General features: G+C 50.7%; 99 protein-coding genes and 1 tRNA gene (2 of these 100 cut by a window edge). 63 read left to right on the top strand and 37 right to left on the bottom strand.

All coding sequences use genetic code 11. From position 1 onward, the window contains the following. From SHEW_RS09800 to SHEW_RS09830, 8 genes are all read left to right on the top strand, one after another. Positions 1-1,275, top strand: partial view of a VRR-NUC domain-containing protein gene (locus SHEW_RS09800; protein ID WP_041406621.1) — the 3' portion only. The gene continues 576 nt to the left of window position 1, outside the view; the window shows 1,275 of its 1,851 coding nt (coding positions 577-1,851); its start codon lies off the left edge, out of view; the stop codon is at positions 1,273-1,275. A gap of 206 nt (positions 1,276-1,481) precedes the next feature. Next, positions 1,482-2,054, top strand: a complete 573-nt coding sequence (locus SHEW_RS09805) for a TlpA disulfide reductase family protein (RefSeq protein ID WP_223294782.1) — start codon at positions 1,482-1,484, stop codon at positions 2,052-2,054. After that, complete coding sequence (locus SHEW_RS09810; protein WP_011865694.1) at positions 2,044-2,262, top strand: DUF4266 domain-containing protein; 219 nt, start codon at positions 2,044-2,046, stop codon at positions 2,260-2,262. Before SHEW_RS09805 ends, SHEW_RS09810 begins: the two co-directional genes overlap by 11 nt. Positions 2,263-2,407: 145 nt before the next feature. Continuing rightward, positions 2,408-3,745, top strand: a complete 1,338-nt coding sequence (locus SHEW_RS09815; protein WP_190272417.1) for a DUF3570 domain-containing protein — start codon at positions 2,408-2,410, stop codon at positions 3,743-3,745. A 23-nt stretch (positions 3,746-3,768) separates the two neighbouring features. After that, the gene (locus SHEW_RS09820; RefSeq protein ID WP_011865696.1) at positions 3,769-4,761 is read left to right on the top strand and encodes an FAD:protein FMN transferase; all 993 of its coding nucleotides are present in this window, start codon (positions 3,769-3,771) and stop codon (positions 4,759-4,761) included. A gap of 205 nt (positions 4,762-4,966) precedes the next feature. After that, positions 4,967-5,443 (top strand): hypothetical protein, encoded by a 477-nt coding sequence (locus SHEW_RS20405; RefSeq protein WP_083764352.1) that lies wholly within the window; start codon positions 4,967-4,969, stop codon positions 5,441-5,443. Between the two features lie 99 nt (positions 5,444-5,542). Then, positions 5,543-5,965: a DUF6678 family protein gene (locus tag SHEW_RS09825; protein WP_049766575.1), complete on the top strand. Its 423-nt coding sequence runs from the start codon at positions 5,543-5,545 to the stop codon at positions 5,963-5,965. A 125-nt stretch (positions 5,966-6,090) separates the two neighbouring features. Next, positions 6,091-6,441 carry a hypothetical protein gene (locus tag SHEW_RS09830; RefSeq protein ID WP_041406622.1) on the top strand — a complete coding sequence of 117 codons (351 nt, stop codon included), beginning with the start codon at positions 6,091-6,093 and terminating at the stop codon, positions 6,439-6,441. 175 nt (positions 6,442-6,616) lie between these two features. Here the strand turns inward: SHEW_RS09830 and asnS are convergent, their stop codons facing one another. After that, a complete protein-coding gene (asnS, locus tag SHEW_RS09835; RefSeq protein ID WP_011865698.1) occupies positions 6,617-8,017 on the bottom strand; it encodes an asparagine--tRNA ligase in 1,401 nt (466 codons plus the stop codon). Between the two features lie 246 nt (positions 8,018-8,263). Between asnS and SHEW_RS09840 the strand changes: the two genes are divergently transcribed. Then, entirely contained in the window at positions 8,264-8,599 is a 336-nt protein-coding gene (locus SHEW_RS09840; RefSeq protein WP_011865699.1) for a hypothetical protein, read from the top strand. A 111-nt stretch (positions 8,600-8,710) separates the two neighbouring features. Here the strand turns inward: SHEW_RS09840 and SHEW_RS09845 are convergent, their stop codons facing one another. Both SHEW_RS09845 and pabB read right to left on the bottom strand, forming a co-directional pair. After that, on the bottom strand, positions 8,711-9,280 hold the full coding sequence (locus SHEW_RS09845) for a CoA pyrophosphatase (RefSeq protein ID WP_011865700.1): 570 nt from the start codon (positions 9,278-9,280) through the stop codon (positions 8,711-8,713). Positions 9,281-9,297: 17 nt separating this feature from the next. After that, entirely contained in the window at positions 9,298-10,731 is a 1,434-nt protein-coding gene (gene pabB / locus SHEW_RS09850; RefSeq protein ID WP_011865701.1) for an aminodeoxychorismate synthase component I, read from the bottom strand. 127 nt (positions 10,732-10,858) lie between these two features. Here pabB and SHEW_RS09855 point away from each other — a divergent pair, with 127 nt between their 5' ends. Next, complete coding sequence (locus SHEW_RS09855) at positions 10,859-12,382, top strand: fumarate hydratase (protein ID WP_011865702.1); 1,524 nt, start codon at positions 10,859-10,861, stop codon at positions 12,380-12,382. Positions 12,383-12,557: 175 nt separating this feature from the next. Then, on the top strand, positions 12,558-14,603 hold the full coding sequence (locus tag SHEW_RS09860; RefSeq protein ID WP_041406623.1) for a dipeptidyl-peptidase 5: 2,046 nt from the start codon (positions 12,558-12,560) through the stop codon (positions 14,601-14,603). A gap of 188 nt (positions 14,604-14,791) precedes the next feature. Here the strand turns inward: SHEW_RS09860 and SHEW_RS09865 are convergent, their stop codons facing one another. Beyond that, positions 14,792-15,205: a GNAT family N-acetyltransferase gene (locus SHEW_RS09865; RefSeq protein WP_011865704.1), complete on the bottom strand. Its 414-nt coding sequence runs from the start codon at positions 15,203-15,205 to the stop codon at positions 14,792-14,794. 280 nt (positions 15,206-15,485) lie between these two features. Between SHEW_RS09865 and SHEW_RS09870 the strand changes: the two genes are divergently transcribed. After that, positions 15,486-15,914, top strand: coding sequence for a GFA family protein (locus SHEW_RS09870; RefSeq protein WP_011865705.1), 429 nt, complete (start codon positions 15,486-15,488; stop codon positions 15,912-15,914). Positions 15,915-16,006: 92 nt separating this feature from the next. Here the strand turns inward: SHEW_RS09870 and SHEW_RS09875 are convergent, their stop codons facing one another. The 3 genes from SHEW_RS09875 to adhE form a co-directional block, all read right to left on the bottom strand. Beyond that, positions 16,007-16,633 (bottom strand): hypothetical protein, encoded by a 627-nt coding sequence (locus tag SHEW_RS09875; protein WP_011865706.1) that lies wholly within the window; start codon positions 16,631-16,633, stop codon positions 16,007-16,009. 504 nt (positions 16,634-17,137) lie between these two features. Further along, positions 17,138-17,800: a 2OG-Fe(II) oxygenase gene (locus SHEW_RS09880; RefSeq protein ID WP_011865707.1), complete on the bottom strand. Its 663-nt coding sequence runs from the start codon at positions 17,798-17,800 to the stop codon at positions 17,138-17,140. Positions 17,801-18,048: 248 nt separating this feature from the next. Then, on the bottom strand, positions 18,049-20,667 hold the full coding sequence (adhE, locus tag SHEW_RS09885; RefSeq protein WP_011865708.1) for a bifunctional acetaldehyde-CoA/alcohol dehydrogenase: 2,619 nt from the start codon (positions 20,665-20,667) through the stop codon (positions 18,049-18,051). 320 nt (positions 20,668-20,987) lie between these two features. Here adhE and SHEW_RS09890 point away from each other — a divergent pair, with 320 nt between their 5' ends. Then, complete coding sequence (locus SHEW_RS09890) at positions 20,988-21,623, top strand: YchE family NAAT transporter (protein WP_041406624.1); 636 nt, start codon at positions 20,988-20,990, stop codon at positions 21,621-21,623. Positions 21,624-21,729: 106 nt separating this feature from the next. Here SHEW_RS09890 and SHEW_RS09895 read toward each other — a convergent pair whose 3' ends face one another. The 9 genes from SHEW_RS09895 to SHEW_RS09935 all read right to left on the bottom strand — a co-directional run bounded on the left by SHEW_RS09895 (position 21,730) and on the right by SHEW_RS09935 (position 29,388). Next, positions 21,730-23,055 (bottom strand): anti-phage deoxyguanosine triphosphatase, encoded by a 1,326-nt coding sequence (locus SHEW_RS09895; protein WP_011865710.1) that lies wholly within the window; start codon positions 23,053-23,055, stop codon positions 21,730-21,732. Between the two features lie 28 nt (positions 23,056-23,083). Continuing rightward, complete coding sequence (gene yfbR / locus SHEW_RS09900) at positions 23,084-23,671, bottom strand: 5'-deoxynucleotidase (RefSeq protein WP_011865711.1); 588 nt, start codon at positions 23,669-23,671, stop codon at positions 23,084-23,086. A 302-nt stretch (positions 23,672-23,973) separates the two neighbouring features. Next, on the bottom strand, positions 23,974-25,188 hold the full coding sequence (locus SHEW_RS09905; RefSeq protein WP_011865712.1) for a pyridoxal phosphate-dependent aminotransferase: 1,215 nt from the start codon (positions 25,186-25,188) through the stop codon (positions 23,974-23,976). Between the two features lie 278 nt (positions 25,189-25,466). After that, positions 25,467-26,027 carry an elongation factor P gene (gene efp, locus SHEW_RS09910; protein WP_011865713.1) on the bottom strand — a complete coding sequence of 187 codons (561 nt, stop codon included), beginning with the start codon at positions 26,025-26,027 and terminating at the stop codon, positions 25,467-25,469. 47 nt (positions 26,028-26,074) lie between these two features. Next, entirely contained in the window at positions 26,075-27,244 is a 1,170-nt protein-coding gene (gene earP / locus SHEW_RS09915; RefSeq protein ID WP_011865714.1) for an elongation factor P maturation arginine rhamnosyltransferase EarP, read from the bottom strand. A gap of 211 nt (positions 27,245-27,455) precedes the next feature. After that, a complete protein-coding gene (gene fldA / locus SHEW_RS09920; RefSeq protein WP_011865715.1) occupies positions 27,456-27,983 on the bottom strand; it encodes a flavodoxin FldA in 528 nt (175 codons plus the stop codon). 50 nt (positions 27,984-28,033) lie between these two features. Then, a complete protein-coding gene (ybfE, locus tag SHEW_RS09925; RefSeq protein ID WP_011865716.1) occupies positions 28,034-28,306 on the bottom strand; it encodes a LexA regulated protein in 273 nt (90 codons plus the stop codon). A gap of 11 nt (positions 28,307-28,317) precedes the next feature. Next, on the bottom strand, positions 28,318-28,539 hold the full coding sequence (locus SHEW_RS09930; protein ID WP_011865717.1) for a DUF2788 domain-containing protein: 222 nt from the start codon (positions 28,537-28,539) through the stop codon (positions 28,318-28,320). A gap of 81 nt (positions 28,540-28,620) precedes the next feature. Continuing rightward, positions 28,621-29,388, bottom strand: coding sequence for an alpha/beta fold hydrolase (locus SHEW_RS09935; protein ID WP_011865718.1), 768 nt, complete (start codon positions 29,386-29,388; stop codon positions 28,621-28,623). A 291-nt stretch (positions 29,389-29,679) separates the two neighbouring features. Between SHEW_RS09935 and seqA the strand changes: the two genes are divergently transcribed. Both seqA and pgm read left to right on the top strand, forming a co-directional pair. Next, positions 29,680-30,210, top strand: a complete 531-nt coding sequence (gene seqA / locus SHEW_RS09940) for a replication initiation negative regulator SeqA (RefSeq protein ID WP_011865719.1) — start codon at positions 29,680-29,682, stop codon at positions 30,208-30,210. A gap of 44 nt (positions 30,211-30,254) precedes the next feature. After that, positions 30,255-31,934, top strand: coding sequence for a phosphoglucomutase (alpha-D-glucose-1,6-bisphosphate-dependent) (gene pgm / locus SHEW_RS09945; RefSeq protein WP_011865720.1), 1,680 nt, complete (start codon positions 30,255-30,257; stop codon positions 31,932-31,934). 158 nt (positions 31,935-32,092) lie between these two features. On the opposite strand, the gene msrA is transcribed toward pgm, so the two are convergent. Further along, positions 32,093-32,572, bottom strand: coding sequence for a peptide-methionine (S)-S-oxide reductase MsrA (gene msrA / locus SHEW_RS09950; RefSeq protein WP_011865721.1), 480 nt, complete (start codon positions 32,570-32,572; stop codon positions 32,093-32,095). A gap of 319 nt (positions 32,573-32,891) precedes the next feature. Between msrA and astE the strand changes: the two genes are divergently transcribed. The 9 genes from astE (at position 32,892) to SHEW_RS10000 (ending at position 42,661) form a co-directional block, all read left to right on the top strand. Next, the gene (astE, locus tag SHEW_RS09955) at positions 32,892-33,959 is read left to right on the top strand and encodes a succinylglutamate desuccinylase (protein WP_011865722.1); all 1,068 of its coding nucleotides are present in this window, start codon (positions 32,892-32,894) and stop codon (positions 33,957-33,959) included. A gap of 183 nt (positions 33,960-34,142) precedes the next feature. Beyond that, positions 34,143-35,321 (top strand): thiamine pyrophosphate-dependent dehydrogenase E1 component subunit alpha, encoded by a 1,179-nt coding sequence (locus tag SHEW_RS09960; protein ID WP_011865723.1) that lies wholly within the window; start codon positions 34,143-34,145, stop codon positions 35,319-35,321. 3 nt (positions 35,322-35,324) lie between these two features. After that, positions 35,325-36,302 (top strand): alpha-ketoacid dehydrogenase subunit beta, encoded by a 978-nt coding sequence (locus SHEW_RS09965; RefSeq protein WP_011865724.1) that lies wholly within the window; start codon positions 35,325-35,327, stop codon positions 36,300-36,302. An 11-nt stretch (positions 36,303-36,313) separates the two neighbouring features. Beyond that, entirely contained in the window at positions 36,314-37,876 is a 1,563-nt protein-coding gene (locus SHEW_RS09970) for a dihydrolipoyllysine-residue acetyltransferase (RefSeq protein WP_011865725.1), read from the top strand. A 119-nt stretch (positions 37,877-37,995) separates the two neighbouring features. Further along, entirely contained in the window at positions 37,996-39,063 is a 1,068-nt protein-coding gene (nadA, locus tag SHEW_RS09975; protein ID WP_011865726.1) for a quinolinate synthase NadA, read from the top strand. A gap of 314 nt (positions 39,064-39,377) precedes the next feature. Further along, positions 39,378-41,366, top strand: coding sequence for a methyl-accepting chemotaxis protein (locus tag SHEW_RS09980; protein ID WP_011865727.1), 1,989 nt, complete (start codon positions 39,378-39,380; stop codon positions 41,364-41,366). A 135-nt stretch (positions 41,367-41,501) separates the two neighbouring features. Further along, positions 41,502-41,589: transfer RNA gene (locus tag SHEW_RS09985), tRNA-Ser, on the top strand. A 335-nt stretch (positions 41,590-41,924) separates the two neighbouring features. Next, positions 41,925-42,116, top strand: coding sequence for a ribbon-helix-helix protein (locus SHEW_RS09995; protein WP_033540539.1), 192 nt, complete (start codon positions 41,925-41,927; stop codon positions 42,114-42,116). Between the two features lie 200 nt (positions 42,117-42,316). Next, positions 42,317-42,661: a zinc ribbon domain-containing protein YjdM gene (locus tag SHEW_RS10000; protein ID WP_011865729.1), complete on the top strand. Its 345-nt coding sequence runs from the start codon at positions 42,317-42,319 to the stop codon at positions 42,659-42,661. 166 nt (positions 42,662-42,827) lie between these two features. Here SHEW_RS10000 and cls read toward each other — a convergent pair whose 3' ends face one another. Beyond that, positions 42,828-44,342, bottom strand: coding sequence for a cardiolipin synthase (cls, locus tag SHEW_RS10005; protein ID WP_041406626.1), 1,515 nt, complete (start codon positions 44,340-44,342; stop codon positions 42,828-42,830). Between the two features lie 164 nt (positions 44,343-44,506). On the opposite strand from cls, the gene SHEW_RS10010 reads away from it, so the two are divergent. Beyond that, entirely contained in the window at positions 44,507-45,385 is an 879-nt protein-coding gene (locus SHEW_RS10010) for an endonuclease/exonuclease/phosphatase family protein (protein WP_011865731.1), read from the top strand. A 46-nt stretch (positions 45,386-45,431) separates the two neighbouring features. Here the strand turns inward: SHEW_RS10010 and SHEW_RS20840 are convergent, their stop codons facing one another. Next, positions 45,432-45,974, bottom strand: coding sequence for a substrate-binding periplasmic protein (locus tag SHEW_RS20840; protein WP_041406627.1), 543 nt, complete (start codon positions 45,972-45,974; stop codon positions 45,432-45,434). A 764-nt stretch (positions 45,975-46,738) separates the two neighbouring features. On the opposite strand from SHEW_RS20840, the gene SHEW_RS10020 reads away from it, so the two are divergent. The 5 genes from SHEW_RS10020 (at position 46,739) to SHEW_RS10040 (ending at position 51,220) form a co-directional block, all read left to right on the top strand. Then, the gene (locus tag SHEW_RS10020; RefSeq protein ID WP_011865733.1) at positions 46,739-48,517 is read left to right on the top strand and encodes a DUF885 domain-containing protein; all 1,779 of its coding nucleotides are present in this window, start codon (positions 46,739-46,741) and stop codon (positions 48,515-48,517) included. Between the two features lie 164 nt (positions 48,518-48,681). Further along, the gene (locus SHEW_RS10025) at positions 48,682-49,362 is read left to right on the top strand and encodes a response regulator transcription factor (protein ID WP_011865734.1); all 681 of its coding nucleotides are present in this window, start codon (positions 48,682-48,684) and stop codon (positions 49,360-49,362) included. Positions 49,363-49,487: 125 nt separating this feature from the next. Then, the gene (locus SHEW_RS10030; RefSeq protein ID WP_011865735.1) at positions 49,488-50,615 is read left to right on the top strand and encodes a M14 family metallopeptidase; all 1,128 of its coding nucleotides are present in this window, start codon (positions 49,488-49,490) and stop codon (positions 50,613-50,615) included. 9 nt (positions 50,616-50,624) lie between these two features. Beyond that, positions 50,625-50,942 (top strand): hypothetical protein, encoded by a 318-nt coding sequence (locus SHEW_RS10035; protein WP_011865736.1) that lies wholly within the window; start codon positions 50,625-50,627, stop codon positions 50,940-50,942. Next, positions 50,939-51,220 carry a YeaC family protein gene (locus tag SHEW_RS10040; protein ID WP_011865737.1) on the top strand — a complete coding sequence of 94 codons (282 nt, stop codon included), beginning with the start codon at positions 50,939-50,941 and terminating at the stop codon, positions 51,218-51,220. Before SHEW_RS10035 ends, SHEW_RS10040 begins: the two co-directional genes overlap by 4 nt. A gap of 59 nt (positions 51,221-51,279) precedes the next feature. On the opposite strand, the gene ansA is transcribed toward SHEW_RS10040, so the two are convergent. Both ansA and sppA read right to left on the bottom strand, forming a co-directional pair. Next, a complete protein-coding gene (ansA, locus tag SHEW_RS10045; protein WP_011865738.1) occupies positions 51,280-52,293 on the bottom strand; it encodes an asparaginase in 1,014 nt (337 codons plus the stop codon). A gap of 121 nt (positions 52,294-52,414) precedes the next feature. Next, positions 52,415-54,256: a signal peptide peptidase SppA gene (gene sppA / locus SHEW_RS10050; RefSeq protein ID WP_011865739.1), complete on the bottom strand. Its 1,842-nt coding sequence runs from the start codon at positions 54,254-54,256 to the stop codon at positions 52,415-52,417. 165 nt (positions 54,257-54,421) lie between these two features. Here sppA and SHEW_RS10055 point away from each other — a divergent pair, with 165 nt between their 5' ends. Together SHEW_RS10055 and SHEW_RS10060 are read left to right on the top strand one after the other, a co-directional pair. Continuing rightward, the gene (locus SHEW_RS10055; RefSeq protein ID WP_011865740.1) at positions 54,422-56,437 is read left to right on the top strand and encodes an NADPH-dependent 2,4-dienoyl-CoA reductase; all 2,016 of its coding nucleotides are present in this window, start codon (positions 54,422-54,424) and stop codon (positions 56,435-56,437) included. 216 nt (positions 56,438-56,653) lie between these two features. Next, positions 56,654-57,061, top strand: a complete 408-nt coding sequence (locus tag SHEW_RS10060) for a YciI family protein (RefSeq protein ID WP_223294812.1) — start codon at positions 56,654-56,656, stop codon at positions 57,059-57,061. 280 nt (positions 57,062-57,341) lie between these two features. Here SHEW_RS10060 and yfaE read toward each other — a convergent pair whose 3' ends face one another. The 5 genes from yfaE to ubiG form a co-directional block, all read right to left on the bottom strand. Next, the gene (yfaE, locus tag SHEW_RS10065) at positions 57,342-57,722 is read right to left on the bottom strand and encodes a class I ribonucleotide reductase maintenance protein YfaE (RefSeq protein WP_011865742.1); all 381 of its coding nucleotides are present in this window, start codon (positions 57,720-57,722) and stop codon (positions 57,342-57,344) included. Beyond that, the gene (gene nrdB / locus SHEW_RS10070) at positions 57,691-58,821 is read right to left on the bottom strand and encodes a class Ia ribonucleoside-diphosphate reductase subunit beta (protein ID WP_011865743.1); all 1,131 of its coding nucleotides are present in this window, start codon (positions 58,819-58,821) and stop codon (positions 57,691-57,693) included. The genes yfaE and nrdB overlap by 32 nt, the downstream gene beginning before the upstream one ends. Before the next feature lie 59 nt (positions 58,822-58,880). Next, positions 58,881-61,169, bottom strand: coding sequence for a class 1a ribonucleoside-diphosphate reductase subunit alpha (nrdA, locus tag SHEW_RS10075; protein ID WP_011865744.1), 2,289 nt, complete (start codon positions 61,167-61,169; stop codon positions 58,881-58,883). A gap of 480 nt (positions 61,170-61,649) precedes the next feature. Next, entirely contained in the window at positions 61,650-62,306 is a 657-nt protein-coding gene (locus SHEW_RS10080) for an HAD family hydrolase (RefSeq protein WP_041407145.1), read from the bottom strand. Positions 62,307-62,361: 55 nt separating this feature from the next. Then, positions 62,362-63,150: a bifunctional 2-polyprenyl-6-hydroxyphenol methylase/3-demethylubiquinol 3-O-methyltransferase UbiG gene (gene ubiG, locus SHEW_RS10085; protein ID WP_011865746.1), complete on the bottom strand. Its 789-nt coding sequence runs from the start codon at positions 63,148-63,150 to the stop codon at positions 62,362-62,364. A gap of 253 nt (positions 63,151-63,403) precedes the next feature. On the opposite strand from ubiG, the gene gyrA reads away from it, so the two are divergent. Then, positions 63,404-66,043 (top strand): DNA topoisomerase (ATP-hydrolyzing) subunit A, encoded by a 2,640-nt coding sequence (gene gyrA / locus SHEW_RS10090; RefSeq protein ID WP_011865747.1) that lies wholly within the window; start codon positions 63,404-63,406, stop codon positions 66,041-66,043. Positions 66,044-66,173: 130 nt separating this feature from the next. Continuing rightward, positions 66,174-67,268, top strand: a complete 1,095-nt coding sequence (serC, locus tag SHEW_RS10095; RefSeq protein ID WP_011865748.1) for a 3-phosphoserine/phosphohydroxythreonine transaminase — start codon at positions 66,174-66,176, stop codon at positions 67,266-67,268. 112 nt (positions 67,269-67,380) lie between these two features. Here the strand turns inward: serC and SHEW_RS10100 are convergent, their stop codons facing one another. Next, on the bottom strand, positions 67,381-68,571 hold the full coding sequence (locus SHEW_RS10100) for an amino acid aminotransferase (protein WP_011865749.1): 1,191 nt from the start codon (positions 68,569-68,571) through the stop codon (positions 67,381-67,383). A 389-nt stretch (positions 68,572-68,960) separates the two neighbouring features. On the opposite strand from SHEW_RS10100, the gene aroA reads away from it, so the two are divergent. From aroA to SHEW_RS10150, 10 genes are all read left to right on the top strand, one after another. Continuing rightward, positions 68,961-70,241, top strand: coding sequence for a 3-phosphoshikimate 1-carboxyvinyltransferase (aroA, locus tag SHEW_RS10105; protein ID WP_011865750.1), 1,281 nt, complete (start codon positions 68,961-68,963; stop codon positions 70,239-70,241). Positions 70,242-70,417: 176 nt separating this feature from the next. After that, positions 70,418-71,110, top strand: a complete 693-nt coding sequence (cmk, locus tag SHEW_RS10110) for a (d)CMP kinase (RefSeq protein WP_011865751.1) — start codon at positions 70,418-70,420, stop codon at positions 71,108-71,110. A 99-nt stretch (positions 71,111-71,209) separates the two neighbouring features. After that, the gene (gene rpsA / locus SHEW_RS10115) at positions 71,210-72,877 is read left to right on the top strand and encodes a 30S ribosomal protein S1 (RefSeq protein WP_011865752.1); all 1,668 of its coding nucleotides are present in this window, start codon (positions 71,210-71,212) and stop codon (positions 72,875-72,877) included. Positions 72,878-72,949: 72 nt separating this feature from the next. Next, complete coding sequence (gene ihfB / locus SHEW_RS10120) at positions 72,950-73,237, top strand: integration host factor subunit beta (RefSeq protein ID WP_011865753.1); 288 nt, start codon at positions 72,950-72,952, stop codon at positions 73,235-73,237. Positions 73,238-73,359: 122 nt separating this feature from the next. Then, positions 73,360-73,677 carry a LapA family protein gene (locus tag SHEW_RS10125; protein WP_041407148.1) on the top strand — a complete coding sequence of 106 codons (318 nt, stop codon included), beginning with the start codon at positions 73,360-73,362 and terminating at the stop codon, positions 73,675-73,677. Position 73,678: 1 nt separating this feature from the next. Next, positions 73,679-74,839, top strand: coding sequence for a lipopolysaccharide assembly protein LapB (gene lapB / locus SHEW_RS10130; RefSeq protein ID WP_011865755.1), 1,161 nt, complete (start codon positions 73,679-73,681; stop codon positions 74,837-74,839). A gap of 35 nt (positions 74,840-74,874) precedes the next feature. Continuing rightward, the gene (pyrF, locus tag SHEW_RS10135) at positions 74,875-75,570 is read left to right on the top strand and encodes an orotidine-5'-phosphate decarboxylase (protein ID WP_011865756.1); all 696 of its coding nucleotides are present in this window, start codon (positions 74,875-74,877) and stop codon (positions 75,568-75,570) included. A gap of 63 nt (positions 75,571-75,633) precedes the next feature. Beyond that, the gene (locus tag SHEW_RS10140; protein ID WP_011865757.1) at positions 75,634-76,449 is read left to right on the top strand and encodes an SDR family oxidoreductase; all 816 of its coding nucleotides are present in this window, start codon (positions 75,634-75,636) and stop codon (positions 76,447-76,449) included. Positions 76,450-76,487: 38 nt separating this feature from the next. Beyond that, entirely contained in the window at positions 76,488-77,030 is a 543-nt protein-coding gene (locus tag SHEW_RS10145) for a DUF2058 domain-containing protein (RefSeq protein WP_011865758.1), read from the top strand. 162 nt (positions 77,031-77,192) lie between these two features. Continuing rightward, complete coding sequence (locus SHEW_RS10150) at positions 77,193-78,944, top strand: acyl-CoA dehydrogenase family protein (protein ID WP_011865759.1); 1,752 nt, start codon at positions 77,193-77,195, stop codon at positions 78,942-78,944. A 107-nt stretch (positions 78,945-79,051) separates the two neighbouring features. On the opposite strand, the gene dacB is transcribed toward SHEW_RS10150, so the two are convergent. Both dacB and SHEW_RS20585 read right to left on the bottom strand, forming a co-directional pair. Continuing rightward, positions 79,052-80,683 carry a D-alanyl-D-alanine carboxypeptidase/D-alanyl-D-alanine endopeptidase gene (gene dacB / locus SHEW_RS10155; protein WP_011865760.1) on the bottom strand — a complete coding sequence of 544 codons (1,632 nt, stop codon included), beginning with the start codon at positions 80,681-80,683 and terminating at the stop codon, positions 79,052-79,054. Between the two features lie 34 nt (positions 80,684-80,717). Next, positions 80,718-80,894, bottom strand: a complete 177-nt coding sequence (locus SHEW_RS20585; protein WP_011865761.1) for a hypothetical protein — start codon at positions 80,892-80,894, stop codon at positions 80,718-80,720. A 230-nt stretch (positions 80,895-81,124) separates the two neighbouring features. On the opposite strand from SHEW_RS20585, the gene SHEW_RS10160 reads away from it, so the two are divergent. The 3 genes from SHEW_RS10160 (at position 81,125) to SHEW_RS10170 (ending at position 83,701) form a co-directional block, all read left to right on the top strand. After that, entirely contained in the window at positions 81,125-81,457 is a 333-nt protein-coding gene (locus tag SHEW_RS10160) for a DUF1904 domain-containing protein (RefSeq protein WP_011865762.1), read from the top strand. A gap of 11 nt (positions 81,458-81,468) precedes the next feature. Then, positions 81,469-82,782 carry a CDP-diacylglycerol--serine O-phosphatidyltransferase gene (gene pssA / locus SHEW_RS10165; protein ID WP_011865763.1) on the top strand — a complete coding sequence of 438 codons (1,314 nt, stop codon included), beginning with the start codon at positions 81,469-81,471 and terminating at the stop codon, positions 82,780-82,782. 169 nt (positions 82,783-82,951) lie between these two features. Continuing rightward, entirely contained in the window at positions 82,952-83,701 is a 750-nt protein-coding gene (locus tag SHEW_RS10170) for a tRNA-uridine aminocarboxypropyltransferase (protein ID WP_011865764.1), read from the top strand. 643 nt (positions 83,702-84,344) lie between these two features. On the opposite strand, the gene SHEW_RS10175 is transcribed toward SHEW_RS10170, so the two are convergent. From SHEW_RS10175 to SHEW_RS10195, 5 genes are all read right to left on the bottom strand, one after another. Continuing rightward, positions 84,345-85,562, bottom strand: coding sequence for a Xaa-Pro dipeptidase (locus SHEW_RS10175; protein ID WP_011865765.1), 1,218 nt, complete (start codon positions 85,560-85,562; stop codon positions 84,345-84,347). A gap of 274 nt (positions 85,563-85,836) precedes the next feature. Beyond that, a complete protein-coding gene (locus SHEW_RS10180) occupies positions 85,837-86,979 on the bottom strand; it encodes a serine hydrolase domain-containing protein (RefSeq protein WP_011865766.1) in 1,143 nt (380 codons plus the stop codon). A 244-nt stretch (positions 86,980-87,223) separates the two neighbouring features. Next, positions 87,224-87,823 (bottom strand): response regulator transcription factor, encoded by a 600-nt coding sequence (locus tag SHEW_RS10185; protein ID WP_011865767.1) that lies wholly within the window; start codon positions 87,821-87,823, stop codon positions 87,224-87,226. Next, positions 87,816-89,600 (bottom strand): sensor histidine kinase, encoded by a 1,785-nt coding sequence (locus SHEW_RS10190; RefSeq protein WP_223294784.1) that lies wholly within the window; start codon positions 89,598-89,600, stop codon positions 87,816-87,818. The genes SHEW_RS10185 and SHEW_RS10190 overlap by 8 nt, the downstream gene beginning before the upstream one ends. A 493-nt stretch (positions 89,601-90,093) precedes the next feature. Next, positions 90,094-91,227, bottom strand: a complete 1,134-nt coding sequence (locus SHEW_RS10195) for an FAD:protein FMN transferase (RefSeq protein WP_223294785.1) — start codon at positions 91,225-91,227, stop codon at positions 90,094-90,096. A 242-nt stretch (positions 91,228-91,469) separates the two neighbouring features. On the opposite strand from SHEW_RS10195, the gene SHEW_RS10200 reads away from it, so the two are divergent. The 4 genes from SHEW_RS10200 (at position 91,470) to SHEW_RS10215 (ending at position 95,771) form a co-directional block, all read left to right on the top strand. Next, the gene (locus tag SHEW_RS10200) at positions 91,470-92,819 is read left to right on the top strand and encodes an FMN-binding protein (protein ID WP_011865770.1); all 1,350 of its coding nucleotides are present in this window, start codon (positions 91,470-91,472) and stop codon (positions 92,817-92,819) included. Positions 92,820-92,848: 29 nt separating this feature from the next. Beyond that, on the top strand, positions 92,849-93,889 hold the full coding sequence (locus tag SHEW_RS10205; RefSeq protein WP_041407156.1) for a porin: 1,041 nt from the start codon (positions 92,849-92,851) through the stop codon (positions 93,887-93,889). Positions 93,890-94,048: 159 nt separating this feature from the next. Beyond that, a complete protein-coding gene (locus tag SHEW_RS10210; protein WP_011865772.1) occupies positions 94,049-94,615 on the top strand; it encodes a GNAT family N-acetyltransferase in 567 nt (188 codons plus the stop codon). 235 nt (positions 94,616-94,850) lie between these two features. Then, on the top strand, positions 94,851-95,771 hold the full coding sequence (locus SHEW_RS10215; RefSeq protein ID WP_011865773.1) for a manganese-dependent inorganic pyrophosphatase: 921 nt from the start codon (positions 94,851-94,853) through the stop codon (positions 95,769-95,771). A 91-nt stretch (positions 95,772-95,862) separates the two neighbouring features. Here the strand turns inward: SHEW_RS10215 and SHEW_RS10220 are convergent, their stop codons facing one another. Next, positions 95,863-98,265, bottom strand: a complete 2,403-nt coding sequence (locus tag SHEW_RS10220) for a Lon protease family protein (RefSeq protein ID WP_011865774.1) — start codon at positions 98,263-98,265, stop codon at positions 95,863-95,865. Positions 98,266-98,577: 312 nt separating this feature from the next. On the opposite strand from SHEW_RS10220, the gene SHEW_RS10225 reads away from it, so the two are divergent. The 5 genes from SHEW_RS10225 (at position 98,578) to SHEW_RS10245 (ending at position 103,540) form a co-directional block, all read left to right on the top strand. Beyond that, positions 98,578-99,513 (top strand): GGDEF domain-containing protein, encoded by a 936-nt coding sequence (locus tag SHEW_RS10225; protein WP_011865775.1) that lies wholly within the window; start codon positions 98,578-98,580, stop codon positions 99,511-99,513. A 423-nt stretch (positions 99,514-99,936) separates the two neighbouring features. Continuing rightward, the gene (locus tag SHEW_RS10230; RefSeq protein WP_011865776.1) at positions 99,937-100,851 is read left to right on the top strand and encodes an alpha/beta hydrolase; all 915 of its coding nucleotides are present in this window, start codon (positions 99,937-99,939) and stop codon (positions 100,849-100,851) included. Positions 100,852-100,924: 73 nt separating this feature from the next. Next, complete coding sequence (locus SHEW_RS10235; RefSeq protein ID WP_011865777.1) at positions 100,925-101,860, top strand: alpha/beta hydrolase; 936 nt, start codon at positions 100,925-100,927, stop codon at positions 101,858-101,860. A 137-nt stretch (positions 101,861-101,997) separates the two neighbouring features. After that, on the top strand, positions 101,998-102,654 hold the full coding sequence (locus tag SHEW_RS10240; protein WP_011865778.1) for a flavodoxin family protein: 657 nt from the start codon (positions 101,998-102,000) through the stop codon (positions 102,652-102,654). Beyond that, a complete protein-coding gene (locus SHEW_RS10245) occupies positions 102,641-103,540 on the top strand; it encodes an AraC family transcriptional regulator (RefSeq protein WP_011865779.1) in 900 nt (299 codons plus the stop codon). Before SHEW_RS10240 ends, SHEW_RS10245 begins: the two co-directional genes overlap by 14 nt. 1,711 nt (positions 103,541-105,251) lie before the next feature. Here SHEW_RS10245 and SHEW_RS10250 read toward each other — a convergent pair. Beyond that, positions 105,252-106,523 (bottom strand): tyrosine-type recombinase/integrase, encoded by a 1,272-nt coding sequence (locus tag SHEW_RS10250; RefSeq protein ID WP_011865780.1) that lies wholly within the window; start codon positions 106,521-106,523, stop codon positions 105,252-105,254. 322 nt (positions 106,524-106,845) lie between these two features. Between SHEW_RS10250 and SHEW_RS10255 the strand changes: the two genes are divergently transcribed. Next, entirely contained in the window at positions 106,846-108,417 is a 1,572-nt protein-coding gene (locus SHEW_RS10255; protein WP_011865781.1) for a response regulator, read from the top strand. 192 nt (positions 108,418-108,609) lie between these two features. On the opposite strand, the gene SHEW_RS10260 is transcribed toward SHEW_RS10255, so the two are convergent. Then, a complete protein-coding gene (locus SHEW_RS10260) occupies positions 108,610-109,107 on the bottom strand; it encodes a hypothetical protein (protein WP_011865782.1) in 498 nt (165 codons plus the stop codon). 264 nt (positions 109,108-109,371) lie between these two features. Here SHEW_RS10260 and ccoN point away from each other — a divergent pair, with 264 nt between their 5' ends. The 6 genes from ccoN to SHEW_RS10290 form a co-directional block, all read left to right on the top strand. Continuing rightward, complete coding sequence (gene ccoN / locus SHEW_RS10265) at positions 109,372-110,799, top strand: cytochrome-c oxidase, cbb3-type subunit I (RefSeq protein ID WP_011865783.1); 1,428 nt, start codon at positions 109,372-109,374, stop codon at positions 110,797-110,799. Between the two features lie 12 nt (positions 110,800-110,811). Beyond that, a complete protein-coding gene (gene ccoO / locus SHEW_RS10270; RefSeq protein WP_011865784.1) occupies positions 110,812-111,417 on the top strand; it encodes a cytochrome-c oxidase, cbb3-type subunit II in 606 nt (201 codons plus the stop codon). A gap of 15 nt (positions 111,418-111,432) precedes the next feature. Beyond that, entirely contained in the window at positions 111,433-111,600 is a 168-nt protein-coding gene (locus SHEW_RS10275) for a CcoQ/FixQ family Cbb3-type cytochrome c oxidase assembly chaperone (RefSeq protein WP_011865785.1), read from the top strand. Positions 111,601-111,602: 2 nt separating this feature from the next. After that, entirely contained in the window at positions 111,603-112,571 is a 969-nt protein-coding gene (ccoP, locus tag SHEW_RS10280) for a cytochrome-c oxidase, cbb3-type subunit III (RefSeq protein WP_041407157.1), read from the top strand. Positions 112,572-112,681: 110 nt separating this feature from the next. Continuing rightward, positions 112,682-113,161 (top strand): FixH family protein, encoded by a 480-nt coding sequence (locus SHEW_RS10285; protein WP_011865787.1) that lies wholly within the window; start codon positions 112,682-112,684, stop codon positions 113,159-113,161. A gap of 6 nt (positions 113,162-113,167) precedes the next feature. Beyond that, positions 113,168-115,343 carry the 5' portion of a heavy metal translocating P-type ATPase gene (locus SHEW_RS10290; RefSeq protein WP_011865788.1) on the top strand. 248 nt of this gene lie beyond the right edge of the window, so the window shows 2,176 of its 2,424 coding nt (coding positions 1-2,176); it begins with the start codon at positions 113,168-113,170; its stop codon lies beyond the right edge, outside the window.

Consider the following 115,343-nt stretch of genomic DNA (forward strand, 5'->3'; position numbering starts at 1 on the left):
AGCATCGCCAGTCGCAGCTTCAATACGCGAGCCGAGATAGAAGGCTTGTATACGTTGTCTAGCCTATACCAAGAGTTTGAAGAGGGTGGTCTGAGCGGCAAGCCCAGTGATATTGGTATCGAAAATTTTGATTCATTTTGTCAAAGGCTCACCGAACTGCCCGATTTCACCAAAGAGGCTGGCAATGAAAAGCTGAACCGCATGACCCAAGGGCTCTGGCTAATGGCGGCGCGCCAATTAGAGCGTTTGGGTCACTTTGAGCGCGCCTTAGCCCTGTATGGAAACACAAAGAAACCGCCTAGCCGGGAGCGCCAGGCTCGCTGCCTGAATAAGCTTGGCCGTGATGATGAGGCGTTAGAATTTGTAGAGCTGATGTTAGCGTCTCCTATGGAGGAGAGTGAGCGTCTGGTCGCCAGGCGTTTGCAGAAAAGCCTTCATCGCAGCCTGGGACGGGCGGCGCCCAAGCCTTGGCAAGGGGAGTTTGATACCTTCAAACTAGAATGTCAGCGCACAGCAAATGATGAGAACTTAGAAGGCAGAGAGTCAAACGCCGAGGGTGCTGGACGCGTTGAGCAATGCGCCGCCAGACACTTGAGCACTATGCAGGGTGAGCAGTTGCGGCTTTGTGTCGAGGTGGAGAACCGTCTCTTCTGTAGCCTGTTTGGCCTGGCCTTCTGGGACATTATCTTCACCGATGTTGGCGGCGCCTTCGCTAATTCCTATCAGAGCAGGCCGAGCGACATGTACCAGAGTGAGTTCTACCCAAGGCGCAAACAAGCGATAGATAAGAGACTCGCGGCATTGGCCTCGGGTGACACCCAGATGATCATGGAACATTTTCATCAAAAATGCGGCATCACCAACGACTGGGTGCATTGGCCATTGTTTGAGGAGTTAAGCTTTGATGCCTTAGGGTTGGAATCAGCCCAAAGCCGAGACAAGGATCAGACCCCCCTGTTACTGCAGCTGGCGCTGACAGCATTCAGCGGGGCCTTTTTAGCGAATCTGTTTCGTCAGATGCTGTTCGATCTGCGTTATTACCGCGCGGGCTTTCCCGATCTTATCTGTTTTCATCTAACTGCCGAATATCTTGCAATCGAACGTCACGCAACCGATGACGGGGCGCCAAACTTAATTGATAGCAGAGTCACAGCCGAGCTTATCGAGGTGAAGGGCCCGGGAGATGCCCTAAGAGATAATCAGACAGTCTGGCTGGATTGGTTTAATCGAAACGGCGTTAAGGCCAGCGTCTGCTATCTCTCTTGGCTCGACTAACATTGAGTAACCTTGACTAAAAAAGGGTGTTCGCTCAGGCGTTTTCATAACGCATACTCTTTATTACGAAGTGGTATAACTATATCTTTCGCTGTCCTAATGCCATGATTTTTTGCTAACCTCGTTAATAAGATACGAGACTTTTGTTAGTAAAGTCCGCCCCGCGCAAGCTATAAAGAAAGTGTTTAGCCAGCAGTGAAGGAACAATGATGTCAAGAGAACAGAAGATGCAAGGCGTTCAGCCGTCTGTAGAGGGGAGAATGAGATCCCCCATGATGGCCAAGCTTCTTTGGCTATCGATGGCAATGCTCGTTAGCTTGTCTATGGTGCAGCCGAGTCACGCTGCGCCGCGCTTGGATTTGAGCGCCAAGACACAAAGCGGCGAGCTGGTGTCACTTGAGTCCTATAAGGGCAAGGTGGTCTATGTGGATTTCTGGGCCTCCTGGTGCGCACCTTGTCGTGACTCCTTTCCCTGGATGGAGCTGATGCATCAACGCTATGGCGACAAAGGGCTTGCGATCGTGGCGATCAATCTCGATGAAGAGAGTGAGATGGCTGGGCCCTTTCTGGCCGATTTCAAAACTAGCTTCGATATCCTCTACGATCCCAAGGGGGAGATGGCCGGCCACTTTAATCTGCAGGGGATGCCCAGCAGTTATCTGTTTGATGCTGAGGGAAATCTGGTCAGCGAGCATCTGGGCTTCTTCAAGTCCAAGCAAGCTGCCGTAGAGCAGGAGATCCAATCTTTGTTGAAGAAGAGGTCAGCCGATGCGAACTGATTTAACGCTGCTGCTCATCTTGGTAGCTCTGCTGTCTGGCTGCGCCAATCTCGGCGTAAAGCCCTGGGAGCGAGGGCAGTTTGCTAGGGAGGATATGCAGCTAGAGGCCGATGAGATGGATATGGCGATAGAAGATCATATCTATTTCAGTAAGGAGGCCTCCAGTGGCGGCCGTACCCTTGCCGGCGGTGGCTGCGGTTGTAACTAGGTTGTTTTAAGAGATAACAGGGAATAAGGATGATCGCTTGAGCGACATGAAGGACAAGCCGACACCAAATCAACTCGGGACAGTAGAAAGCGCTTTGCTAAAAAGTGAATCGCTAAAAAGCGCCTCGCTAGAAAGCGAGTCTGTGATGGCATCTTTGCTGATGGCCAGCAGTCTGTTTCTCGGTGTCGGCGTGGCGGTAACCAGTGACAATGCGCTTGCAGGCGAACAAGCCGCCGAGACGCGCGATAATACCGCTGAGCAAGAGGAACAAGCGAGCGATCCGCTCTCCGGCGCGACCATAGATGCGGCCCTGGTCTACTATCAGGAGCAGGACAGGGTCACGGCGGCAGAAGGGATCATCAACTATCGTCAGGCGCTGGACGACGCCAATATTATCCGCGGTAAGATAGCACTGGACGCCCTGACTGGCGCCTCGGCCAATGGCGCCGTGATCCAGGCAAGCCCCCAAAGTTTTACCCGTCCGTCGGGAACCGGCGTCTATCAGGCGAGAGCCGGAGAACTGCCGCTGGATGACACCTTCAAGGATACCCGCTTGCAGCTCAGCGCCAACTGGCAGCATCTCTTCTCTGCCAAATGGCAGGTAAGCCTCGGTGGGTATCTCTCTCGCGAATATGATTACACCTCTCTCGGTGTCAATGCAGGGCTCGAGCACTCCTTCAATCAGAGCAATACCCAGGTGTTTGCCGGCGCGGCCTACTATTTTGACATAGTCAATCCAGTGGGCGGGCGGCCCGTCGGGATGAGTGAGATGGTGTTTCGTAATGACTTTGCCAACGAGGCCGAGTTTAGGCAGGCATTCGATGCCACGCGTTTCTATGACAGCGCCCTTAAACGCACGCTCGATCTGAATGTCGGGGTGACCCAGACGCTGAATCGTCGCTGGCAGGCTCAGCTAAGTTATGGCCTCTCCAGTGTGAATGGCTACCTTAATGACGCCTACAAGGTGGTTAGCCGGGTCGATAGTAGAGGGCAGGCCCTTGGCTATCACTATGAGCAGCGCCCCGACGAGCGGCTCAAACACAACCTTTATCTCATGACCAAGGGTGCCTTGGATAGCGGCGCGCTGACCTTTTCCTATCGCTACAGTAATGATGACTGGTCGCTGCAGGCCCATACCTTTGATGCCCGTTATCGCTACAACCTCACCGGCGCCGCCTATTGGCAATGGCAGTTTAGGGTTTATCTGCAGGACGCGGCCGAGTTTTATCACCTCTATCTCACTGAGGGTGAGCCCTTGCCCGAGTTCGCCTCGGCGGATCATCGTCTGGGTAAGATGCAGACCTATACAATAGGCGTCAAATATGGCCAGAAGTTAGAGCAGGGGATGCTGGCCAGTGTGCGGCTTGCCTACTATCAGCAGCGCCCGCAAAACCACGGTGTCGAGTTGCCCGGTGAGCTCGCCAGTTTCGATCAGTTCCCACGCCTCGATGCCATAGTGCTTCAATTTGGAATGCGATTTTGATCTCAACTAGTGAAGGTCTTAAATTGTCGCCGCTTGCTGATCTAGACGATCAACAGGCGGTTATCTCGGATGAAAGCGAATATCCGTTCGTCGATAGCCAATATGGACGCAAAAACCTTAAGGGACTGAGGGGCGAGTTCATGGCCATGGCCAGTCGCTGTGAGTTGCTGGCGCGCCCTAAGCAAGCAGGTAGCAAGGCTCAAGATGACAAGATTGACCAAGAGCGAATAACTCAGGCCTTCAGTCGCGCCATGGCCGAGGTTAAGTGCATCGAGGCTAAGTACAGCCGCTTTAGCGAGAACAGCGTATTAACTCAAATCAATCGCGGCGCCGGAGACTGGCAAGCGATCGACGATGAAACCCTTGGTCTACTCAAGTTTGCCGAGCATTGTTACCGACTTAGCCAAGGCCGTTTTGATGTGACCGCAGAGCCCGTATTGGCCCTCTGGCCATTCGGCGCTGGAGAGAGTGCAGCCCCGCCGAGTGATAGCAAGATAGAGGCAGCGCTTGCTCAGGTAGGCTTCGAGCGGCTGATTATCGAAGATAACCACTTTTTTCTACCTTATGGCATGGGGATCGATCTTGGTGGGATCGCCAAAGAGTACGCCGCCGACAGGGCTGTAGAGGTTCTGCGTCGTGAGCTGCCCGAATATGATCTCTTAGTGAATCTTGGCGGCGATATGATTGCCTCTCCAGGCTGCGAGAGGCCCTGGCAGATAGGGATAGAAGATCCCCACAAGCTAGATACCCCCGCACGTGTGGTGACGCTGAAATCTGGCGCGCTGGCCACCAGCGGACACTCCCGGCGTTATCTGCTGCACCAAGGAAAGCGCTATGGCCACATCATCGACCCCAGCACTGGGTACCCCATCAAAGGCGCGCCAATATCGGTCAGTGTGTTTGCGCCTTCTTGTGTCGTCGCCGGCATGCTGGCGACTCTGGCCATGTTACAGGGGGAGGGAGCCGAAGACTTTCTATCTCGTCAGGGCGTCGTTCATCACATCATCCGTGGCTAGCTTTCAGGTATTTAAGGTGAGGCACCGAGTCAATATTCATGCGCACTTCGCCCATTCTGGTGCTCGTTTATCCTGCATGACTCTGCTAGAGTGGTTATAAATCAATGACTTTAGTTTAGTAAGTCATCAATAATAGGTTTATCAGATGCGCATGCGCGTTTTGCCAAATAGATGCGCATGCGCACTAATAAAATGTTAGGCGGAAATGAAGAAACAACGACCAACTATTCCAGTAGGTACTTGGAAACTAGCTACGAACCTTGAGGCTACAAGACAGATTCAAGGCCAAGCAGGCGTTCCTGCTTACAAATGTGATTGTGAGTGGTGTACTAAATGGAGGCACTGCTTCTCTGAAGTGCTTCCCAATGATCTGCTAGATCAGTTAAGTCGCATTGGAATTGAGCTAGAGGCTCCGACAGACTTATATCGATATGATAGCGACGAAAATGGCTTCAGCATTAGAGTTGTATATCACGCTGTAGGAAAAATATTAGAAGGTCCAACCCAATGGACTAGCAATGATATGGGTGAAATGTTGATGTACTCAACACTTAGAGAAGACCCACATTTATCTTTGGTTGTTTTTCCTCAAAGCCAGTCACATGATGCTGGTCCTTCATTTAAAACTAAAAAAGAAGGCGATCTAATCCGCATTGATATGCGCCTTAAAGTTCCAAGCTAAGGTATTGCTGCAATGTACAAGTATCGCCTAACCAGGCCAAGCAATAGGACCCGCGCAAGCGCGGGCCTCTATTGGCGGCGTTATTGGTATTGGGAATTTATGCGTTTAGATTTAAAGTCATATATCATTAAACTAATTGATAGTAATGGTATTTTTGGTGTTATGAATAACACTAAGTGGAACAATTTGCTTGTAGCATTGAGCGATATCGATGAGCTACTAAGCTACCGAGTTACCTACATTGATGGGTCAACATGGCCGGAAAGTGACTCTAGCTATCAATATGCCAGTGAACTGGCACAAATATGGGGAAACTTTCGAGCAATACATTTTATTGATATTGACGCTCGTATCTCTCATTCAAGAGGCGTTTTGCTGGAGCCAGAAGTTCTAGATCATAGGGATAAGGTCATTGCTATATGTAAAGAGCAAAATACTAAAATATCTCTCACAGAGTGTGGTGTTAGAATTTGGGGCTATTTTCAGCACGGTAAAGATATAGAAATTTATAAATACACATAGCAAATCGTTCAAGAGCGACTCACAACGCGTGGCATTTTTGATATGCGTTGGGTTTAGTAATTACGGTGCATTGCAGAGGCTTTTGTATTGAGTTGCTCGCACCTTAACGCGGCGTTAGGTAGCTAATGAGATTCATAGTAATTTTTCTAGCTTTGTTAAGTTTTGAACTATTTGGAAAAACCATAGTTATTGGGCCGCCAGATGGTTACACGTTCTTTTGGGCGTTTAAGCCTAAAACAAAGCTCGATGAAAACGCCTTTGAGGCTGTTAAACAGCATCTCGCTAAAAACAACGGTGATGTATCAAATTACTACTTATCTAAAAATAAGTTAAACGTAGCAAAAGCAGTTTACGAATTTAGGGTAAAACACCATTCTGAATTTCGTAAAAGTAAAAATGTTATGTATATGCCTTTCTTAAGTGGTACTTTTACATACGATGTAAAAAGTAAAGTAGTAACGTTCATTCGAGAATAGCTACCTAACAAGGCAATCATGGATGGGACCTCTAAAGCTTGGCTAGCGCTCATTCTTCGCCATTATAGCTAAGCTTAATACGCCCCATATTGTGGCGTTAGTCCATTGAAATTGCTATCTGAAACCTGCGCCCATAAAAAAACGCCCCGTAGGGCGTTTTTTTGCAGAACTTGCTTTAGAAGTTCGCTGACTTAGGTGCGCGTGGGAATGGGATCACGTCGCGGATGTTCGATACGCCGGTCACGTAAGAGACCAGACGCTCGAAGCCCAGACCGAAGCCTGAGTGTGGCACTGTGCCGTAGCGGCGCAGGTCACGATACCACCAGTAATCTTCCTTGCTCAGACCCATCTCGTCCAGACGGGTATCTAGTACGTCCAGACGCTCTTCACGCTGGGCACCACCGATGATCTCACCGATGCCAGGAGCCAGTACGTCCATGGCCGCAACCGTCTTGCCATCTTCGTTGAGACGCATATAGAAGGCCTTGATATCTTTTGGATAGTTCTTCACGACCACTGGTGCCTTGAAGTGTTCTTCCGCCAGGTAGCGCTCGTGCTCAGATTGCAGGTCGATACCCCACTCGACATCGAACTCGAACTTCTTGCCGCATGACTTGAGGATCTCGATGGCGTCTGTGTAGTCTACCTGAGCGAAATCGCTGTTAACGAAGCTTTCTAGACGCTCGATAACTGTCTTGTCGACGCGTTGGGCGAAGAATTCTAGATCGTCACGACGCTCGTTAAGCACGGCGCGGAAACAGTACTTCAGCATGCGCTCGGCCAGACCGGCAACATCGTTCAGATCGGCGAAGGCCACTTCCGGCTCAACCATCCAGAACTCCGCCAGGTGACGGCTGGTGTTTGAGTTTTCGGCGCGGAAGGTCGGGCCGAAGGTGTAGATCTTCGACAGTGCACAGGCGTAGGTCTCGCCGTTTAGCTGACCCGATACCGTCAGGAAAGATTCCTTACCGAAGAAGTCTTCGCTGAAGTCGACCTTGCCATCGTCGGTGCGTGGCAGGTTTTCCAGATCCAGTGTCGAGACGCGGAACATCTCGCCAGCACCCTCACAATCAGAAGCGGTGATCAGCGGGGTAGAGACCCAGATGAAGCCTTCTTCGTTGTAGAAGTTGTGGATGGCGTGAGACAGACAGTTACGTACGCGAGCGACCGCGCCAATGATGTTGGTGCGTGGACGCAGGTGAGCCAGTTCGCGCAGATGCTCGATAGAGTGACGCTTGGCCGCCATAGGATAGGTATCAGGATCTTCAACCCAACCTGTGACCTCAACCTTAGTCACCTGCATCTCAAATGCTTGACCCTTACCTGGGCTCTCAACCAGTTCACCCGTCATCACGACTGAGCAACCGGCCGTGAGGCGTAAGATTTCGTCGTTATAATTGTCTAAGCTATTTGGCACAACGCCCTGAATGGGATCAAAACAGGAACCATCATATACGGCAAGAAAAGAGATGCCGGCCTTGGAATCTCGGCGAGTTCTTACCCAACCGCGTACGGTAACTTGCGAACCAACCGCAAAATCACCCTTAAATACAGAAGCGACAGATGCAATGCTCATTGTTGCTTAGTTCTCCAACGAAACGTTTTATTAAAAATTTTGGAGGTTTATATTACCTTGCTGGTGGCTTTTCTCAAGGGAAAAACAGCAGATAGATTGGCCTTAAGGCAAATAAAATGGGCATTTCAGCTAAGGCAGGCGAAAGCGTCATGAAAAAGCGGCCTTAATCTGCTGTTTATCCGTGAATGGTGTTAGGCTGGAAAGCTTGTTATGCTTAAAATATGGCCAGTTAATTCAGTGGGCTAAATGAAAAAAGTCAAAATTTTCCAGATTTTTTTAGGCACCTTGTCGATCTTAGGTTGGTCCTTGGCCGTGTACGCATTACTGCTCTTTGGTGAGGCCAGACCGGATCGCGCCGTGGGTTACTTTCTCAGTAAAGGGGCCAGCGTGCGCCTTACCTGGGATCCCACCATCACCCTGAGGCTGGAGTATGTGATCTGGAGCTGCGCCGCCATCAGTTTGATCAACTTGGCCTTTAACTTCTATGTGGCCCATCACAGCCGTATGGGCTACTGGTTCAATATCCCGCTGCTCTTGCTAACCTCCACCGCGGCAGGTCTTTATCTTAAGTTTTTTGTCTAGGGCGTCAGTCCGCAATCGATCACAGTATTCGCAGTTTGAAAAAATGCATAGACGAAGTGCTGGCTTGTGTAGCGTTGTTAGCTTTTCATTAGAGCGAACTTAGCTCGTTCGTCAATTGCCTATCTGGCGACAGAGCCTGTCTATCATGGCGGCGGTGGCGCCCCAGATAAAATAATCGCCATAGGGAATGAAGTAGACGGGGTAGTTCACGCCGCGGCGGGAAAACTGCTTCTGAATGCGATTGGCAGGATTTAACAGGAAACTCAGGGGCACGCTGAACAGCTCATCTACCTCGCCGGGATCGAGCACAGGCTCAAAAGCTTCTCTTACCACACCTATGATGGGCGCGATGGCAAAGCCGGTGAAGGTGTTAAACATGGGGTATTGGCCCAGCACCTCGACATTGTCCCGCGGTAGTGCGATCTCCTCAAACGCCTCACGTAGGGCGGTGTCGGCGTAACTGGCATCACTCTCTTCGACCTTGCCGCCTGGAAAGCTTATCTGCCCCGGATGGGCCCTTAGGTGGGTGGGCCGGCGAGTCAGCAGCAGCTCCAGCTCGCCACTGGCTTCCATCAGGGGAACGAGCACGGCGGCCTGTCGCAATGTGCGATGGATCTGCGGCCCTGTGTCTGTGGGCAGTTGGTGCAGAGCGTAGCGCCGTTTAAACTCGTCCAGTGTCATATTTGCCTAATTACTTGTCAGTTACTCAGCACGGGGAGGATCTTACTCACCTTATCATAACTCTCCTGATATTCGGCATCGACCTGAGAGTCCGCCACAATGCCACCGCCCGCCCAGCAGTAGAGACGAGGTGGCTCGGCCACCAAGGTACGTATGGTGATGCTGGTATCCATCTGCCTGTCCTGGCTGATATAGCCGATGGAGCCACAGTAGAGGCTGCGGCGCGATGGCTCCAGCTCTTCGATGATCTCCATGGCGCGGATCTTAGGTGCGCCCGTGATAGAGCCACCGGGAAATGCTGCCCTTAATAGATCGCAGGGGCTGTTGGGCGCAGCGAGATTGGCGGTGACAGTGCTCACCAGATGGTGCACCGCCGGGAAGCTTTCGATGGCAAACAGATGGGGCACCCGCACGCTGCCAGGGCTTGCCACCTTGCCGATATCGTTTCGAAGCAGATCCACGATCATCAGGTTTTCGGCGCGATCTTTCTCCGATGCCGCCAGGGCTTCGGCGGCGGCCTTATCGGCCGTGGCGTCGCTGGATCGCGCCATGGTGCCCTTGATCGGCTTGGTCTCTATGGCATCGCCCTTAAGCTTGATGAAACGCTCGGGCGAGATGGAGAGGATGGCGTGCATATCCAGGCGGATAAAGGCAGAGAAGGGCGCCTTGTTGCTGGCCCTGAGTTTAAGGTAGGCCTGCCACTCGTCACCGCGATACTCGGCCTCGAAACGCTGGGTAAGGTTGATCTGATAGCAATCGCCGCTGTGTAGATAATCCTGCACCCGATCAAACTTGTCTCTGTATTCGCCTTTAGTGATCTGTGGCTGCCAGTCACGGCTCAGGGCAAACTTCTCACCATTGGCTTTTTCGTTCGACGGCGAGCTTAACCTTGCCTCTAAATCGGCTAGACGTTCTTTAAGCGCCGTTTCACCTCGGTAGTGCACCAGAGACCAGGTCTGGCTCTGGTAGCAAAACAGCAGCGCCCAGTCATAGAGGCCGATATTCATCTCGGGAAGTTCGATATCTTGGGCTGCAATGGTGGGTAGCTTCTCGATGCGTCTGCCCAGATCATAGCTAAAGGTGCCCAGGGCGCCGCCGCTGAAGGGCAGCTCACAGGCATGTTGAGTCGGAAAGTAGTCGGCTATCGCCGCTTGCAATATCGATAAGGGATCGTCCTGGCTAATTTCAACACCGTCTTTAGATTGATTTTCTTCTGTAGCACTAGCCGCAGTGGGACGCAGATGTCTGGTATGGGTGACACCATCCTGGCTGGTGATGGTGGCCAGAGGATCGAAGCTGATGATGTCGTACCGGGCGTCTATATGATCGGCGCCGGCGGAGTCCAGCAGTATGGCCCAGGGCAGGTGAGCGAAGCAGTCAAATACCTCAATGGTGCTGAGTTGCCAGTCTAACTTTTGCAGTGCAACGCCTTGAGTCGACGAAAAATCCATCGATAACCCTTATCTAAAATGTGATGTTCCCCTAAAAGTCGCGAAAGAGTATCATATTGTGAACGGATTCAAAAAAAATACGCGACCCTGCAAAAGGGCGGTGAATAACCAAAACGTGAGTAAGGAAATGTCTGTGACTATAGAACAGCCCATCATCAAGCAAGCGGACCTCATCGAGAGTGTCGCCGACGCACTACAATATATCTCCTATTACCACCCTAAAGATTTCGTTGATGCCATGGCCGAGGCCTATGAGCGTGAAGAGAGTGCGGCGGCAAAAGATGCTATCGCGCAGATCTTGATAAACTCTCGTATGTCCGCCGAAGGCAAGCGCCCGCTGTGTCAAGACACAGGTATCGTGACCTGTTTCGTTAAGATCGGTATGGGCGTCAAGTGGGACAAGACAGACATGACAGTGCAGCAGATGGTGGATGAAGGGGTAAGACGCGCCTACACCAACCCAGATAACCCGCTGCGCGCCTCTATCGTTGCCGATCCTGCCGGTGGCCGTAAGAACACTAAAGACAACACTCCATCTGTGGTACACGTCGAGATGGTGCCGGGTAACCATGTTGAAGTCGCCATCGCCGCTAAGGGCGGTGGATCGGAAAACAAGTCTAAGATGGTGATGCTTAACCCATCAGACGATATCGCCGAGTGGGTCGAGAAGACACTTCCAACTATGGGCGCCGGCTGGTGTCCTCCAGGCATGCTGGGCATAGGCATCGGCGGCACCGCCGAGAAGGCGGCCGTGATGGCCAAAGAAGCCCTGATGGACCCAGTCGACATCCATGAGCTGCAGGCTAAAGGCGCCGAAACCGCAGAAGAGAAGCTGCGTCTGGATATCTTCGAGCGCGCTAACAAGCTAGGCATAGGTGCCCAGGGCCTTGGTGGCCTGACTACCGTGCTGGATATCAAGATCAAATCGGCGCCAACCCACGCGGCCTCTAAGCCTGTGGTGATGATCCCTAACTGCGCGGCAACCCGCCACGTACACTTCCACCTAGATGGTTCAGGCCCAGCCGAGCTGGAGACGCCTAAGCTGGAAGATTGGCCAGAGATCACCCGCGAAGCGGGCGAGGGCGTACGCCGCGTGGATCTTAATACCGTTACTCAAGCTGACATCGAGCAGTGGAAGAGCGGTGACGTGCTGCTGCTAAACGGTAAGATGCTTACCGGTCGTGACGCGGCGCACAAGCGCATTCAAACCCTTATCGAGAGCGGTGAAGGCCTGCCAGAAGGCGTCGATTTCACCGGTAAGTTTATCTACTACGTTGGCCCGGTCGATCCTGTGGGTGACGAAGTGGTTGGCCCAGCGGGTCCAACGACGGCGACCCGCATGGATAAGTTCACCGATCTGATGCTGGATAAGACGGGTCTGATGGGCATGATCGGCAAGGCAGAGCGTGGCCCGGCTACCGTCGAGTCTATCAAGAAGCACAAGGCGGTTTACCTGATGGCAGTAGGCGGCGCTGCTTATCTAGTGTCTAAGGCGATCAAGAAGTCACGAGTTGTGGCCTTCGAAGACCTAGGTATGGAAGCCATCTATGAGTTCGACGTGACCGATATGCCGGTAACCGTTGCCGTAGACAGCGAAGGGGTCAATGCTCACGAAACCGGCCCTGCCACCTGGCGAGTCAAACTTGCCTAACGCTGAGTAAAGCATGAAGAAGTGGGTGGGTTTTAGGTGAGTCAGGCGACTTGCTTAACCCCCCATTTTTGTTTAGTGTCTGTTGCGTATTTTGGCGACACTTTTGGCTTTAGGCGCCTTTTCTTAGCATTAAGCATTGTCGCCTTGCCGTTCAACCATAAAGATGACTATAACAATGAAAAAAACTGCAATCATACTTGCCTTGGCGACAGCCGGTCTGGTGTCTGGCGCTCACGCCGCAGCACCAGAGCCTTTCAAGGTACAACATCTCGTTAAAATGAATAAGCTGCATTCCAGTGCACTGTCTAATGACGGCACTAAAATCGTGTATGCAGTTAAAAAATTTGATGATAAGGGTGAGGCACAATCTGACCTTTATCTTCAGTCGCTGATCGATGGCAAGGTAAAACGCCTGACCTCGGCCAAAGGTACTGAGCATAGCGTTGCCTTTAGCGCAGACGATAAGAAGATCTACTTCCTAGCGGCGCGCGATGGCAGCTCACAGCTGTATGAGCTGGCACTCGATGGCGGCGAAGCGGTTAAGATCTCTAATCTGCCGCTGGACGTTGAAGGCTTTAAGCTGTCTCAAGATGGCGCTCAGGTCGTGATGAACATGCGTGTCTACCCTGAGTGTGACACCTTGCAGTGCACCGCCGACAAGCGAGAGCAAGAAGCCGAGCGTAAATCTACCGGCCGCGAATACAAGCAGCTGATGGTGCGCCACTGGGATACCTGGGGTGACCACAGCCGCAGCCACCTGTTTGTGGCAAAACTTGACGGCAAGATGATCGACACTGCCGTGGATGTGACTAAAGGCCTGGATACAGAAACTCCGCCACTGCCATTTTCTGGCATGGAAGAGGTGACCTTTACCCCAGACGGTAAGTATGTGGTCTACAGCGCCAAGGCGCCGAGCAAGTCACAGGCTTGGGAAACTAACTATGACCTGTGGCAGGTCTCAGTGCTTGGCGGTGAGGCGAAAAACCTGACCGAGAGCAACAAGGCGTGGGATGCCCAGCCAACCTTCTCGGCGGACGGTCGTTACCTGGCGTATCTCGCCATGAGCAAGCCAGGCTTTGAGGCGGATCGTTACCGCGTCATGCTGCGTGATACTGTGACCGGCCAAGAGAAAGAAGTGGCGCCGCTGTGGGATCGCAGCCCAAGCTCGCTGACTTTCGGCGCAGATAACCGCACACTTTATGTGACGGCGCAGGACCTGGGCCAGGTGAGCATCTTCGAGGTCAACACTCAATTTGGTGACGTGAAGACGCTGCACAACGATGGCAGCAACAGCATCCTGGGTGTGACCGGCGACAAGATCGTCTTCAACCACAAGAGTCTGGTTGAGCCAGGCGATCTCTATACCATGTCTCTCGACGGTCAGAATGTAAATCGCCTGACCGAGGTGAACAAAGACAACCTGGCCAAGATCAAGTTTGGCGAGTTTGAACAGTTCAGCTTCAAGGGCTGGAACAACGAAGAGGTCTATGGTTACTGGATCAAGCCTGCTAACTACAAGCAAGGCAAGAAGTATCCTGTTGCCTTCTTGGTACACGGTGGCCCACAAGGCTCATTCGGCAACTCATTCAGCAGCCGCTGGAACGCTCAACTTTGGGCGGGTGCCGGTTACGGTGTGGTGATGATCGATTTCCACGGTTCTACCGGTTATGGTCAGGCCTTCACCGACTCTATCTCTAAGGATTGGGGCGGCAAGCCGCTGGAAGATCTACAGAAAGGTCTAGCTGCGGTTACCGCTCAGCAGAAGTGGCTAGATGGCGATCGCGCCTGCGCCCTGGGTGGTTCATACGGCGGCTACATGATGAACTGGATCCAAGGTAACTGGAACGACGGCTTCAAGTGTCTGGTTAACCACGCGGGACTGTTCGACATGCGCTCTATGTACTATGTGACCGAAGAGCTGTGGTTCCCTGAGTATGAATTCGGTGGCACCTACCAGGACAACAAGGAATTGTTCGAGAAGTTTAACCCGGTTAACTATGTCGATAATTGGCAGACGCCTATGCTGGTGATCCATGGTGAGAAGGACTTCCGTGTGCCTTATGGTCAGGGTCTGGCGGCGTTTAGCTTCATGCAGCGTAAAGGGATCCCATCTGAATTGCTTATCTACCCAGATGAGAACCACTGGATCCTTAACCCAGACAACCTGGAGCAATGGTACGCCAACGTCCTAGGCTGGATGGATCGCTGGACCAAGAAGTAAGCCGAGATGACGACTCGCAAGATGCGGGTGATAATTTAGTCACCCGATCATAGAAAATAAAAAGCCAGAACTCAGTTCTGGCTTTTTTGTGTGTTTTTGTATGCGGTTAGCGCTTGCCCTAGTCTAGTTCACATGCGCTTCCAATGATAAACGGGCAGGGTGAGCAATCGTTTGCCTATATCGCGCCCTCATTCGACAAATTTGCACATGCCTAGTCCGAGAGATTCCCCGGTTCTGGGGTTGTAGCCAAATCGAGAGTAAAACGCTTCCTTACCGCAGGCGGCCAACAGCCCAATGGTGGCGCCGGGCATGGCGGTATCTGCAAGAAAGCTCTCTATCTCTTGCATAATAGATCTGCCTACACCTTGGTTTTGATACTCGGGTGAGATCACTATGTCTTGCAGATAAAAATACATAGCGCCGTCGCCCACAATACGGCCGTAACCCACAAGCTTCGAATCGATATGGGCGCAAACGTGAAAAAGCGAGTTATTCAGGCTTTGTTGAACCAGTCCAGGCTTGGGGTTTGTCCAGCCAACTGCAGTTCGCAAAGTCATGAACTCTTCGAGATCAGGTGCCCGGTTGCTTATTCTCACTTCCATCTTTCTCCTTGTGGTGTTTCCTCATCTTGCTAAAGATTTATCTGGTTGATTCATTTTATGATATTTTTTCTAACGCATTTGTAATGGGTCTTTAATAGACTTAGCCTCATGGCAACTAATAGCCAGTGAACATCCAATTTTCAAAGTCAGTCGCGTACGATGCAGATATATACATCCTCTGGGAGGCGAATAGCTTTTGCGCGTTCCATCCGAACAATCAAAACTGTGAGTCTGCAGATTTCTTTAATTAGCACACCTAGTGCGGGGAGAGTGAGTTAAGATGAAAGGTAAATGTCTGTGTGGAGATGTCGAATTTTACATAAGCGGATCTCTTCCTCATTTCTATCAGTGTCATTGTTCTTTATGTCGAAAATTGTCTGCGTCCTCGTCAGATACCGCCACATTTCTTAATAAAGCGCAATTTACATGGATTAAGGGGGAGTCCCTTGTTAATTCATACATCACTGAAACCGGTTATCGTTCTGATTTCTGTAGCAAGTGTGGCAGTACAGTCCCTCACCTGATGAGTAATAAAAAGCAGTATTGGATCCCAGCCGGATTACTCGATGATGCTAAAGATAGCCGTGTCGTGGCGCATCTGTTTGTTGAGTCTAAAGCCCATTGGGACATTATTGGCGACAGCGGTGCACAATTTGAAGAGATGCCTGATATGGAAACCCTTAATAACGCATTGCAAAGATCTAATTGACGATCACTTTAGGCTCATCATTTCTCAGTAAGACCCTATCAAATTAAGCGTGTTATCTCCGTCAGCGGAAACTGTGATGAGGCCTGAAAAATCTATGTCGCTTTCCAAAGTGGTCGGTCGAGATATGCGGCCAACTGTTTAGCGCTGGCTTCGATTTCTAACTCGCTGCCGTGATCCATCACATTGGCTCGCTCACCATTGCGAAAGACCAGATTAAGCTCATAGCTGCGATAGGAGCGATTGTTAGAGCGTATAGACTCACTGATGATTTGTAATGCGTAGATGTCGCTGAGTCGTCCCTGACGACTGGCATCACCTCTTTGAGAGCCATCGTAGCTTTTGCCGCAAAAATAGGTACCTAAGGCTTTATCGAAGGTCATGTGTTTCTTGCTGGACAGCATCAAGAGACTAACCCCGGTGAATAGGGCGCCAAGTATCGCCATGGCGATGCCACCACCAGATTCACCCTCGAGGAACAGGGTGGGACTGACGATGAAAAATATCCCTAAACCAGGAAGCAAAAACATCGAATATAGAATAATAGCCGTGACTGAGTGCTTAATAACAATCCGGCCTTGGGTCTCGACCATATCTTGTGTTTTAAAGTTTGCACCGCCAGATTTCAGCGGATCCCAGCTGGTCTTTTCGGCGACAGGGTCATCCGTGTCAGCTAATTTCAATTCGAACTTGTTGATTCGTATGTCCTTAATGGCGCTCATGGGCGTTTCCTTCTATGGCATTACTCCTTAATGGAAAGAGTGTAATGCTATGGGAGTATTGAGTTTGAATCTCAGTGTCGGCGTCAGTTATGACTTGTCATCTTCTATGCGGTTATCGGCTTCTCAAGCGAAAATCATTTCAGGCAACAGTCATCTCAAGCAACAGGCACTTTTAGCGACAGGCATTACTCTCAGAGTGAGTAAACAAAAAGTCCTTTTTATGTGGCATCTCCTATCATCTATCACCTCTTAAGAACTGCGCATCTAGCCAGTTTTGTTACCAAACTCTAGAAGTGATAATGCAATTTTACAATAACTTAGCATCGTCTTTGGCTGGTTGCCAATAGGTTGAATTAGGGAGAGCGTGGGAGAATTGCTAAGCAAGAGTGCTAGTCGGTCGCTTGCTGTGTGATTCACCGCGAGCTCAGGTATCGCTGAGCTCGCAAATGCATCTGGATTATAGCTTAGGGGAATTCTGGGGACTTGCTTTCGATGCTGCGACGCTTAGTGCCCTGGCATGCCGTCGTTGATGCGATACCAAGAGGTGAGGCTGTATCTGTCGTGGTGCGACAGGGAGACCTCGTGGGGAAAGAGTTCGCTTAAGAAGATCACCATGGTACCGAACCTTGGCTCGACAACCTGGAATGGGGTTGTTTCGTCGCCTTCGTACATCAGTAGCTCACCGCCGTGGCTGGTTTGCCAGTCGGGGTTGAGATAGAGGATGCTGGTGAGCTTGCGGTTAGTCTGGCCCCTAAAGGCGTCGAGATGACGTTTATAGAAGGCACCGGGAGCGTAATAGGCCAGCATGGCTTCCTGATCGAACAGGCCCAGATAGAGATAGCGGTTGACGGCGAGGCGAAGCTCTTCAGACCAATCGAAGTAGTCTTGTGCGAACTCTACCGACTCGTTTAACCAGCAGATCTTGTCCCGGCGAATCGACTCGACGACCTGTTGGTCTTGCTGACGACCTATGGCGGCGGCCTTAAAGTCTTCCTCGGCAAGTCCCGTGATGCCATCCAGCAGTTGTTGCAACATAGACTGAGCCAAGACGTTGTGCAGCACGACATAGCCGTGGGTAGCGAGCCGATCGCAGATATCGGCAAACAGGAGATCTTTGAGTTCTGAATCTGATGTTAAATCAGACGTTAAGTCTAAATGTGCTGTCAATGGCTTAGGATCCTAACAAGGGGTGGAGCCTTATAGCCTTAAGCTGACAGTCTTGCTAACTAATAATTTTTGTGGTCAAGGTAAAAAGCTTTTTCACTATTTAATTCTATTTTAAAACAGAAGGATAGTACTACTCTGAGGGATGCGTGTTGCTGAGTGAGAGGCATAAAAAAGGTGCTCTATGAGCACCTTTAGCTAATGATTAAGACTGGTCGCAACGCTAGCGCTCGCGTGAGTCCCTCAAGCGATTAGACGGCGTCTTGATACTTCTTACCGTAGAAGCTGGCGGTGAGGATCGCCTTGAGCTCGGCAATCAATGGGTATCTTGGGTTTGCCCCGGTACATTGATCGTCGAAGGCATCTTCGGCAAGTTCGTCGAGTTTAGCGAAGAAGTCGGCTTCGTTGACGCCTGCTTCTTGGATCGAAGCCGGAATGCCAATCGTCTTCTTGAGTTCATCGATTTTTTCGAGCAACGCTTCCACTTTTTCTTCATCGCTAATGCCTTCGCCTGTTGCGCCTTTTAATTTGAGATGTTCGGCTATCTTTGCGTAACGACAAAGGGCCTTGGGTCGGTCGTACTGGCTGAAAGCGGCTTGCTTAGTCGGTAGATCGGTTGCATTAAAGCGGATCACGTTGCTGATCAGCAGGGCGTTTGCCAAACCGTGTGCCAGGTGGAACTCGGCGCCCAGCTTGTGTGCCATAGAGTGACAGATCCCCAGGAAGGCGTTGGCGAAGGCGATGCCGGCGATGGTGGCGCCGTTATGTACCTTCTCACGGGCAACTGGAGCCTGAGCACCCAGTGCGTATGAGTCTGGTAGATACTTAACTAACAGATCCAGCGCCTGCAGTGCCTGACCGTCGCTGTATTCGTTGGCCATCACGCTGACATAGGCTTCCAGCGCATGGGTGATGGCATCGATACCACCGAAGGCGGTAAGCGACTTTGGCATGTCCATGACCAGGTTAGGGTCGACGATCGCCATGTTAGGTGTCAGCTCATAGTCGGCAATCGGATACTTCATGCCGGTCTGCTCGTCGGTGACTACGGCGAATGGTGTCACCTCTGAACCTGTACCCGAGGTGGTAGGAATCGCCACCATCTTGGCCTTCTTGCCCAATTTCGGGAACTTGTAGATGCGCTTACGAATATCCATGAAGCGCAGCGCCAGATCGGCAAAGTCGACTTCAGGATGTTCATACATGACCCAGATGATCTTGGCTGCATCCATCGGCGAGCCACCGCCTAGGGCGATGATCACATCGGGCTGGAAGCTCTTAGCCACACTGGCACCTTGGTTAACGATCGCCAGGGTTGGGTCGGCCTCTACTTCGTAGAAGACTTCGGTTTCCAGGCCCTGAGACTTCAATATCTTGATGGTCTCGTCACAGTAGCCGTTATTAAACAGATACTTGTCGGTAACGATCAGCGCGCGTTTCTTATCGCTTAGCTCTTCGAGGGCGATAGGCAAGCTGCCGCGGCGGAAATAGATAGAAGAGGGGAGTTTATGCCACAACATATTTTCGGCTCGCTTAGCGACAGTTTTCTTATTGATCAGGTGGCTAGGACCTACGTTTTCTGAGATGGAATTACCGCCCCATGAGCCACAGCCCAGGGTGAGTGATGGCGCTAACTTGAAGTTGTAAAGATCGCCGATGCCGCCTTGTGAGGCCGGGGTGTTGATCAGAATACGCGCGGTTTTCATTCTAAAACCGAAAGTTCTTACCCGCTCTGTCTGAGTATCCTGGTCGGTATAGAGACCCGATGTGTGGCCTATGCCGCCCAGTGTCACTAAGGCTTCGGCCTTGTTGAGCGCGTCGTCGAAATCGCTGGCGCGGTACATGGCCAGTAGCGGAGAGAGCTTCTCGTGGGCGAAGGCCTCGCTTTCGCTGATCTCGGTTGCCTGACCAATCAGCACCTTAGTGCTGGCGGGCACCTTGATGTTGGCCATGGCCGCTATGGTCGCGGCGCTTTGGCCTACGATGTCGGCGTTGAGCGCACCATTTTTAAGGATCACCTTCTGCATCGCCTTGGCTTCTTTGCTTGAGAGCATGTAGCCGCCATGGCTGGCGAAACGCTCTTTGACAGCGTCATAGACGGCGTCGACCACCACCACGGCCTGCTCTGACGCACACACCACGCCGTTATCGAAGGTCTTTGACATCAGGATAGAACTAACCGCGCGTTTGATGTCGGCGGTCTCGTCGATAACGATAGGCGTGTTACCCGCGCCGACACCGATTGCTGGCTTGCCTGAAGAGTAGGCGGCCTTCACCATCCCTGGGCCCCCTGTGGCCAGGATCAGGTTGATCTTGTCATGGGTCATCAGTTGGTTAGACAGTGCCACGCTGGGCTCATCGATCCAGCCGATAATATCTTTCGGCGCGCCGGCTTCGACCGCCGCCTCGAGCACCAGGCGGGCGGCGGTAGTGGTTGAAACCTTGGCTCTTGGGTGCGGCGAGAAGATGATGCCGTTACGGGTCTTGAGGCTGATCAGCGCCTTGAAGATAGCGGTAGACGTTGGGTTAGTGGTTGGCACTATGCCGCAGATGAGGCCAACGGGCTCGGCGATGGTGATGGTGCCGAAGGTTGGGTCTTCCTCTAGGATGCCACAGGTCTTGTCATCCTTATACTTGTTGTAGATGTATTCGGAGGCGAAGTGGTTCTTGATCACCTTATCTTCCAGTACACCCATACCGGTCTCGTTGGCCGCCATCTTAGCCAGGGATATACGGGCATCGGCCGCCGCCAGGGCGGCGGCGCGGAAGATTTTATCGACCTGCTCCTGACTAAAGTTGGCAAATTGTGCCTGGGCCTTGGCGACCCGTTCGACCAGTTGGTCGAGTTCCTGTTGGTTGCTAACAGTCATAATAAGATCCTTGGAAAAAAATTTAGCGAAAATTGGTTTTGGCTAAATTCTCTTTATGAAGGAAAATTACACTTTTGGCGGGGCGCTAACCGTGATCGGCGCCGCAAAACCGCCTGTTAATGTAATAAAATAACATTGTGAGCACAATGTGACGGCTTTCACTGGGTTAATTTTAGTCGGGTAAAAATAGAATATTTAAGTCAAAGTTGTGAATTGTGATAGAAAATCTCGTTTTTCCACGGAGGAGCAATACTGTACAGTAGGCGTTTTTCAACCATACTGCTTTTTAACCGACTATAGCGTCACTTGAGGAGATGACATTGGATTTAACACTTTATGTTAAATTTTTTCTTGGCTTGGTAGCGATAATCAACCCCATAGGTTTGCTGCCCGTGTTTGTGAGTCTGACCAGTCACCAGACAGAAGCGGAGCGTAACCATACGGGTAAGGTTGCCAACTTTGCCGTGGTGGTGATCCTGCTTGTGACCATCATCGCCGGCCAGCATATCCTCAACATGTTTAGTATCTCGCTGTCGGCGTTCAGAATTGCCGGCGGAACCCTGATCGCCATCATCGCCATGTCCATGCTGCAAGGTAAGCTGGGCGAGGTGAAGCGTAACCAGGAAGAAGACAGGGAGGCGTCGGGCATGGAGTCGGTTGCCGTAGTGCCTCTGGCTTTGCCGCTGATGGCCGGCCCTGGCGCCATCAGCTCGGTGATCGTTTCGGCGGCGCAGCACAACACCTTTAGCGACCTTATTGGCATGTCGATCACTGTGGTGATCTTCGGCCTCACCAGCTTCACCCTGTTTCGTATGGCGCCGGTGATCTTCAAGTTGCTGGGTAAGACGGGCATTAACGTGATCACCCGTCTCATGGGTCTGCTGATGCTCTCTATCGGTATCGAGGTGATGGCGGCCGGTTTCAAGGGCCTGTTCCCTAGCCTGATCGGCAGTTAGCCAGTTTTTGAAAAGGCTCTGGTAAAGAAAAAGTCTCAGGATAAGAAAAACGCGCACGGTGCGCGTTTTTTTATGCCTATTTCCTTAGTGTCTCTTGGCGTAGGGCTTACTGCAGATCGATCAGGGATCCCGCCTTGGCACTAAACAGATGTTGGTGCAGGCGGGCGGCAAACTCATCTGTCATTCCCGAGATGTAGTCGGCGATCACCCGGTTGCAGTTGCCTTCTTGCTGGGCCATCTGTTGCCAGCGCTCCTGGGTATTGAGCGGTAACAGACGCTCGGGATCCGAGGCGAAGGCCTCGAACAGCTCCATCACTATCTGCTGGCCCTTATATTCCAGCATCTGGATCTCGGGTTTGCGGATCACCCGCTTATAGACAAACTGCTTAAGTACATGGAGCGCCTCGGCGAAGGGGGGCTCCAGGCGGGCGTTATATCTGAGTAGCGGCTCGATAAAATTGGGGTTTTCATCGATCAAGATGGCGGTGACGAAACCGTTGACCAGGGTACCTATGGCGTCTTTGCGCAGGTGATTTTCCAGCGCAAACAGCTTATCGCCAATGGTGGCAAACTCCTTGGCAATCCATTCATCGTCGCTGCCCGCTAGCAGGCTGGACACATCTTGCTGCCACATGGCCTGGGTGACGATGCCCATGACGATGGCATCTTCGAGATCGTGAATGGCATAGGCGGTATCGTCTGCGAGCTCCATGATGGAGCAATCGAGCGACTTATACCGGGTGCGTCTGTGTTGATCTCTTTCCCCTGGCTCTGCCGAGACGAATCGCTCTCTGTCTTGGGTCGATAGCGGCTCGAGTACCCAGTCGAGCACAGGCTTGTCCTCAAAGAAGATCCCTTTAACCGGACGCCACTGGCTTGGCTTAAGTTGACGATAGCTGTCGACCTCTGGCCTTGGCTGGGACTGATACAGTTCATTGTGGCTGGCGGGATATTTAAGGATCCCCAGCAAGGTACGCCGGGTGAGGTTCATGCCAAAGTGCTGGGTATAAGGCTCGAGCGCGGTGAGGATCCTGAATGTCTGTCCGTTGCCCTCGAAGCCGCCATCGCTGCGCATCATATAGTTGAGCGCGACCTCACCGCCGTGACCAAAGGGAGGATGGCCTATGTCGTGGGCCAGACAGAGGGATTCTATCAGGCTCATGGAGTCGAGCAGATGATGCAGATCTGGGTATTTCTGTTTGAGCTGGGCGCAGATCCCTGTGCCTATCTGCGATACCTCCAGCGAGTGGGTGAGGCGGGTGCGATAGAAGTCGTTCATGCCGACACCCAGCACCTGAGTCTTGGCCTGCAAACGTCTGAAGGCGGCCGAGTGTAGAATGCGGGCGCGATCGCGCTGATAGGGGCTGCGGTGGTCGTTGCGCCTGAGTTTCTCTTCGCCCAAGCGTCTCTCATGCCAGATGGCTGATGTCATATGCTCTCCTCGTTGCCAGACTTTGCTGCTAAAGCAGGCGATTGATCTCGTCGAGATTTAGCTCGAAGCTGGGAATAAAGGTATCGATAAAATATTTTACCGCCGGATCTGGATTCTTGCTTAGGGATTCGGTGAGGCGGCGCTTGGCGGTATTGAACTCGTGGTTGCCGGCCGTCTGCTCCTCCAGGCATTTGAGGTAGGCGCACAGGGTATCGGCAGATTTCACCAGTTGCTTGTACTCCTCGTCGGCCTGATCGCTCAGTAAAAGGTCCCGGTAATCTTCTTGAAACTCTTCGGGCACCATCTCCAGCAGCCTGCGCTCGGCAATCGCCTCTATCTTCTTGTACTCGGCCTCGATCTCCTTGTTGAAATATTTGACCGGGGTGGGCAGATCGCCGGTGAGGATCTCGCTGGCATCGTGAAATATCGCCAGGGTGGCGGCGCGCTCCGGGCTGAGCTGCTTGTTGAATTTCTTGTTGGCTATGATGGCTAAGGCGTGGGCCACCATGGCGACCTGTAGTGAATGTTCCTGTACGTTTTCCGGGCGGACGTTGTACATGAGTGGCCAGCGTTGGATCAACTTCATCCTGGCCAGGTGGGCAAACAAATGACTCATACTGCTATCCCTGTTGCTAAGTTGCTTTAACAGTAACACAGGGCAAGTAAATAGAAACAGAGCCTTATACCAATCGTAATAAAAACTTGATCATTCTAGTTTGTTAAAACGCTTGAGAACGGCGTTAGCATTTTTAATCCTGGAATTACTAACTCTTGAATAACTACTTATCTAAAAATCCTGGCTTGTTCACAGGTGTTTTTCTGCGCTATATCTGCTCACTGATTTATTGTGATTGGTATTAAAAATAAAAAAAGCGATCCTGAGATCGCCTTTTCTTTGTTTAGTTACAGCCAGAAAGCTTATTGGCTGTAGCTGGTGAGGAAGTCACCGAACTCCACCAGTGCCTTGTGCAGATCTTCCTTGTGGGGCAGGAAGACCACCCTGAGATGATCCGGCTCTGGCCAGTTAAAGGCGGTGCCTTGGACCAGTAAGATCTTCTTCTCTTTGAGGAGATCCAGCACCAATCGCTCATCATCCCTCAGGTTAAACTTCTTGGCGTCGAGCTTAGGGAAAGCGTACAGCGCGCCCTTAGGTTTCTTACAGCTGACCCCTGGGATCTGATTGAGTAGCTCATAGCAAGTATTGCGCTGCAGCGTGAGTCTTCCCTCGGGAGCCACCAGCTCGTTGATGCTCTGATAGCCACCCAGCGCGGTCTGTATCGCGTGCTGATTGGGCACGTTGGAGCACAGTCGCATGGAGGCCAGCATGTCCAAGCCTTCGATATAGCTCTTGGCGGCCTTGAGGTTACCCGAGAGCATCATCCAGCCGACGCGAAAGCCCGCGGCGCGGTAGGACTTGGAGAGACCATTGAAGGTCACGGTCAGAATATCGTCCGACAGTGTCGCTGCCGGAATGTGTACGGCACCATCGTAGAGGATCTTGTCGTAGATCTCGTCTGCAAACAAGATGATGTCGTGCTGACGGCACAGCTCGATGATCTCCAGCAGTAACTCGCGGGAGTATACGGCGCCGGTAGGGTTGTTAGGATTGATCAGCACTATGCCGCGGGTGCGACTGCTAATTTTGGATTTGATGTCGTCGAGATCGGGAAACCAATCGGATTCTTCATCGCAGCGATAGTGCTGCGCCTTGCCGCCGGAGAGGTGTACCGCCGCCGTCCACAGAGGATAGTCGGGTGAGGGCACCAGCACCTCATCGTCGCTGTTAAGCAGGCCCTGCATCGCCATTACGATGAGTTCCGACACGCCGTTGCCTATGTAGATATCCTCGATATCGACGCCAAACAGCCCCAGGCTCTGGTAGTGCTGTACGATCGCCTTGCGCGCGGAAAACAGCCCCTTGGACTCGCTGTAGCCCTGGGCGCTGGGCAGATTGAGGATCACGTCGCGCACTATCTCTTCCGGGGCCTCGAAACCGAAGGGGGCCGGGTTACCTATGTTGAGCTTAAGGATGCGATGGCCTTCATCTTCCAGGCGCCTGGCTTCCTTATGGACAGGCCCGCGGATGTCGTAACAGACGGTGTCGAGTTTATTGGATTTAATGATAGGGCGCATCGAAACCTCGTGATAGCCGGTAAAGAAAAAAGCTGATTGTGTCAAAGCTCGTAAGTTATCGAACAATAACGAAAAAAAGTATTGTTTAAAAGGGGCTTCGCCGCAATTTAGGAAATATTTTTAGAGGAAAATGCTGAATAGCTTGTTTGTTAAAAAATAAAACAGAGTATTATTCTGGCGTGTTTGCTGTTGGAAGTTATTGTCACTGCTTTTGTCAGCTTAAGGCACAAAAAAGCCAGCGAATTACGCTGGCTTTTATTATCGAGTTAACGGCTTGTTTAAGCGCGCTTCTTGAACTCGTGTGTGCGAGTGTCGATCTCGATCAGGTCGCCAGTCTTAACGAAGTCTGCAACGCTCAGGGTTGCACCACCAGCGATAGTGGCAGGCTTCATAACTTTACCTGAGGTGTCGCCACGAGCTGAAGGCTCAGTGTAGGTCACTTCACGTACAACTGTGGTTGGCAGTTCAACAGAGATAGCCTTACCTTCGTAGAAAGTTACCTGGCACTGTTCTTCCATACCGTCAACGATGTAAGCAGCTGCATCACCTAGGTTGTCGGCTTCAACGTCGTACTGGTTGTATTCAGCATCCATGAAGACATACATAGGATCGGCGAAGTAAGAATAAGTACAATCAAGACGGTCTAGAATGATATCTTCCATCTTGTCTTCACCCTTAAAGGTGGTTTCGGTAGATGATTCTTGAAGTAGGTTCTTCAGTTTCATCTTAACGATAGCCGCGTTACGGCCTGAACGAGTTGTTTCAGTCTTTTGAACAACCCATGGGCTGCCATCTAACATGATCACGTTACCTGGACGGATTTCATGAGCAGTTTTCATTTCTCTATTTCCTATATTTTAGGGTGTTTCTATTTCAACGCAGTATCTTAGCTATTTTTAACGAATTGAACTAGTCGTGTTGCAAGATCTGCATCATTTAATGCTTCATTCGGCCAATCTTGTGCATGTTGCGTGAGGGCCAAATGCGCGTTATCCACTTGTTGCCACAGGGAAAGCAGACTTTCCTGCTCGCCTTGATTAAAGCCGATATTGAGCTTTTTCCAGGCGTCGGCGATTTCTGGGGCCAGATTATGACAATAAAGTGCCATAAAGGCTTCTAATTTTATCAGGTGATAGTCTTCTTCCTGGGGATAGATATGCCAGATAAAGGGTTTTGCCGCCCATTGGGCACGCAGGAAGGAGTCTTCACCGCGCACTATATTGAAGTCACAACTCCATAGCAGGCGATCGTAACCCTGCTGATCTGTCATCGGTAGCAGATGTATGGTCAGCTTGCCATGGTGAAAACGGCTTCCAGGTGTCAAAGCCTGCTGCTGGTCGATGAAGGCTCCCAAGCTATTGAGACTGCGGCCGATAGGCACTAACAAATGCACTTGTCTCTCACCATCTTGCCAATGGCGGCATAGGGCCTCGAGACTTTCGGTTTCATAGCTGAACAGGCTGATGACGGTATCATGCTCATCGATGCCGCTTAGGCCCAGTGCTTCAAAGTATGTCAGTCGCTCCTTGTTATTCTGCCACGCTTGACGACGCTCCAGCAGATCCGCTTCGCAGATGAGGCCGCCAGTCTTTTCAGTGAAACCTGGAAAATAAAACTGCTTCTTCAGGCCACTGCGTTGCAATGAGGGGAGGCCATGGCAGCCCTCGACCCAATCTTCGGCGCTCAGATACTCAAGGTTTAGCCAGACGGGCACCTTGTCGCCTAATTGATGTAGCTTGGCTATCTTGCCGAGCACCTCGGGGGGCAGTTCACAGGCAAACGCCTCGATAAGCACCTCGCCCGGCAGATACTCTTGGCTCAGTGGCGCATCCCACAGTTTGATGCATACGCCCTCGAAGCTCTGGCTGCCACATAAAGGGTCCAGCTTTGGCAAGATATGACCAAAGCTGGCTAAGTCGTCCACCCATAGGGTGACGGCCAATCCATATTCTTTTGCTAACTGTTTGGCCAGACGCCAGGTGACGCCGATATCGCCATAGTTATCGACGACGGCGCAGAAGATATCCCAGTGGTTGGCGTGTGTTTGACTCTGCATGGGGTTAGCTAATTTGGGTTCTCTATTACTCGGGGGAGTGTTTAACGCGACTTATTTCTTCGCTACTATCCCTTTGCCATTATCCCTTCGCCATTATTGCTTCGCAAAGGCGAGGGTTAAGTATTGCATTCGGGCTTATATATCAGGGCCAATGTATCAGGGCTAAAAAAAGCGGCTATTCGCCGCTTTTTATACTGATGTGGCCGAAAGATTAGTCTTCCAGCTCTGCCAGGCACATCTCTTCGTAGATCTGCTTAACCCAGGCATCGACACGCTCTTCGGTCAGCTCAGGTTGACGATCTTCGTCGATACCCAGACCCACGAAGTGCTTATCGTCGGCCATGCCTTTAGAGGCTTCGAAGTCGTAGCCGTCGGTTGGCCAGTGACCGATAACCACGGCGCCGCGCGCCTCAACGATCTCGTTAACCATGCCCATGGCATCGAGGAAATACTCGGCGTAGTCTTCCTGGTCGCCACAACCAAAGATAGCGACTAGCTTACCGTCGAAATCGATCTGTTCTAATTCAGGGAAGAAATCGTCCCAATCGCATTGGGCTTCACCGTAATACCAGGTCGGGATACCGAATAGCAGCAGATCATATTCTGCAATCTGTTCTTTGGTACTCTTAGCGATATCCTTAACGTCGACCATCTTCTTACCCAGTTTCTTCTGGATCATCTTGGCGACGGCTTCGGTATTACCTGTATCACTGCCGAAAAAAAGACCTACAGTTGCCATTGTCTTTCCTTTATCTAGTTCACTGACGTTTGTTTCAATACCACTTAAGATCAGCTTCTGACCTGCTTAAGCAGTATCGATTCGATTAATTGGCTGCGGCTGATGTTACTGGCCAAAGCCTTTTCATTCAAGGCGTCGTATAAATCTTGTGACACCTTTAACTCTATTCGTTTTAATCCTGCGGCTCTGTCGCGCTGGATCTGATTTCGCTTATTGACCTTTAGTTGTTGCTCCCGGGGAAGGGGATTGCTGCGAGGGCGTCCTCGGCGTTTCTCCGTTGCAAACAGGTCTATCGTTGTTCTGTCTGAAGATTCTTTTGCCATCGAATGTTCATTTAACCTATGCCAGAGCTCTCCCAGGAGAGTTGGATCAAGCCCTTAGCTATAAACCCGGCACAGCCGAGAAATAATACTAACCAAACAATATAGCGGCCAAATTTAGGGACATTTCCCTGTTTGAGCACGTCATGTATTGCCATACCAATAAAGAAAAATATCGCCGCAAAGAACAGGTTTAAGCCAACTGCCTCTATCTGTTCCATATACTGAGATAACATGCTGCGTTCCCTCAGGCTAAAAAAAGAGGCGCGAATATACCATAGTTAAGCGATATCTGCTACACGCTTTACAGACAAGATTCAGTCATTTTCCGCGATAAACTCGGCGACGATGCGATTGAAAATAGCCGGTTTTTGTGCGTGTAACCAATGACCTGTGCCAGCCAGTGACTTGGCCTGGATCTTAGGGAACTGAGACAAGAAAGCCTGGCGGTGCGCCGCGGTGACATAGTCAGAATCGGCGCCGCGAATGCACAGGCTAGGGCCTGTATAGGTTTTATCTGCCAGTGGCCAACCGATCAGGTGCTCATAGCTGGATTTCAGTCCGGCCAGGTTCATCTTCCAGGCAAAGCCTTGCTCATCCTTGGTGAGGTTTTTCAGCAGAAACAGCGCCGTACCTTCATCAATACCGGCACCGAGCAGCTGCTTTTGCGCATCAGCGCGGTTAGCCAGCGCGCTAAGATCTAGGTTGCTTAGGCCGGCAAACACGGTTTGATGCCTGGGTTGATAGGCGACGGGCGCAATGTCTGCCGCTACCAGACTCTTGACGCGATCGCCATAGAGCAGGGCCGTGGCCATGGCGATCTTGCCGCCCATAGAGTGGCCGACCAGGTGCGCCGACTCCAGCTCGAGCTCATCCATCAAACCAATTACGGCCTCGGCCAACATGGGATAATCCATGTTGGGCCAGTGTGGGCTGAGGCCATGGTTTGGCACGTCGATGCGGATCACCTGATGATCTTCGAGTGCATTGCCTAGAGTTTTTAGGTTATCCAGGTTGCCAAACAGGCCGTGGATAAGGATAACCGGACTACCTTGTCCCGATTGGGTGTAATTTAAGCTGGTCATGGAAAGGCTGGTCTTGGAAAGTTAAGCGTGAAAATAATTGCCCAAATTGTGCCTGTTAATCGCTGCAAAAGACAGCATTAAGCGCGATCGCGCCATTCTCTGACGGGTTTTTGCGCACTTGAGGCGTAATTTATTGATCTTGTAACCAAGTTGTGGATTTTTAATGCGATCGCTCTTTATTCCTGTGGGAAAGATAGCATACACTTGAACGGATCTGGCATCAGTTGCTGCGGATCGCGTTCGCGATAACAATAACCTAATTACCTTTACCGTCTAAGGAAGATTCTAGTCATGAAATATATTGAGATTGATGAAGAGCTATATCGCCATATTGCCAGCAAGACAGAGCGCATAGGAGAGAGTGCTTCAGAGATCCTGCGACGATTACTCGGCCTAGACGTAGAGACGGTTGCCATGGAGCAGCCTAAGCAGATCAGCCAGCCAGGCCTGGATAAAGAGGTGGCGCAAACGCATCAGGCGGCGAGTATCGACCCCGAGACCTTGATCGACAAGGGGGCACTGGCCCAGCAAAAAGGCGCCGTTGGCCGTTTCCTGTTTACCTTAGAGGCTATCTATAAAGCGACGCCTAATCAGTTTGACCAGGTGCTGCAGATCCAGGGGCGCGATCGTCTCTACTTTGCGACCTCTAAAGAATCGCTACTCAAGGCCAGTAAGTCGGCCAACCCGAAAGAGATTGGCAACAGTGGCTTCTGGGTCACCACCAATAACAACACGGCGAAGAAGCGCACCATCCTAAGCGAAGTATTAGGTCAGTTCGGCGTGCAAGAAAAACAGATTGAATCCATTATCGGTCATATTTAAGTGAGATACTGAGGCTCAATCTACCCGACACTTAGGAGTACATTTTGGCGCTACACGAGCGAGCCGGTAAACCGGCACAACAAAGGGACTTGGTTAATATTCCTAAACTGATGAGCCACTACTATCGGCTCTCACCGGATGTGACCAATGATGCGCAGAAGGTCACGTTCGGCACCTCGGGCCACAGAGGCTGTGCCTTTAATAAGAGTTTCAACGAAAAACATATCCTGGCGATTGTTCAGGCTGTGGTGGATCACCGCATCGAGGCGGGTATCAAGGGGCCGATGATCGTCGGTATCGACACCCATGCACTGTCTCAGGCGGCTTATGTCACCGCTCTCGAGGTACTGACCGCCAATGGCGTGCAGGTGATTGTCGCCAAGAACGATGAGTATACCCCGACCCCTGTGGTGTCCCATGCCATCATAGCGGCCAACAGAGTGCAGGGGGCTGGGCTTACCTATGGGCTTAACTATGGGCTTACCGATGGCCTTATCATCACGCCATCTCACAATCCGCCTCAAGATGGTGGCATCAAATATAATCCCCCCCATGGTGGTCCGGCCGAAGGCGGCATCACGGCCTGGGTCGAGCAGCGCGCCAACGAGTATCTGGCCAAGCAGCTAGAAGGGGTGAAGCGCCTGACCTATTCAGTAGCGGTCACCACCAGTCTTATTCAAGAGCGCGACCTGATGGCGGCTTATGTCGAAGATCTCGAGCAGGTGATCGACATGCAGGCCATCAAGCAGGCTGGCATTCGTATCGGTGTCGATCCCCTCGGCGGCTCAGGAATTCACTATTGGGCCAAGATTGCAGAGCGCTATGGGCTGGATATTACCCTGGTGAACGATCGCATCGATCCCGCCTTTGGTTTTATGCCCCTGGATAAGGATGGCAAGATCCGTATGGACTGCTCATCGCCCTATGCCATGGCGGGTCTGCTGGTCCACCAGGATGCCTTCGATATCTGTTTCGGTAACGATCCCGATTACGATAGGCACGGTATTGTGTGCCCGGGCAGCGGTCTGATGAATCCTAACCATTATCTGGCGGTGGCTATCGAGTACCTCTTGTCCCATCGCCCGCAGTGGTCGGCCGATCTTAAGATAGGTAAGACCCTGGTCTCCAGCGCAATGATAGACAAGGTGTGCCGTGAGCAGTCGCGCAGCCTCTGTGAGGTGCCGGTTGGCTTTAAATGGTTCGTCGAGGGCCTGGCCGATGCCAGCTTCGCCTTCGGAGGTGAAGAGAGTGCCGGCGCCGCCTTCTTACGTCGTGACGGCGGCAGTTGGTGTACCGATAAAGATGGTTTCATCCTTGCGCTGCTGGCGGCAGAGATTCTGGCGGTAACGGGTAAGACGCCTGCTAAGCTTTACGCCGAGATGGTCGAGCGTCACGGAGAGAGCTTCTACAAGCGTATCGACTCGCCGGTTAACCCTAAGCGTAAGGCTAAGTTTAATCAGTTGGTGAGCGAGCCCCTGAATGTCAGCGATCTTGGCTGTGAAGCCATGGCTGGAGATGCCATCCTCGAGGTGCTGACTCATGCCCCGGGCAATGGCGCGGCTATCGGTGGCATCAAGGTAGTGACCGAAAAAGCCTGGTTCGCCGCGCGCCCATCAGGCACAGAGGCGTTGTTTAAGCTCTATGGCGAAAGTTTTGTCAGCGAGGCGCATCTCGAGCAGGTGCTGGAGCAGGCCCAGCAGATGATAGAGCGGCTCTTGGCCTAATCGAAGTAGGCCTAGTTCGTTAGCCTAACAGGCTCTTAGATAAACCTTAGTCGCTTACTCCATAGCAGCTTAATACTTAGACAAAATAATAAAGCCAGTGATTCACTGGCTTTTTTTGTGGGCGTAACTTGCATCGAGCTGCTTGGAATAACCAAGCGCTAGTAGGTGAGGTGACAGCTAGGCAAGTTGTTCTTTTCTAGATAGTTCTGATGATACTCCTCCGCCTTATGGAAGGTGAGCACTGGGACTATCTCAGTCACTATAGGTCTAAGCCCCCATTTACCGCTGCGGGCGAGGGCCAACTTTGAAGCTTCGGCCTGTTCCTTCTGGGTCTTGTCGTGGAAGAAGATGGCGCTGCGATACTGGCTGCCGATATCGCCGCCCTGCATATTGAGCATGGTGGGATTATGGTTACTCCAGAACACGGCAAGCAGATCGTCGAAGCTCACCTTGGTCTCGTCAAACTCGACCTGTACCACCTCGGCGTGCCCGGTTGTGCCAGTCTTAACCTCTTTATAGGTGGTCGCCTTGTCATCACCGCCCATATAGCCACAGGTGGCAGAGGTAACGCCGTCTATCTGCTTGAAAAAATACTCTACGCCCCAGAAACAGCCTGCGCCAAATGTTGCTAATGCCATGGTTGACCTCTTCTCGATTAACGCTTATCTATCTTTTGTTCATCTAGATAACCAATTATCTAGTGTCTAAATTATCTAACGAATCGTCTAGTCCAGTTAATTTTATACGTTTAGATGGCTAGACGGCTTTATTCTGTATTATCTGATTAACGAATGCAACAGGGAAAATATGCGGCGATCGACTGGCCCGCGTGGTCGTCGACTCGCTTAAGTGTTACTATGCTGGCCAACTGATAATAATGCTAATAAATCCAAGGAGTCGCTATCTTTCAGGCCTACAAGGTGGGCGCTGTGGTAGTGATGCAGTAAGGAGTTTGCAGTGCGAGACACCCTGATGTTGTCGAAAGACTTTTTGCAATTGACACTAGACAATCCTGTCGGCCTCGAGGCGTTTGAATTTACCCTAGGGCAACACACACAGGTGTCGGTATGGGATACCGGCGTCATCCAATTTGAGCCGCTCGTTACGTATGAAGCTAATCAAGAGAGCGAGCAAGATGGAAAGGAAGAAGCCCTTAAGAGCATAGTGCTCTCGTCGGCGGTTCATGGTAACGAGACGGCGCCAATCGAGCTGTGTGATCAGCTTATTACTGCGCTGCTGTCTGAGACGCTGATTGCCCGTCATCGCCTGCTGTTTCTGATCGGTAACCCTCCAGCTATCCTAAACGGTACCCGTTTCGTTGAAGAGAACCTCAATCGTCTCTTCAGCGGCGCCCACGCCAAAGGCGAGAGCAATGCCGAGCGGGTACGCGCTAAGAAGCTAGAGCAGTATGTGGATCGCTTCTTCAACGCGGCGCCAAAAGACGGCAGTCGTTATCACTACGACCTGCACACGGCAATACGCGCCTCTAAGCATGAGAAGTTTGCCATCTATCCTTATCCACACGGCGCACCTTACAGCGGCGAGCAGATCATGTTCCTGGCCGCCTGCGGCATCAACACAGTGCTGTTTCACCACGAACCTACCACCACCTTTAGTTACTTCTCTGCCCATGGCTATCAGGCCCATGCCTTTACCATAGAGCTTGGCAAGGTAATGCCCATGGGGCAGAACGATATGACGCGCTTTATCGCGGTGAAAGAGATGTTGACCCGTCTGGTAAGCGGCCGGGACCTCGAGCTCGGTGAGTTTGACCCGAGCCAGGTGAATCTGTATCAGGTTCATCGCTCAATCAATAAGCAGTTTGACGACTTTAGCTTTACCTTTGCCGACGACGTAGAGAATTTTACGGCGTTTCCAAGAGGTTATATATTGGCTAAGGATGGCGGGACTGAGATTAAGGTCGAGGCCGAATCTGAGTCCATCGTGTTTCCCAACGCCAATGTGCCGGTTGGCCAGCGCACTGTGCTGTGTTTAGTGCCTGCCAAAGATTATCGCGTGGTTTAGGCTCCGGCTTGTAAAGCTAGCGATACATGGGTGAGGGTAGCTAGTTGTTAGCCGCGCCCTGTGATAGCTTGCTAGGTAGTTTACGTTAACGTAACTTTAAGGCCGCGTCATAATAGAGAATAGTGAACAACTTAGGCTGTTCGCAGTCAGATAACAAGAATACTCAGCTGATAAGAGAATAGTATGAGCAACGCAACGAGCAATACAGAGACTGTCCATCGTGTCAGTTTTCTCGATAAGGATTCATTATCGATCCCGATCCTGAAGATCCTTCAAGCCGACGGTACCACCTTTGAAAATGCTGTGTTACCCGTGATCGATCAGGATTTGGCTGCCAAAATTTATGATACTTGTGTGTTCACACGAGTACTCGATGAGCGCATGTTAGCCGCTCAGCGTCAGGGACGGATCAGCTTCTACATGACCTGTACCGGTGAAGAAGCCGCCGTGGTCGGCAGTGTTGCCGCCCTGGATCAAGACGATGTTATTTTAGCCCAGTACCGTGAACACGCGGCGATTCGCTATCGTGGCTTCACCACTGAGCAGTTTATGAACCAGATGTTCAGTAACGAGAAAGATCTGGGTAAGGGCCGTCAGATGCCGATCCACTACGGCTGTGAGGCGCTCAATTACCAGACCATCTCATCGCCGTTGGCTACTCAGATCCCACAGGCGACGGGTGTTGGCTATAGCCTCAAGATGCAGGGCAAACGTAACGTTGCCATCTGCTACTTCGGTGAAGGCGCCGCCTCAGAGGGTGATTTCCACGCCGGTCTAAACATGGCTGCAGTGCTGAACTCTCCAGTTATCTTCTTCTGTCGTAACAATGGTTACGCCATCTCGACCCCGACCAACGAGCAATTTGCCGGTAACGGTATCGCCAGTCGTGGTGTGGGCTATGGCATGCATACCATTCGCGTGGACGGTAACGACATGCTGGCAGTAATGGCCGCGACCCAGCAGGCAAGAGCCTATGCGTTGGAGCACAACAAGCCTGTGCTGATCGAAGCCATGACCTATCGTCTTGGCGCTCACTCCTCTTCGGACGACCCATCTGGTTACCGTTCTAAGGATGAAGAGGCCAAGTGGCAGCAGCATGATCCGGTTAAGCGCTTCAAACTGTGGTTGATCAACAAAGGCTGGCTCGCCGAGAGCGACGATGCGGCCCTGTATGAGAAGTACCGTGAAGAGGTGCTGGCCGCAGTGAAGGTTGCCGAGAAGCTACCCGCACCTAAGATTGACGAGATCATCGAAGATGTCCTCGACGAGCCGACGCCCAGACTCAAGCAGCAGCTGACCGAGCTTAAGCAGCACATCAAGAAATATCCTGATTCCTATCCACGCAGCGCAGGGAGAGATTAAATCGTGGCAAAGATTAATATGTTACAAGCCATCAACGATGCCTTGACCATTGCGATGGAAACCGACGACAAGGCGGTGATCTTCGGTGAAGACGTTGGCCATTTTGGCGGCGTGTTCCGCGCCACCTCTGGCCTGCAGGATAAGTTTGGTCGCGATCGTTGTTTTAACACCCCGCTGACAGAGCAGGGTATCGCTGGTTTTGCCAACGGTCTGGCATCTAATGGCATGACGGCCATTGCCGAGATCCAGTTTGCCGACTATATCTTCCCGGCGTTCGATCAGATAGTAAACGAGTCTGCCAAGTTCAGATACCGTAGCGGTAACGAGTTTAATGTGGGTGGTATCACCTACCGTACCCCTTATGGTGGCGGCATCGCCGGTGGTCACTACCACTCGCAATCGCCAGAAGCGTATTTCACTCAGACACCGGGCTTAAAGGTGGTCGTGCCCCGTAACGCCTATCAGGCTAAGGGCCTGCTGCTTGCCTCGATTCGTGACAAGAACCCTGTGGTCTTCTTCGAGCCTAAGCGTCTCTACCGCGCCAGCGTGGGCGAGGTGCCGGATGAAGCCTATGAGATTGAACTAGGCAAGGCCGAAGTGGTTCAGGAAGGTACAGACATTACCGTGTTGGCCTGGGGCGCTCAGATGGAGATCGTCGAAGAGGCGGCTAAGATGGCGGCCAAGAAGGGGATCTCTTGTGAGGTTATCGACCTGCGCACACTCGCGCCTTGGGATGTCGATACCGTTGCGGCCTCGGTGAAGAAGACCGGACGCTTGGTGATCAACCATGAAGCGCCGCTGACCGGTGGCTTTGCCGGCGAGATCGCCGCGACTATCCAGCAGGAGTGTTTCCTCTATCTGGAATCGCCAATTAGCCGCGTATGTGGTCTGGATACCCCATATCCGCTGATCCATGAGAAAGAATATATGCCTGATGCGCTCAAGACCTTTGAAGCGATCAAAGCATCGATGAAATACTAGGAGCCCCAGGCATGATTAAAGATTTTATTTTGCCCGATATTGGCGAGGGCGTGGTGGAGTGTGAGCTGGTCGAGTGGTTGGTTGCCGAAGGCGATATCGTCACCGAAGATCAGCCCATTGCCGACGTGATGACAGATAAGGCGCTGGTGCAGATCCCGGCGGTTCATGGTGGTGTCATCAAAAAACTTCACTATAAGAAAGGTGACATAGCTATCGTTCACGAGCCGCTCTATTCAGTGGAAATCGATGGTGAGTTAGACGGCGATGCGACCACAGAATCAGCAGCTGAAGAAGCTGTCGTTCAATCTGATTCACAGCCAGTTGTTGGCGGCAAACGTGTCGAAGAGTTCCTGTTACCGGATATCGGTGAAGGGATTGTCGAGTGCGAGTTGGTGGAGTGGTTGGTGGCCGAAGGTGACATGGTGGTGGAAGACCAACCTATCGCCGATGTGATGACCGACAAGGCACTGGTGCAGATCCCGGCCATCAAGAGCGGTAAGGTGGTTAAACTCCATTACCGTAAGGGTCAGCTGGCACAGGTGCACACCCCGCTTTTCTCTATCGAGGTAGAGAGCGAAGAGGGGATCGTTGCCGCGCCGGTAGCAGATACTGCCCCAGCTGCGGTTGACCATGAAGAGGTTGAACTGCACGCCCCAGCCGGTAATGGTAAGGCGCTGGCAAGCCCGGCCGTGCGTCGTCTGGCGCGCAGCTATGATATCGATCTCAGCCTGGTGCCGGGTTCTGGTAAACATGGCCGAGTCTATAAGGAAGATGTCGAGCGCTTCCGTAGCGGCGAAGCCGTGAAGGCTAAGGCGGCGAAAGCACAGGCCCAAAGCGAGCCAACAGCTGCGCCTATAGCGGTTTCAGCAGGCGATCGCGTCGAGCCGATCCGCGGCGTCAAGGCGGTCATGGCCAAAATGATGACAGAGTCTGTCTCTACCATCCCGCACTTCACCTATTGTGAAGAGCTGGATCTGACCGAGCTGGTTGCGCTTCGCGAATCGATGAAGGCGCGCTACTCGAGCGACGATCTCAAGCTGACCATGATGCCTTTCTTCATGAAGGCGATGTCGCTTGCCCTGACTCAGTTCCCTGGCATCAACAGCCGTGTGAACGACGATTGCACCGAGCAGACCTTCCTGGCGTCACACAACATAGGCATGGCGGTAGACTCTAAGGTGGGTCTATTGGTGCCAAACGTGAAGGATGTGCAGCAAAAGTCGATTCTTGAGGTCGCGGCCGAAATTACCCGCCTGACCAAGGATGCCCGCAGCGGTCGTGTCAGCCCGGCAGACCTTAAGGGCGGCAGCATCTCCATCTCAAATATCGGCGCCTTGGGGGGGACTGTGGCAACGCCTATTATCAACAAGCCTGAGGTGGCCATCGTTGCCCTGGGTAAGTTGCAGACACTGCCACGCTTCAACGATAAGGGTGAGGTCGAGGCCCGTAAGATCATGCAGATCAGCTGGTCTGGCGATCACCGTGTGATAGACGGCGGCACCATAGCGCGCTTCTGCAACCTGTGGAAGCAGTATCTTGAGTCACCACAGGAGATGTTACTGGCGATGCACTAATCGCATGTAGCAGTTCACTAATAAGAGCGCAATTTGGCGCTCTTTTTTTTCTCCAGAGTTAATCTTTGGCGTTAGATTAAGTATAATGCCGCTAATTAGTCCCACTCTTTGGTTTGAGCATGAGTCAAGTAGCACCAAGCATCGAAAATATTCAGTATCCGTTTCCAGCAAAGCCCATTCCCCTAAGCGATAGCGAGAAGCATGCCTACAAGGCGCGCATCAAGCAGCTGTTGAAGGAGAAAGAGGCTGTCTTGGTAGCCCACTACTATACCGACCCTGAGATCCAGGCGCTGGCGGAAGAGACCGGCGGCTGTGTGTCGGACTCTCTAGAGATGGCCCGCTTCGGTCGTGACCATCCAGCCAAGACGCTGATCGTGGCCGGGGTTAAGTTTATGGGCGAGACTTCTAAGATCTTAAGCCCGGAAAAGACTGTGCTTATGCCAACCTTGGATGCCACCTGCTCACTGGACGTAGGCTGTCCTATCGACACCTTTAGCGCCTTCTGTGATGCCCATCCAGACCATACCGTCGTGGTATATGCCAACACCTCGGCCGCCGTTAAGGCGCGGGCCGACTGGGTAGTGACCTCGAGTATCGCCCTTGAGATCGTCGAGCATCTCGATAGCCAAGGTAAGAAGATCATCTGGGGACCTGACCGTCACCTGGGAAGCTATATCGCCAAGCAGACTGGCGCCGACATGCTGATGTGGCAGGGCGAGTGTATCGTGCACGATGAGTTCAAGGCCAAGGCGCTGCGTCAGTTAAAAGAGCAGTATCCTAATGCGGCTGTGTTGGTGCACCCCGAATCACCGGCGAGCGTGGTTGAGATGGCCGATGCCGTTGGCTCCACCAGTCAGCTGATCAAGGCGGCGCAGAGCCTGGAGAACGACATCTTTATTGTGGCTACCGATAAGGGGATCTTCTACAAGATGCAACAGGCGGCGCCGAACAAGACCCTGATCGAGGCGCCCACCGGCGGTAACGGCGCGACCTGTCGTAGCTGTGCCCACTGTCCTTGGATGGCGATGAACGGCCTTAAGGCAATCGAGGCGGCATTGATTAACGATGGTTCGGAGCAACACGAGATCTTCGTCGATGAGTCGCTTAGAGAGCGTGCACTGTTGCCGCTCGATCGTATGCTAGATTTTGCCAAGACGCTGAACATGCAGGTTAAAGGTAACGCCTAGGCGTTAAACAGCTTCTGCCAGCACACTTTGCTAACGTTAAAAGCGCCTTTAGGGCGCTTTTTTGTTGCCTATCGACCGACGGTGCCGCGGCTATACTAGACTTTATGGGCATTGTGAGGCTGCTTAAGGCATGTTAAAAAGTGAATAGTGTCATTTTATTGATGCCTTTAGTGCATGTTTTTAGGCGAGTTTTACTTTAACGTCAGATTTTTATGCTAGTGTTAATACGGTAATGGGCAAGGCTTAAGTGCGCCTTGTCTATGAAGTGACGAAACGCCACTCTATCAACCCGCGATGGTTAGGGATAACGCAAGATGAATATGCAATGGATCAGTGATCTCAATATAAAAAATAAGCTTTTGCTGGTGATAGTGCCGCCCATTCTGGGGGCAACTTTCTTCGGTCTGTTCGTGGTCTATGGCCAATATCAGCTGCATCAGGGACTGAGCCAGGTAGAGACGCTTTCCGAGCTGGCTGTGGTGAACAGTGATTTTGTGCATGAGCTGCAAAAAGAGCGAGGCATGAGCGCCGGCTTTCTCGGCTCAAAAGGCAAGAGTTTTGGCGATAAACTGCCAACGCAACGTCAGTTGAGTGACGAGCAGCTTAATAACTTCAAGGCCTTTACGGCAAGTCATGAGCTGCCCAAGGCGTTTGCCCAGCAGATGAGTCAGGTCAATCAGATGATTAATCAGCTCGGCGATATCCGCAGCAGGGTCGACAGCTTAAGCATCTCTGTGCCGGAAGAGGTGGCCTATTACACCAAGCTTAATGGCCTGCTGCTGGAGATTGTAGATCAGACCAGTCAGCAGGGGGCTAGCCGTCAGATCGCGGTGGAGTCGGCCAGTTTTGCCGCCTATCTGCAGATGAAGGAGCGCGCCGGTATCGAGCGCGCCGTGCTGAGCTCCACCTTTGGTAACAGCGCCTTTAAACCCGGCATGTTCCTCAAGTTTGTCAATTTGGTCTCAGAGCAGAACACCTATCAGGAGCGCTTCTTAGCCTTGGCGACCGATAAGGTAAACGCCGATTATCAGCAGGTCGTATCATCGCCCACCTTTATGGCGGTAAACGCCCTGCGTGACAAGGCGATGAGCCAGGATGCTGGCGCCCTGAGCGGTCAGAGCTCTACCGACTGGTTTGCCAAATCCACCGCCCGAATTGACGCCCTGCGTCAGTTCGAGCGTCAACTGTCACATCATCTGTTAACCGATACTCGCAGCGCGCTTGCCAATGCCAAGTCGCTGATGGTGAGTGTCATCGTCTTGATGTTGGTGTCAGGGCTTGTGGTGATCTTACTATCTCTGTTTATCGGACGTTACCTGCATGCCTCTCTCAGGCACCTCTATCACAAGGTGACAGAGTCGCAGAAACATTACGATCTCAGCGTGCGGGTCGACCTTAAGGGTAAGGATGAGATAGGGCAACTTGGCTCTGCATTCAACCACATGATGGCCGATTTCGAGAAGGTGATCGGCATGGTGAGGACCAATACCCAGGGTCTGCTCACCGCGTCTCAAGAGATGGAAGGTTGTGCCCGCATCATGCGTGAAGATGTGGCCTTGGGTCACAGCGAGGTGGATCAGGTTGCCTCTGCGATGACAGAGATGAGCGCCACGGTACAAGAGATCGCCCAAAATGCGGTGCAGGCCTCTGAAGCCTCGGCCCAGGCCAACAAGGAGGCGAAGGAGGGGAGCCTGGAGGTGGAACGAACCGCGGATTCCATAAATGAGTTGGCTCAGGAGATCGCCGATGCGGCGCAGGCCATCAATAACCTGGATGAAGACATTAAAGGCATAGTTGATGTGCTTGGGGTGATCAGCGGGATCGCAGAGCAAACCAACCTGTTGGCGCTTAATGCAGCCATCGAAGCAGCCCGCGCCGGCGAGATGGGCCGTGGCTTCGCCGTGGTCGCCGATGAGGTGCGCAGTTTGGCGCAACGGGCACAGACCTCCACCGAAGATATTCGCAGCATGACAGAACGACTGGAACGTGGCGCCAAGATCGCCGTGAAGGCGATGGAAAGCGGTCGCAACAAGGCGGAGATCAGCGTGGTAGAGTCCAAGCGCGCCGGTGAGGAGCTTATTCGCATCGTTAGCGAGGTGAGCGTTATCGACAGCATGAACGAGCAGATCGCGGCGGCAACCCATGAGCAATCGGCGGTGTCCGAAGAGGTGAACCAAAACGCGATGAAGATCAGCGACATCTATCGTAATACCCATGAGGTGTCCGATCGTCTCAGCCAGCTCAACGAGTCACTGCTTAACGATGTGAGTGCCATGTCTGAACTGGTGAGTAAGTTCAAATAGGGCGGATATGCAGCGAATTGGCGATCTATTACGCAAATGCCTGAGTGGAAAGTTTTTTAACTTGACCCTGTTTAGCGATTTGCGTAAAGTACCGCTCCGTTGATGCGATTCCTATTGGACATTGCACAACGCTTCGGTGAGTTGTCCGAGTGGCTGAAGGAGCACGCCTGGAAAGTGTGTATACGGCAACGTATCGAGAGTTCGAATCTCTCACTCACCGCCACATTCAATAAGAAAGACGCCTAAGGGCGTCTTTTTTTATGCCTGTCATTCGGCGCCTGTCATATTTATTCCTGTCCTATTTATGACTAGCTTAGGGCGCCAGTTGTCACTCTCCAGAACATATTTCTGATAAAAACTGTCTATCCTCCACACCGCTATAGCCAACGTGAAAATTGGCGTGGCATCCGACGAGACCCTTAGCCAACTAGCTAACATGGTACACAAGGCTAACTTCATAGCTTGGTTACTCTTTCTCAACGCTTAGGGAGGCTATAGGCAGGCGGCTTCTTAATGATTATAATCAAATGATAATATTTTTAGTGCGAGGAGTTGGCAATGGAAAATAAGACGGCACGCTTTACCGTGTTACTCGACCCCAGTAAGAAACAGGCATTCGAACAGTTGTGCGCCTCTCAGGATTTGACGCCCTCACAGGTCGTCAGACAGCTGATCCGCGGTTACTTAGAACAACATGGGGTGAGCTATGGGCAGGCCGAGCCGACCAAGAATCCTAAGGTTAAAGTTTAAGGTCAAATCTTAAGGCTAAATCTAAAGGTCATAGTGTAGCCAAGTGCGGCGTCTAGAATCTTAGCTGGCTTGAGTATGATAATTTTATTATAATACTATTATCATTGTGAGCGGTTTTAGAAGAAAGCCACAAAGTCATTCTAAATGACAGGCCGGATACTTAGATCGATCCTTACCTTTTTAATGAAAGAGAAAGAGTTATGAGCGATACAATTCCACCATGCCCAAAATGTGAGTCACCTTATGCCTATGAAGATGGCTCATTGTTGATCTGTCCAGAATGTGCTCATGAATGGAACCCTAACGAAGTGGCGGTCGATCCCGATGCCATCATCCTGAAAGATGCGGTAGGCAACCTGTTAGAAGAGGGTGACAAGGTTACCCTGATTAAAGATCTTAAGGTGAAGGGCACTTCACTGACCCTGAAAGTGGGCACCAAGGCGGTGATCAACCGTTTCGTCGACGCCGACCACGATATCGACTGTAAGGTTGATGGTCACGGCCAGATGATGCTGAAATCTAAGTTCGTGAAGAAGCAGAGCTAAGATCTCTGATTAGGCTTAGGCTAAGTTCTAGTTTTGGACTAAGCCCAAAGAATCAATAAAAAGACCTGCCAGCTGGCGGGTCTTTTTGTATCTAAGCTAAGTTTGAGCTTTGTAAATGTTAGCTATGAATGCCAATCAAGGTTTTCATGCTGTAGCCGTGAGCCAATTAAAGTAAAGGACTGAAGAGATAGAAGAGGTGTTCAATCACCCGCTGATATAGTGGTCTACTCTGCCAACGCTTGTACTCAAGCTGCTCGGCATTGTCGATATAGCCCTGCTGTAGCACTCTTAACTCCTCGGCAAATACCTTGTCATCTACTGCAAGGGTTAGTTCGAAGTTGAGCCAAAGGCTGCGCATATCCATGTTAACCGTGCCAATGAGGCTGTGCTCATCATCGATTAACACAGACTTGGTATGCAGCAGGCCGCCCCTGAATCTATGGATCTTCACCCCGGCCTTGAGCAGCTCGGCAAAGAAGGAGCGGCTGGCCCATTTGACCATAGTCGAGTCATTCTTCTGGGGAATGATGATGTTGACATCGACGCCTCGCGCCGCCGCAGTCACTAGGGCATCCAGTAGGTTCTCGCTGGGCACAAAGTAGGGGGTGGTGATCACTATCTTACGGCAAGCCTGGTAGAGACTCTGTAGCAACACCTGGTGGATCACCTCTTCGGGCATACCCGGCCCAGAGGGGATCACCTGTACCAGGGAATCCGCCTCACGCCTCACTTCACCTGATGGCTCACATGATAGCTCATATGATATCTCGTGTGATAGTTCATATGGTTTTTCGGGATTGCCCGGTGGCTCGGGCAAATAACGCTCGCTGGTTTCCACCTCCCAATCCCAGGCTGCGACCGTATTGACTAGCGGTACGGCCGGCCCCACCATGCGCACCATGACGTCGATCCACTGGCCTACGCCTTCTCCCTGCTTAAAGTACTTAGGATCTACAAGGTTCATCGAGCCTGTGTAGGCGATATGATTATCGATAACCACTATCTTACGGTGCAGGCGAAGATCTAGGCGCCTGAAGAACATCCTCAAGGGACTAACGCTGAGGGCCTGAGATATCTCGATGCCTGCCTTGCGTAGCTGTGTTGGCCAAGGGGAATTAAAGAAGGTGCGGCTCCCGGCGGCGTCCAGCAAGAGTTTTACTATGACACCACGTTTTGAAGCTTTTATCACGGCCCTGGCGACATCATCGGCCAACCCGCCAGGATGCCAGATGTAGAACTCCATCACTATGCTCTCCTTGGCCGCGTCGATATCCTGGATGATGGAATTGAGTATGCTTGATGGCGTATGCTGCAAGCAGAGCTGGTTGCCGCTGAGCGAGGGGATACCGAGCTGAGTATCACACAGCTGACTGATGGCTCTGGCGTGGTCACTCTGGCGCTCTGGCGTGTGCAGCGGATGCTGATACAGGGCCGCAAACCACTGGCCGTAGGGTTTGAACATCGCCTTGGAGCGACTCGCTCGGGTTTGCCCCAAGTGCGACTCGCCAAAGAGAATGTAGGCGATGATACCGACGAGGGGGAGGAAATAGATCACCAGTATCCAGGAGAAGGAGACCCCTATGGTGCGGCGTTTAATCACCAAGCGCAGCGCGATGGCGCCAAGAAACAACCAATAGATGAATACGCCGGCAATGGCGAGGATTTGATGTACATTTTCCATAATGTCTGCTTGAGCCTGAATTGCACTCGCTCGAGTATGATTCGATAATGGCGTTGAATCTAAATATAGCCTGATCGCTATCATATAGGCTAAGCTGCTGGTGCTAAAGCACTATTTTTATCATCTAGATTTAACGACAGCCACTTCGACAGTAGAGTAACTCTGTGAGCCAAAACCGATCCAATTCGCCGCGTTTACTGCGCTGGGGGATAAAATCATTACTATTATTACTCCTAAGTGCGGCTGCTTATGTGGCAGTGGTGACCTATCTTAACGGCGAGCCAGAGGTGATGATGAGTGAGGTTGAACCGGTTTTTGTCTCCCAATGTGTTGCCGCGCACACTAGTCAGGCGCTGGATAATGATGGGCTACTCAGAGTCGGTGTGTGGAACATCTATAAGCAGCAAAAGCGTGGCTGGCAGCAGGCTCTCAGTAAGATCGCCGAACGTAGCGAGATCATGTTGTTGCAGGAAGCTAAGTTAAACGCAGGCTTTAATCAGTATCTTAATGGCTCTAGCCTGCATCTGGTGATGGCTAAGGCGTTCTCGCTGCTGAAATCTCCCGTAGGGGTAATGAACCTCGCCACAGAGCAGGCGCGCGATGCCTGTGCCTATCATGCGGTCGAGCCCTGGATCCGTTTTGCCAAATCGACCCTCATCTCGCGTTACTCCCTGTCCAATGGGCAGACCCTACTGGTGGTCAATCTGCACGGCATCAACTTCGACTGGCAGCTTAAGAGCTATCGCGCCCAGTGGCAGCAGATAGTACAGAAGATTAATCTGCATCAGGGGCCAGTGATCTTAGGCGGCGATTTTAATACCTGGCGGGGTCAGCGTATGGCCTATATCGAGCAGCTCGCCCACCAGCTCAGGCTGAAGGAGGCGGTATACGAAGAAGACAAGCGTCAGCGAGTGTTCGGCTTGCCGCTGGATCATCTCTATTATCGTGGCCTGAATCTAGTTGCGGCCGAGTCTTTTACCAGCCAGGCATCGGATCACAATCCCATCTGGGCTGAGTTCAGGTTAAAGCCAGTAGCACATTAGCACCTCGATACCTCACCACCAGTCGAAGTTCATTGATAGTCGAAACTCATTGGTAGTCGAAACGACACTCCTCCGTATGACGGTTGAACCTGGCGAGAAAGCCAGGATGCTTCTCCAAGAAGGTTTTACCAAAGTAGACCCCAAGATCGATACGCATGTTTGGGCGTTTGACGAAGGCGTCCATTGAGAGGTGCGACTGACGTACCTGCTCCTCGAACAGCAGCGCATTCTCCATCACACCGTCAATGCGCCTGGCATCCAGCAATTTGACCAGCTCGTTAATGGTGGGAAAGATCTTCACCTTTTTGAACTTATTCTTGGCTAACCAGTGGGCGCTATTGGAATGGATGCGCGCGCCAAACAGGGTATTGGATTTCAGGCTAGCCACACTGGTCGGGATCCGGTACTCGTTGTGGTAATAGAAGTTCCACTCCTGCTGAATGAAGGTATTACTCTGCACGGCAAATTGATCGCGCCATTCGTTGCGCGAGGCTGAGAAGAAGCCATCATATTTTCCCTGTTTGACGCTGTTTTGTGCCCGGCCCCAGGGAAGGAAGATCACCCTGTAGGCTTGATCGATTTTTGTCATTACACAATCGAGCGCGGTTAGTCCAAAACCGCCTTGATGGGCGACGCCCTGTGCGTCTCTCTCCTGGCTATGATAGGGCGCCCATTCCTGCGTTGCTATTGTGACTAGCTTAGGAGTTACAAGCTTAGGCTCTTCTTTTTGTGATGAACTATTTTGATCCTCTGTTGCTGTAACATTAGCGGCCATGAAGAGTGGAGAACCTAAAATTAATAGACTAGCGCAAAATATTTTCATGGCTAAATTATGCGAAGAAAGTTGCCTAGAAGGGTCACTTTTCCTGCTTTTTAATTGGGCGCTATTCTTAGCGTTTGTGCGCGCGCTAAATTGGGCTTTGGACTTGATGATATTAAGCATGACTACCTCTTGAGGCTCTAAATTCAGTGTAGTGCCCGTCAACTCTGTGTCAAAAGCAGCTTACCTTATACCTTGTGTTGATGAGCTAAGCGTTTAACTCTGGTGCAAGGTCAGCTTTTAACGTTCGGCCGATAGAGGGTTAAGCCTGGCAAATACCTTTGTAACAAAGCTTGTCTAAGATGGTGTGATAGCTGCAATTTTCCTGGCAACGTGATTTACTATGGGCCAACTGGGCTAAGCTCATGTATTGGCTTATCTATCGGTTCGAGTATCTCTGCTGCAAAAAACGTCGAGTAAGGCCGTTAAAGGCATGTTTTAAGCTGCAAGCTAAGAAGTCGTTATTAGAAAGCCGTTAAGAGAAAGTCGTTAAGAGAAAGCCGTTAATAATAAGAATGAAGGGAAGAAGAATCATGAAGAAAAGCGTCATTGCTGCCGCCATCGTCCTGGGGCTAGGTAGTCTTACCGGCTGTCAGACACACACTAGCGAAACTGCAAGTACTCAGAAGGCGAGCATTGCCGAGGTACAGGCACTGAGTTTTGCCGAGTTTTCCAATCAATTTATCGATGCTTTGTGGCAGCAGTCGCCGACCTGGGCGCTCTATAGTGGTTATCACAAATATGACGGTGTGCTTAAGGTGCCTAATGCCCAAAGCCGTATCGAAAGCTTAGCCTTCGTCGACGCCCAGCTTAAGCTGTTAAATGGCTTTGATGTGAATAAGCTAACCCCGAGTGAGCTTATCGACTACAAGCTTATCGAGAACCTGTTGAAGCAAGACCGCTGGGAGATAGACACCTTCAAGTCCTGGCAATGGAACCCTGCGAACTACAACGTAGCCGGTGGATTCGCTCAGCTGGTTAACGAAGACTTTGCACCGCTGGACGAGCGTCTGCGCTCATTCCTGGCTCGCATGGAGAATGTTCCTGCCTACTACGCCGCGGCGAAAGAAAATATCGACAAGCCGACCCTAGAGCATACCCAATTAGCCATAATGCAAAACCGCGGCGCCTTCAGCGTCTTCTCAGACGACTTATTGAAGCAGGTTGCCGCCTCGGGTCTCAGCGATGACGAGAAAACCCTGTTCAATACCCGTTTCAAGCTCGCGGTCGATGCCATTAATCAACATATCGACTGGTTGACTGGCCTGGAAGCCAAGCTGACTAAAGAGGGCGCCCGTAGCTTTAGAATTGGTGAAGAGCTCTATGAGCAGAAGTTTGCCTTCGATATTCAATCGGGCATGTCGGCCAAGCAGCTCTATGAGAAGGCCTTAGCGGATAAGGCAAGAGTCCAGGGCGAGATGGCTAAGATCACCACGCAGCTTTGGAGCAAGTATTTCAAGACAGAGATGCCCAGCGACACTAAGGTGGCGACTCGACAGTTGATCGACAAGCTGTCGGCCCGCCATGTGAAACGCGAAGACTTTGTTACCGAGGTGCGTGCCCAGATCCCTGAGTTGGTCAAGTTCGTCAACGAGAAGCAGTTGGTGACGTTAGATCCTAACAAGCCGCTAGTGGTGCGTGAAACCCCAGAATATATGCGTGGTTTCGCCGGCGCTTCGATTAGCGCACCTGGCCCCTATGAGAAGACGGGTAATACCTACTACAACGTCACACCGCTGGATGGCATGAGCGACGCTTCTGCAGAGAGTTACCTGAGAGAATACAACCATTGGATCTTGCAGGTACTTAACATTCACGAGGCGATCCCGGGTCACTACACCCAACTGGTATACTCTAATGAGTCGCCAAGCCTGGTGAAGAGCCTATTTGGTAACGGTGCCATGGTTGAAGGTTGGGCGGTTTACGCTGAGCGTATGATGCTGGAAGAGGGTTATGGTAACTTTGAGCCAGAGATGTGGCTCATGTATTACAAGTGGAACCTAAGGGTCATTGCCAACACCATTCTGGACTACAGCATTCAGGTGAAGGGGATGACAGAGGAGGAGGCAATTGCGCTGATGACTCAGGAAGCCTTCCAGCAACAGGCTGAGGCCGAAGGCAAATGGCGCCGCGCGACTCTGAGCCAGGTGCAACTCACCAGTTACTACGCGGGTTATCGTGAGATCTATGATTTCCGTGAGGAACTTAAGGCTAAGCAGGGAGAAGACTTTAACCTTAAAGGCTTCCACGAACAGTTCTTAAGCTATGGTAGCGCGCCGGTGAAATACATTCGCCAGTTGATGCTCAAATAGAGACAACTTGTCTTTAAGGGCCCCAAAAGGGGCCTTTTTTATGTCGCGAGTATCAATGGGGTGGGATGCTGGTCAAAGTTTTATCCTTTAGAGGTATAAAGGACTGGATTGGCCCGACGAGTTAATGTAACCTTAATGATAACTATTATCATTAAGGTTCTTAAATGGAAAGAGTGTTACTCGTTGATGATGATCCCTTTGCGCGCGAAGTCCTCTATCTTGGCCTAGTCGCCAGCGGGTATCAGGTGCATTGTGCCAGTAATGGCCAGGAAGCACTGCTTATTTTAGGCAAAATGGCGATCGATCTCATTATCTTGGATATCGAGATGCCCCTTGTGGATGGTTTTGCGTTTCTAGAGGCGCGTAGCGACAACTTGCCGGTGATCCTGATCTCGGCTACCGATGAAGAGGAGCGGCGGGTAAAAGGGTTTCGTCTCGGCGCCGACGATTTTCTCTCAAAACCTGTAAGTGTGCGAGAGCTGGTGGCGCGTATCGATGCCCTGCGTCGCCGCGCAGCTATCACCAAGGCGCAGCTGACCGAGGTTCTGCCGCCGCCAATCAAGGCGATCTATTTTAACCAAAATGATTTCAGCATAGAGGTGGCTGAGCGGCGCGTCGCCCTGACCCAGACCGAGTTTAAGCTACTTAAATACCTGTTTGATCGCAAAGGAGAGGTGATCACCAAACAGGAGCTGCAGAAAAGTGTGTTGAAGAAAGATCTGGGACAGTTTGATCGAAACCTGGATATGCACATCAGTAATACCCGGCGTAAGCTTGCCAAGATCTGCCTGCCGAAAACCATCATCAACACTGTCCGTGGCCAGGGATACAGCTTTCTGTGTTAGTCAAAATGACAGCAAAAAAACTGGCTTTTATTTGGCGCTAGCGGTGCGAAAACGGGGCGAATTAGTTTATCCTTAGGGGATCAGCAGACCCAAGATGTCTGCCTTAACTCAATGAAGGAATGGATATGCTAATCAGTGCCAATTTTGACGGCGGTAATATTGAGGTCATCAACCAAGATGATATCAATAATGTGCAACTGGCCATTAGACCCGATGAAGGGGGCGAGTTTTTCCAGTGGTTCAATTTTCGTCTGCAAGGTGAAGTAGGCCAGCGCTATACCCTAAATATCATCAACGCGGGCCAAGCCTCTTACACTAAGGGCTGGGAAGACTATCAGGCCGCGGCCACCTACGACAGGCAGCAATGGTTCCGCCTGCCGACCCAGTATCAAGATGGCAAACTTACCATAGAGGTCGAGCTGGATTGCGAGATGATCCAAATCGCCTATTTCGCACCCTATAGCTACGAGCGTCATCAGGATCTGCTTAGCGCCGTTCAGGTGCATCCACTCGTCTCACTCGAGCATCTGGGTAAAACCTTAGACGATCGCGACATGACCCTGGTTAAGGTGGGTGATGAAGATGAAGAGAAAGCTAAGATCTGGATCACCGCACGTCAACATCCGGGTGAAACCATGGCCGAGTGGCTGGTGGAAGGCCTGCTAAATAATCTTCTCGATGGCGATTGTCCGACGGCCAAGGCGCTGCTGGATAAGGCCAACTTCTATATCGTACCTAACATGAACCCGGATGGCGGCGTACGTGGCCACCTGAGAACCAATGCTAAAGGCGTTAACCTAAACCGCGAATGGCAGAGTCCGTCGCTGGAGAAGAGCCCAGAGGTGTATCATGTGGTCAATCGCATGAAAGAGACTGGCGTCGATCTCTACTACGATGTGCATGGCGATGAAGGCCTGCCATATGTGTTCCTCGCAGGCTGTGAAGGCGTGCCGGGTTACAATCAAAAGATGGCGGATCTGCAGGGCGATTTCGTTAAGGCATTGCTGATGGCCAGTGCCGATTTCCAAGATGAGTTCGGTTATGATAAAGACGAGCCAGGCCAGGCCAACCTGACCGTTGCGTCAAACTGGGTGGCGCAGACCTTCGGCTGTCTCTCTAACACCCTGGAGATGCCATTTAAAGATAATGCCAACATGCCAGATCCTATGTCTGGTTGGTCGCCTGAGCGTTGCATCTACCTGGGTGAGGCGTCACTGCTCGCCATGCTGGCCGTGGTCGATAAGCTAAGATAGGAGTCCGCAATGGCCTTAGTAGAATGCCCAAGTTGTCAAAAGCGCATATCGAGTTTGGCTAAGAGCTGCCCGCACTGTTCGTCGGGCTTGTCGGGGGATAACGAGTCACTTAATCGGATCAGCCATATCAAGCGTACCAATCAGCTGATGAACCAGAGCTTTCTGGCGATGACGCTGTTTATTGCCGGTGTTGTGATCTGGTTTTGGGGCGGCGAGCCGGCGGAAGGGCTCAGAGCCAATATCGCCGGCATCTGTTTCGTCTTTGGCTTCGTCGGCTATCTGATAGCCAGAGTCCGCATAGTGTTACATAAACGGAAGAGTATATGAGTGATATCAATAAGGTGATCGACGATATGCCTCAAGAGGTATACGAGCGATTACTCAGCGCCGCCGAACTCGGCAAGTGGGAAGATGGCACAGTGCTGTCTGATGAGCAGAAAGACTCGACACTGCAGCTGGTAATGCTGTACCAGGCTCGCAGGTTGAACCAGACAGATCATTTCACCATTAATAACCAAGGTGAATTGAATGAACTGTCAAAGGCCGAGCTGAAACGTCAGTTCAAGGGCGAGAGTATCGCTGCCTTCAAAGAGCAAGACCTCTAAGAGTGAAAAGCCCCTGATGACAGGGGCTTTTTTATTTCGCATTGTTAGTCTTAAACCAATTAGTCTTCGGTGAGCTCGCCGCAGAGATCTTGCTGCATCTGCACGCGAATATCACTTGGTGAAAGCTCGGTAGACAGCAGGTAGTGCAGTTTGGTCAGCGCCGCTTCCGTGGTCATGTCAAAACCGCTGATCACCCCGGCCTTGGCAAGTGCGTTGCCCGTGGCATAGCCGCCCATGTTGACCTTACCCTGCAGACATTGGGTTAGATTCACAAGTATGATGCCGCGCTCGTTGGCTTTACGCAGACACTCCAGTAACTCAGGGTTTTGTGGCGCATTGCCGACACCGTAGGTAAGTAAAATTAGCGCCTTTACCGGCTGCTGTAAGATGTTGTCGATGATCTCTGTGGTGATCCCAGGGTAGAGGGTGACCACGCCTATGGGCTGCGGGCTTATCTTGTTGACCGTCAGGGTATTGGCCTTGCTCTCGCTGATGCGGCCCGCCTTGAGGCGGATCTTAATGCCTGCCTCTAACAGAATAGGGAAGTTAGGCGAGGCGAAGGCATCGAAGCCATCTGCATGGGCCTTAGTGGTGCGATTGCCACGAAACAGCTTGTTGTTAAAGAAGAGGCATACCTCGGCCACCGGATAGTTGGCGGCGATATAGAGGGCGTTAAGCAGATTGGTCTGGCCGTCTGAGCGCAGCTGGGCCAGCGGGATCTGCGAGCCGGTAACGATAACGGGTTTGGTGAGCCCCTGCAGCATGAAGGAGAGCGCCGAGGCGGTAAAGGCCATGGTATCTGTGCCATGGAGGATCACGAAGCCATCATACTTGTCGTAGTTTGCCTTGATATCGTCGGCGATCATCTGCCAATCCGTCGGCGCCATGTTTGAAGAGTCAATCAGCGGACAATATTCACTGATGACAAAGTCTGGCATCTCCTGATGAAAAAACTCGGGCATGGCCTTGACGCAGTCGGTGAGAAATCCCGGTACCGGCGCGAAACCATTATCTGTCTTTTGCATGCCTATGGTGCCGCCTGTGTAGGCGACATAGATGGAGGGTTTTTTCATTATAGTGATAGCTTTATTGATGCAGGATTGGCGGGATTATACTTAGGATGGCGCCAATAAAAAAGCCCGCATTGGCGGGCTTTTCTGTGATAGCGTCTTTGCTACGAGTACAGCAGAGCGATTAGTAGTTACAGCTGTCGCAGTAGAGGTAGATTCCGTTTGGATCGTCAAAGGCGTTAAACTCTTCGACTACGCTGCTCACCTCACCAAGCAGTTGTTCGATTAGGCTGCTCTGAGACAGACTCTGTGGCATATAGCTAACAGCCTGGGCAAACATCTGCTGGATGAACTGCTCCTGTGGCGACAGCTCCTGTTCGATCAACTTAGTATCGAACTTCTCAAGCTTAGCCAGCTCGGCTGCCTTAGTTACCGCCTGTTCAAGATCGCCAAGTTCATCGACCAGGCCAAGCTCAAGTGCGCGTTTGCCAGACCAGACACGACCCTGGGCAATCTTATCCACCTCTTCGGGTTTCATGCCGCGCTCCTCTGAAACGAGCGAGATGAAGTCCTGGTAGCCGCGCTCGATATGACGCTGGATGATCTCCTTGAGCTCATCGCTGATCCCCTGAGTGCTTGAGAATGCGGTCCAGCCTGATGTGGAGACGCCATCTGTGTGGATCCCAAGTTCTGCCAGGGAGTCTTCGAAGGTGGTCATCATGCCGAAGATACCGATAGAGCCGGTCAGCGTCGTTGGTGTGGCGTAGATATAGTCGGCGCTTGCCGAGATCCAGTAGCCACCCGAGGCGGCGTAGGTGCCCATACTAACGACCACAGGCTTGTTGGCTGCCTTGAGGGCCAACACTTCCTGACGGATCTGCTCGGAGGCAAATGCGCTGCCGCCAGGGCTGTCGACTCTGAGGACCACAGCCTTCACCTTGTCATCGAATCTCGCCTTGCGCAGCAGGGCAGAGGTGCTCTCGCCGCCGATCTGGCCCGCTGCCTGGTGACCATTGAGTATGTTGCCCTTGGCGACTATGATGCCGACGGCGTCGTGCATCAACACTGGTGGGAACTGCTGGATCACGCTCTGATAGTCATAGAAGCTTATCTGTTTAAAGCTGTGACCTTCTTTTGCTTCTCCTACGCGTTCGACCATGTCCAGACGGAACTGCTCGGCAGAGGCGAGCTTATCGACCCAGCCAAGGTTGATGGCCATCTCGGATGAGCGTCCATTGGCCTTGTTCAGCTCGGTAAGATAACGCTCGGCGCTCAGCATCAGGTCGTCTTGCTTGATGCCGCGGTTTTCACTGACCGTGGCTTCGAAGCTGTCCCAAATATCTTGCAGCAACTCGCGGTTGGCCGATTTCGCCGCCTCAGACATGTCGTCGCGCATAAAGGGCTCGACCGCCGACTTGAAGGTGCCCACCCTGAAGACGTGCGCCTTGATCTTAAGTTTGTCCAGTGCCGACTTGAAATATTGGCGATAGCGGCTCAGGCCTTCTATCTCTACCGAACCTTGAGGGTTGAGGTAGATGGTATCGGCGAAACTGGCGAGGAAGTACTGGTTTTGACCATACCAGTTACCCATGGCGATAATCGGCTTGCCTGAGGCCTTAAAGCGGGTCAATGCGTCGCCTATGCTCTGCAGCTTGCTGATCCCTGTCCATCTTAGGTGACCTATGTCGAGCACTAAGGCGGAGATGCGTTTGTCGCTGGCCGCATTGTCGATAGCGTTTAGCAGATCGGCAAGTAGGATCTCGCCATCGCTCTGTCCCCCTTTACCACTCTTCATAGCAGCCTCTATGGGGTCCACCTGGCGTTTCTGTTCTACCACGTTACCCGATAGATCCAGCACTAATGCCGAACCCTCTTCGACTGTTGGGCTCTCCTCACCGGCGAGGATCACGAACAAGAGGGCAATAAAACCGAAGAAGAATAGATTTAAGATCACCTTGCGTGTGGTGTTGACCACCTTCCACAAGGTGGAAAAGATCCGTTTAAATATTGAGGGCTTAGCGGACATTATCCACTCCTTTATGACTCTGATCCCTCTATGCTAACTGAAAATGGCCATAGGGGCGAAACACAATTGTAAATGAATCTTAAGGCTTGGCACGCATTGAGTATTGAGCTAAATCCAAACAGCGGGTATGCTGATTTAAATCACTTGTTTAAAAAGGATGTTTAAATGTCGTTTCCGCATTTATTAGAACCCTTAGATCTCGGCTTCACACAATTGAAGAATCGTGTGCTCATGGGCTCCATGCACACCGGGCTCGAAGAAGAAAAGGGCGGTTTTGAGAAACTGGCAAAATTCTACCAAGAACGTGCTGCCGGTGGTGTTGGTCTGATTGTGACCGGTGGGATCTCGCCTAACCTCAGAGGTCGGTTGGCACCTAATGCTTGTCAGCTAAGCTTTCCCTGGCAGGTCGCCAAGCATAAGGTCGTCACCAGTGCGGTGCATGAGGCGGGCGGTAAGATCTGTATGCAGATCCTGCACGCCGGACGTTACGGCTATCATCCTTTTTCACAGGCGCCCAGCAAAATTAAGTCGCCTATTACGCCGTTTACCCCCTCGGCCATGTCGGCCCGTCAGGTAAGAAGCACCATCAAAGATTACGCCACCACGGCGGCGCTGGCCAAGAAGGCGGGCTACGATGGCGTGGAGGTAATGGGATCTGAAGGCTACCTAATCAATCAGTTTATTTGCGCCAGAACCAATAAGCGCAACGACGAGTGGGGCGGTGAGTTCAGCCAAAGAGCCAAGTTCCCGGTGGAGATCGTCAAGGCGATTCGTGAAAGGGTCGGCAGCGATTTCATCATAGTGTTTCGCCTCTCTATGCTTGATCTGGTGGATAACGGCTCCTCCTGGGAGGAGGTGGTGCAGCTGGCCAAGTGGCTGGAGAGCGCCGGCGTGACCATCATCAACACAGGCATAGGCTGGCATGAGGCCAGGGTACCTACCATTGCGACTAGTGTACCCCGCGGCGCCTTTGCCTGGGTGACTGAGCGCCTCAAGCAAGAGGTGAGCGTCCCCCTTATCGCCACTAACCGTATCAATACCCCTGAAATCGGCGAGCAGATCATTTCCTCGGGTCAGGCGGATATGGTCTCTATGGCCCGTCCTTTCCTGGCCGATGCCGAGTTCGTCAACAAAGCGGCAGCGGGTGAGAGTCAGCTGATCAACACTTGCATCGGTTGTAATCAGGCCTGTCTGGATCATACCTTCGCGCTGAAACGCGCCACCTGTCTGGTCAACCCCAGAGCCTGTTACGAGACAGAGCTGAATTTTGTGCCGGCGACTAGTAAGAAACGCATCGCCGTCATGGGAGCCGGCCCAGCAGGAATGGCATTTTCCATCTATGCCGCCAGCCGAGGCCATCAGGTGGTGCTGTTTGAGGCCAAGGATGAGGTCGGTGGTCAGTTTAACCTGGCCCGAAAGATCCCCGGTAAAGAGGAATTTGATGAGACCATCCGCTATTTCACCGAGCAGATGAAGCTCAACAAGGTCGAGTTAAGGCTCAACACCCGACTGGACGCCTCAGTGGTTAGAGACGAGCCCTTCGATGAGGTGGTGATCGCCGCCGGTGTCGTGCCAAGAGCAATAGACCTGCCCGGTTTCGATAGCCCCAAGGTGGTGAATTACCAGCAGGTGCTGAACGGCGAGGTCGAGGTAGGCGAGCGGGTTGCCCTGATCGGCGCCGGTGGTATCGGCTTCGATATGGCTCACTATCTAGGAGAGCAGGAGTCGACCACACTCAAGCCTGATACCTGGCTCAAGCAGTGGGGCATAGACAAGGCCTATGGTGAGCGCGGCGGATTAACCACGCCTCAGCCAGAACACACAAGCCGAAAAATTTATCTATTGCAGCGTAAAACCAGCAAGATGGGCAAGGGACTTGGCAAAACAACAGGTTGGATCCACCGCGCTGTGGCTAAGCACCATGATGTCGAGATGCTAAACGGTGTCAGCTACCAGAAATTCGATGAGCTAGGTCTACATATCAAAGTCGGTGAGGAGGCTCAGGTGCTTGAGGTAGACAATGTGGTGTTATGTGCCGGACAAGAGTCTAATCGCAGCTTGGTCGATGAGATGAAAAACACAGGTCTGCCAGTGCATCTGATTGGCGGTGTGGATGTTGCCGCCGAACTCGATGCCAAACGGGCGATTCGCCAAGGCGCCGAGCTGGCCGCAAGCATCTAAGAAAATAAAAAGTTGGCTACCGCTAGCTTGAGGTTGTTAAAGGTGAAAAGCTAATCCTTTGGGTTAGCTTTTTTTATGGTCTTGACATAACTTAAGCTAATGCATACTAAGGTGGATTAGATAATGAACGAAACTAGAACGAAAGCGAATACTAGAACGAGTACCAAAAACCATCGCTTGCTCGTTACTTTGATGGGGGCTATAGCGACTCTGGTGGTGAGTTTGCCTCTTAGAGCCGAAAGCTATGATGCCGAGCTTGCGGCAAGAGTCGGAGCCGATGACTATGGCATGAAGCGCTACGTGATGGCCATGCTCAAGAGCGGCCCTAATCGCAGCCAATCCGAAGAAGAGGCAGAGAAACTGCAACGCGCACACCTGGATAATATCGGCCGACTGGCCGAGGAGGGTAAACTGGTGCTCGCGGGGCCCTTCTTGGAAGAGGGCGCCTTAAGAGGCATCTATATCTTTAACGTCACCAGTGTCGAGGAGGCCAAGGCATTAACAGAGTCTGATCCCGCCATTAAGGCCGGACGCCTGGTGATGGAACTTCATCCCTGGTATGGCAGCGCCGCCCTAATGGAGGTGAACCGGCTACACCATAAGCTAGCGAAGAAGGCGATCTAACAGATTATCTCGCGAATTTGTCTTTTGCATCTGTCCTGTGGCACAGTCAGCTTATCTGTTTAGTGCTGCTGTTTGAGACAAGTTTTTGGATAATCTGCAAAGGAATGCCAGAATTTAATCAGAGTTTTGCCATGGATTTTGCTTGGGATTAGCTTGGAGATTGACTGTTTTCGCCAAGGGCAAGTTTAGGCCATGTTTGAGGCGAGATTTGGTTTAAACCTAGTTAGGCCTAGTTTCAGGTCAGGCTTAGTTTCAGGTCAGGCTTAGTTTCAGTAGCGCACTATTCGGCGGTGCAGGCAACAGGCTCAGATGTATGAGTCGATACCACCTCGGCACCTTGGGCAGAAAGTGCCAGGTCGAGATCGCCGTCGGGATGACAGCAGCAGGGCAGACACTCATCGGCTTCCAGTTCGACCAGTGGCTCCGTGTGGTAGACGACGCTACCGCGATTAATCTTGGTCTTGCAGGCACCACAAAAGCCGTTACGACACTCAGAGAAGATACGAACCTTCTTCTGCTCGAGTGCCGCTAACAGGCTCTGGTGGTTATTGGTATAGAGGAGTACAGGCTGTCCATGAAGGCTCACGATCGGAGCCTTCTTAAAAACAGCCTGACTAAAGACCGTCTTGTTAGAGATCAAAGTCGGCAAACTCACTCTCATCGACAGACGCGTCAATTTGACCAACCAGGTAAGAAGACACCTCAACTTCCTGCGGCGCAACCTGTACCGAATCACTCTCCAGCCAGTTCTTCATCCACGGCAGCGGGTTACTCTGGTCGGCATAAGGGCTTACCAGGTTAACCGACTTCATACGCTCGTTGGTGATGTACTCGACATACTGGCAGAGGATCTGCTCGTTCAGGCCGATCATAGAGCCGTCTTTGAACAGGTACTTGGCCCACTCTTTCTCTTGCTCTGCCGCCTTAACGAAGATGTCGATCGCCGTCTGTTCGCACTCTTTGGCGATCTCGGCCATCTCTGGGTCGTCCTTGCCACCTTGCATCAGCTTAAGGATATGCTGTGTGCTATTAAGGTGCAGGGCTTCATCACGGGCGATGAGGCGGATGATCTTAGCATTACCTTCCATCAGCTTGCGCTCGGCGAAGGCAAATGAGCAGGCGAAGCTGACGTAGAAACGGATCGCTTCGAGCACGTTAACCGACATCATACACAGGTAGAGGGCTTTCTTGATCGCACGGGTGGTGACCTCTACAGTCTTGCCGTTGATCTCGTGGGTGCCTTCACCCATCAGGTGATAGATCTGGCTCAGCTCGATCAGGTTATCGTAGTAATCGGCGATATCGCTGGCGCGCTTGAGGATCTCTTCGTTCTGCACGATGTCGTCAAACACCACTGAAGGATCGTTAACGATATTACGAATGATGTGGGTGTAAGAGCGTGAGTGAATCGTCTCAGAGAAAGACCAGGTCTCGATCCAGGTCTCAAGTTCCGGCAGCGACACCAGCGGCAGGAAGGCAACGTTTGGCGAGCGCCCCTGAATCGAGTCCAGCAGGGTCTGGTACTTGAGGTTAGAGATGAAGATATGCTTCTCGTGATCTGGCAGCGCAGCGTAATCGATCTTGTCTTTGCTGACGTCAACTTCTTCTGGACGCCAGAAGAAAGAGAGTTGTTTCTCGATCAGTTTCTCGAACACTTCATATTTTTGAATATCGTAACGGGCAACGTTAACCGATTGGCCGAGGAACATAGGTTCCAGCAGGGCATTGTTAGGTGTTTGACAAAATGTTGAATAGGCCATTTTTCTATCTTCCGATAAAGGGGGCAAAGCCCCCTGATAAAAGGTTAAAACACGTAGAGTTAGATCTTACATGCGCCGCCTGCGCAGCTATCGTCTTCTTTCTCAATGGAGGTGATATCGTCATATTTGTCTGACGCACCGTCACGCGTGTTGTGATAGTAAAGTGTCTTCACACCGTATTTATATGCGGTCAACAGGTCTTTCAGCAGCACCTGCATAGGCACCTTGGCACCTGGGAAGCGGCTTGGGTCATAGTTGGTGTTGGCCGAGATAGATTGGTCAACAAACTTCTGCATCAAGCCGACCAGCTGCAGGTAACCTTCGTTGCCTGGCATCTGCCACAGCAGCTCATAGCTGTACTGGTACTTCTCAAAATCAGGGACCACCTGCTTGAGCTGACCATCCTTACTCGCCTTAACGCTGATCAGGCCTCGTGGCGGCTCGATACCGTTTGTCGCGTTAGAGATCTGTGATGAGGTCTCAGATGGCATCAGGGCAGATAGGGTCGAGTTACGCAGGCCGTGAGTCTTGATCTCCCCGCGCAGGGTTTCCCAATCCATGTGTAGTGGCTCGTCACAGATCTTATCGAGATCGCGCTTGTAGGTATCGATAGGCAGGATACCCTTAGCGTAATTGGTTTCGTGGAAGGCAGGGCAGGCGCCTTGCTCTTTCGCCAGATTCATCGAGGCCTTCAGCAGATAGTACTGGATCGCTTCGAAGGTCTTATGAGTGATGCCGTTGGCGCTGCCGTCTGAGTAACGCACACCTTCTTTAGCCAGGTAGTTGGCAAAGTTGATCACGCCTATACCCAAGGTACGACGGTTCATCGAGCCCTTATGTGCCGAGACGATCGGGTAGTCCTGATAGTCGAGTAGACTATCGAGCGCGCGCACGGCCAAATCTGCCAGGCTTTCCAGCTCATCAAGTTTCTTGATGGCACCCAGGTTCAACGCAGATAGGGTACACAGGGCGATCTCACCATCGGGGTCGTCGATGTTGTTCAGCGGCTTGGTTGGCAATGCAATCTCAAGACACAGGTTCGACTGACGTACCGGGGCAACCTTAGCATCGAATGGGCTATGGGTATTACAGTGATCGACGTTCTGGATATAGATACGACCGGTAGAGGCACGCTCCTGCATCATCAGGGAGAAGAGTTCTACCGCCTTGATCTGCTTCTTACGTATGCTCTCATCCTGCTCATACTTCACATACAGACGCTCGAACTCTGCCTGGTCTTCGAAGAAGGCATCGTACAGGCCTGGTACATCTGATGGACTGAATAGAGTGATCATGCCGCCCTGAATAAGACGTTGGTACATCAGCTTGTTCAGCTGCACGCCGTAGTCCAGGTGACGAATACGGTTATCTTCGACGCCGCGGTTGTTCTTAAGTACCAGCAGAGACTCAACTTCCAGGTGCCACATAGGGTAGAAGAGGGTTGCCGCGCCGCCGCGAACGCCGCCTTGAGAGCAAGACTTCACCGCGGTCTGGAAATACTTATAGAAAGGCAGACAACCTGTATGGAATGCCTCGCCGCCGCGAATTGGGCTACCCAGCGCTCGGATACGACCGGCGTTGACCCCTATGCCCGCTCGTTGCGACACATACTTCACAATAGAAGAGGCGGTCGCATTGATTGAGTCTAAGCTGTCGCCACACTCGATCAGCACGCAAGAGCTGAACTGACGTGTAGGTGTACGCACACCTGACATGATAGGTGTCGGTAGCGAGATCTTAAAGGTCGAGGTCGCGTCATAGAAATCTTTAACGTACTGAAGACGCGTCTCTCTCGGGTAGTTGGCGAACAGACAAGCCGCAACCAGAATATAGAGGAACTGCGCACTCTCGTAGACTTCGTGAGTCACACGGTTTTGAACCAGGTACTTACCTTCCAACTGCTTAACCGCGGCATAAGAGAAGTTCATGTCGCGCCAGTGGTCGATATAGCTGTCGAGCGTATCTAATTCTTCGCGGCTATAGTCGTTCAGAATATGCGTGTCATATTTACCCAGCTCAACCAACTTCACCACATGGTCGTATAGCGAAGGCGGCTCAAACTGGCCGAAGGCTTTCTTACGCAGGTGGAAGATAGCCAGACGTGCAGAAAGGAACTGATAGTCTGGAGACTCTGGCGAGATAAGGTCGGCAGCGGCCTTAATAATGGTTTCGTGGATCGCTTCAGTTGGGATTCCATCATAGAACTGAAGGTGTGAACGTAATTCGACTTCCGATACTGAGACGTTATTCAGTCCTTTGGCCGCCCAAGTGATCACTCGGTGGATCTTATCGAGATCGATGGTTTCACGTTCGCCACTGCGCTTCGTGACTTGCATATTGCTGTTCATTGAAGATAAGCCTTGAATTAAATATCGCTGGGAGGGAAAACTCCGCCCTACGTTTCCATGTAAAAACAATCGAAGATGTTAAAAAAAGTACCTGAGCACTACTGCAGTTCTAGTGGCTTCGACCGCCGCCCATACACAAGATATGGTGTTTTTTCTTTTATAGGATACAAGATAGTGAGGTTGGTGGGATATTGCAAGCGGGTTTTTAGGGGACAAGTTGTGGATATCTTGGGGGTAAACCAAAGGGTTAGTAACGGCTTACCTTTAACCCTTGTTTTCAATTACGATAGCACCGGCGGGTCAAGTTTTAGGCGACTGATTCGCCCTATCATGAAAGCTAAAATATTGGCCAGATCCCCGGGATCTTTTTGCGTCGAAAAAGGATCGCGATCTCAGCTTCGACGACTTTTTACTGACGTGTCACACGCTCTAGCACCAGAGCGCGTGATGCATCTCATTTAATTGTGACTTAACCGCCACTTAGCCCTGTCTTAGGAGTTCAAGCACGGCGACTGGGGTGTCGAAGCCAAAGTCGTGCGGCCAGAGGTGCGCCTCATCATTGTTTCCAATATAACCCCAATGGGCGATGCCCCCCAGCATGTCGCTATTGCGGGCCGCTTCTAAGTCTCGTTTGGCATCACCTAGGTAGAGAATTCCCTGGCAACTGACGCCAATTTGCGACGCTGCCAAACGCATAGGCGCCGGATGGGGTTTACTCTGAGTGGTGGAGTCGCCGCTGATGATGGCCGGCATCTTGTTGGCTAACGCAAGCCTATGCAGCAAAGGCCGTGCAAAGCGCGCTGCCTTATTGGTGACGACGCCGAAGGGGATCTGTTGGCCGCTAAGGTGCTCGAGCAGGGCGCTCATGCCATCAAACAGCTTGGCCTCTTGGCCGTTAACATTATGGTAGTGCTCTAACAGCGCCTGCTGGATGGCCGCTTTTTCCTCATCATTAAGATGAGGCTGGGCGGCGTTAACTAACGCCAGGCTGCCATGGGAAGCGGCAAAGCGAATATCTTCCAGATGTTGGCTCGGCAGCCCAAAGTCTTTTAGCGCCAAGTTAAGCGCCAGCACAAGATCCGGCGCCGTATCCACTAAGGTGCCGTCGAGATCAAACAGCACTCCTTTTATTTGCATAGTAGCAGTGCGCTTACCATCGATTGTCTTAGTATTAGCACTTGGCAGGATTTGATCAGTCATCCTGCTTAACCGTGGCGATCATATAGTTGACATCTAGCGACTTGGTGTAGCGGAAGATCTCCGTCAGCGGATTGTAGGTGATGCCGGTCGCATCGACACACTCGAGATCTACCGCATCCGCCATGCCAATAAGTTCGGCAGGTTTGATGTACTTCTTATGATCATGAGTACCTACCGGTAGCATCTTAAGCAGGTACTCGGCGCCAATCACAGTCTCTACATAGGCTCTGATGTTGCGGTTGATGGTCGAGAAGAACACATAGCCGCCCGGCTTAACCATATCGCTACAGGCCTTGATAACAGAGGCCGGGTCGGGCACATGCTCGAGCATCTCCATGCAGGTGACCACATCATACTGGCCCTGATGACTATCTCTATGATGCTCCGCCGTGTCCTGGATATAGTTGATCTCAACGCCCATCTCTAAGGCGTGAAGCTTTGCTACATCGAGGGGCTCGGCGCCCATGTCCAAACCATCTACCCTGGCGCCAAGACGTGCCATGCTCTCAGAAAGAATACCGCCGCCGCAGCCAACATCCAGCACACGCTTACCAAACAGACCGCCAACGGCTTGATCGATATAGTTGAGTCTCAGGGGATTGAGCTTATGAATGGGCTTAAATTCTCCTTCGGGATCCCACCAAGTGGCAGCCATCTTCTCAAACTTAGCGATTTCTTGTGGATCGACATTGGCATTACTAGTCTCAGAAAAATTTGTCTCAGAAAGGTTAGACACGGAGAGTCCTCTGAAGGGAATAAATGATGTAGCTATTATACCCATCGCCTTAGATAAACAAAGGAGAACCCGGCGAAAATGTCTGCTTTGTCATCAGATTGCTGTTAAAGCGCTCATCTTGGTCAAAACGAGCCGGGGTTTTGGGTGGTAAACAGATATTTGGCGTGAAATTTCAATAGGGTCTAGCGCCTTTAAATATCTGTGTTAGAATGCCAAATCACGTTTTCAGGCTTGGTAAAATATTGCCTGGTTTTTAAGCAGTATTTTGTCGGCTAAATTTCAAGGGATCGAGCAGTTTATGACTGATCTGGCTTCATCTATAACACCAATTAATATTGAAGACGAATTAAAGAATTCATATTTGGATTACGCCATGAGCGTGATCGTCGGCCGTGCGTTACCCGATGTACGTGACGGTCTAAAGCCGGTTCATCGCCGCGTATTATTCGCGATGAACGAGTTGAAGAACGATTGGAACAAACCTTATAAGAAGTCGGCGCGTGTCGTCGGTGACGTTATCGGTAAATATCACCCGCACGGTGACTCTGCGGTTTACGACACCATCGTTCGTATGGCGCAGCCTTTCTCTATGCGCTACACCCTTGTCGATGGTCAGGGTAACTTTGGTTCGGTCGATGGCGACGCCGCGGCGGCCATGCGTTATACCGAAATTCGTATGGACAAGCTGGCGCATCAACTGCTGGCTGATCTAGAGAAAGAAACCGTCGATTATGTACCAAACTATGATGGTACTGAGCAGATCCCAGCGGTATTGCCAACCCGTATTCCGGCCCTGCTGGTAAACGGCTCATCGGGCATCGCCGTAGGTATGGCGACCAACATTCCTCCTCACAACCTGTCAGAAGTGATCTCCGGCTGTTTGGCGCTGATCGATGAGCCAAGTCTCTCTATCGAGCAGTTGATGGAACATATTCCAGGGCCAGACTTCCCAACGGCGGCGATCGTCAACGGCCGTAAAGGTATCGAAGATGCCTATAAGACGGGTCGTGGAAAGGCGGTCATGCGTGCCCGCGCAACCGTTGAGACTGAAGACAACGGTCGTGAGCGCATTATCGTTACCGAGATCCCGTATCAGGTAAACAAGGCGCGTCTGATCGAAAAGATCGCCGAGCTGGTAAAAGATAAGAAGATCGAAGGCATCAGCGGCCTACGCGACGAGTCAGACAAAGACGGTATGCGTATCGTTATCGAAGTGAAGCGTGGCGAAGTGGGTGAGGTGATCCTCAACAACCTCTACGCCCAGACGCAGCTGCAGACCTCTTTCGGTATCAACATGGTGGCCCTGACCAATGGTCAGCCTAAGTTGTTTAACCTTAAAGAGATGCTCGAGTGCTTCATCCTTCACCGTCGTGAAGTGGTGACCCGTCGTACCGTATTCGAACTGCGTAAGGCTCGCGAACGTGCTCATATCCTTGAAGCACTGGCGATTGCACTGGCAAACATCGATCCTATCATTGCGCTTATCAAGGCGTCACCAACCCCTGCCGAAGCCAAGACTAAGCTGGTTTCTCAAGGCTGGGCCCTTGGCAATGTACAAGGCATGCTGGAGAAGGCAGGTGATGATGCGGCGCGTCCAGAGTGGCTGTCGGCAGAATTCGGTATTCGTGATGGTCTCTACTATCTGACTGAGCAACAGGCTCAGGCGATTCTGGATCTGCGTCTGCACAAGCTGACCGGTCTGGAACATGAGAAGATCCTAAGCGAATATGAAGAGCTCCTAGAGCTGATCGCAGCCCTGCTATATATCCTCCGCAGCCCTGAGCGTCTGATGGAAGTGATTAAAGAAGAGCTTCAGGAAGTGCTGGAAGTGTTTGGCGATGAACGCCGCACCGAGCTTAACGCCTCTGCGGTCGACATTAGCCTTGAAGATCTGATCAACGAAGAAGATGTAGTCGTGACCCTGTCGCATCTGGGTTACGCCAAGTATCAGCCTTTGAGCGATTACCAGGCCCAGCGCCGTGGTGGTAAAGGTAAGGCCGCGACTAAGGTGAAAGATGAAGATTTCGTCGAGAAACTGCTAGTTGCCAACACCCACGACACCATCTTGTGTTTCTCTGACTTCGGTAAGATGTACTGGCTCAAGGTGTACCAACTGCCGCTGGCAAGCCGTCAGGCCCGTGGTCGTCCTATCATCAACCTGCTGCCGCTGGCGGAAGGTGAGCGCATTACCGCTATCTTGCCGGTGCGTGAATATGACGCCGACAAGTATGTGATCATGGCGACCTCTCACGGCACCGTGAAGAAGACCTCGCTGGATCAATACTCTCGTCCAAGAGCCAACGGTATCATCGCCGTTAACCTGAAAGATGGCGATCAGCTGATCGGCGTCGACATCACCAACGGTGACAACGAGGTGATGCTCTTCTCCAACGAAGGTAAGGTCGTTCGCTTTAGCGAAGATCAGGTTCGTGGCATGGGTCGTACCGCGACAGGTGTTCGCGGTATCAAGCTCGAAGATGGCCAGAGCGTGGTCTCGCTCATCGTACCTAAGAACGACGGTGCAATCCTGACCGTTACCGAGAACGGTTATGGTAAGCGTACCGAGTTGGATGAATACCCAGCCAAGAGCCGCGCGACCAAGGGTGTAGTCTCGATCAAGGTGAGCGAGCGTAACGGCGCCGTCGTCGGAGCGGTACAAGTACTCGAAAACGACGAGATCATGTTGATCAGCGACAAGGGTACCCTGGTTCGTACACCGGCATCTGGTGTATCGACTATTGGTCGTAACACTCAGGGTGTGACCATTATCCGTACGGCAACCGACGAGACGGTAGTGGGACTGCAGCGTATCGATGAGATCCAGGATGAACAGGAGTTTGACGAAGAGGGCAACCCTATCATCACGGATACTGTCGAAGAGCAACAAGTCGAAGGCGAAGCGCCCGAGGCTGAGCCAGACGTTGAGCCAAATGAATAACGTTTAGCGAAATTAACGGGCGTCCTTATGGACGCTCGTTTTGTTTCGGCAAGTGAAACCCGATAATAAAATACGCCAATGGCATTTAATCTGACGCAACACAGTTGAAAGAAGAGCAAAGGAGAAAGCAGTGAGCGCGACATATAATTTCTGTGCAGGGCCGGCCATGTTACCTCAGCCCGTGATGCAAAAAGCACAAGAGGAGTTATTGGATTGGAACGGGCAGGGTGTCTCCGTGATGGAGATCAGCCATCGTAGTAAAGAGTTTATCGCGCTTACCGAGCAGGCCGAGGCCGACATCAGAGACTTGATGAATATTCCCAGCAACTACCATGTGCTCTTTATGCATGGTGGTGGTCGCGGACAGTTCGCCGCTGTCGTGAATAATTTATTGGGTGAACAGGGTAAGGCCCTCTATCTGGTCGATGGCAGCTGGTCATCTGCGGCGGTTGAAGAAGCCAAAAAACTGGCCGGCGACGCCCAAATAGATACATTAAACATTGTCGAAAAAACTAATGGTATCAGCCGTATCGTGGTGCCAGATCTTAACGAAATCAAACAGGATTATCGTTACCTGCACTACTGCCCAAATGAGACGGTAGATGGTATCGAAATTTTTGAAGAGATAAATTCGCCTTGGCCGATTGTTGCCGACATGTCCTCAAACATCATGTCTCGCGAGATTGATGTCAGCCGCTATGGACTCATCTATGCTGGTGCGCAGAAGAATATCGGGCCATCGGGCTTAAGCATTGTCATCGTTCGCGACGACTTACTTGCGTATCCGCAGCTCACCCAGGCGTCTATCATGGACTATCGCCTGGCCGTAAAACATGACTCCATGTTCAACACGCCGCCGACTTTTGCCTGGTATCTGGCTGCCGAAGTTTTCAAATGGCTCAAGGCTCAGGGTGGGGTGGCGGAGGTTGCCAAGGTCAATGATCGTAAGGCCGAGACGCTCTATGCCTATATCGACAGCGGCGATTTCTATGAAAACCGCGTCGCGGTTGCTAACCGCTCGAAAATGAACGTGACCTTCTATCTGAAAGATGAGTCGTTGAACGAGCCGTTTTTGGCAGAAGCTAAGGCCGCAGGCTTAGTAGCGCTAAAGGGTCATCGCAGTGTCGGCGGTATGCGCGCCAGCCTCTACAACGCCATGCCATTAGTGGGTGTCGAGGCCTTGGTGAGCTTCATGAAAGCCTTCGCCGAAAAACACGTTGCCTAGTTTTAACGTGCTTTTACGGTAAAAAGAGTCGTAAAAAAGCTCTGTTAATCAATGAATCAAAAACAAAAAGGGGACCAAATGGTCCCCTTTTTTTATGAGTTTTCAGGCTGTATTACAACACCTTAGCGATAGACTCCGCCAGATAGTCCACATTGCCTTCACCAATACCAGCGATGCTGATCCGGCTCGAATCGACCATATAGATGCTGTGATCCGCCTGAAGCTTAGCGACTTGTTCTGGGGTAACGCCCAGGAAGGAGAACATGCCTTTTTGCTTGGCAATAAAGCTAAAGTCTCGGGTGACGCCTTTTTCGATCAGCTTATTGACCAGCATGGCACGGTTGCCGTTAATGCGATCGCGCATGACCTTCAACTCATCGAGCCATTGCTGTTTAAGTTCGCTGGAGCCCAGAATCGTCTCGACGATGGCGGCGCCATGAGCCGGGGGCATAGAGTAGATGCAGCGCACCACATAGAGCAGTACCGAATAGGCCACATTGGCCGAATGACTGTCTTTGCCGACGATAGAACAGGCGCCGATTCGCTCACGATAGAGGCCGAAGTTTTTCGAGCAAGAGCTACACAGGATCATGTCATCGACGTTTGCGGCCATCTGGCGCACGCCGTAGGCATCTTCATCGACACCATCGCCAAAGCCTTGGTAGGCCATGTCGATAAGCGGCGTGAACCCCTGTTGCTTGGTCAGCGCGATCACCTGATCCCACTGCTCGTTAGTGAGGTCCATGCCGCTTGGGTTGTGACAGCAGGCGTGGAACAAGACCACATCGTCGGCGCCAATCTGGGAAAGGGCTGCCAGCATCTCGTCAAATTTCAGAGTCTTGTTTTGATAGTCATAGTAAGGGTAGGTCTTAACCTTAATACCGGCCGCCTCAAACAGACCCGTGTGGTTGGCCCAAGTCGGGTCACTCACCCAGATCACGCTATTTGGGTTAACACGCTTGATGAAATCGGCCGCGACGCGCAGGGCGCCCGTGCCGCCCGGAGTCGATACAGTGCGAATGCGATCGGCTAGCAGCGCAGGGTTGTCCTGGCCAAACGCCAATTCGCCCATTAGCTGGTTAAAGGCAGGAGAACCTGTTGGGCCAATGTAAACTTTGGTTGCCTCTGTGTCGATACGGTGCTGCTCGGCGCGTTTGACACAGGCTAAAATCGGGGTGTTTCCCGCTTCATCCTTGTATACACCTACACCCAGATCCACCTTGTTTGCATGGGGATCTTCACGGAATTTAGTCATTAGCCCTAGGATAGGATCGGCGGGCATAGGGGAAAGATTCTCGAACATGGCTCCAACTACCTTATGTCTTGTTACAGGCCCTAAATGGCCTTCGCTGTGCGTAGCCTTAGGATAAACTAATTTTGCGCGGAATTTACAGCGCAATGCGAGATTTTATCGAAACTTAAACTTGGCAAATTTTCATGCCAGTGGGGGGAGACTGGTCTGCTTTTGGCGAATTTTTGTGAGCATGCAAAGTGCTAAGAAAGAAAATTACTCATTAAAGGCCATAAATCGTAAAAAAGGGTTGAATAGTCCGCCTCAATCAGTAATTTTATAACCACGAGGCTCAGGTCTATTGAGCAGATGGCCATTTTGTCGTGATGGCAAGTTTTTAGTATCTAACAGTATCAATAATCCGCGGTCGATTCTGGCTGCAACCAATTAAGAAGTGATTAATGAAACAACTACGACTCAATCCCATATCTAAGGTTCATGGTACCGTGAATATTCCCGGTTCTAAGAGTATCTCTAACCGCGCTCTGTTATTGGCGACCTTAGCTGAAGGGAAAACCCGACTGACCAATCTGCTCGATTCTGACGACATTCGTCACATGCTTACTGCCCTCAAGCAGCTCGGGGTTAATTATCAATTATCTGACAATAACCGGGTTTGCGAAGTCGAGGGGCTGAGCGGCGTGATTAATAGCGACACAGCCCAGACACTGTTTCTGGGTAATGCCGGTACGGCGATGCGCCCCTTATGTGCTGCGCTGACCTTAGGCAGCGGCGAATTTACCTTAACGGGCGAGCCGCGAATGGAGGAGCGTCCCATAGGTGATCTGGTCGATGCCCTTAACGCACTTGGCGCCGATATACGCTACCTGAAACAGCCTGGCTTTCCGCCACTGACCATTAATGCCACCGGACTCAATGGCGGCGATGTTGAGATCGCAGGCGACCTTTCCAGCCAGTTTTTAACCGCGCTGCTGATGGTAACGCCGCTTGCCAAGGCCCAGGTGAATATCAAGATTAAAGGCGAGCTGGTCTCCAAACCTTATATCGACATCACTATCGCGTTGATGGCGCAGTTTGGCGTGACCGTTATCAATCACGACTATCAGCGCTTTGAGATCCCTGCAGGCCAGAAATATGTCTCCCCCGGCACTGTGCTGGTTGAAGGCGACGCCTCATCGGCCTCATACTTCCTGGCGGCGGGAGCCATTCAGGGCGGTGAGGTTAAGGTCACCGGCGTTGGACTGAAAAGTATTCAAGGGGATGTTAAGTTTGCCGAGGTGCTCGAAGCCATGGGCGCACAGATAGAGTGGGGCGACGATTTTATCATCGCCAGAAGTGCGCCGCTGCATGGGGTGGATCTCGACATGAACCACATCCCGGATGCTGCCATGACCATAGCGACAGCGGCGCTGTTTGCCACAGGCACCACGACGCTGCGTAATATCTATAACTGGCGCATCAAGGAGACGGACCGTCTCGCTGCCATGGCCACCGAACTGCGTAAAGTCGGCGCCGAGGTAGAAGAGGGCCATGATTATATTCGCGTCACGGCGCCGGCTCAGTTAAATACGGCCGATATCGATACTTATAACGATCATCGCATGGCCATGTGTTTCTCGCTGATGGCCTTTGCCGATTGTGGCATTACCATCAACGATCCTGATTGTACTTCCAAAACCTTCCCCGACTACTTCGCCCAGTTTGCGGCGCTTGCCCAGTAGCCTCAGTCTCTCACCGCGGGTCAGTGTTTTTGACCCGCGATAATAAGTGATCCAATTATGTTAATTCGTAACTTTTTGCCGCTTTATGATTGCTTTTAGTTTATAATGCGCGCGCAGTTTTTTCGTGGACGACATTCAGGATCTTTAGGGAAGATAGATTTAATTTGGAGAATCATATGTCACAACGGGCTCCCATCGTCACTATTGACGGCCCAAGCGGTGCAGGTAAAGGCACTATTAGTCAGATACTTGCTTCGCGTTTAGGATGGAAGCTGCTTGATAGCGGTGCCATATATCGTGTCTTGGCCCTCGCGGCAATTCACCACAACGTCGAGTTAGATAACGAAGCCTCGCTGGCCCTGTTAGCCGCGCATTTAGATGTGCAATTCATTACGGCTAATGGCAATGGCATTAAAGTGGTCCTGGAAGGCGAGGATGTATCCCACGCCATCCGTAGCCAGGAGTGCTCGAATGCAGCCTCAAAAGTCGCGGCTTTCCCCCGCGTTCGTGAGGCGCTTCTTCGTCGTCAGCGCGCCTTTGCCGAGGCTCCAGGTTTGATCGCTGATGGTCGCGACATGGGCACGGTCGTTTTTCCCACAAGCCCAGCTAAACTTTATTTAACCGCGTCAGCTGAGGAAAGGGCCCAAAGGCGCTATAATCAGTTGCAGGACAAGGGCTTCGATGTTAATATCGACCGTCTTTTGGCCGAGGTCGTTGAACGCGATGAGCGTGATATGAATCGCCCGGTCGCTCCTCTGGTTCCTGCCGAGGATGCGCTGGTGATCGATACGACTGGCATAGGCATTGATGAAGTAGTTGAGCTTGCGCTCTCTCACATCAAAGAAAAATTACCTGATCTTGTTCTCTAGGGAGCTGGGTCGTTACGATTTGTCACATGGATGCGACAAATGATTAATCTGACTCCACGTCTAGGATGGGCCGTGGTTTATTACTTAAAGTAAATTAACATGACTGAATCTTTTGCTGATCTATTTGAACAATCCCTTCAACAACTTGAGTTCCGTCCAGGTTCTATCGTTCGTGGTACTGTAGTATCAATCCAGAACGGTATGGTACTGGTTGACGCTGGCCTTAAGTCTGAAAGCCCAATCCCAGCTGACCAATTCAAAAACGCACAAGGCGTTCTAGAAATCGCTGTTGGTGATGAAGTTGACGTAGCCCTTGACTCTGTTGAAGATGGTTTCGGTGAAACTCAACTTTCTCGTGAGAAAGCTAAGCGCCACGAAGCTTGGATCGTTCTAGAAAAAGCTTACGAAGATGCTGAAACTGTAATCGGTGTCATCAATGGTAAGGTTAAAGGCGGTTTCACCGTTGAACTAAACGGTATCCGTGCATTCCTACCAGGTTCTCTAGTTGACGTTCGCCCAGTTCGCGACACTGCTCACCTAGAAAACAAAGAACTAGAATTCAAGGTTATCAAGCTAGACCAGAAGCGTAACAACGTTGTTGTTTCTCGTCGTGCTGTTATCGAATCTGAAAGCAGTGCAGAGCGTGATGCGCTACTTGAAAACCTACAAGAAGGTCAAGCAGTTAAGGGTATCGTTAAGAACCTGACTGACTACGGTGCATTCGTTGACCTAGGTGGCGTTGACGGTCTTCTACATATCACAGATATGGCTTGGAAGCGCGTTAAGCACCCATCTGAAATCGTAAACGTTGGTGACGAAATCAACGTTAAAGTACTTAAGTACGATCGTGAGCGCACTCGTGTTTCACTAGGTCTTAAGCAACTTGGCGAAGACCCATGGTTAGAAATCAGCAAGCGCTACCCAGAAAACACTAAGTTGACTGGTCGCGTAACTAACCTAACTGACTACGGCTGCTTCGTTGAAATCGAAGAAGGCGTTGAAGGTCTGGTACACGTTTCTGAAATGGATTGGACTAACAAGAACATCCACCCATCTAAGGTTGTTAACCTAGGTGATGAAGTTGAAGTTCTAGTTCTGGACATCGATGAAGAGCGTCGTCGTATTTCTCTAGGTCTGAAGCAATGTAAGACTAACCCATGGGATGATTTCGCAGAGCGTTACGCGAAAGGCGACAAGGTTACTGGTAAGATCAAGTCTATCACTGACTTCGGTATCTTCATCGGTCTAGACGGCGGCATCGACGGTCTGGTTCACCTGTCTGACATCTCTTGGAACGGTACTGGCGAAGAAGCTGTATCTGACTACAAGAAAGGCGACGAAATCAGCGCAGTTGTACTGTCAGTTGACCCAGAGCGTGAGCGTATCAGCCTAGGTGTTAAGCAGACTGAAGACGATCCATTCAACGCTTATCTTGCAGATAAGAAGAAAGGTGCTATCGTAACTGGTACTGTTACTGCAGTAGACGCGAAAGGCGTTACTATCGAGTTGGCTGAAACTGTAGAAGGTTACCTACGTGTTTCTGACATCTCTCGTGAGCGCATCGAAGATGCATCTACTGTATACTCAGTAGGTGACACTGTTGAATCTAAGTTCATGGGTGTTGATCGCAAGAACCGTTCTATCAGCCTGTCTATCCGCGCGAAAGACGAAGCTGATGAGAAGGAAGCGATGGCTAACTTGAACAAGCAAGATGACGTTGCTATGAGCAATGCCATGGCTGAAGCGTTCAAAGCGGCTCGCAAATAATTCGCCTGAAGTTCGGGGATGGTAACATCCCCGCTAGGTGACTGTGTTTGGCTTGATTATAGAGGGTACAGGATGACTAAATCCGAACTGATCGAAAAACTTGCCACTAGGCAGTCGCAGCTGTCGGCAAAAGAAGTAGAAAGCGCTATTAAAGAGATGTTGGAGCAGATGGCAACGACATTGGAAGGCGGTGACCGTATCGAGATCCGTGGCTTTGGTAGTTTTTCCCTTCATTATCGTGCACCACGTACAGGCCGTAATCCTAAGACCGGCACTTCAGTTGAACTGGAAGGCAAGTATGTACCGCACTTTAAGCCTGGCAAAGAACTGCGTGAGCGCGTTGATGCTATCAACTCGTAAATGACATTGTTTTAAAAGCCTCCGAAAGGAGGTTTTTTTATGCCTAAATTCTAGGTATGGCTAGCTAGTTCGCTAAATTTCTTGGATAATCAACCCACCACCACGGGTTTATGGAGAGTAACGTGAAGTCATTTATCGCGACCGTGCTTGTCGCCCTGTTTTTCGTCTTGGCTTTATTGTTTGGTGCACGCAATGAACAGCTGGTGACCATCAGTTATTTTGTCGCTCAGGGTGAATATCGACTGCCTGTCGTGCTCGGCGTGGTGTTTCTAGCAGGCTTCCTGGTTAGCTGGCTGTTTGCCATCTACCATATTACTAAGGTAAGGCTGCAACTGCGCAAGGCCAACAAGAAGTTAGAGCAGTTAGAAGCCAAGTTACCGGTTGAGATACTCCCACCATCTACCCAAATCGAACATCAAGCGAAGGAAGTAAACGCTTAGTATGTTAGAGATTCTGTTTCTGTTGTTACCCATTGCCGCCGGTTACGGTTGGTACATGGGTCGCCGTAGTATCAGGCATAAGCAGAATAGTAAACGTAAGCAGTTAAGCCGCGATTACTTTACCGGCCTTAATTTCCTTCTGTCTAATGAATCGGATAAGGCAGTCGATCTCTTTATCTCCATGCTGGACGTGGATGACGACACCATTGATACCCATCTCTCCCTCGGCTCCTTGTTTCGCAAGCGAGGCGAGGTAGACCGCTCGATTCGTATTCACCAAAACCTGATTGCCCGCCCAACTCTGACAACCGAACAGCGTGACATCGCCATGATGGAGCTGGGCAAAGACTATCTGGCCGCCGGCTTCTACGACAGAGCCGAGGAGATCTTCCTTAATCTGGTTCGCCAGGAAGATCACAGCGAAGAGGCCGAAGATCAGCTGATCGCCATCTACCAGGTGACCAAAGACTGGCAAAAAGCAATAGATATCATCAAGAGCCTCAAGCGTAAGCGTCAGCAATCGCTCAAACACCTGCAGGCCCATCTCTATTGTGAGCTTGCCGATGAGGCCAGCGACAGCGAGCTCAAGCTTAAACACCTGGCACAGGCGATAAAGCAAGATCCCCAATGTGGCCGCGCCATGTTAACCAGCGCCAAGCTGTTCCTCGCTCAGCAGGAATTTGGCCGCGCCAAGGAGATGCTCTGCCGGTTGAAAGATGCCGATATCGAACTCTTTCCCGAGGCGCTCGCCATCGCCAAAGAAGTTTATCAATCGACCGAGGATCTCGGCGCCTATCGTGAACTGCTACGCGAAGCGTTAGAGCAGGGGGCTGGCGCGAGTGTGGCCATCACTCTGGCGCAGCAGATGATCATTCAGGGAGAAACCCAAGACGCCGAGAAGTTGATTCTCGATGGCCTCTATCGCCATCCGACCATGAAGAGTTTCCAGCATCTGATGAAGATGCAGATCCAACACGCCGAAGATGGTCAGGCAAAACAGAGTTTGAACATGCTCGCCGAACTAGTCGAGCAGCAGATAAAATTCCGTCCCAGTTACCGCTGTATTGAGTGTGGTTTCCCGTCCCACACCCTCTACTGGCATTGCCCTTCCTGTAAGAGTTGGGGCACCATCAAGCGGATCCGCGGACTCGACGGGGAGTAAATAGACAATAAAATGCAAAGCAACAGGAGAACAGCATGAGCAACAAACCTATTATAGTGGCGCTAGATTACGATAATAAATCCGAAGCTTTGCAGCTCATCGATCAGCTAGACCCCAATATGTGCCGCCTCAAAATAGGCAAAGAGATGTTCACCCTCTTTGGCCCTGAATTGGTTAAAGAGATCCACAGTCGCGACTTTGACCTTTTCCTGGATCTAAAATTCCACGACATTCCGAACACAGTCGCCAAGGCCGTCGCTGCTGCGGCAGAGCTAGGGGTGTGGATGACTAACGTGCATGCCAGCGGTGGACTGGCCATGATGCAGGCAGCTCGCGAGGCGCTGCTTCCATATGGCGACAAGGCCCCGCTGCTGATCGCCGTGACGGTACTAACCTCAATGAGCGATGAAGAGCTCGAGCTGCTTGGCATCAATGTGCCGGCGGCCGAGCATGTTAAGCGTCTGGCAAGCCTCACCAAACAGGCAGGACTGAACGGTATCGTCTGTTCGGCCCAGGAAGCCAGCATGCTAAAGGCCGAATTTGGCGCCGACTTTAAGTTGGTTACGCCGGGTATTCGCCCAGCCGGCAGCGACAAGGGGGATCAGCACCGCGTGATGACGCCGACGCAGGCGCTGGCAGCGGGTTCCGATTACCTGGTGATTGGCCGTCCTATCACCAAGGCGGCTAATCCACTCGCGGCATTGACCGAGATCCATGCATCGCTTAAATAGCTTGACCTGACACTTCGAGCCTCCTAATTTAACTCTTAAGGTTTTATTAGACAGGGAAAGAAGATGTTCGATTATCAAGGGAAAAACGTCTTTGTAGTGGGCGGTACCAGTGGCATTAACCTGGGTATCGCCAAGGCTTTTGCCAAGGCGGGTGCTAACGTTGCCGTGGCCAGCCGACGTCAGGAAAAGGTTGATGCGGCCGTAGAGGCGCTGCGCGAGATTAATGGTCAAGGTAAGATGCTTGGCGTCGCCTTCGATGTTCGGGATCTAGAGGCGCTTAAGACTGGTTTTAAGCAGATAGCCGATGCTTATGGCCAATTGGATGTGCTGGTCAGTGGCGCGGCCGGAAATTTCCCGGCGACAGCGGCGGAGCTTTCCGAAAACGGTTTCAAGTCGGTGATGGATATCGATCTGCTCGGCAGTTTTCAGGTGCTCAAGCAGGCCTATCCCTTGATGCGTCGCCCCGGCGGCGCCATAGTACAGATCTCGGCGCCTCAGGCCTATATCGCCATGCCGATGCAGTCCCATGTAAGCGCGGCCAAGGCCGGGGTCGACATGTTGACCAAGAGTCTGGCACTCGAGTGGGGCATTGAGGGGATCAGGGTTAACTCTATAGTGCCCGGTCCCATCAGCGGCACAGAAGGTTTCAGCCGCCTGGCCCCCAGCGATGCACTGCAGCAGGCCGTTGCCCAAAGCGTGCCTCTTAAGCGAAACGGCAGCACGGATGATATTGCCAACGCGGTGATGTTTATTGCATCAGAAATGGCCAGTTACATTACCGGCACCGTGTTGCCAGTAGACGGCGGTTGGTCCCTCGGTGGTGCCAGCATGGCCATGAGTCAATTAGGCAAAATGGCCCAACAACCGAAAGAGAATTAGGTAGCGCAGATAGTGTTGCCCTATGAGTGAGAAGAAAGATGGCAAACCCATTTCAAGAGCAGTTGCTCAAAGCTGGCCTGGTCAGCAAACAGAAGGTTCGCGATGCCAAGACCCAGAAGCGTCGCGATCGTAAAGCTAAAGTCGATGATGGCTCAGAGGCCTTGAAACAAGAGATCGCAGCAAAGAAACAGGCGCAGATCGATAAGGATAAGGCGCTAAACGAGCAACGCTTCGCCGAGGCGATGGAGAAGGGCCAGGTGCGCGGGCTAATCACCGAATTTAAGCGCTGCGCCATCGAGCCGCCAAAGGATGCCGAAGTTAAGTTTAACTATACGCTAGGCACTAAGATCTTTAGCCTGTACGTGAGCGAAAAACTGCAGAGCCAACTTCTTAATGGCCAGTTAGGGATAGTTCGCCACGAAGAGGTGAGCTACCTGGTGCCCCATAAGCTTGCCGAGCGGGTTAACCTGCTGGTGCCCGACTGGTGCGGTTACCTGTGGCAGGCAGAAGATGCTACCCAAGTGGTGGAAGAAGACGACCCATACGCAGATTATGTGATCCCTGACGACCTGATGTGGTAAGTCCCTCATTTGGTAACTAGCTGTAACTTAAGAAGCCTCGCAAATTACGCGGGGCTTTTTTATTTGCGATGGCGGACAATATTTGACTAAAGGGCTTTATTCTCAGCCGTAACTGAGATAGATTAAAACGACTGTTTTAATCTTACGTTTGAGAGAGGCGAGATGAATCCATACCAGGCGCCATTGGCCGACATGAAATTTCTGTTGGAGCGCGTGTTCGATGCTCCACAAACTTGGGGTGAACTAGCGGCCTTGGCCGAGACCGTCGATATGGATACGGCAACGGCGATCCTCGATGAAGCAGAGAAGATCTCACGGGATCTTATCCATCCTATTAACCGTCCCGGTGATGAGCAAGGCGTAAGCTTTGAAGATGCTAAGGTGATCACACCCGATGGCTATCGTGAGGTTTATGACCAATATGCCGAAGGCGGTTGGGTAGGGCTATGCGGCGATCCTGAGTTTGGCGGCATGGGCATGCCTAAGATGCTTGGCGTGCTAGTCGATGAGATGGCCTATAGCGCCTGTAACGCCTTTACCTTGTATGGTTCACTCACCGCGGGTGCAGCCCTCTGTATCAATGCCCACGGCAGTGACGAGCTAAAAGAGAAGTACCTGCCTAACCTCTATTCGGGTCAATGGGCCGGCGCCATGGACATGACAGAGCCACAGGCGGGATCGGATCTGCGTAACATCCGCACCAAGGCGATACCGCAGGATGATGGCAGCTATCTTATCTCTGGCAGTAAGATTTTCATTACTGGCGGCGACCATGACCTCACCGAAAACGTTATTCACCTGGTACTGGCAAAACTGCCGGACTCGAACGGTATCTCACTCTTCTTAGTGCCTAAGATCAAGGTAGATGATAACGGTGAGCTGGGCGAAACCAACGGCGTTACCGTAGGCTCAATCGAGCACAAGATGGGGCTTAAGGGCTCGGCGACCTGTGTGATGAACTTCGACGATGCTCAGGGTTATCTCATCGGTAAGGCGAACCGCGGCTTAGTGTGCATGTTCACCATGATGAACTATGAGCGTCTGGCAATTGGTATTCAGGGCCTAGGCACTTCTCAGGCGGCCTACCAGATGGCTAGCGACTATGCCAAGGAGCGTCTGCAGGGCCAGGCCGCAGGTGGCAGCGACAATGCCAGCGACCCTATCTTGGTACACGGTGACGTGCGCCGCATGCTAATGACCATACGCTGTTATACCGAAGCGGGACGCGCGCTGTCGGTGTTTACCGGTCAGCAACTGGATCTCGCTAAACACGCTGAGGGAGAGGTGCAGGAGAAGGCAGCGCGTTATGTCGGCCTGCTGACTCCGGTTGCCAAGGCGTTCTTGAGTGACAGAGGCCTGGATGCCGCCGTAATGGCGCAGCAGGTGTTTGGTGGTCACGGCTATATTCGCGAGACAGGTATCGAGCAACTGGTTCGTGACACCCGCATCGCGCAGATCTATGAGGGTACAAACGGCATTCAAGCCGTCGATTTCCTGGGTAGAAAGACCACAGGAGACGATCTGCGTACATTGACTGAATTTGTTGGTGAGTGCCAGAGTCGGCTGGCAGCCATGACCCATGTTACGGATGCGCAAAAGGCGCTTATCACATCGCGTTTCGACGCCTTACTCGCAAGCGGTGAATATATCAACGCCAATAAGCTAAGCAATCCGGCCTTGATCAACGCCTGCGCCGTCGATTTCCTCGATGCCTTTGGTCATCTGATCTATGGCTATTTCTGGTTACTGATGGCCGATAGGGCTGCCGATCACCAAGATGCAAGCTTTAGCACGGCGAAACAACAGCTGGCCGATTTCTATCTGGCCAAGCTACTGCCTAAGGTCGACTACCATCTGGCGCAGGTCAACGCGGGTGATGCCAGCGTGATGGCGATGGCAGAAGAGCTGTTTTAGCAGCTAGATTTAATAAAACGAAAACGCCCGGTTCCATAGGCCCGGGCGTTTTTATTTCACCTATTTTACTAAGCGCATGTTACTAAGCATATTTTACTAAGTGCATGTTATTGCGCACTGAGCGTTTTTGGGTTGTTCTTCTTATCCACGTCCTCATTGCCTTGGCTTTTGACTATCTGCCCTTGATTATCCAGCAGGCTTTGCAGGAAGAGGGCGCTAAAGGGCGCAGGGCTTTGTTTCTTACTCTTCTGGCTCTGGCCATTTTCCATGACCACGAAGAGTATTTGGTGACTTGCGTCGAGTGAAAGGTAACCTGCCAAGTTATCGACGCCCTGCATCGATCCCGTCTTGGCCGAGACCTTATTCATCAAGGGAGCTTGATGAAAGCCGCGCTTATAGTTGAGGGTACCGCTAACCCCGGCGACCGGCAGCAGCTCAATGAGGGGGCGTAATTTTTCATCCTTCGCCATCAGGCCCAGGACCTCGGCCAGTTGCCGGGCCGAGATAAGGTTATAGCGAGAAAGGCCCGAGCCATCGATGATCTGCGAGTGGCTGAGATCTATCCCGTCCGCCTCGAGTATCGCCTTAACGGCCCTGGCACCTGCATGAAAGTTTTCTGCCACCTTGTAATAGTGAGCGCCTACGGCTTTAAACAGGCTATCGGCAATCAAGTTATCTGAATCGAGCAGCATGGTACGAAGGAGCGCCTCGAGTCCTTCCGATTTGTGGGTCACTAAGGGCTTAAGGCCAATCGGCGTTCTGTGTGCAATAGCCACTTGTCCGCTCATTTTGATGTGGGCGCTCTTTAACATGCGCGTTAGCATCTCTTTGGCGTAGAGCGCTGGGTCATCCACGGCGATAGCTAGATTAAGCGGCTTATCACCCGGATAACAGCCACTGATGTGGTAATGATTATCCGGCAGCCTAGCTAAGTTGAGTTCACAGAAGGGCTCTTGCTGCGTCTTATCAAATACCGCGGTTGTCGACACCTTGATGGGCAGATATCGCGGAAAGTTGAGTTGGCTGGCGCTGCTTGCAAGCTTTGGCTTTAACTGGCCCTTGACGCAATTTTGATTGACGATAAAGCTGGAAACCGGCGCGGCGTAGCAAATCCCAAGATCGTCCCACACCCAGCCAGGGGCGCGCGTCTGCTCCTTGGCTTGCCCCACGAGCAAGAGGTTCCCTTTAACGGTATGAATGCCAGCATCTTTCAAGCTCTTTAACATAGCTCGTAGATCGTCTGTGGTTAAGGTGGGGTCGCCACTAAAGGAAAGATAGAGATCGCCCGTCAACACACCGTGAGACAAGCGCCCTTTGGTTGAGAATTGGGTCGCAAAGCTGAACTCTTCACCCAATACCCGCATAGCGGCGACGGCCGTGAGTAATTTTTGCGTACTGGCAGGCAGCACTAGGGTATCGGCGTTGTGCTGATACAGTATCTCATTATTGGAGAGATCCTGGGCAAAAATAGACAGTTGCGAGTGAGGCGGCGCGATCACCGACAAGAGGTTGTCATAATAGCTTTGATTATCATAACCCTTGCTATCAAGCTGCTTGGTATTGGAATTGGAATTGGTATTGGTATTAGCGTCGGCTCTGGCATTGCTTGCTGCAGGTATTAAGGAAGCCGCAATAGCTAGAGACAAGGCGAAAGGCTTGGCAGCCGGAATCGCCTTAGTCAGCAAGCTTGGGAAATTAAGGGGAAGGGCGGTAAGCCCTCTAGTCAATCTTGTATACATAAGCGTCGAAACAGGTCCTTGTTTTCGGTTTGGGCTAATCGTCCGTTGAAGGCTCATCTTTTTCCATCAACCGGTATAACCGCAGGGTGACAAATAGCACTAATACAATAAAGAGCGGCAACACCAGAAAACCGAGCTGCGTCTTAAAATGAAAGATGCCCCATGCGGCTAACAGGGTTAATGCCAAGGTAAGAAGAATGGTTTTGTTCATGCTGGAACCTAAACGTAGACAGATAAACCTATTGTAAGGTGTTTTACGCCCAATGTCGGAGCGTTAAACGAGAATTAAGACTAAGGATGCAAAACTTAGCACTTTAGCCGCTGATTCTGCTTAATTTTAACCCGTTTTGTCTCAAGTGCGACTGACAACAACAGAAAACCCTTGCCCCAAACCCGGTAAATGGGTAATTTCTACCCCTTAAGATTTGGGATGGAACCAGTATGCCACACATTCGTATGCGCGGTTTACCGCAAGAGGCGGTATGTCGAATCAGTGAGACCTTACTCGATGAGCTTGCAAACCTTTGTCAAATCAAGGCTGAGAGCTTCACCTTAGATTGGGAGCCAAGCGTCAGCTATCGAGCCGGCAAGGTCGATACGACATTCGTGCAAGTCGAGGTGCTCTGGTTTCCTAAAGATCCCGAAATTCGTCACGCAGTAGAGCAGATCATTCGTCAGGCCGTATTAGCGCACTATTCGCCTGCAAAACATATCTCAATCATGTTTATGGCGCTCACGCCACAATGCTACTACCGTGATGGGCAGCATTTTTAAAGGAGGATACCTTGCTGGATAAGCTAGGTGGAATTGCGTTACCCGCCGACGCCATACGTTGGTTGCTAACGCCTGCGGCGCTTAAAGCCGAACTACTCAAACAGATCGCGAACGCTAAACGAGCGATCACCCTTGCCGCACTCTATCTTGAAGATGATGAGGCGGGCAGGGAAGTGTTGGCTGCCCTGATGGCGGCCAAGGCAGCCAGACCCGAATTGGATATTACCGTTCTGGTTGATTTTCATCGTGCCAGACGTGGGCTTATCGGCCATAAGGGTGACAGCGGCAACTACCTCATGTATCAAGAGGTGGTTAACGCCGCAGAGCATCCGATCAATATTCTTGGCGTACCGGTAAAGTCCCGCGAATTTATGGGCGTACTCCACCTTAAAGGTTTCATCATAGATGACACTGTCATCTACAGCGGTGCCAGCCTGAATAACATCTATCTGCACCAGGGCGAGAAATACCGTTTCGACCGTTACCATGTGATCGAATCTAAACCATTGGCTGAATCCATGCGTAACATGGTGATGGAGTATATCGCCAGTGACAGAGCCGTTACTTCGCTCACCCAAGATAGGGCGACCGAAAAGCTGCCGGAAAAGAATGATGTTCGCAGCCTGAAACAGCGTCTGGCTAAGGCCAAATATCGTTTTGCGAGTACCAAGACGGGCAATCGCATCACTCCTGTGGTTGGTTTAGGGCGCAAGAAGAATAAGCTAAACAAGCTAGTGATCGATCTGGTATCCCAGTCTCAGCGCTCACTGTTTATCTGCACGCCCTATTTTAATCCGCCTTATATTCTCTCCAGAGCGCTTGCTAAGCATCTGCGAAAAGGCAAACGAATCGACATCGTAGTTGGCGACAAGACGGCTAATGACTTTTACATTCCGCCGGAGGAGAAGTTTTCGACTATCGGCGCCTTGCCCTACATGTACGAGCAGTCGCTGCGTAAATTTGCCAAGCGTCAGCAATGGGCCATTGATGCCGGGCTGCTCAACATTCATCTGTGGAAGCATGATCGCAACAGCTATCACCTTAAAGGAATTAGCGCCGATGATCGCCTGCATCTGATCACTGGCTCTAACCTGAATCCAAGGGCCTGGGCGCTGGATTTAGAAAACGGTTTATTGCTGCAAGATGAAACCCAAGCCTGGACGGAAGAGTTCAAACAGGAACAGGCGCACATCCTCGAGCATACCGAGCGTCTCTATCATTACAGCCAGATAGATACCCTGAATAACTATCCTAAGCCGGTACGCAAGATCATGAATCGTATCAGACGTCTGCGCGCCGATTTCCTGCTACGCCGTATCTTGTAAAACATGAAGGCGAATCGTTGTCGTCGCGCACAGATAATGAGTTAGCATAAAAACAGGCGAACATCATGGTTCGCCTTTTTTATGAATGAGATTTAAATGGTGTTGACCGGGTTATACTTAATCAGGCAAGCCATGAAGAGTAAGCCCCAAGTTTTTAATAGGTTATCCAATGACACTTCCTCCCCATGCTGTACATCAGCGCTACCAATATCGAAAGGCGATCTCTACCCGGCCCTATAATGCCCGGGGGAAAAACCTTGAGCGCTGTGAGGCCTGCCTGCTGGCTCAGCGCTACTGCACCTGCGATACCCGCGCGCAGTTGCAATCCGAGGTTAGTTTTTTGCTGGTGATGTATGACGATGAGGTGTTAAAACCCAGTAATTCCGGGCGCTTAATTGCCGATCTTATCCCCGATACCCATGCCTATATCTGGGATCGTACCCGAACTAATCGCAAGCTCATGGCACTACTCGAATCTTCCGAATATCAACCTTATCTGGTTTTCCCCAGCGAATATGCCATGCCATCTCAAGCAGTGGTGCCCGATGTAGCGCTGAAAACGCGCTTAGCCTCGGAAACCAAACGCCCGCTGTTTGTGCTGCTCGATGGCAGCTGGCGTGAGGCGATCAAGATGTTTAACAAGAGTGAATATCTGCACCATCTGCCCATGCTGTCGTTTGCACCGGACGCCGCGGCGCGATATGGCCTACGTAAGGGAAGTCGTGATTTTCAGCTCGGTACCGCCGAGGTGGCGAGTTTAGTACTTAGCGCTGCCGCAGAGCCCAAGAATGCAGCCAGTCTGTCGGCCTGGTTCTCGCTGTTTATCGAATCATCCCTCTATAGCCGCAGCCGCAAGAGCCCTAAAGATCTGGCGCCACTCGACAGTTTGAAAGCCGCTTTCCTAAAGACTTTAAAGTAAACGTTAAAGTAGAGCCTTAAAGTCACAAGCTTGTCTGATTTTTGCGCCGAGGGGAATATTCTCATATAGTGAAATAAGGGGCTATGCCAGAGGTTGGCATGTTTGAGTCGAGGTTCTTCGATATTGGCTTTTGCGCAACGGGGTGTAGCATCAAACAAAATAAGGAGTAGCTATGTTAAATATACCTCTACATAGAAACTTGCGCATAAGTGGGCATAGTTTCTCTTCGGGCGGCTACTCACTCGTGCTATTTCTCTTTCTCTTAATGGGCTGTGGTACGCCAAGCCAAATTGATAACAGTTCAAATCAGTCTATTGCTCTCGATACCGTGAGCTACAACAGGTATCAGGCCATCTATTTTTGTAAACAAAATCGTTGGGCGTTTTGCCAGAGTTGGGGCGAGCTAAGTGTTACACGGCTCGCCTAAGGTTTGAGCCCTGAATGTTAGTTAGCGTAGCTCAACGGTTCGAGATAGGTGTTTTGCATCTCACAATTACTATCTCGATTGTTCTTACTGACACGCTTATTGTATCTACAGGCAGAGCCTGAGAAGCAAGGATACGCGTAGGGGCATTTGCCTATTTAACTTGTGGACTTATTCGCTATTGAGACAACTAGCTAACTGACAAATGCCCCCTACGGACTAATCTTTGTAGATCACACCATCCTTCATAACGAAGCTCACCCGTTCCATCACTGAGATATCCGCTAACGGATCGCCATCTACGGCTATGATGTCGGCATAGAAGCCAGGCTTGAGCTGTCCAAGGGTGTCTTCTTGCTGGATCAACGCCGCACTGTTAACGGTCGCGGCCTGCAGCGCCTGGGCTGGCGTCATCCCAAAGGTAACCATACGCGAGAACTGTTTGCCATTGTCGCCATGGGGATAGATGGCCGCATCCGAGCCAAACACCATCTTGGCCCCGGCTAATGTGGCGCGCCTGAAACTATCACGCTGGGCCTTAGAGACCTGTTTCTCTTTCTCTATGTTGGCCTGGGGTACGCCATTGGCTTCGCCAAAGGCCAGGGTATATTCGGTATTGTAGATATCGCAGGACAGGTAGGTTCCAGCTTTAACTGCCATCTTAATCGCATCCTCATCCATAAAGCTGCAGTGTTCAATGCTATCTATGCCAGCGCGAATAGCGGCCTTGATGCCGCTGGTGCCGTGGGCATGGGCGGCAACAACTAAACCGCAGCGATGGGCCTCGTCAGCCGCCGCGGCCAGTTCTTGCTCGATATATTGCTGCACGCCAACCTTGGTACCCTTTGAGAAAACGCCGCCGGTGGCGCAGATCTTAATGGCATTGGCGCCATATTTGATATTTTCGCGCACCTTCTGCCTGACGGCCCAGGGGCCATCAGCGACACCAGCTGCGACGCTATGCGCCTCTGGCGCGGCAAAGTTATCGTCACAATGGCCGCCAGTGATACTCAGCGCATGACCAACGGCCCAGATGCGAGGCCCGGGGATCTCACCCGCTTTGATGGCATCGCGCGTTGCGATAACCGAGTAACCAGAGGCACCTAGGTCCCGCACCGTGGTAAAACCTGCCATCAGGGTGCTGCGGGCATTCTTGACCGCCTTCACCGTCTGTCTCGGAATGGAGTAATTCATCGATTCGAGAAAGTTATCTTCGGCGTCGCTGGAGAGATGCACATGCATATCCATGACCCCAGGTAGCAGATATTTGTCCTTAAGGTCGACCACTCGATAATTGCCTTGCATAGCCACACTACCTAGCTTAGCCACACTGTCTTGATGGCCGACCGAGACTATCTGATTGCCGCGAACCACTATGGCTACATCTTCGATAGTCTTTCCCTTAGCGACGTCCACATAGCCTTTGGCAAGTAGCAAGGTGCTTGAGTTTGGGCCTGAGCCTGGGTCTCTGCTTGGATTTCGGCTTGAGCTTGAGAAAGCTTGGCAGTATTACCACCAAGGCCAGTGCAAGAGTGCTCAAAGGTTTGGTTAGGGCCAGCGGGGACAAAGATGCTCCTTGCTGAGTATCATCATAATGGCATTGCGACATCATAGGTTTTCCTTATTGTTATTAATGGGTAACGCACGAACCATGTTAAGTCATATTGGGCCGAATAGAGGAGTATGTTTTAACCTCAGTCCACCTTAGCCACTAACTTTGCTTAGTGGCGAACACCTGCTGCCAAAATTCTGCGCCGAGGGCGCTGATAACCCGTGACTCACCGTTGAGCAAGATGGCGATCCCAATATCCAGCTCTGGCGAGTAGGCCACTTCGGTCACATAACCTGCGACCCAACCGGCGTGGTAGATCAGCCGATGGCCGTTAAACTGGTAGATGCGCCAGCCCTTGCCGTAGTGAGCATCATCAAGATAGGGTTTCCAATCGCGGCGGCGCAGCTCCTTAGTGGTGCGAACCCCAGGGGTAGTGATATCTTCCAGCACCTGAGGCGAGAGCACCTTAGGTTCATGCCCCATGTTAGCCATGAGCCACTTAGCCATATCCTTGATACTGGCATTGACTCCAGCAGCCGGCGCCAGCTGATAATAGTTAGGTTTCACCTTAACCTGTTTAAATCCATGTTTCGTTTTGATATGAGGCTCGGCGCGATTGCTGGTATGAGTAAAGGCCTCATAGCCGATAGAGGCCGTTTCCATGGCAAGTGGCACGAAGATACGCTTGTCGATCAACTCTTCATAGGGCTGGCCGCTTTCCTGCTCGATCGCCTGCTCGATAAAGGAGAAGGCGACGTTTTGATAGCTGTAACAGACGCCCGGTGGGCAGATGGGGGTCAGCTCGGCAAATTTGGGAATGATCTTGTTTAACTTAACGTTGGCATTAACCAGGTTATCGTAGCTGTTTGGCATCAGGCCTGTGCTTTGGCCTATCACATGGCCCAGGGTGATCGCCTGACTATCGGCAGGCTTCGCCAGGGAAAAGTTAGGAAGGTATTGATTGATAGGTTGTTGCCAGCTGAGTTTATGTTCGTGCACCAGTTGACTCGCCAGCGCCCCGGCAAAGGTTTTTGAGACGGATGCCAGGCGAAACACAGTATCGGCATTGATCTTCTTGCTACCGCCTTGATGGCGTTTGCCATAGGTATCCAGAGTAACTATGTTGTCGCCCTGGACTATCACAAAGGCGCCGCCGGGTACTTTGTTAGCCTTGAGCTGCTTCTTAAAATTTTGCTGAAAACTTTCGCCTAGGTGTTGATAAGACTGGGCTATTGTCGAGGCATTGAAAAGGAGTGCGCAGCAGCACACGGCGAATGACAACAGGGCCGTATTGAAAGACATGAATAAGCTACCCGAATAAGCTAATTGTTTATAGTAGTTGTTATTGCGACGTCAATGTCGTGTCAAATTATGGATAAATGTCATGACTTTGACGCCCATGCCATACTAACTAAAGCGGGAAAAAGATGTAAGCCAGGTTCGCCCATTTCCCATTACAACGGCTAAGGATTAACCGCCTCATAAATGATAGGGCGTTTTTCATACACTCGCTGGCTACAGATTTATACAAAAGACGAAAACAATCTTAGGGTTTAGTTATCGCCATCAAATAAGCGAGCTCGGCGACATTATTCACCTGCATCTTCTGCATAACTTTTTGGCGGTGGAGCTCAATGGTTCGCTGGGCTATGTTGAGTTCAGCGGCAATGACCTTGTTTAACTTACCGGCGAGCACGGCGTGCATGACTTGTTGTTCTCTCGGCGTCAGCGAAGCGATTCGTTGTGCCACACTCGATGCCTTTTCTTTATGCTGGTAGGCGTCAAGGCTCATCAATGAAGCCTTTTTCATCAAGGCTTGGAGTTTGTCGCCATCGGCGGGTTTTTCTAAGAAGTCGATGGCGCCATGTTGTAAGGCTTGTACGGCCATCGAGATAGTGCCGTGGCCGGTGAGCATGATGACACTCAGCGGGCTGTCTTGCTGCTTGATCTGCTGCAGTAACTCTATGCCATCGACACCCGGCATCTGAATATCCAAAATAGCGACCCCGGGCAGATGCAGATCTACCTGAGTTAGGAAGCAGCTTGCATTGGTGAAGGTTTGGGGGGCGTAGCCCATGCCTTCAAGCATCCACTTTAAAGAATCTAAGACGTCTTGGTCGTCATCGACTAGATAGAGATTACACATGTACGTTTTCCTTAAGAGGCAGAGTGATCACTAAGGTGAGCCCTGTGGCGAATCTGGGAAACTCATCGCCAAGTTCCTTAGGTAAGTGTTGAGTTCTCGAGGCCTCGTGGTTGTTGAAGGCGCGGATCTTGCCGCCATGCTCTTCGACTATCCGTTTGCAAACCACCATACCAAGCCCCAAACCATTGGCCTTAGAGGTCTCGAAGGGGAAAAATAATCGCTCTAATGCCTGTTCACTCAGGCCGATGCCGCTGTCGGACACGACTATCACGGCATTCTCGCTATCGTTAGTTATGGCTATCGCCAGTTGCGGATCGTCAGTCTCATCCATCGCATCTAACGCGTTGCGGATCAGGTTAACAAACACCTGCTGCATTAAGCTGATATCCAGGGTCACGGTTAAAGGCCAGAGAAACAGCTTAGGGTTAAAGTCGATGCGCTTAAAATCAGGTTGCATCAGATTAAGCGTATCTTGAATGAGCTCCTTTAGATCACAGTCTTGATAGACGCTGGGTTGCTGGCAAAATTGGCGAAAGCGTTTAATGGTGTTTTGGGCACGGTCGACCTGTTGCAATATCTTACTGAGAGCGTGTTGCAGCTCAGTTTGCTGCGCTAAGAGCCGGTAGATACTGCCTTGGGCCAGATATCGGATACCCGCCAGCGGCTGATTCAATTCATGGGCGATGCCAGATGCCATCTCACCGGTTAGCAGCACTCTTTGCGCCCTATAGAACTGTTGTTGCTGCTCGAATAGCCTCTTTTGAGTGTTTTTATGTTGTGTCATCTCATCACTTAGCGCCTGGGTACGTTTCTTCACCAGCCGTTTAACCCTAAGGTGGTGGAGGTAGCCAAGTGCCAGGATGATGGCTATCACTAAGGCCCAGGGGATCGCATCCTCGGCCAATCGTTGCCAGTTGGTGACGAAGGGCCAACGGTCTAGTTGCTGGAGCAGGGTAAATACCTGGCTATCGTCAACCGGCACAGACCAAGTGTGATAACGCCCGAGTATTGCCTGCTGATCTTGGGACTCAATGTCGAGTAAGGCCCGCACAATTTGCCGCGCGACGTCATGATCTGTCTTGCCTAATTTAGAGAAGGCATAGCCAGGATAAAGGCTGCTAGAGGCTTGGCAGCTAAAGCCCGGATGAAACTGCGGCAGAAGCACATGCAACTCACCGCGGGTCAACTTGCCTTGGGCGATGGCGGATTCAAGCACGCAGCTGGGGAGTATGGCCACATCGGCGCGATCTTCTCGCAGAAAGTCGAGTAATTTCTCCTGTGGAAAGCCGACAAACTCAAGTTGTCTCAGATCGTTAAGTGGATCGATGCCCGCCGTGATCATTTCTCCGGCTATGATTTGAAAACCACCAAAAGCGTTTGGGTCTGAGGAAACGACTCTCAAGCCTTCAAGATCGCTTAAGGTATTAATTTCCAGTGAGCTTCTCGAAATCAGAGCTGTGCCAACGGCCTGCTCTGGATTAGCATGATTTAGCGGTACCAGAGTCAACAGGTGGCTGACGCCATAGTCCTTCTTAAAGGCCACGGTGATGAGTGCATTGCCTATGATAAAATCTAGGCTGCTATTGGAGACACGTTCAACCAGCTCATCAGGTCTGAGGGGGACAAGTTCCAGCTCAATGCCGGTCTCCTTTGTGACCCTCGCCAGGGTAGGTGCCCAGCGCTGATACACTATCTCGGGTGCCGCAAAGGCAAGCGCGCCCACTGTGTATGAGCGAGACGTTAAGGTTGCAGCTTGATTCGAATCACTGTTAGCCAATGCACTTGGTACCGGGCTTGCTACCAGAGCTACAAATAGACCTATAAACAGGCCTCTACACAAGGGGGGGAGCAGCTGTATCGATACTTTCCATAAGTGCCTTATGTGCCTTAACCTTAAGAGCTGGGCGCGCTTTAAGTACTTAAGCGCCGATAGCTTAGCTGCACCTTCGTTTGGGTGCTGATACCAATATCGGCTATCGCTTTTTCTAGCGATAGCTCTCTGTCTGTCGCAAATAGATGTCATAGGGGCATCAATTGATTATCTCTAGACTAATTATGACCTATGATGACGAAATACCTTAATGTTTTAGTGCTTCTCAGTGATCCGTTTCACATCTGAGCATATATTGCGGAAAACCGCTATATCAATATTGATAACTCTTGCGAATAATTAATGGCCGCCAATGTATTACATGGTGTATTTTATATTAGCCTTGTTATTTGTATCGTTATTTTTCTCACTATTTTCTTCTACTGTTTTCCTGGCTATTTTATTCCAATTTTTCTGTATATTGATTAAAGCCGGTAGATTTTATTTTTTCTCCTTTAGCATTGATATACCATATCGCCTCGATCCATGGGTGACTATTAACATACTCAAGCCCCTCGTCGACAGGCATTAAGAACAACATGGTTGATATCACGTCGGCATATATTTGATTGTCGCTTAAAATAACGGTCACAGATATGCCTTCGGTCTCTGGGTAGAGGGTTTTAGGGTCTATGATATGATGGTACTTCTTTCCATCGACCATAAAGTACTTTAAGTAGTTACCACTGCTGACGACTGTTAAGTCGCTGCCAGCGATGACCTCGTGATAACGGCCTTGTTCAGACTGGCATTTGGATGAGCGATAGTGATTCTGCCTACAGATGGGATCTTCGATAGCGATATTAAAATAGCGCCCGCTTGGGTGTAGGCCATAGTGGCGTATGTTACCGCCAGCATTGATAACGAACCGGCTCATGCCATCGCGTATGAGCTGATCATAGAGCTTCTCTACCATCCAGCCCTTGGCGATGCCGCCGAGATCTATGCTCATCCCTTCGGCCAACCGGATCTTGTTGGCCCGCCTGTCCAGGTGGATCTTATCGACATCGATATGCTCTGCGGCTTGTTTTAGTGCCCTTTCATCGGGAATTGAGCAGTTATCCTTTTGTTTCTCGCACGCAAACCTTTGCGCTCGCCACAAGGCGATCACCGGCGACAGCGCGATGTTAAACCGCCCTCGACTCTGTTCATGCCAATCGATGGCCGATGCGATTAACGCCGTCAATTGAGGGTCGATATCATGACTCTGTCCTGGTGCCTCATTGACGCTTTTAACGTTGGTGACATGGGGATAGGTAGAATAATCCGATGCGAGATAGTGATACTCCTGGATCACCGAAAGCGCTCGACATAGGCTCGCCCGAGTCTGCTCAGTTGGTGCTTGATAAAGGCTGATGGTGATAGAGGTGCCAAAATACTTTAATGTCGTCAGGCTTGCGGTCTGGTTATCTAAGGTGATCACCGCATTATCTTCACAGCTGTAGTAACTATCTAATATTTCTGACGAGTATTTGTCTTTCGCCAGTTTGAATACATCCTCGTCACTTGCGGCAAAAATGGATGTAGCCGTCAAACAGGCTATTATAAAAATATTGGCGAGCAGCGCTGGCTTTATCATTCACATTAAACTCTTTAAATAATTCAGATGATCAATATAAACCATGTCTTACTGTGAAATATAAACAGGATGTTTGTTTTTGTTAAGCAGATCAAAATAACAAACAATAAGATTTAAACCTGCGGTTTTCCGTAGTTGTTGCCAAATTTAGATTACTTATGCTTGCAAGTAATTTCTCGCAGTAAAGGTAATTAACAATGGCAATGTCCAATAAATTAAAAAAAACAATCATAGTATCGAGTATTGGGTTGGCAACATTATCTGCCCTTGGCTGTGCCTCTTCACTTACTCAAGGCAAATACGTTGACGGCACTCATCTGGTTCAGGCCAAAGGAAAGAAAAGCCAAATCGTATTAGAGGTTAAGGTCGATCAGGGCAAGATAGTCGATATCAAGACCAAGTCTCACAAGGAGACAGAGTCACTCTATCTAAATGCGGAGCGTCTACTGCCGAGGATTGTTGCCAACAATGGCCATGAAGGCATAGATGCGGTATCAGGCGCCACTTACTCCTCCAACGGCATTCTAAAAGCGGTCAATGATCTGCCCCGCGCTAGCAGTGTGCAACCCGAATATGTGGCCGTTGGAGCGAAAGAGGAGCAAGGCGACGATTTCAAGCTCAAGTGGTCTATTCAGCCTAAGCTAGGTCTGCTAGTAGGAGATTATTACTACGAGGAGGCGAGATTCCGTCAGGGTCACATGGGTAGCATGACCATAGTGACCAACAGCCAGGATAGAAACGACGTTATTTTGGCTGAGTTCAACGAGAGCGGCCGACCAAACTATTACACGCGCCTGTATCAAGACGTCCCTAAACGCATGTCTGAATATAACTTTTCGATGGGAAAGAAGAAGGGCACTGCCTGGGTACAGTCTGCCTTGACCATGGAAAAGCTCATGGTTGAACAAGATAAATTAACCTTCGAACCCAATCCTAATCATGATCCTAAGTTAGCCAACAAGTTAAAAGAACCTAATCGACTCAAATATTTAGGAATCGACGTCGTTGCCGGTGCCTCTAACAGCATTCAACAGTCGATGATCCCACTGACGGCAAAGATCCATCACAAGATTCATGGCGAAGGCACTAGGCTGAAATTTTATCAACTTGCTGAAAAACTCGTTAACGAAAAAGGCCGCTGGACTGGTATCACGGCGATGTTGCGCCTAGTGGTAGACCCAGCCTCAAAGCAGATCATTAAGGCCCATTTTGACGAGATCTTCGCAGATGAGAAGGCACAGATTCAGGATGCTTCACTGAAGAAATTCTATCGCCAGTCGAAGTACGACTCTATCAACTATTCAGAGCCTGCACGCATAGGTTTTAACGTGATGATCGATGCGTTAAATGCGCACCTACAAGCCGGAGGTTCGCTATTTGACATCAATGACCTGCCGGCGACTGGAGATAGCGGAAACTATGCGGCGACGGGATTCACCAAACGCTCTAGCTCTTGGGATATCTACCTTAACCAGGCCGAGCAACTCTATAAAAAGATGCGTCTAGATGGTGTGATCGCTGAGCACAAGCATCCAGCAGCTAAATAACAACACTAACCCTAAAAGAGATGATGATTATGAAAACTTTCCCACTTACATTATTGGCGACGAGCCTGTTTGTCGGCCCTCAAGTCATGGCCGAAGAACTTGTCGATTTTTATGGCCGACTCGATTATTCGGTAACACATTCCGACAGCGGTAGCGCGACCCATAGCGGCAAAAGCGGGACTATTCTCGAAAACAACTTCAGCCGTATCGGGGTAAAAGGGCAGACCGCGCTAACCACAGACTGGTCACTATTTTACAAAATTGAGGTTGGGGTGAACGGTGCGCAGCAAGATAAAGCGAGTAAGCCATTTTCTGCCCGTCCAACCTTTATCGGCTTTAAACATTCAAGCATGGGGCAACTAGCGGTTGGGCGCATCGATCCCGTATTTAAAATGAGTAAGGGGTTTGCCGATGCCTTTGATAACTATAGCCTAAAGCATGATCGGCTAATGCCTGGCGATAAGCGCCATGGTGACTCATTGGAATACAAGAGCCCTAAGTGGAACAAGCTACAATTGGGTGTGAGTTACCTGATGGAAGACAACTACTTTAACGACTCTGATCTGCGTAAAGATAACGGTAACTATCAAATCGCTGTGACCTATGCAGATAAGTTCTTTAAAACGAGTAACTTTTATCTTGGCGTTGCCTATTCCGATGGCATCGAAGACATTAAAGCCACTCGTTTAGTCGGCCATGTGAAATTCGATAACGTAAAGCTAGGCACCATAATTCAGCAAACTGAACTCGTTAACCCGACTAAAACACATTATCAAGAGCGTGATGGTGTCGGTTACATCGTAAGTGCAACGTATCAGATTGAACAACTATTGTTGAAGGCTCAATACGGTAGCGATGATTCGAGTACGGGAAAAATTGCGGCTCGCGTATATGATGTACTCGGCGAGTCAGTTGCTGCTGTACCTGAGGTGTCTCAGTGGGCAGTTGGCGCAGAGTACCGTTTATCTAAATCTGCTCGTATCCACACTGAAATCGGTCAATTTGATGTGAAGCAGTATGAAGACTTTGATGACACCGTCGTGAGCTTAGGTTTCCGTTACGACTTCTAGTCTACAGCCGATTAAAATGCCCCCCGGCGCATGGATGCGCCATTATCGACCCACCTCGTTTATTTTCCCTTCATTGCGCAGCGACCTTGCTGGCGCTATTCAAAAGTGGCTATCATAGTTAGCTGACTAAGATGAAAAGCAATAATAACAAGGAGTCCCATGCAAATCGAAAATAGTGAGCGTTTACGCTATGAGCCGGTCACCGAAGAAGATGCGCAGCTATTATTTGACCTCAACCAAGATCCAGAGGTGATGCGCTACATCAATGGCGGCAAGCCATCGACCATGGCAGAAATTGAGGACTATTTTATCCCTCGTATCAAAGGCTTTTCCAATAGCGACACCGGATGGGGCCTCTGGAAAGTTAATACGTTAGCCAGCGAATCGGACCTTGGCGATACCTTTATCGGCTGGATCCTGGTACGGCCGATGGATTTCTATACCGATGAGCCAAAGCATTCGGATCTCGAGGTAGGTTGGCGCTTCACCCAGGCCAGTTGGGGCAAGGGCTATGCCACAGAAGCTGCCAAAGCCGTCTGCAAGGCGCTAGTTGTACATGCAAGTGTCATCGAAAAGCCCATTACCCATTTCAGCGCCATCGCCGATCCGGCCAACAAAGGCTCGATAAACATCATGACCAAACTCGGCATGGAGTATATTAAAAACACTAGCGTCGACACCCCGGAAGGCGAGGTTGAGGTGGTGTTATACAGCATGGCGGTTTAACGCAAGCTAGCTTATGGGCACCAAGGTCTAGCACCTTATCTAGCCGATAAACCTAAGATAAAAGGCATTTTCCGCTAGGCTATCCATATTAGCGTTTATTTAGCCCCTATTGGGGCGTACCATTTATCTTGAACCCCAGCATTAGACTAGCGTCTAACCAATTAAAGGCAGGGGAGTAATGTAAATTGATTTTCCTTTTGGTAAAATGCCGCAAAATTTACTGTGAGAGTTAATTATGCCAATGTACGTTGTGGGTCATAAGATCCCAGATTCAGATTCAATTTGTGGTGCGATTGCACTGGCTTACCTGAAGAACCAAATCGGCGAAGAGGCCATTGCCGCTCGCCTGGGTGAGCCATCACCAGAAACCGCCTTTATCCTGGAACGCTTTGGTTTTGAAGCCCCGCTGTATAAAGAGCACTACGCCGGTGAGCAGGTTTATATCGTCGATCACTCCGAGCTGACTCAGGCGCCTGATGATATCGCCGAGGCGACCATTGTCGGTATCGTCGATCACCATAAGCTAGGTGACCTGACGACTTCTACACCGCTTGAGTGTTGGATCCGCCCTGTGGGTTGCAGTAACACAGTGATCAAGATGATGTACGACTTCTACAACGTCGAGATCCCAAAAAACATCGCCGGCATCATGATGTGTGCCATCCTGAGCGATACAGTGATCTTCAAGTCGCCAACTTGTACCACGGCCGATATCAAGTGTGTCGAGGCCCTGGCGGAAATCGCGGGTATCGAAGACTACAAGGCGCTGGGTATGGAGATGTTCAAGGTTAAGTCGGCTGTAGAAGGCACGCCGGTTCGCGATCTTGTGATGCGCGACTTTAAAGACTTCAACATGAACGGTAACCTGGTTGGTATTGGCCAACTAGAAGTGATCGACCTGTCTGTTTTTGATCAGGTTAAGGCTGAACTTGAAGCCGATATCGCGGCGCTTAAGGCCGAAGGCAATCGCCACAGCGTACTGCTGCTACTCACCGACATCATGAAAGAAGGCTCAGAGATGTTGGTCGTATCCGATGATGCCGATCTAACCGAGCGCGCCTACGGTAAGGCGACCGAGAACGGTCGTGTCTGGCTCGACGGCGTCCTAAGCCGCAAGAAGCAGGTGGTTCCGCCACTGCAAGAAGCCTTTGCCTAATAGCGGTAATCGCCCAGATAAAAAAAGCCGGTCTCGTACCGGCTTTTTTATTGGTTAATGATTTGGATTCTAATCCTTTAGTCTTTAATCCTTAAACCTTAGCCTTTTGCGTGCGTTTAACGTGGTCTCTTAGTTTCTGCAACCTTGCATCGGCCAGGGCATAGAGGCTTTCCTTCGGATAATCTTCGAATTCGAAATCGCGTTCCCCGGCTGGAATACCGGTTAAGATCTCAACTGCCTGATCCACATGCTCGATAGCCCAGATAGAGAATTCTCCTTTGTTCACGGCATCGACAATATCCGCTCTTAACATCAGGTTTTGCACATTAGTGCGCGGAATGATGACCCCTTGTCCCTTATGGCGTCCCTTGATCTTACAAACATCGAAGAAGCCTTCAATCTTCTCGTTAACCCCGCCTATGGGCTGCGCCTGACCAAATTGATTCATCGAACCTGTGATGGCGACATCCTGGCGCAGTGGCACCTTGGCAAAGGCGGAGACGATGGCGCACAGCTCTGCCATCGAGGCGCTATCACCGTCGACACCCGAATAGTTTTGTTCGAAGGTGAGGTGTGTGGTTAGCGGGATCTTATCCGTCTGGCCGAAGATAGTCGCAAGATAAGCGGTTAAAATCATCACGCCTTTTGAGTGGATCTGACCGCCGAGTTCTACCTTGCGCTCGATATCAAATACGGCGCCTTCACCGAGAGAAACGCTGGCGGTGATACGACTCGGGGCGCCAAATTGATGATCCGATGTCGCCACCACAGACAAAGCGTTGATCTGACCCACCACACTGTCTTGGGTATCGATGAGGGTTGTGCCGTTGATAAAGCTCTGCATCACATAGTCGCGCAGACGACAGACCCTGAGTTCATGGTTATGCAGCGCCTGCTCCACATGGCCGGCGCGTATCATGTTCGACTTACTGGTGCGGGCCACATAGTTAGATTCACGCAGCAAGTTGGCGATATCCGCCGAATGTAGCGACAACTTGTTTTGGGCATCGGCCTGGCGCGCGCTGAACTCTATGATACGTTTTATCGCGCCGCGGTCACAGTGCAGCATCTTGTTGCCCACGACGATACTGGAGATAAATTTCGCGTACTGCACCTCGGAGGCATCGGTACGTGGCATCTCATCTTCAAAATCGGCGGTGACTCGAAATAGCTCTTTAAATTCAGGGTCATAGTGCTGCAATAACTGGTAGGTCTGGTAATCACCAAAAAGAATAATCTTCACATCTAATGGGATGGCCTCAGGGTCCAGCGAGATGGTGCCCGACAACGTCACCTCGCGCTCGAGGGAGCTCAGGCTGAGTTTTCGTGAGCGAAGCGCGCGCTTCAGACCGTCCCACACATAGGGCTGTTCCAATACCTTGATGGCGTCGATCATCAACACTCCGCCGTTGGCCTTATGCAGGCTACCAGGGCGGATCAGGGAGAAATCGGAAAAGATGGTGCCCTTATAGGTCGCGTTTTCGATATAGCCGAAGATGTTGTGATAGTTGGGACTCTCCTCAATCACAATCGGCATGGGGATATCGCCATGGTTAACCAGTACATTGACCTGGTAGCGCCGCGGCATCTTCTTGGCCAATGAGGCGTAGGAGAGGGCGATTTGCTCTTCATTTTGCTCGAGGAAGATATCCAGATTATCTAAGATATCTTTATGCATCTCATTAAGGTGAGCCTTCACCTCGGGATATTGAGCATAACTTTCCTTCAAAGGTTCAAGCAGATGCACTAACACTTCCTGGGCTACCTGCTCGTCATGCTTCTGCTGTTTATCCGAGTAGCTCTCTTCCCAGGCGGTGAACTTACGCACCACCTCACGCAGCTTAGACTCTAATGAACCGATGTTTTTCTCGAGTCTGGCCTGTTCCTTAGCGCTAAGCTCGGCAAAGCTCGACTCGGTGTGAGGCTCCTCGCCATTCATGGCGACTAGCTCGTAGCTGCCCTGAGGGTTGATAGACAGGCTGATCTGCTTAGCGGCGGCCTCTTTGGTGATCTGACCCAGTGCCGACTCCTGCTTGTCGGCCAACTGCGCCTTTAGCTTTTCGGCCCGTGAATAGTAGAGCTCGTTGTCAAAGGCTAAGGGGAGGGCCTTGACCAGACGTTTCATCAAGTTTTCGATGTCTGCCTTGAAGGCCTGGGCCTGACCTCTAGGTAGCTTGAGCACCTTAGGGGTTCGGGCATCGTCAAAGTTGACCACATAACACCAGTCGAACAGCTGGTGATGACCGTTAGGGTCATACCTGTCCAGGTAACGCATCACCATAGTGCGCTTACCTAGACCATTTCGGCCGATGGCGTAGATGTTATAGCCCTTGTCTTTCATCGACATGGCAAACTCTACTGCCTGTTGGGCCCGTTCCTGGCCAACGATCTCATTTAGCGGCGTCAGCTGTTTTGTCGATTTAATACTGGGATCGAGTAGGGCGAGTGTAGAAGAACGATAAAGCTTGTCACTGGCAAGAGGAGAAATTGACATAGGCGAGTGCCCTCATATGACAAATATTAAGCCCAGTGTAGGCAGCTCATTTTTCAATTTACAATCATTTTTTATGTTGAAAGAGGTATTTAGGCGCGCCAATTGATTTGTTCGCTCAATATCTGTACAAATCGTTAACGCTTTCGAAGTAAAGCGGCTCAAGGTGATTATTTTGACGATTCAGGACCACAAAAACGAGTCGATAAATCCCGCAGCGCCGAGATAACTTGTTAATATAGCACTCGTAGTTAACACAACTATACTCTTGTTAGGTACAGGGAACGTCAATTTAAACAAGAAGAGACCCTAAATATGCCGTATGATGCGCCCAATCTACATCCAGATCTGCTCCAATGTCTGGCCAGTGACAGCTATCTGTTGCAACTGACATTGGATACCTTGCCTGTGCCTATCTTCTATAAAGATAAGGCAGGCGTCTATCTGGGCTGCAACAAGGCATTTGAATCCTTCATTAAACTCACCCGGGACGAATTAATTGGTAAGAGTGTCTATGAGCTTTTCGACGAGGAGCTCGCCGAAGTCTACCAACGCGCCGATCAGGCGTTATTCGACAATCCTGGCGTGCAGATCTATGAGAAACAGATAAAGACCCGTGAAGGTGACTCTGTCTTTGTGCGTTTTCATAAGACAAGTTTTAACGACAATCGTGGTGAGGTGGCAGGCCTAATTGGTGTGATATTCGATATCACTGAGTTAAAGGCGCTGGAAGCCCAGCTGACACACCATGCCATCTATGACGATCTCACGCAGTTCTATAACCGCCGCGAGGGTATCGCCATTGGCGAGCGTCTGTATCACGCCTGTAGTCAGCAGCTGGGAGAACTGGGCGTCATCCTTATCGATGTCGATTATTTCAAGTTGATCAACGACACCTACGGCCACATGGTCGGCGATGATGCGTTGCGCCATATTGCCGCGACCTTAAAGCAACAGCAGGATCCCGAAGATGTGCTGATGCGTTGGGGCGGCGAAGAGTTTGTCGTCTTGGTTAATCGCCCCTTTGGTACAGACCAAGACTTCGAGACATATCTCGAGGCCCGCGCTCAGGTCTATTGTGACGCCATAAGAGAAAATCGTTTTCAGATCGGTGATGACGCGCTGCAGATCACTTTTAGCTGTGGCCTAAGCTCGTTCGAGCCGGGTAAGAGCCTAACGCAGATGCTACACGATGCAGATGCTGCGCTTTATAGGGCAAAGGATGCTGGTCGCGATAATGTAAGTTGGTAGCTGGCCGACTTGGTTGGTTGTTATTTGGAAGTAAGAGTTGCTAACGTTGCTTCAGGTTAATACTCGTTCAGCCCCATTTAAGAGTCTCATGGCTTGTAAATCCTACGACGCTAATTTAAGAGTCTCTTGGTAATACTGATATTTTGTTAACCTATATTTTGGTAGCACTGATATTTTGGCGTTTTTAGCCTGCCCAGCCTGTCTCACTGAATTTATTACTTCATAATATTCAGTTTCTTAACCGCAATTGTTTATCTAGCGCCTATTTTATCTTTGAGCGGATATGTCATTTTAGGCAATCAATAAGTCACTTTGTGCAAACCCACCTCTGCTGTGATTCCTATACTGAATCGTAAGTCGGGAGGGCAGATACTTGAAGGTATTTTTTCTCCTGCTACCGATAACGAGTACGGAGTAAAGCAGATGAACCGAGTTACCTTTCCAAATACCAATGGCCTAGATATCACCCTAGCTGGGCTAATCAATTTCCCTGCAGATTTTGACGAAAGCAAAATCTACCCAGCGATCGTCGTTTCTCATCCTGGCGGCGGTGTAAAAGAACAGACTGCGGGCACTTACGCTAAGAAACTGGCCGAAAACGGTTTTATCGCTATCGCATATGATGCTTCTTATCAGGGAGAAAGCACTGGTGAACCCCGTCAGCTGGAAAACCCACATGTGCGCACCGAAGATGTTAGCGCTGTAATTGATTACCTTACAACGCTCAACTATGTAGACAACGATCGCATCGGAGCCATGGGCATCTGTGCGGGCGCAGGTTACACAGCCAATGCCGCTATAAACGATCGCCGCATTAAGGCGGTTGGTACAGTGAGTATGGTTAATATCGGTCAGATGTTCCGCAACGGCTGGGATAACAATGTTAAGGATAGCGATGCTCTGCCATACATAGAGGCAGGCTCTGGTGCCAGAACGTCAGATGCCAGCGGCGCAGAAATCGCCACCATTCCAATGGCACCGTTAAAAGAAGAAGACGCACCTAACGAAGAACTCCGCCAAGCCTGGGAATACTACCACACTGATCGCGCGGCCTATTGCACTGCGCCGGGCTTTGCGACAGCACGCAGTCTGACGCAAATCATTACCTACGATGCGTTCTTCAAGGCCGAGGCCTTTTTGACTCAACCCCTGCTTACCGTTGTCGGTAGTGATGCCGGCAGTAAGTGGATGAGTGATGACTTGATGGCGCGCGCGGCCAGTAGCGACAAACAAATGTATGTCGTTGACGGCGCGAATCACATGGATCTCTATGATGGTGAGTCCCCAATTGCCGAAGCTATCGGTGTGCTAGCACCATTCTTCAAGCGCACGCTGTAACCACGCACCAAAAGTATTAACCAATAGAAAGGCTTAGTGCTACTGGGCCTTTCTATCAGATAAGGCTTTCATTATGAACATCCAAAAAGTGACATTCAGAAATGCAGATATGGCCTGGGATATGGCGGCACTAATTCTGTTGCCCGAAGGCTTTGACGAGTCAAAACGCTACCCAACTATGGTCAGTGTCCATCCATTTGGTAGCTGTAAAGAGCAAACATCCAGTGCCGTGTACGGTAAAGCGCTGGCTGAGCTGGGATACGTGGTGATCGCTTTTGACGCCAGTTTTCAGGGCGAATCTGGCGGATCACCTCGCTACGTCGAAGACCCAAGCCAACGGGTCGAAGACATCAGCCGTGTGATCGACTATGCGGTTAGTTTACCTTATGTCGACGAAGACAGAATCGGTGGTCTTGGTATCTGTGGTGGCGGCGCTTATATCTTCAGCTCCGCTCTAACAGAAAAGCGTTTGAAGGCGGTTGTTGGTATCACCCCTGTAAACTTGGGGCGTTTATTCCGAGAAGGATTCAGCCAGTACAATCCAATCGGGGCTCTAGAAGCTATGGCCACCCAGCGTACTGCTGAAGCGAGGGGGGCAGAGCTACAGGTCAATGAGCTTCTGCCGCCGAGTCCTGAGTTTGCAAAACAAAATGGAATGACCGAACGCGATCTGTTCGAAGCCACGGATTACTATAAAACACCCAGAGGGCAGGCCGAGGGCGGGGCAACGCGTATGTTGTTCTCTCATGCGCAAAAAACGCTGAGTTGGGATGCTTTTGCCTTTGTGGAAACCCTGATGACGCAGCCAATGATGGCAGTTGTCGGTCAAAAATTAGGTGCATTTGGCGCGTATCGTGACGGACACGAGGTCTATGGCCGCTCTATTGTGTCAAAAGACCGCCAGTTGGTCGAATTGCAAGATTGGTCCCACTACGATCTGTATGACCATCCGCAAGCGGTGAGTCTGGCAATGGAGAAAATTGGTCCTTTCCTGAGCCAACACCTCTAACCAACACTTCTTACCAAAGAGGTGAACGTGTCCTGAACACTGCCGAGGGCACGTTCTCTTTTTACAAGGCAGCAGGTTTCGCAGTAAAGCATTTTGGCTTTAGCGACAATTAGCCAAAAGAAACAAAGGAAGCAACTATGGGTCGTTGGATATTGATTGGTTTACTGATCGCGCTGGCATTAGTAACACTAATAGCCTTGGTCGTGACGCGGATTGAAAACGCCCAGTACACGAAAAATAGATCGCATCTGTCCAGCACACCGACCGGTCGAGCGGCCAAGGTCAATACGGTTATTGTGGTGTTCTCCCGCTCTGGCAATACTGGCGTCCTGGCGGACCATATTGCGCTGCAAACCGCGGGTCATGTGTATGAGATCTCGGCCGAGAGTTACCAACTTGGGATCTCGGGCTGGATTAACGCGCTGAAAGACGCAAGAAGCAATGTCGCCGACATTACACCATCGCATATTGATCTCGAGCCTTATGACACTGTCTTTTTAGGTTCGCCTATCTGGCTCTATAGTCCGGCACCACCGATATGGCAGTTTGTCAAAGACAATGATTTTACGGGCAAAAACGTCGTGCTCTTTAATACCTTCAACAGCAAATTTAAGCAGCAATACATTGATGATTTTGCTAAATTGGTTTTTGCTAAAGGCGCCAAATCATTTAAGCACAGGTACGTAAAACGAGGACGTATGGGCGACCAAATTTCACAGCAGCAGATGCTGAAAGAATTTGACGCGCAATCAACCGAGGTCAAGCAAGTAGGGCATGTCTATGTTAATCACTAGCGGTAACAGCATGATTCAGTCTCTAGCAGATACAGCATTTGCTTACGGGAGAAGGGAAGGTGACCATGACACTAGCATCCCTGACCTGACGCTTCACATCAGAAACACCCCGACCGAGCCACTGCACTGTATCTATACCTTGAGTCTGTCGCTTATCTTGCAAGGCAGTAAACAAGTCGCTATCGACGACCGTTTGCGCATCTGTAGCGCAGGACAATCTATGCTCACAACATTTGATTTGCCAGTCATTTCACATGTGACAGAAGCGACAAGGTATCATCCGTTTATCGGCTTAGTCTTGAAGTTGGACTATGGATTAATTGCCCAGACTTGCACTGAACTTAATCTGGAAAGACCATCCAAAGATCTTAGATATCAAGCAATTTCTACCCAAGATATCGATACCGGATTGTGTGATGCGATGAGCCGTTTGCTGGGGTTACATCTCACGCCTGAATATATCGAAAGCCTGGCGCAACTGTATAAAAAGGAAATCGTTATTCGATTGCTCCATGGTTCACATGGAATGCACTTGCGACATTTGGCGTCGGTTGGCTCGCCGAGCAGGCAAATCGTACAGATAGTGGCTTGGATGAAGCAGAATTTCGCTCAGGCGATAGGCATCAACGAATTAGCCGACAAAGCCCATATGAGTGCATCAGCGTTTCGGCAACACTTTAAAGCATTGACGGGTAGCAGCCCATTGCAATATCTCAAGCATCTGCGCCTGCAGGAAGCAAGGGACCAGATGCTGTTAAATGGTTTAGATGCCAGCCAGGCAAGCGGAGTCGTTGGCTATGAAAGCCCATCTCAATTTAGCCGTGAATACAGTCGGCTATTTGGGCTTCCTCCACAAAAGGATATCCAGCGATTACGTCAGGCGTAATGAGTAAGTTGTGGTCCTAGAGTGGTGCACGGCATTGCGGCGGGTAATTTGTATCGGAAAATGCTCGTCTGCAGGCTATGACAACCTCCATGGAAATGTTCACTTAAACTCAGAATCTGAGCCAATTAATCCCAGCCAAATCATTATGCTTTTTTCACTGTGTAGCAGCAGCCTTGCTAGCGTAAATCCTCAATGTCTAACACAGCAATCGTGTGAAGCGTTGTAGCAGAGTGGTGGATTATTGAATTAGTTATGCGGTGAACGAGATTCTCAGTTTGAATAAAAATGCCCAAAAATTTTCCGGAAATTATTTAACCCACCACGTTTAATTTAACATAATATACATTGTGCGCATGGCAGTGTATCTAAGACTGTGGTGGAGAGTGAGCCAGATATCAATCTTACAAAGACTAGCCTATATGCCATTTCTACCTTCACTTTTAATTTTGCCTTATCGGCTTATAGCCTAAAAGCTATCTGTCTCGAATACGCCCAATAGAATAAACTTATTGAAAAATACTAAGTCCTTTCTCTTTCTTTTATCAGTGCTAGCTCTTTTTATGGCAACAGAGATTCAACTCATTTGGCTGAGTTACAGTTGCTACAGTATCGCTATACTTTTTCATACAAAGTGAACTTACTAAGACTGGCATCTCAACAAGTGCTCCGAGTCGATACTTTAATTCAGCTACTGGCCTTTAGGCAGTCCGTTAAAGAATCGTCTTAGCTTTTCTAAAGTCCTTAATGGTATCTATCGCATTGAGATATTCTTTCTGTGGAGCATTCTAATCAGCATCCAGGGTTTTACTTGCCATGGATTGCTCAATCATTAGGCGTCGCTACGTGAAATCTGGCGGGTAATCCCCTTGTTTAAGTAATTTCATGCACGTAGCGACGCGTGTATTTTGTTTCAGGTTTTCCCTGCGTCAGCTATTTGTTTAATAACGATAGAATTTTGCGAACTACTAAAGCTAATGCAGACATAGCCTTCAATTAGCAAGCACTTGGAAAGCTAAAGTTAGTTTAGATGCTCTTAGTGTTACGGGTGTTAGTTAGGAACCAACCAGGCTTGCCGGTTTGATCGTTTCGGTGCGTTACTCTGAATGCTTCAGTGGAATGCTTTGCCTAATTTTAAATATTTAGATGTTTAATCTGGGGGCTCTCAATAAACGTCTAATACAAAACTCAGCGCATAACTAACCTAACTGCAGCTCATAACCTGGCTAGCAATAAGCAATCGGTACGTCTTAGCAGCTTACCAAATGATTCAATCTAGCCCCTCAGTTGCAAACGTTCAAAAGTAACCTAAGTAACTTAGACCTCTTGATATTGGGAATTGTCATATTGAATGAGAGTTACTAGTTAGAGAAGTAGCTAAAAGGAACTTTTAGTCAGATGCCGATAATGATACTTATCGGCATTAAGCGATTTGAAAAATGGCTGCCATTCATATGTTAAAAGTAAGGTTATCAGTATGGCTAAAATTTACGCACCCGGTCATCATAATATTTATAGATCACTAGAAGCTATTACATAAGCATTAACTAAAGCGTCATCTGAGTGACATGGAATCGCAAAACAGCCTGTTTAGACTATTATCGTCAACTCAAATTAGAGCCCTGTCTATTAAGTCTTTTCTTGTTGAGATACTTAAGCGATGCGACCGCTTTAGGCTCCCTACCCGTGTCTGCCCGGACACGGGCTTTTTTGATTATTCTATGCCGGCTAATCTGTCCATAGGCTTATTAGCTGCACTCTGATGCCTTTCGGCCTGAGATGTGTGCAGATACTGAGACGTGGTATCAATGCTCTCATGCCCTGCGTCCGCCTGAACATGAGATAAGGGCCGACCATTGAGATTAATGTCATGGGTGATCCCGGTATGACGGATGCTATGCACTGTCAGTTTTCGCATCACCTCTGCATCTTCCAAAAGCCCATCCGTGGCAGCCTGGTCAGCGGCGTGATTAATCAGCGACTGCACCGCCTCTCTTACCTGGCGAATGCCCAGATTTGCGTCGACCAATCCCGCTTCACGTCCTCGCCCAGCGGCCCTATGGCGCACGAAAATTGGCGTCTGTTCCTGATAGCCGGGTAAAGGTGACAGCCCCAAATGTTCGCGGTACTTTTTGAGTGCCTCTATTAATGCATTAGACAATGGGATTTGTCGCTGCTTGCCCCCTTTACTCTTAGGAATATGAAAACGCCAGATCCCTGTCTGCTTGTCTTGCTTAAATTGTCCCATGATAGGGCTGTAACCACTCCGCGCACTCACATCAGAGACACGCAAATAACAACCGTAAATCAACTTGATAAGGAACAAACTGCGTTGATGGATTTGAGGTTCCGCGATGGCAAGTTGTTCGACACTTGAGATAACATAAGACCATTGCAATTCGGTAAAGGCGAGTCCACTGCCCTCCTCTTCGCTCATGGCAAACTTTCGTTTATGGGCAAACTTTGAATGGTTCATCCAGGCCTGAGCTGGATTGCGCTCACAGTAATCTTCCGCCATCAAGAAGCCATAGAATGAGGAGAGTATCGCCATCTTAGTCTTGAGGGCGTTATCGCTAAGGCGGTATTCTTCCCCTCGTTTTCCCACAAAGGGTCGCCATAACGGATTGGGCACGCGCTGCTGACTCGCCTTGTCGAGTTTAAACTGGGCAACATTAAACTGACCGATTAATTCCTTTGGTGGCGACTGACAGTAGGCCACGAATTTATCCATGTCACGCCGACTTATTTGCCCCGGCGACTGCTGCACCACATCGAAACACCAATTTAGAAAACAGGTGATTTCACTACGAAAACTCTTATAACTGTTCTCATTTTCTCGCTGGGCGAACAGTAGATCGGATGCCAGCTCATAAACCAAGCCTGCATCTTCGACGCTATTCATGGCTATCGCCGTAATGTGCTGATTGATGATGGGGTTGCCGGCTTCGATATAGTCAATCGATTCAAATAGAGGTAAGGCGTGCAAGAGTCGACTCCATTAAAAAAGCGCCATGGGATGCCCTACGCACTATAGCAACAAAAGTGGGAAAATATTTAATAAAATTGGCACGTTAGATCAGTATTTGATCGGTTAGACTAAAGAGCGCTTGCTCAGTAAACACAAGTATATGTTTTCCGCCCTTATGTTCACCGCCCTGCTATCGTCACGCGATACGCAACAAAAAGGGCTAACTGCCTCATTTAATCTGCAATTTCAATTTCTCACCTTCTAAATTCTCCAGCTAAATGCCACGTGAGTTACTACACTAATAAATAAGGTCAATTTAGTTCACCTAAGAGGGGTACGGATGCTAATTGATATGGCGAAAAAGAGTCCACTGTTCTCAGGTAAGAAGAAAGCAGCCGAAACAGAAACAGGACCGGCCTGGCGCATACTGATCGTCGACGATGAGCCCGATGTACACACAGTAACAAAACTCGCACTGTCGCGGTTTAAACTAGATAACCGCGGCATAGAGTTTATTAATGCCTATAGCGGCGAAGAAGCAAAGCGGGTGTTACAAGATGAAAAAGACGTGGCCATGGCGTTTATCGACGTGGTCATGGAGAGCGATCACGCCGGTCTTGAGCTGGTCAAATGGATCCGTGAAGAGCATAACGACCGCAGCATCAGATTAATCCTGCGTACCGGTCAGCCGGGACAAGCGCCTGAAGAAGATGTGATCGTCAATTACGACATCAACGATTACAAGGCAAAGGCTGAATTGGATTCACGTAAGCTGATCACCAGCGTCTACTCCGCGCTGAGAAGTTACCGCGATATCATGGAGATCGAAGCGGCGAAACAAACGCAAATCCGCTACCGAGAGGGGCTAGAGCGTGTCGTCAAGGCGACCTCTGGCCTGTTTGAACTCAGAACTCTGTATCATTTTGCCGACGGTCTGCTGACTCAGGTCGCCAACCTCCTTAACCTCAACAACGAGACCTTACTGCTGACCTGCAATGCCATAGATGCGATGAGCAAGGATTTAAGTACCGACAAACTCCATATCCTGGCTGGCACCGGCCAATTTGCCAGTCACCATGAACAAGCCATCCCCGAGCCCATCGAGAAGCTGCTTAAACGGGCACTACAGGAACAGACATGCCTGTATGAAGACAACCTATTCGTCGGTTACTTCCCAGCAAAGAGTGGTTGGATCAATCTTTTGTATATGGACAACATACATGCCATTGGCGATCTGGATAAGAAGCTTATCGATATCTTTGCCATCAATGTCGGCGTCGCCTTCGAGAACCTGCTGCTGAACAAAGAGCTAGAAGATACCCAGTCAGAATTGATCTTCCGCCTAGGCGATGTGGTCGAGAGCCGCTCGAAGGAAGCCGCCAACCATGTGAAGCGTATGGCCGAGTACTGTTATATCCTGGCAAAATTGGCCGGGCTCGATGATCAACAGGCCGATCTCATCAAACACGCATCACCCATGCATGACATAGGTAAGATAGCGACGCCGGATGCCGTGTTATTAAAACCTGGAAAACTAAACGATGAAGAGTGGCAGATCATGCGTCAGCATCCCGCCATCGGTCACCAGATCTTGGGCAACTCAGAGCGCCCTATTCTCAACGCTGCCGCCATCATCGCCTTACAACACCATGAGAAGTACGATGGCAGTGGTTATCCTGATGGATTAAAAGGCGATGAAATTCATATCTTTGCACGCATTGTTGCTATCGCAGATGTGTTCGATGCGCTATCCCACGAGCGCTGCTATAAACCGGCCTGGCCACTAGATGAAGTGATAGCCGAGATCGCAAAAGGTGCAGGGTCACACTTTGATCCTGACCTTACCTCACTCTTTATCGATAACATAGAACACTTCAATAAGGTGCGATTAGCCCTAACTGATAGCAATTAAAGATAGCGATTAAGCTTAAGCAATCAGCGGTCGCCGTAAGCGGGTTTTATTGAGCTAGTGAGTTAAGCCTAGTTATTTGAGACTAAATATTTGAATTTAAATTTTTGAGTACGATGGCTTAGATGAAGCTAGCTGCCTAAAAGGCTTTGTTCCATATAAGGCAGCTTGAGCTTGAGTCGATTAGCACAGCTTTTAGCCATTCTTAGCCGGATTATCGGCCAAAAAGTCGTACATAATGGTCTTAGATTGACCGCCTATCTCGAAGCTGGCGATAAGACGCCACACCATATAATTGCTGCTGCAAGAACCGTATATTAGCGTTCCTTGATAGGTGTTTTTGCTAGTTTCACTTAAAATGAGTGGGATAACCCCCATAAACATATCTCTACCCTCAACACGAACCTGGAGGTTTTCCAGTGATTCACTACTGCTCAAGGTCACCGTTAACGGCTTTTCGCTAGGGGTGTCTTCAGGTGAAATCGCCAATGAAATAAGCGTTTCACCGAGTTTTTTATCGCAGGTTTTTTGATGAAAATCGCACAGACTCGGGTCTATTTCAAAGGCGGTTTCGTTAGCCGCTTTTACATCTTGTTTAGGGGCTTTTGGCGCTTTTTCGCAGCCCGTTAACAGGGGCATTAAAAATAGGCTTGCAGTCAGCGTAATTAGGGAGATTTGTCGATTCAGTAGCACAATTATTAACCTTTTGAATCATAGTGTTTACATTCTATCCAGGTAGTTTGATCTGGATCAATATCCTAGGCCGCATAATTCCTATCTTTTTTGATATTGCTCAAGTATCATTGCGTTACTCGGCATTAATTTGCGTTAATGTTGCGTGACACATTGACACAATCTTGTTTGTTTCGTAGGGAAACAAGCCTTTGATGTCATTTTACCGGGTAAAGTGCCGCTTTACTCAAACAATAAGTATAAGTAATAAGCAGTGGAAGCAATATGATGAACCATTCCCAGCCTCAAGGCGCTGATTACAATTACACTGTTGTCCGCCAATTTGCCCTCACCACAGTTTTGTGGGGCATTATCGGTATGACAGTAGGTGTATTGATCGCGGCCCAGTTAATCTGGCCACAACTTAACTTCGAAACTCCATGGCTAACGTACAGTCGTCTAAGACCTCTGCACACCAACGCCGTGATTTTCGCGTTTGGTACTTCAGCGTTATTTGCAACATCCTATTATATCGTCCAGCGTACCTGCCAAACCCGCCTATTTGCACCTAAATTAGCTGCATTTACCTTCTGGGGATGGCAAGCCATTATTCTTTCAGCCGTTATTACTCTGCCGCTTGGTCTAACCAGCAGTAAAGAATACGCTGAACTTGAATGGCCTATCGACATCGCTATTACCATAGTGTGGGTAGCCTATGCCGTTGTGTTCTTTGGCACAATTGTGAAACGAACCACGTCACACATCTATGTGGCAAACTGGTTCTTCGGCGCCTTCATCATCACGGTTGCAGTTCTGCACATCGTGAACTCTATGGCAGTACCTGTCAGCCTGTTCAAGTCATACTCATTATACTCTGGCGCCGTCGATGCCATGGTGCAATGGTGGTATGGCCACAACGCCGTTGGCTTCCTACTGACCGCCGGTTTCCTGGGTATGATGTACTACTTCGTACCTAAGCAAGCAGGTCGTCCTGTTTATTCTTACCGTCTGTCTATCGTTCACTTCTGGGCATTAATTGCACTGTACATCTGGGCGGGTCCACACCACCTGCACTACACAGCGCTACCAGACTGGACACAGTCACTGGGTATGGTGATGTCTCTGATCCTGTTCGCACCTTCTTGGGGCGGTATGATCAACGGTATCATGACCCTGTCAGGCGCTTGGCATAAGCTAAGAACTGACCCTGTTCTACGTTTCTTGATCGTTTCTCTGTCTTTCTATGGTATGTCGACCTTCGAAGGTCCAATGATGGCCATTAAGACAGTTAACGCATTATCTCACTACACCGACTGGACCATAGGTCACGTTCACTCAGGCGCACTTGGCTGGGTGGCTATGGTATCTATCGGTTCGCTATACCACCTGATCCCTGCTATCTACGGTCACGGTCGTATGTACAGCACACAACTGATTAACGTTCACTTCTGGTTAGCGACTATCGGTACTGTACTTTACATCGTTTCAATGTGGATCTCGGGTGTTATGCAAGGTCTGATGTGGCGTGCAGTTAACTCTGACGGCACCCTAACCTACAGCTTCGTTGAAGGTTTGGAAGCATCATACCCATTCTACTTTGTTCGCTTCTTAGGTGGCCTGTTCTTCGTCACTGGTATGCTGCTAATGGCATACAACGTGGTTAAGACAGTAAAAGCGCCAAAAGAATCTTTGCCAGCGCTGGCTGAAGCATAAGGAGTAGATTTGATGAAATTTAATCATGAGATAGTCGAGAAAAACATCGGTCTGCTAGGTATCTTTACCGTAATTGCTATCAGTATTGGTGGCCTGGTACAGATCACTCCCCTGCTATTCCAAAAAGACACTACTGAGCCAGTAAACGGACTACGTCCATACTCAGCACTTGAGCTCGAAGGTCGTGACATCTACATCCGTGAAGGTTGTGTAGGTTGTCACAGCCAGATGATTCGTCCGCTACGTGCTGAAACTGAGCGTTACGGTCACTACTCTGTTGCCGGTGAATCAGTTTGGGATCACCCATTCCTGTGGGGTTCTAAGCGTACTGGTCCAGACTTGGCCCGTGTTGGCGGTCGTTACAGCGACAAGTGGCATGAAGTTCACCTACTTGATCCTCGCGCAGTAGTACCACAATCAAACATGCCTGCCTTCCCTTGGTTGGCCGAGAACGTCCTAGATGGCGAGCTAACGGCTAAGAAGATGGAAGTGTTCCGTGGTTTCGGCGTGCCTTACTCTCAAGATGATATCGACAACGCTAAGAAAGCGGTTGAAGGTAAGACTGAGATGCAGGCACTAATTGCATACCTGCAGTCGCTAGGTCACGCACTGAAATAAATTGGAGGCATAAATATGGATTACGGCACAGTACAAGGGATTATTACCATTGTTGTCATGGTGACGTTTGTCGGTATTTTTGCATGGGCTTATAGCGGTCGCCGTAAAGCGCAGTTTGACGAGGCCGCTAACCTTGTTTTCTCAGATGATGAGAAGCACAAGGACTCAGGAGAACATAAGTGATGATGAGTAGCTTCTGGAGTATTTGGATTACCGTACTCACAATTGTGGTAATCGCAGGATGTTTCATCCTACTGTTTGTTGTCTCTAAAAACACCACAGGTGTTGAAGAAGGCAAATCAATGGGTCACAGCTTTGATGGCATTGAAGAGATCAATAACCCACTGCCTAAGTGGTGGAGTTATATGTTCTACATCACCATCATCTTCGGTGTGGTCTATCTGGCAGCCTACCCAGGTCTTGGTAACTATAAAGGTTTCCTAGGCTGGTCAAGCTCGAACCAAAGCATTGGTACTGAAAAAGGTATCAAGGAAGATTCTGCCGCTGCCGTTGAACTGGCTGCAAATGAACATCGCTGGGTTCAGTATGACCAAGAGGTTGAGAAAGCCAATGCTAAGTACAGCCCGATCTTCGCGGCTTACCTAGCTACACCGCTCGAAGAGCTAGTGAAGAACGAAGAAGCCCTAAAAGTGGGTGGTCGTCTGTTCCTGCAAAACTGTGCTCAGTGCCACGGTAGTGACGCACGCGGTAGCAAGGGCTTCCCTAACCTGACTGACGGTGACTGGCTATATGGCGGCGATCTTGCCACCATCAAGACCACTATCATGAACGGTCGCAACGGCATGATGCCACCAAAAGGCGGTCTACCTATCGAAGACAGCGAGCTGAAAGGCCTGGCTGAATACGTCGTTAAACTGTCTGGTCGCGACCACGATGAAGCCTTGGCCGCACAAGGTCAGGCATCATTCATGAAAGGTTGTTTCGCCTGTCATGGTATGGACGGTACTGGTAACAAGTTCATGGGTGCACCTAACCTCACCGACAACACTTGGTTGTACGGCGGTAGTCGTGGTGTGATCCAAGAGAGCATTAAGAACGGTCGTTCTGGTGTAATGCCTGCTTGGAAAGATGTCTTGGGCGAAGAGAAAGTTCACGTCATCGCTGCCTATGTTTATAGCTTGTCAAACAAGTAATTACATATAAGTAACACCAAGGCCTCGAAACAGATCGAGGCCTTTTTTTTAAGTGCTATCACTGCCTTTTAACGGTAAGATATGGCCAACAAAAATAACAGGTAGTATCCATGAATAAACCACAAGCTTGGTATAAACAGTTTTGGCCTTGGTTTCTGATTATTTTGCCGCTGTGTGCCGTATTTGCCAGTGTGAATTTGATGTTGCTCGCAGTCGAAAATAAAGACTCCTTAGTATCGGAAGACTATTACAAAGACGGCAAGGCCATTAACATGGACCTGCGTAAGATTAAACACGCCAAGCAACTTGGCTTGCAGTTTGAGTTGCATCTAACCCAAGATGAACTCACCCTCACCCAGCATGGCGGTGAGCCCTATACGGCTGCGCTCAACGTATCCTTCTATCATCCAACGCTACAAGAGAAAGATTTCGCCGAGGTTGCCACCGCCGACGGTAATCAGGTTTACCATATCGCGCTCAACTCGCCGCTTCAGGGCAGCTGGGAAGTCAGACTGGAAGGGTTTGATGGCACATGGCGCATCCAAAAACGTCTCGAGCTAAAAGATAATCAACAATACTGGTTAAATTAATCTTGTATGGATGCGTTAAACTGCTTTCATTGCGGCGAGCCGGTAACCACCGGCCGCCAATTCGAGACCCTTATCGACAATGTCCCTCAGCCCATGTGTTGCCCCGGATGCCAGGCGGTATCTGCCGCCATCATAGAGGCGGGACTGACCAACTATTATAAGTATCGCACCGAGCCCGGCAGCAAGCAGACGGCGCTGGTGCCCGAAGCCCTTAACGCCTTTTCCGCCTTCGATCTTAAAGAGGTGCAGCAGGACTTTGTGCATCAAGACGTGCATAAAGACAAACAGAGTGCCAGCACCTCTCTAACCATAGATGGCATTACCTGCGCGGCCTGCGCCTGGTTGATCGAACATAAGCTTCAGCATCTCGACGGCATCAACAAGATAGCAGTCAACACCACCACAGAGCGGGCTCAGGTCAGCTGGAATCCGGAAAAACTCAAACTGTCAGAGATCCTGGCACAGATCAGCCGTATCGGCTATCAAGCCGCTCCCTATCAGGTGGATGACGAAGAGATACAGAGCAAGAAGAACAGTCGTAAGTTCCTGCTCAGACTCGGCCTGGCAGGCTTTGCGACCATGCAGGTGATGATGTTTGCCCTGGCGCTCTACTCTGATTACTTTACCGATCTCGACGTGGAGTTCAGGGACTATTTTCGCTGGGTCAGCATGATCTTCGCCGCGCCCGTGGTCTTCTATTCGGCGCAGCCCTTCTATTTTAGCGCCGTGCGCGCCATGTTATCCGGCCGGCTCAACATGGACGTGTCTGTGTCCATCGCCATCTGCGGCGCCTATATCGCCAGCTGTATCGCTACGGTATCTGGCCAGGGCGAAGTCTATTTCGAATCCGTCAGCATGTTTACCTTCTTCCTGCTGCTGGGACGCTATTTCGAGCAAAATGCGCGGCAGAAGGCCTCGATTAGCTCCAATAACCTGCACAAATTGATCCCGCTCACCGCCAACTTGCTCGATAAAGATGGCATCCAGACCGAAGTCCCCGCTAAGCGTCTCAAGGTTGGTGACCTCATTATGGTTAAGCCCGGTGAGGTGATCGCCGCCGATGGCGATATCATCGAGGGGATGAGCAGCGTCAATGAGGCCATGCTTACTGGCGAGCAGATGCCGGTGACCAAGAATATCACCAGCCAGGTGTATGCGGGCACCATCAACGTGGATCACCCGATAAAGGTGCAAGTCACCGCGACCGGGCAAGACCAATTGGTCGCCGAAATCATTCGCCTGCAAGAGGCGGCATCGAACAACAAGCCAAAGGTGGCGCTCTACGTCGATACTATCTCCAACTATTTCACCTGGACCATCTTAGTGGTTGCCGCCCTCACCTATCTGGTATGGAAGCACTATTGGCCGGATGATGCCTTTTGGGTCACGCTTTCCGTCTTGGTCGCTACCTGCCCCTGCGCGCTGGCATTGGCGACACCGACTGCGGTGACCTGCGCTACCGGCCTCTTTACCAGGCTTGGGGTGGTTGCTCGCCGCTCGGGTGTGTTTGAGAAACTACCCAAAGTCGATCAGGTGGTGTTTGATAAGACGGGCACTCTCACCTGCGGCAGCCTCACTCTGCGCGAGACTAAGAAATTTACTCAGCGTTTTAACCAAGATGCCTCTCTCGATGTGCTGGCCATCGCCGCCGCCATGGAGTCGCATTCGATTCATCCCATCGCTAAAGCGTTTGCGCCTTACTACCAGACTGGCTATCGCTTGGATGAGAGTCAGTATGTAGCAGGTGCGGGCGTGCAGGCTAAGGTCAATGGCACCCGCTATTTCCTCGGCAGCGCGGATTTTATTCGCCAAAACACAAGTCTTACCGCTATCGACGGCCAATGCAGCGTCTATCTTGCCGATAACGACGCGCTACTCGCCGGCTTTACCTTGAGCGATACGGTGCGAGAAGATGCTAAGGCAACTCTGGTAACCCTCAAGGAGATGGGCTTTGCTACCTGTATCGCCAGTGGTGACACCAGTGAACACGTAGAGCAAGTTGCCAAAGAAGTGGGCATAGAAAACTTGCACAAAGGTCTCAAGCCCCAAGATAAACTTAAACTTATCAATCAGCTAAAAGATGAGGGCAAGCAGGTTGTCATGTTCGGCGATGGTGTAAACGATGCGCCAGTTCTGGCAGGTGCCAATCTGTCGGTGGCCATGGGCAGCGGCGCGGACATCG

It is taken from the genome of Shewanella loihica PV-4 (genome assembly GCF_000016065.1).
GTDB classification, from domain to species: domain Bacteria; phylum Pseudomonadota; class Gammaproteobacteria; order Enterobacterales; family Shewanellaceae; genus Shewanella; species Shewanella loihica.

Excerpts from the sequence above, each read along its gene's own strand:
- SHEW_RS09805 (WP_223294782.1), top strand. The coding sequence starts at position 1,482 with ATGATGTCAAGAGAACAGAAGATGCAAGGCGTTCAGCCGTCTGTAGAG.
- SHEW_RS09810 (WP_011865694.1), top strand. The coding sequence starts at position 2,044 with ATGCGAACTGATTTAACGCTGCTGCTCATCTTGGTAGCTCTGCTGTCT.
- SHEW_RS09815 (WP_190272417.1), top strand. The coding sequence starts at position 2,408 with ATGGCATCTTTGCTGATGGCCAGCAGTCTGTTTCTCGGTGTCGGCGTG.
- SHEW_RS20405 (WP_083764352.1), top strand. The coding sequence starts at position 4,967 with ATGAAGAAACAACGACCAACTATTCCAGTAGGTACTTGGAAACTAGCT.
- SHEW_RS09825 (WP_049766575.1), top strand. The coding sequence starts at position 5,543 with ATGCGTTTAGATTTAAAGTCATATATCATTAAACTAATTGATAGTAAT.
- SHEW_RS09830 (WP_041406622.1), top strand. The coding sequence starts at position 6,091 with ATGAGATTCATAGTAATTTTTCTAGCTTTGTTAAGTTTTGAACTATTT.
- asnS (WP_011865698.1), bottom strand. The coding sequence starts at position 8,017 with ATGAGCATTGCATCTGTCGCTTCTGTATTTAAGGGTGATTTTGCGGTT.
- SHEW_RS09840 (WP_011865699.1), top strand. The coding sequence starts at position 8,264 with ATGAAAAAAGTCAAAATTTTCCAGATTTTTTTAGGCACCTTGTCGATC.
- SHEW_RS09845 (WP_011865700.1), bottom strand. The coding sequence starts at position 9,280 with ATGACACTGGACGAGTTTAAACGGCGCTACGCTCTGCACCAACTGCCC.
- pabB (WP_011865701.1), bottom strand. The coding sequence starts at position 10,731 with ATGGATTTTTCGTCGACTCAAGGCGTTGCACTGCAAAAGTTAGACTGG.
- SHEW_RS09855 (WP_011865702.1), top strand. The coding sequence starts at position 10,859 with ATGTCTGTGACTATAGAACAGCCCATCATCAAGCAAGCGGACCTCATC.
- SHEW_RS09860 (WP_041406623.1), top strand. The coding sequence starts at position 12,558 with ATGAAAAAAACTGCAATCATACTTGCCTTGGCGACAGCCGGTCTGGTG.
- SHEW_RS09865 (WP_011865704.1), bottom strand. The coding sequence starts at position 15,205 with ATGGAAGTGAGAATAAGCAACCGGGCACCTGATCTCGAAGAGTTCATG.
- SHEW_RS09870 (WP_011865705.1), top strand. The coding sequence starts at position 15,486 with ATGAAAGGTAAATGTCTGTGTGGAGATGTCGAATTTTACATAAGCGGA.
- SHEW_RS09875 (WP_011865706.1), bottom strand. The coding sequence starts at position 16,633 with ATGAGCGCCATTAAGGACATACGAATCAACAAGTTCGAATTGAAATTA.
- adhE (WP_011865708.1), bottom strand. The coding sequence starts at position 20,667 with ATGACTGTTAGCAACCAACAGGAACTCGACCAACTGGTCGAACGGGTC.
- SHEW_RS09895 (WP_011865710.1), bottom strand. The coding sequence starts at position 23,055 with ATGACATCAGCCATCTGGCATGAGAGACGCTTGGGCGAAGAGAAACTC.
- yfbR (WP_011865711.1), bottom strand. The coding sequence starts at position 23,671 with ATGAGTCATTTGTTTGCCCACCTGGCCAGGATGAAGTTGATCCAACGC.
- SHEW_RS09905 (WP_011865712.1), bottom strand. The coding sequence starts at position 25,188 with ATGCGCCCTATCATTAAATCCAATAAACTCGACACCGTCTGTTACGAC.
- efp (WP_011865713.1), bottom strand. The coding sequence starts at position 26,027 with ATGAAAACTGCTCATGAAATCCGTCCAGGTAACGTGATCATGTTAGAT.
- earP (WP_011865714.1), bottom strand. The coding sequence starts at position 27,244 with ATGCAGAGTCAAACACACGCCAACCACTGGGATATCTTCTGCGCCGTC.
- fldA (WP_011865715.1), bottom strand. The coding sequence starts at position 27,983 with ATGGCAACTGTAGGTCTTTTTTTCGGCAGTGATACAGGTAATACCGAA.
- ybfE (WP_011865716.1), bottom strand. The coding sequence starts at position 28,306 with ATGGCAAAAGAATCTTCAGACAGAACAACGATAGACCTGTTTGCAACG.
- SHEW_RS09930 (WP_011865717.1), bottom strand. The coding sequence starts at position 28,539 with ATGTTATCTCAGTATATGGAACAGATAGAGGCAGTTGGCTTAAACCTG.
- SHEW_RS09935 (WP_011865718.1), bottom strand. The coding sequence starts at position 29,388 with ATGACCAGCTTAAATTACACCCAATCGGGACAAGGTAGTCCGGTTATC.
- seqA (WP_011865719.1), top strand. The coding sequence starts at position 29,680 with ATGAAATATATTGAGATTGATGAAGAGCTATATCGCCATATTGCCAGC.
- msrA (WP_011865721.1), bottom strand. The coding sequence starts at position 32,572 with ATGGCATTAGCAACATTTGGCGCAGGCTGTTTCTGGGGCGTAGAGTAT.
- SHEW_RS09960 (WP_011865723.1), top strand. The coding sequence starts at position 34,143 with ATGAGCAACGCAACGAGCAATACAGAGACTGTCCATCGTGTCAGTTTT.
- SHEW_RS09970 (WP_011865725.1), top strand. The coding sequence starts at position 36,314 with ATGATTAAAGATTTTATTTTGCCCGATATTGGCGAGGGCGTGGTGGAG.
- nadA (WP_011865726.1), top strand. The coding sequence starts at position 37,996 with ATGAGTCAAGTAGCACCAAGCATCGAAAATATTCAGTATCCGTTTCCA.
- SHEW_RS09980 (WP_011865727.1), top strand. The coding sequence starts at position 39,378 with ATGAATATGCAATGGATCAGTGATCTCAATATAAAAAATAAGCTTTTG.
- SHEW_RS09995 (WP_033540539.1), top strand. The coding sequence starts at position 41,925 with ATGGAAAATAAGACGGCACGCTTTACCGTGTTACTCGACCCCAGTAAG.
- SHEW_RS10000 (WP_011865729.1), top strand. The coding sequence starts at position 42,317 with ATGAGCGATACAATTCCACCATGCCCAAAATGTGAGTCACCTTATGCC.
- cls (WP_041406626.1), bottom strand. The coding sequence starts at position 44,342 with ATGGAAAATGTACATCAAATCCTCGCCATTGCCGGCGTATTCATCTAT.
- SHEW_RS20840 (WP_041406627.1), bottom strand. The coding sequence starts at position 45,974 with ATGACAAAAATCGATCAAGCCTACAGGGTGATCTTCCTTCCCTGGGGC.
- SHEW_RS10020 (WP_011865733.1), top strand. The coding sequence starts at position 46,739 with ATGAAGAAAAGCGTCATTGCTGCCGCCATCGTCCTGGGGCTAGGTAGT.
- SHEW_RS10025 (WP_011865734.1), top strand. The coding sequence starts at position 48,682 with ATGGAAAGAGTGTTACTCGTTGATGATGATCCCTTTGCGCGCGAAGTC.
- SHEW_RS10030 (WP_011865735.1), top strand. The coding sequence starts at position 49,488 with ATGCTAATCAGTGCCAATTTTGACGGCGGTAATATTGAGGTCATCAAC.
- SHEW_RS10035 (WP_011865736.1), top strand. The coding sequence starts at position 50,625 with ATGGCCTTAGTAGAATGCCCAAGTTGTCAAAAGCGCATATCGAGTTTG.
- SHEW_RS10040 (WP_011865737.1), top strand. The coding sequence starts at position 50,939 with ATGAGTGATATCAATAAGGTGATCGACGATATGCCTCAAGAGGTATAC.
- ansA (WP_011865738.1), bottom strand. The coding sequence starts at position 52,293 with ATGAAAAAACCCTCCATCTATGTCGCCTACACAGGCGGCACCATAGGC.
- sppA (WP_011865739.1), bottom strand. The coding sequence starts at position 54,256 with ATGTCCGCTAAGCCCTCAATATTTAAACGGATCTTTTCCACCTTGTGG.
- SHEW_RS10055 (WP_011865740.1), top strand. The coding sequence starts at position 54,422 with ATGTCGTTTCCGCATTTATTAGAACCCTTAGATCTCGGCTTCACACAA.
- yfaE (WP_011865742.1), bottom strand. The coding sequence starts at position 57,722 with ATGAGAGTGAGTTTGCCGACTTTGATCTCTAACAAGACGGTCTTTAGT.
- nrdB (WP_011865743.1), bottom strand. The coding sequence starts at position 58,821 with ATGGCCTATTCAACATTTTGTCAAACACCTAACAATGCCCTGCTGGAA.
- nrdA (WP_011865744.1), bottom strand. The coding sequence starts at position 61,169 with ATGAACAGCAATATGCAAGTCACGAAGCGCAGTGGCGAACGTGAAACC.
- SHEW_RS10080 (WP_041407145.1), bottom strand. The coding sequence starts at position 62,306 with ATGCAAATAAAAGGAGTGCTGTTTGATCTCGACGGCACCTTAGTGGAT.
- ubiG (WP_011865746.1), bottom strand. The coding sequence starts at position 63,150 with ATGGGTATAATAGCTACATCATTTATTCCCTTCAGAGGACTCTCCGTG.
- gyrA (WP_011865747.1), top strand. The coding sequence starts at position 63,404 with ATGACTGATCTGGCTTCATCTATAACACCAATTAATATTGAAGACGAA.
- SHEW_RS10100 (WP_011865749.1), bottom strand. The coding sequence starts at position 68,571 with ATGTTCGAGAATCTTTCCCCTATGCCCGCCGATCCTATCCTAGGGCTA.
- aroA (WP_011865750.1), top strand. The coding sequence starts at position 68,961 with ATGAAACAACTACGACTCAATCCCATATCTAAGGTTCATGGTACCGTG.
- cmk (WP_011865751.1), top strand. The coding sequence starts at position 70,418 with ATGTCACAACGGGCTCCCATCGTCACTATTGACGGCCCAAGCGGTGCA.
- rpsA (WP_011865752.1), top strand. The coding sequence starts at position 71,210 with ATGACTGAATCTTTTGCTGATCTATTTGAACAATCCCTTCAACAACTT.
- ihfB (WP_011865753.1), top strand. The coding sequence starts at position 72,950 with ATGACTAAATCCGAACTGATCGAAAAACTTGCCACTAGGCAGTCGCAG.
- lapB (WP_011865755.1), top strand. The coding sequence starts at position 73,679 with ATGTTAGAGATTCTGTTTCTGTTGTTACCCATTGCCGCCGGTTACGGT.
- pyrF (WP_011865756.1), top strand. The coding sequence starts at position 74,875 with ATGAGCAACAAACCTATTATAGTGGCGCTAGATTACGATAATAAATCC.
- SHEW_RS10140 (WP_011865757.1), top strand. The coding sequence starts at position 75,634 with ATGTTCGATTATCAAGGGAAAAACGTCTTTGTAGTGGGCGGTACCAGT.
- SHEW_RS10145 (WP_011865758.1), top strand. The coding sequence starts at position 76,488 with ATGGCAAACCCATTTCAAGAGCAGTTGCTCAAAGCTGGCCTGGTCAGC.
- SHEW_RS10150 (WP_011865759.1), top strand. The coding sequence starts at position 77,193 with ATGAATCCATACCAGGCGCCATTGGCCGACATGAAATTTCTGTTGGAG.
- dacB (WP_011865760.1), bottom strand. The coding sequence starts at position 80,683 with ATGTATACAAGATTGACTAGAGGGCTTACCGCCCTTCCCCTTAATTTC.
- SHEW_RS20585 (WP_011865761.1), bottom strand. The coding sequence starts at position 80,894 with ATGAACAAAACCATTCTTCTTACCTTGGCATTAACCCTGTTAGCCGCA.
- SHEW_RS10160 (WP_011865762.1), top strand. The coding sequence starts at position 81,125 with ATGCCACACATTCGTATGCGCGGTTTACCGCAAGAGGCGGTATGTCGA.
- SHEW_RS10170 (WP_011865764.1), top strand. The coding sequence starts at position 82,952 with ATGACACTTCCTCCCCATGCTGTACATCAGCGCTACCAATATCGAAAG.
- SHEW_RS10180 (WP_011865766.1), bottom strand. The coding sequence starts at position 86,979 with ATGTCTTTCAATACGGCCCTGTTGTCATTCGCCGTGTGCTGCTGCGCA.
- SHEW_RS10185 (WP_011865767.1), bottom strand. The coding sequence starts at position 87,823 with ATGTGTAATCTCTATCTAGTCGATGACGACCAAGACGTCTTAGATTCT.
- SHEW_RS10200 (WP_011865770.1), top strand. The coding sequence starts at position 91,470 with ATGGCAATGTCCAATAAATTAAAAAAAACAATCATAGTATCGAGTATT.
- SHEW_RS10205 (WP_041407156.1), top strand. The coding sequence starts at position 92,849 with ATGAAAACTTTCCCACTTACATTATTGGCGACGAGCCTGTTTGTCGGC.
- SHEW_RS10210 (WP_011865772.1), top strand. The coding sequence starts at position 94,049 with ATGCAAATCGAAAATAGTGAGCGTTTACGCTATGAGCCGGTCACCGAA.
- SHEW_RS10215 (WP_011865773.1), top strand. The coding sequence starts at position 94,851 with ATGCCAATGTACGTTGTGGGTCATAAGATCCCAGATTCAGATTCAATT.
- SHEW_RS10220 (WP_011865774.1), bottom strand. The coding sequence starts at position 98,265 with ATGTCAATTTCTCCTCTTGCCAGTGACAAGCTTTATCGTTCTTCTACA.
- SHEW_RS10225 (WP_011865775.1), top strand. The coding sequence starts at position 98,578 with ATGCCGTATGATGCGCCCAATCTACATCCAGATCTGCTCCAATGTCTG.
- SHEW_RS10230 (WP_011865776.1), top strand. The coding sequence starts at position 99,937 with ATGAACCGAGTTACCTTTCCAAATACCAATGGCCTAGATATCACCCTA.
- SHEW_RS10235 (WP_011865777.1), top strand. The coding sequence starts at position 100,925 with ATGAACATCCAAAAAGTGACATTCAGAAATGCAGATATGGCCTGGGAT.
- SHEW_RS10240 (WP_011865778.1), top strand. The coding sequence starts at position 101,998 with ATGGGTCGTTGGATATTGATTGGTTTACTGATCGCGCTGGCATTAGTA.
- SHEW_RS10245 (WP_011865779.1), top strand. The coding sequence starts at position 102,641 with ATGTTAATCACTAGCGGTAACAGCATGATTCAGTCTCTAGCAGATACA.
- SHEW_RS10255 (WP_011865781.1), top strand. The coding sequence starts at position 106,846 with ATGCTAATTGATATGGCGAAAAAGAGTCCACTGTTCTCAGGTAAGAAG.
- ccoN (WP_011865783.1), top strand. The coding sequence starts at position 109,372 with ATGATGAACCATTCCCAGCCTCAAGGCGCTGATTACAATTACACTGTT.
- ccoO (WP_011865784.1), top strand. The coding sequence starts at position 110,812 with ATGAAATTTAATCATGAGATAGTCGAGAAAAACATCGGTCTGCTAGGT.
- SHEW_RS10275 (WP_011865785.1), top strand. The coding sequence starts at position 111,433 with ATGGATTACGGCACAGTACAAGGGATTATTACCATTGTTGTCATGGTG.
- ccoP (WP_041407157.1), top strand. The coding sequence starts at position 111,603 with ATGAGTAGCTTCTGGAGTATTTGGATTACCGTACTCACAATTGTGGTA.
- SHEW_RS10285 (WP_011865787.1), top strand. The coding sequence starts at position 112,682 with ATGAATAAACCACAAGCTTGGTATAAACAGTTTTGGCCTTGGTTTCTG.